The following is a 115,343-nucleotide window of genomic DNA, read 5'->3' as shown; positions in this document are numbered from 1 at the left end:
AAGCTGCTCGAGCGCGGGCTGGAGGCGGAGGGCCGCTTTGCCAGCCCGGCCGAGATGGAGCAGCTCACGGTCGATTTCATCGATTTCTACGCCGAGAACATCGCGGTCGAATCGCGCCCCTTCGAGGGGCTGGAGGCGGCGCTCGACGAGCTTGCCGAGCGCGGCTGCCAGTTCGCGGTGTGCACCAACAAGCTGGAATGGCTGTCGAAGCGGCTGCTCGACCAGCTCGGCCTGTCCTCGCGCTTTGCCGCGATCTGTGGCGCCGACACCTTCGGCGTCGCCAAGCCGGACCCGGCGATCCTGCGCCAGACCATCGCGCAGGCCGGCGGCGAGATCGGAGCCGCGATCATGGTCGGCGATGCCGGCACCGATGTCGGCGCCGCCCGCCGCGCCGGCGTTCCCGTCATCGGCTGCACCTTCGGCTATACCGACGTGCCGATCGCGGAGCTCAATCCGGACCACCTGATCGATCACATGCGCGAGCTGCCGGCCGCGGTGCAGGCGCTTGGCCCCGCCCTCAAGAATGCCTGACAGCGCTGTGATCCACTCGCGGGATTGCGGCCTAACCCCCTGCCCGATCGCCTGAATCCTCAACGAACGAAACCCGAAGGTTCTGTTGAGAATGGGGTTGACCGCAGTTGCGCCGCTGTCCTGACACTCCTATGGTCGCGCTGGGATTGCGGCCGATGGCCGCAGGGGTTGTGGGGCGGACATCATGATTCGGCGGGTCATCGCGATTGCGCTTACGGGAGCCGGTCTGGCCGGCTGCTCGTCCTTCTCCATGGACAGCTTCAAGATGTCGGCGCCGGAGGTGCCCGTGCAGCTCGAATCGGTGCCGCCGGGCGCCGACGCCAAGACCTCGCTCGGACCGGGCTGCCGGACGCCCTGCACCGTGTCGGTGCCCGCGCCGGACGCCGGCTTCAGCGTCACCTTCACGATGGACAAGTATCAGCCGGCGACCGTTCCGGTGCAGGTCATCCGCAACTCCGGCGATTTCAACAGCTCGCCCCCGGTCGTGATGGACCCGAGCCCTGTGGTCGCCGAGCTGCAGCCGATGCCGGGCGCGCCGCCGAAGGCGGTGAAGCACATGCGCCCGAAAAAGCCGAAGCCGCAGAAATCGGCCGCTTCTGCCGCCGCGCCGGCGCCCGCGACCACCGGTTCCGCCTTCCCGGCCCCACCGCCGCGGCAATAATCGGATCTCAACGGCCATCGCCTCTCGCAGCAGCGAAGCTGCGATGCAGCATCGGCGCCTCGTCAGGTCACCATTCCTCGGTATGAGTGCTCGGCGATTGTGAGCCGCGCCGATCGTGATTAGATTGCTTTGAACCGGCAGCCGGCCGCGTCTAGCGCGGCCACTGTCTGGCGCAGCCGCTCATGGCACCGCCGCCATGACCGCCGTGACATGACCGTCGTGACAAGGCCTTCCATGACCGCTGAGACGTTGAGTGAAACCGCCCTGACGCGCCCGATGACCGACCCGTTCGGCCGTCGCATCAGCTATCTGCGCGTCTCGGTGACCGACCGCTGCGACCTCCGCTGCTTCTATTGCATGGCGGAGGACATGACGTTCCTGCCCAAGGCCGACCTGCTGACCCTGGAGGAGCTCGATCGGCTGTGCTCGGCCTTCATCCACAAGGGCGTGAAGAAGCTCCGGCTCACCGGCGGCGAGCCGCTGGTCCGGCGCAACGTCATGGGCCTGGTGCGCTCGCTGTCGCGGCACCTGAAGAGCGGCGCGCTCAATGAGCTGACGATGACGACCAATGCGACGCAACTCGCCAAATACGCCTCCGAGCTCGCCGATTGCGGCGTCCGCCGCATCAACGTCTCGCTCGACACGCTCGACGCCGACAAGTTCCGCACCATCACCCGCTGGGGCGATCTCGACCGCGTGCTCGCCGGCATCGAGGCGGCGCAGGCCGCAGGGATCGCGGTGAAGATCAACGCGGTCGCGCTCAAGAACATGAACGAGGACGAAATCCCCTCGCTGATCGACTGGGCGCATGGCAAGGGCATGGCGCTGACGCTCATCGAGGTGATGCCGATGGGCGAGATCGGCGAAGGCCGCATCGACCAGTATCTGCCGTTGTCGCTGCTGCGCAGCCGCTTGGCGCAGAAGTACACGATGACCGATCTCGACGAGACCACCGGCGGCCCCGCTCGCTACGTCCGCGTCGCCGAGACCGGCGGCACGATCGGCTTCATCACTCCGATGACGCATAATTTCTGCGAGAGCTGCAACCGCGTCCGCGTCACCTGCACCGGCACCTTGCACACCTGCCTCGGCCACGAGGATGCTTCCGATCTGCGCAAGCCGTTGCGAGCCTCGGCCAGCGACGAGCAGCTCAGCGACGCGATCGACCGCGCCATCGGCCTGAAGCCGAAGGGCCACGACTTCATCATCGACCGTCGCCACAACCGCCCGAGCGTCAGCCGGCACATGAGTGTCACCGGCGGCTGATCCTCTGCCGACGCACTGGACGTTACGCTCAGTGTGCAGCGGATGGCCTTGCTGATCGATCAGAGGCTAGGGCGCAAGACGTCCAGCCCTCAGCGGCCGCGAAAATAAAGCTGCACTTCGGCGAGGGCCTGTTCCGGGGTCTCGAAGGAAAAGCCGGCAAAACTCTTCATCGGGCTCCAATGCGGCCCCTCCGGAGCGATCTCGCAGCGGCCGCTGAAATCACGAATGATCCGGCCGATGACCTGATCCTGCTCGACCCATTTCAGCCACCGGATGTGACCGTGAACGTTGTCCGGATCGAGTCGAATGGTCGCCATGCCCTGCCCCGATCAGTTCGCGAACTCATCGACAATGACCTGACGAGGGCAACGTTCCTACGGCGCCGGGAACCATTGGCTGTTCGCTGACTTCACCCCATTGCTGTCAGCCCCATGCACCGGAGAACGAGCCATTCTAGCCCGTAGCGAGCCAGCGCGTCACGACAACCGAACTCTGCTCGATCGCGCGCAGCGGTTCGCTGGCCTGATGTTCGATGCCGCCGCCGAGACGGACGAGCACGCCTTCATCGGTGATCACCTGTGGACGGCGTTTCGCCAGTCCGGCCTCGCGATGTCGCCATTCCCCCGGGATCTCGGCGGCGACGACCTCTGCGGGCCCGAGTGCAGCGGCGAGCTGTGCACGGTGCTGCGCCTGCTGGGATCTGCGGATCTGTCGATCGCCCGGCTGTTCGAAGGTCACGTCAATGCAGTGTCCCTGGTCACTCGCTACGGCGAGCGGGATCAGCTGCGCGCGCTGGCCGCGCGCATCGCCGCCGGTGGCCTCTCGGCCGTGTGGGGCGCCAATGATGCCAGGGGTCTGCACGTCGCCGGCCAAGATGGCGGCACCTTGCGGGGCCGGAAAATCCTGTCGTCCGGCGCGGGCTTCGTCACCGATCCCCTCGTGACCGCGACGGCGCCGGAGGGTCAGGTTCTCTGCCTGCTGCGCCTGACCATGGACGAGCCGATCGATCTGTCGGGCTGGCAGGCGCAGGGCATGCGGTCGACAGCCACCGGTGCGATCGATTTCTCCGGGACCGTCGTGACATCGGAGAACATGATCGGCGAGCCCGGCGACTTCATGCGCCAGCCGTTCTTCTCGGGCGGCGCATGGCGGTTCTGCGCAGCCCATTGCGGCGCGACCGAACGTCTCGTCGATCTGTTCAAGACCCATCTCCTGACGACGAAACGCGGCGAAGATCCGTATCAGCTGCAGCGCCTCGCGCAGGCGATGGCAGCCGCCAAGACCGCGCGCTATTTCGTCGAGGACGCCGCGCGGCGGCTTGCCTCGGACGAGATGCCTGGCGAACAGGTCGTGGGCTTCGCCAATTTGACGCGCATGGTCACCGAGCGCTGCGCGCTCGACGTCATGGAGACCGTGCAGCGGGGCGTCGGCTTGGCGTCGTTCGTTCGCCCGCATCCGATCGAGCGCGTGTCGCGCGACCTCGCGACATATCTGCGCCAACCCGTGCCCGACCTCGCGATGAGCGACGCTGCGAGAGCATTCCTCGGCTCGTCCCATTCCGTCGGAGATTTCTGACGTGCGCGCCGATCGTTTTCTCGACGCGCTCAGCACCAGTCCGGTGGTCACGGTGGATGAGCTCGTCCAAGGACGCCCGTTGGTGGTGCTCTCGCCCCATCCGGACGACGAGTCGCTTGGCGCGGGAGGCCTGATTGCGGACGCCCGTGCCGCAGGACATGAGGTCAATGTCATCGTCGTGACCGACGGCTCGGGCTCGCATCCCCGTTCCAGGCAGTATCCGCGACAGAAACTGGTCGCGCTGAGATACGCCGAGGTGCATGCGGCCGGCGGGGTTCTCGGGGTGCAGCCGGACCATGTCACGTTCCTCGGACTGCCGGATACGAGGGCGCCGATGTCGGGCCCGGACTTCGATGCGGCCGTGGAAACGACGCTGAGGGTGGTCCGACGGTCCGGAGCCGGCGCCCTGTTCGTCACATGGGAGGGCGATCCGCATTGCGATCACCAGGCGTCCGCGGCGCTGGCGAAGGCCGTTCGCCGAGCGAGCCCCGGCCTTAAGCTCTGGGCGTATCCGGTGTGGGGATGGCACCTCGCGGCTGATGTCGAGACGCAGCAGCCGCCGCCGAGCGCGGTCCGGATCGACATCTCATCGCAGCGTGGTCGCAAGCGGGCGGCGATCGATGCCCACGCGTCGCAGATGACAGACCTCATCAGCGACGATCCGGATGGCTTCCGTTTCGACGACGCGTCCCTGGCGCCGTTCCTCGGACCCTATGAGTATTTCATCGAGGTGCCGTCGTGACCCGAAAAGCTGCTACCCTTCCCCCGGACTATTTCGAAGCCAAATACAAGGCTGACATCGACCCCTGGCGGTTTCGAAGCAGCCGCTACGAGCAGGACAAGTATCAGGCCACGATCGCCTCTCTCACCCGGGCGCCCTACGCGCAGGCGCTCGAAGTCGGCTGCTCGATCGGCGTATTGACCCAGCTTCTCAGCGCGCATTGTGCTCAGCTGCTCGCCATCGACGCATCCGCCACAGCGCTCGAGGTCGCAAGGTCGGTCAGCGGGTCGAACGTCAGCTTTCGCGTCGCGACCATTCCGGCCGACTTTCCCAAGGGGCCATTCGACCTGATCGTGCTGTCGGAGGTTCTGTACTATTTCGCCAAGCCCGACCTGCAGCGCGTCACGCAGGAATGCATCGCGGAGATCGCGCCTGGCGGCGAGATCGTGCTGTGCCACTGGCTCGGCGAGACGAACTATCCGCTCACCGGCATCGAGGCCAGCGAGCTGTTTGCCGATGGCATCAAGCCGGCACTGCCGGTTCGCACGATCCTTCACGATGAGACATATCGCCTGGAGCGCTTCTCGCCGGCCTGACCGACGGTCTCAGATGCCGCACGATCATCCTGGCGATGGCGATCTGGCGCGGCAGGTCAGACGGGCGCAGCGGTGCGCCGCGCTTTAATGCCTGGCTCATGCCGCACACCGCATCCCAGGCGTCTTCGAACGAGCAAGTGGCCAACCCGTCGAAGGCGCGGATGATCTCACCCGACGGTCCCAGAGCGGCAGGCCAGCGGCGCGCGGCCGGCCCTCGGCTCCAGCGATCGCGCAACATCCCTTTGCAGAGCGCGCGTCGCGTGGCCTGCAGCGCGGGCTCGAGATCATTGTCGCAGGGCGCGTCGGGATGTCCGTGGCGATGGCGCATCGTGTCGGCAGCGCCGCCGCTCGCCCGCCCTTCGAACCGGCAGGAGGTGGCCACGCACACGTCCACGGCGTGGCGCACCTTCAGCCCGGCACGGTCGAGCGCCGCCGTCAGCGCGACGTCCTCCCCGACCGGGCGCGGCGGCAGGCCGCCGATCGCGGCATAGGCGGCGGCTGTCACCGCCAGGCTGGCCCCGGACGAGACCCGATGGGTCGGCCAGGGATCGTGCGGCCGCGGGTCGCAGCGCGCGTTGATTTCGGCGATGTAGCGCAGATAAGTATCTTCGAGCCGGCCGCGCGCCACGAACTGATCGCCGAGGGCGATATACTCGCTTGGGATCGCATCGATGTAGCCGGCGACGCAGTCGACACCCTCGTCGAAGGCGCGAAGCGTGGCGGCAAACCATGTCGGCGACACCCGGCTGTCGGCATCGGTGGTCATGATGAGGCCGTGCAGCGGAGCCGCCTCGGCAAGCCGGATTGCAGCCAGGTCCATCGCGCGCTTGCGCGCCCACCCGGCATTTCGCTGCCCCTCGGGCAGATCCTCTTCGACCACCACGACCGGGTGCGGGATCGAACGCGCCGCCTGCCGGGCGATTGCGGCGGTGTCGTCGGTGCAGCTGTTGGCGAAGACGAGGATCTCCAGGCTGCCCCGTGCGATCGGGGCTCCCTCTTCGTCCCGCTGCATGGCCAGGGCCGCAAGACAGCCGGCGATTTCGGATGCTTCGTTCTGGGCAGGGATGGCGACGACCGAGAGCCGCGTTTGCGAAAGAAGAGATAGTTTCATCGGTAATCCGCAATCGCCTTTGATGCCGCGCCCCCTCCTCAATCATCAGGGGACTGCTGGGTTCCGCGAGCGTCGCGCTGCCATCGGCCGCACCGTCGGGCAGAACGTCCTCCGTCATTGTGGTAAGCAGGCGAATCCGTTGTCGGCAGGACAGCGGCGATCATGACCTCCGTCGGTCCGCCGAACGCCTGCCGGACCCCGCTTTCAAGACGAGATGAGACCCGCGTGATTCCCTGGAAGCTGATCGACACCGCAGACGTGCCCGGCGGCGGCGAGCCGCTGCGGTTGATGCAGCGTGGCAAGGAGTTCAGCATCAAGCTCGGCCAGAACGAGCTGATGAGCAGTCGCCTCTACGGCTCGGAAGAAGCGCTGGCGACCCTGAGCTGCGCCCGCCTCAAGGACCGCCCCGCCCCGACTCTGCTGATCGGCGGCCTCGGCATGGGCTTTACCCTGCGCGCGGCCCTGAAGGTGCTGGGGCCGCAGGCGCGCGTCACCGTCGCCGAGCTGGTGCCGGCCGTGATCGCCTGGGCGCGCGGGCCGATGGCCGAACTCTCCGGCGACAGCCTGGCCGATCCGCGCGTCGAGATCCGCGAGGGCGACGTGGTGCGGCTGATCACGGCCGCGCGCGGCAGCTATGATGCGATCCTGCTCGACGTTGACAACGGCCCGCAGGGACTGACCCGGGAGTCCAACGACGCGCTCTACGATCCCTCCGGCCTGCGCGCCGCCTTCACCGCGCTGCGCCCCGGCGGCCTGCTGGCCGTGTGGTCCTCCCACCCCGACGACCGCTTCGCGCCGCGGCTGCGCAAGGCCGGCTTCACCGCCGAGGAGATCAAGATCCGCGCCACCGGCCGCGGCGGTGGCGGCGCGCGTCACGTGATCTGGATCGCGACGCGGCCGGCCTGACCGGCCGGCATCTCGGTCCGGCATGCAGGCTCTTCCCGGAGAACCCCGACCACTGAACCGTCCCGCAACATCTGCCGCTACTTCCGACTGATCGGCCGCTATCTCAGATTGCTTTCTCCATCCCACGCACTACCCTCTCCGCTTTCAATCATGAATTTCGAGCGGGGGCGTATTCATGGCGAGTCCGAAGATCATCATCCTGTCGGATGGCACCGGCAACGCCGCCTCGAGCGTGTGGCGCACCAATGTCTGGCGCATGTTTCAGGCGCTGGACCTGCAAGGCAACACCCAGGCCGCCAAATATGACGACGGCGTCGGCACCTCCTCCTTCGTCCCGCTGGCGATCCTCGGCGGCGTCTTCGGCTTCGGCCTCAAGCGCAATATCCTGGACACCTACAAGTTCATCTGCCGCAACTACGATCACGACAACGGCTCGAAGATCTATCTGTTCGGCTTCAGCCGCGGCGCCTTCACGGTCCGTGTTCTCGCGGCGTTGATTCTCGATCAGGGGCTGGTCGTGGCCGGCACCGAAGCGGAATTGCATGACGGCGCGGCCAAGACGTACCGGGCCTATCGGGCCAAGGGATATCATTCGGTGTGGCGGATCGAGGTGCCGTTCCGCGCCTTGCGCGACCATGTGCTCACGCCGCTGATGGACCGCATCCGCGGCAGGAAGCCGTACGCTCGCATCGCGCGAAAGGACATTCCGTCGATCGAATTCATTGGCGTCTGGGACACCGTCGCGGCCTATGGACTTCCCATCGACGAGATGACGCGGGGCATCTCCAGCTGGGTCTGGCCGCTCGAGCTTCCGAACCGCGTTCTCAACCCGCGCGTCAACTGCGCGCGCCACGCACTCGCGCTGGACGATGAGAGAACCACGTTCCATCCGGTGCTCTGGACCGAAGAGGGAGAGACCAAGCCGGACGATCCCAAGACGATCGACGACGAACGGCTGGTGCAGGTCTGGTTCGTCGGCATGCACGCCAATGTTGGCGGCGGCTATCCGGACGATTCGGTCTCCTATGTGCCGCTGACCTGGCTCGTGGACGAGGCGGGCAAGCGCGGCCTGATCTTCAAATCCGCGCCGGTGGCCGATCCGGATTCGATCAAGTCGATCGTCACCTCGCAGGACAAGGACGGGCGCCTCTACGATTCGCGCGCCGGGCTCGGCTCGTACTATCGCTATGGCCCGCGCAAGGTGTCGGATCTGTGCAACGATCCGGCGGTGGGCGTCCACGTCGGCGTGGCCAAGATTCACGAGAGCGTTTTCGACCGCATCGACAGCGGCTGCAATGCCTACGCTCCCATCGGGCTGCCCGCCAACTACCTCATCGTGCGGCGAAGCGGCGCGCTGACGCCGCTCGGTCCGACGAGCTTCGAGACTCCGGACGGAGCAGCCGCACGCTTCGCGGCCCAGGAGAAGCTGTGGAATTTCGTCTGGATGCGGCGGCTGCTCTACTTTGCGACCCTGGCCGCCTCCCTCCACCTCGCGGCGTTCTGGCTGTTTCACGACCTCAATCGCGCACACGAATACGAGTCCCCCATCCGGATGGTCTCCGAAGCGGTCCGCCTGGTCGAATCGTTCCTGCCGCAATCGCTGCATTGGTGGACGGACTGGTACGCGGCCAATCCCGAATGGTTCGCCGGCGGCATCATCGCCGTGGCGCTGCTGATGCTCCTCGGCTCGATGCTCAGCGCCCGCATCAGCGACGCCATGCGCGTGATCTGGCGCGAACGTGCCTCACCGCCGGTTCTGTCCGGTCCCCTGCACCGCGCCATCTATGCCTTTCGAAACCATCCCGCCTATCTGTTCGTCATCAAGACCGGCAAACGGCACGTCCTGCCCGTCTTCCTTGCGCTGTTGACCGTATGGTTCGCCGCCACGCTGACGAGCCACTTCCTGTTCAACGCCGCAGACTCCACGGGCGCCTTCTGCCATGGCACACCGCGGCAGGAGCTCGTTGCCGTCGACAAAGGCATTCCGCAGGACGCCAAGGAGTTCTCGACGAACGCCATCTGCGCTCCCACCGGATTGAGTGTCCGCTCCGGTTTCAGGTACGAGATCATCGTCACGATGAGCGAGCCATGGGACGATGCCGGGCATCCGGTCACGCCGGCCGGATATCGCACATCCACAGTTCAGGGTTCTGCACGCTTGAAGTTCTATGCCGCCATCCTGCTGCGCCGCGTTCTCTTCCGCCCCTGGTATCGCCTGATCGCCCGGATCGGAGAGACCGGCGTCGACGAGTATTTTCTCGATCCTATTCCGGTCCCCAGCACGACGCCGCAAGCCTACAAGGCGACGTTCAAGGCCAGTCGAGGCGGCGAACTGTTCCTCTATGTCAACGACGCGGTGATCGGCCTGCCCTGGGTGTACGACGCCTTCTATCCGAACAACGCCGGCAAGGCGAAGGTGACCGTGAAGCTGCTGTAGCGCTGCTGGGCCAGCCGAAACCGCTCTCTTCTCCTGCGCCATTGGACGAGACCTGCCGACATGACCGTCGATCTCTTGAAGGACACCAAGACCTATCCGCGGATGACGCGCTGGTTCAATCCGCTGCTGCTGATCAAGCTGCTCAACAACGTCGTCACGTCGGCGATGTTCGGGCAGTATGCCGACCGGCGGCTGATGGTCGCCGCGCTGGACACGGTGACGTCAGACGAGCACATGACGCGCGCGACGGCGTTCGCCCGGAGCCAAAGCCCTGCGACGAAGGGGCCGGTCTGGATCGACTTCGTCGCCGATCTCGGCGACGGTTTTGACAGCACCTATGCGGTCGCCTGCCTGCTCGCCCGCGAGACGCTGGAGCTTGACGGCCAAGCCCTGCCACGCGGCGAGATGCTGATCATGGGCGGCGACGAAGTCTACCCGCTCGCTAATGCGCAGACCTACAGGAATCAGTTGCGACGGCCGTATCAATGGGCCTCTCCCGATCACGACAAGACGGATGATGGCGGAGTGCCGCTGTTCGCGATTCCCGGCAACCATGACTGGTATGACGGGCTGGTGCAGTTCCTCGCCTATTTCACCCGGCCGGCGCCGACCCATTTCGGCTCGTGGCGGACGCAGCAGAAGCGCAGCTATTTCGCGATCCAGCTCACCGAAAGCTGGTGGCTGTGGGGAATGGATATCCAGCTCGCCGAGAACATGGACCAGCCGCAGGCGGACTACTTCAAGCTCGTCGCCCAGTCGGACCAGCTCAAGCCGGGGTCGAAGATCATCCTCTGCACCGCGGAGCCCGGCTGGCTCTATACCGACACCAACATGAGATCGTGGGAGATCGTCGACTACGTCCTCGGCATCGCGAAGAAGGCGGACAACGCCCTGACGATCCCCTTGCTGCTGTCCGGCGACACCCATCACTACAGCCGCTACCAGGCCGAGGACGGCACGCAGTTCGTGACCTCGGGCGGCGGTGGCGCCTTCCTGCACCCGACCCACCAATTGGAGAAGACCGTCAGCGTGCGCTGGACCGGCACGAAGCTGCCGCTGACGCTCGCCGACAAGGAGGGCGGCAGGGAGCCCGCGGCCTACCCTTCGATGCCAATCAGCCGCGAATTGCTCTGGCGCAATCTGTGGTTCGCGGTCACGAACTGGGATTTCTCGATCTTCATGGGGCTGGTGTATTTCGTCGTCGGCGTCCTGGTCGGCCTGCGCAACGAGCCCGACATTGCCATCCTCGTGGCGGTGGCGTTCGGCGCCGGCATCATCGGCTATACCACCCGGCAGGAGCACGTCTCGCTCACCGACATCTTCAACAAATGGCGACGCCGTCACATCAGGACGGAGTTCGACGACATCGATCGCGAAAACGTGCCGATCCAGTTCAAGAAGGCGCTGGTCGTCATCGGCACCAGCGTGATTCACACGGCCGCCCATGTCTGCACGGCGCTCGGCGCCGCCACCGTCTTCAGCCAGATGAACGGCGACCCCTTCCCCGCCGGCCATCCCTGGTACAGCGTCTGGACCTGGCTCGGCCGGCTCGCGTTGGAGATGGGCGCGGTCGGCTTCGTGCTCGGCAGCACCTATTTCGGCCTCAACATGCTGATCACCTGCCGCTGGCTGCGCATGAACCGCAACGACGCTTTCAGCGCGCTGCGCATTGGCCACTACAACAATTTCCTGCGGCTGCGCATCGAAGGCGACGATGTCCAGGTCCACGCCATCGGCCTCGACCGCGTGCCTGACCGCCACGAGTGGCGGGAGAACCTGCAATACCGGGAAGGCCAGCCGCAGCAGCCCCGCTTCGCCCCCGCGACACCGTTGGCGCCGCACCTCATCGAGACGTTCGTCGTCTCCGGCAAAGCGGGTCCAGCCGCACGTCCGACCTAACGATTGGCGTCCGATGACGATCGCGACGACCCCCGCCGCGCCGGCTTGCGATCCTCGGCGCAGCCGAAGCCGCACTCCTTGGTTCTGGAAAAGCCCGGTGCATCCTTGACGTCGGCGTAGAAGATCCAGCCCGTCATGCCGTTGGCGCATCTGAGCTGGAGCCACTCGTGGTCGTCGTCCTCCGGGCGGGCGGCCGGCTCGCCAGCGACCTCCGTCGACGCGTCGAAGATGTCCTGATAGCCCTGATAGACCTCGGTGCCGATGCGCATCAGGAAGAAGCCTTCCGCTCCCGGACCGACCGCAGACCACCGGTCGCCGGCCTTCAATGTAACCTTGACCTCCTCGCCCTTCGGCCATCTCGGCAGCTCGGACGAGTAATCGCGTGTGAGTTGATACGTCCTGATCCGGCTGAACGTCACGAAGCGCAAGCGGTCCGCTTTGACCCGTTTGGTATTCCAGGGATGATAGGTCGCGCCTCTCCTGAGCAGGCAGGAAACTGATTTCGGCGCGCCGATCTCGGGCTCCGTTCGGACGGCGAGCGTGATGTCCTTGTCCACGGTGAACCCGTCCGGCCATTCGCGGCCCCAAAAGTCGTTCTTGAACCACACAGCCGGATCGTAGGTAGCCGGACCAGCGCGACCGGTCTGCGCCAGATCCGGCGGCGTCGCCGGCGCGACGGCCGGCCGCTCGACACCTTGCGCGCTGGCGAGGCATCCGCCGAGGGCGGCGGCCAGACCGAATGTCGGCACGGATGCCAGCAGCCTGGCGACCTTGTTCATCATGCCTCCTCACCTCCGCGCCCTCATCGCTCAACACCTACGATGCGTCCTCCGACTGGTCGAGGCCGCCGGCGTTGCCCTAACAATGGCGCGCCGCCTCCCGCGAAGGCCGTCCCAGGTTTCATCGTCATCGACGGCGCACATCGTCCTCATCACCTGACGCGCGCTGGCGTCCATCGCGGCGGACAGTGCATCGCATCAACACGCAGCTTCTCCGGCTAGCCGGAACTGCCGCCGCGCGAGCGAGTTGCTCAGCCGCTGAGAGGACACCGTGATGGCATTGGCATCGCGTCGTCCTGACTTCGAGCATGCATCTATCAGATAGACGGAGGCGACAATGAAAGCATCCCTTCTTCTTGCTGGCGCTGTGATCGTCGGATCCATCGCTCCGGCGCTTGCTGACGAGTACTACGTGGTGCAGGGACCGAGCCATCGCTGCACCATCACCACCACCCGCCCCGCGGATCGCGAGGTGGTCACGCAGATCGGCCCGATGGCGTTTACGAGCCGCGTAGAGGCCGAGGATCGCATCAGGCAGACCAAGGTCTGCGAGGATGCAGGGACGGTCGGAAGCACCGGCACCAGCACCACCACGATCATCCGCGAGAAGTAGCCGGCGCCAGACGTTCAGGCGGGACGCCGCCAAGGCCCGGGGGCCGTGCTCATCGCAATGGGCGCGGCCCTTCGCTCGACCGCTCCAGTGAGGTCGCGATCCCCGCGCGACGGCGCGGCCGCGATGGTTCCTCCTGCCATCCGCTCGCAGCAACGGGCGTTGCGTTCCACCCCTGTCTTGAGTACCCCATCGTTTCGCCGGGATCAGGACAACATGCCCTCACAATCCATCACGCTCGCCATCGGCAGCCTCGTTGTCGGGACGATCGTCCTGGGCCTCAAATATCTGGCCTACTGGATCACCGGCTCGGTCGCGCTCTATTCCGATGCGGTGGAGAGCATCGTGAACGTCGTGACGGCGGCGGTCGCGCTGCTGGCGGTGCGGATCTCCGCCAAGCCCGCCGACGCCAACCATCCGTTCGGTCACCACAAGGTCGAATATTTCAGCGCGGTCATCGAAGGCGTCATGATCGTCGTCGCGGCGCTGCTCATCATCCACGAGGCCTACGGCAATTTCCTCAACCCGCGGCCGTTCTCGGCGCCGCTCGAAGGCCTCGTCGTGAACGGAGGGGCGAGCGCGCTCAATGCCGTCTGGTGCTGGATGCTGATCAGCCGCGGCAAGCGGCTGCGGTCGCCGGCGCTGGTCGCGGACGGACGGCATCTGCTGACGGATGTCATTTCCTCCGGCGGCGTCGTGATCGGCCTGGGCCTCGCGGTGATACTGCAGCTGCCCGTGCTCGATCCGGCGCTGGCGCTGCTGGTCGCCGTCAACATCCTGTGGTCGGGCTGGCAGGTGCTGAAGGAATCGACCAGCGGGCTGATGGACGAGGCCGTGCCGGAGGCGACGCTGGCGCGCATCCGCCAGATCATCGGCCTGCATGCCGGCGGCGCGCTCGAGGCTCATGACGTGCGGACACGCCATGCCGGCAAGCTGACCTTCATCGAGTTTCATCTCGTCGTGCCCGGCGAGATGTCCGTCCGTCAGGCACACGACATCTGCGACCGGATCGAAGCCGCGCTACGCGAGGACGACGAGCATAGCTGGATCACCATCCACGTCGAGCCGGAGGACAAGGCCAAGCATTCAGGTGTCGTGGTGCTGTGACGCCGCTCCCTCATGTGCCGTTGGCTATCGGGGCCCGGCGATCGTTTTCGTCCTGGGAAGGAACGAAGCCCTGCCACCCGCCCGCGTCGGTGCCGCAGTCCCGAGCCGCACCGGCTGCCAACCTTGCGACAGCTGTGGCGCGGCGTCGCCACTCGTGCAACTTGTTGCGGCAGCGCCCCTTTTTGCCCATTTTCCGATTGACGGCAACACGAGGCGCTGAAATGGTGCGCCGGTTTTTGAGAGCCTGCCGGGCCGGATAGGCCGCTGTGCCGCATGCCGCGCAGCCAAGAGCGGGCCATGCGGGACGTCGCAAGACATTGGGGGAGGATTGCGTTGCAAGCGTTGCTGAAATTGAGCCGCGGGATCGATGCGTTCACGAGCTGGACCGGCAAGCGGCTCGCGTGGCTGATCCTGCTGGCGGTGATCATCTCGACCGTCAACGCCATTGTCCGCAAGACACTCGATACCTCGTCCAACTCATGGCTCGAGCTGCAATGGGTGCTGTTCGCGGCGGTTTTCCTGCTGTGCTCGCCCTGGACCCTGCTCGACAACGAGCACATCCGCATCGACATCGTGAACGCCATGCTGCCGAAATGGCTGCGTGACACCATCGACGTCGTCGGTCACGTGCTGTTCCTGATCCCGCTCTGCATCGTGATGATCATCACCAGCGTGCCGTTCTTCCTGCGCTCGGTCGAGATCAACGAGCAGTCCAGCAATGCCGGCGGCCTGCCGCAATGGCCGGCGAAATCGCTGATCATGATCGGGTTCGTCTTCCTGCTCGTGCAGGCCATCTCCGAGCTGATCAAGCGCATCGCGGTGATGCGCGGACTCATCCCAGATCCCCACGCTTCGAAGTCCCACGGGATCGAGGCCGAGGTCGAGCACCTCGTCGAAGCGATCGAAAAGAAATAAACGGCGGGCTGGGGGGATACTTCAATGACTGCGTTTCTGATCGCCAATATGGCGCCGATCATGTTCGGCTCGCTGGTCGTCATGCTGCTGCTCGGCTATCCGGCGGCATTCTCGCTCGGCGCCGTCGGGCTGTTCTATGCCCTCGTCGGCATCGAGCTCGGTGAATTCCGACCGGACTTCCTGCAGGCGCTCCCCGAACGCGTCTACGGCGTGATGAACAACGACACGCTGCTGGCGATTCCGTTCTTCACCTTCATGGGCCTGATCCTGGAACGATCCGGCATGGCCGAGGACCTGCTCGACACCATCGGGCAGCTGTTCGGCACCATCCGGGGCGGCCTCGCTTATGCGGTCATCTTCGTCGGCGCGCTGCTCGCCGCCACCACCGGTGTCGTCGCGGCCTCCGTGATCTCGATGGGCCTGATCTCGCTGCCGATCATGCTGCGCTACGGCTATGACCGCCGCCTCGCCTCGGGCGTCATCGCCGCCTCCGGCACGCTGGCGCAGATCATTCCGCCGTCGCTGGTGCTGATCGTGATGGCCGACCAGCTCGGCAAGTCGGTCGGCGACATGTATGAGGGCGCCTTCATTCCCGGCCTCGTGCTGTCAGCGCTGTACGCCGGCTACGCCTTCCTGGTCAGCATGATCTTCCCGAAGGCCGCGCCGGGCCTGCCGCCCGAGGCGATCGGCTTCCGCGAGGATTCCGGCAGCCGCGGCCTCGGCTCGCTCGGCGTACTGTTCCTGGCGTCCTGCGTGTTCGGCTGGTACGTGATGCGCGGCTCCACGTATCACGGCGCGGATTTCGTCGTGCTCTGCATGTTCTCCGGCATCGTGTTCGCCTTCGCGGTCGCGGTGGTGAATTGGGTGCTCGAGCGCACCACAGGATACCGCTTCCTGTCGCGCATGGCGCAGCAGACCACCTTCGTGATGGTGCCGCCGCTGTTCCTGATCTTCCTAGTGCTCGGCACGATCTTCATCGGCCTGGCAACGCCGACCGAAGGCGGTGCCATGGGCGCGGCCGGCGCGATCATCCTCGGCGCGATCAAGCGGCGGCTGAGCTTCGACCTGGTCCGCCAGGCGGTCGAGTCCACCGCCAAGCTGTCGGCCTTCGTGGTCTTCATTCTGGTCGGCGCGCGCGTGTTCTCGCTGACTTTCTACGGCGTCAACGGCCACGTCTGGGTCGAGCACCTCCTGACCTCCCTGCCCGGCGGCCAGATCGGCTTCCTGATCTTCGTCAACGCCTTCGTGTTCGTGCTGGCCTTCTTCCTCGACTTCTTCGAGCTGGCCTTCATCATCATCCCGCTGCTCGGACCCGCGGCCGAGAAGCTCGGCATCGACCTGATCTGGTTCGGCGTCATCCTCGGCGTCAACATGCAGACCTCGTTCATGCATCCGCCGTTCGGCTTCGCGCTGTTCTACCTGCGCTCGGTGGCGCCGAAGGACTCCTATCTCGACCGCGTCACCGGCAAGCGGATGGAGCCGGTCACGACGGGCCAGATCTACTGGGGCGCGGTGCCGTTCGTGGTGATCCAGCTGATCATGGTGATGCTGGTGATCATCTTCCCGTCGATGGTCATGCACTACAAGGGCACGGCTTCGACCGTCGATCCGAACTCGATCAAGATCGACATCCCGCAGATCGACGCGCCGCCGCTCGACTTCGGCCCGCCGAAATTCGACTCCGATCCGCCGAAGCAGTGATGCGGCGCTCGCGCGAGACAACGAAAAACCCCGGCGCAACGCGCCGGGGTTTTTGTTTTGCGTCAAGGCCCCGAAGGCCAATGCGTCAGGCCAGCGGATTGCGCGCCATGAAGGCGTCGTAGCCGATCTCGGCGACCTGGAACCAGGAGTAGCCATTGCCCGCGAACGCCGACAGCGATTCGTAGGTCTTCTTGAAATCGGGGTTGCTGGCCGCGACCTCGCCGTGCAGTTCGCGCGCCGCCTTGATGCAAGCCTGCATGATCTCCGGCGAGAAGGCATGCAGCTTGGCGCCGGCCGCGAGCAGCCGGCGCAGCGCCGGGGGATTGCCCTGGTCGTACTTCGCCATCATCCAGTTGTTGGCGTAGTGGCCGGCGTGCTCGAGGATCTTCTGATAGTGCTTGGGCAGCGCATTCCAGCGGTCCTGATTGACGAAGGAGAGCAGCATCGGCCCGCCTTCCCACCAGCCCGGATAGTAGTAGTGCGGCGCGACCTTGACGAAGCCGAGCTTCTCGTCGTCGTACGGCCCGACCCACTCAGCGGCATCGATGGTGCCCTTCTCCAGCGCCGGGTAGATGTCGCCGCCAGCGATCTGCTGCGGCACCGCGCCGAGCTTCTGCAGCACGCGTCCGGCGAAGCCGCCGACGCGGAATTTCAGGCCCTTCAGATCATTGACGCCGGTGAGCTCCTTGCGGAACCAGCCGCCCATCTGACAGCCGGTGTTGCCGGCGAGCAGCGAGACCACATTGTACTTCGCATAGAACTCGTTGAGGATTTCGCGGCCTCCGCCCATCATGTACCAGGCTTGGTTGATGCGCATGTTCGGTCCGAACGGCACCGACGAGCCGAAGGTGAAGGTCGGATCCTTGCCGAAATAATAGTAGGACGCGGTGTGGCCGATCTCGACGGTGCCGTTCTGCACGGCGTCGAGAACCTGGAGGCCGGGCACGATTTCGCCGGCGGCGAAGGGCTGGATCTGGAATTTGTTGTCGGTGGCCTCACCGACCACCTTGGCCATGATCTCGGCGCCGCCATACAGGGTGTCGAGCGATTTCGGCCAGCTCGTCGGCATGCGCCATTTCAGCTCCGGCATGGACTGCGCAATGGCCGGCGCCGCGATCGCCGCCGCACCGGCCGCGCCGAGCCCGGTGACCTTGATGAAGTCTCTCCGCTTCATGATTTTCCCTCCCTAGGGTGATGTTTGTTCGTTCTCCGAGCCGCCTTCTTTGTGAGGCTTCAGTTCCAGTGTGGATCAAAGTGCGTCAGAGTGCCATTGCGAAACGTTGTCGCAACGCAATGCAAAAAGCCCGGCCTCTTGCGAGGCCGGGCTTGATGTCGATCCGCCGATCTGACGTTTGCGATCAGCCGCGGGTGCGCGAGCGGATCATGAAGCTGTCGTAGGTGTACTCGGCCACCTGCCACCACAGATATTCATCCGAGCGGTAGGCCTGCATCGCGTCGATCACCTTCTTGAAGTCGGCGTTCTTGGCCGAGATCTCGCCCCACAGCTCATTGGTCGCCTTGAGGCAGGCCTCGAGCACTTCGTTGGTGAACGGACGAAGCTGGGTGCCGCCAGCAACGAGGCGCTTCAGTGCCGCCGGGTTCACCTGATCGTAGCGCGCGGCCATCCAGGTGTTGGCGTTGACCGTCGCGTTGGTGAGGATCGACTGGTAGTGCTTCGGCAACTCGTTCCACTTGTCGAGATTGGCGAAGGCGTGAACGGTCGGACCGCCTTCCCAGAAGCCCGGGTAGTAGTAGTACTTCGCCACCTTCTGGAAGCCGAGCTTCTCGTCGTCATACGGGCCGACCCACTCGGCGGCGTCGATGGTGCCCTTTTCCAGCGACGGATAGATGTCGCCGCCCGCGAGCTGCTGCGGCACGACGCCGAGCTTCTGCAGGACCTGGCCGGCGATGCCGCCGATACGGAATTTCAAGCCCGACAGATCGGCGACGGTCTTGATCTCCTTGCGGAACCAGCCGCCCATCTGGGTGCCGGTGTTGCCGCAGGGGAAGCCGATGACGTTGGACTTCTTGTAGAACTCGTTGGCGAGCTCGTTGCCGCCGCCCTGGTAGAGCCAGGAGTTCTGCTGCCGGGCGTTGAGGCCGAACGGCACCGAGGCGAAGATCGCGAAGGTCGGGTCCTTGCCGACGTAGTAGTAAGACACCGTGTGGCACATCTCGACGGTGTTCTTGGAGGTCGCGTCGAGCGCCTGCAGGCCGGGCACCAGCTCACCGGCCTGGAAGACCTGGATCTGGAACTTGTTGTCGGTCATCTCGGCGACCTGCTTCGCCATGTACTCGGCGCCGCCATAGATCGTGTCGAGCGACTTCGGGAAGCTCGAGGTCAACCGCCACTTGATCTCAGGCATCGACTGCGCAATCGCAGGCGAGGCCACCGCGGCCGACGCCGCGGCACCCGCAGCCGAAACCTTCAGAAAATCACGACGCTTCATATTAAGGCATCTCCTTGTTGGGGGCGTTTCCCGTTGAAAACTTTATCCGCCGACGCGATTGGCCGCGTCAGGTCGAAGGCGATCCGCGGCGGGCTTAGCACGGAACCGGTTAAGCGAAAACGCGACGTTGGGATGACGAACAGCCGAATGGTCGCACGCAAATTGCTGCAGCGCATCAAGCCGCAGCGATGGCGCCCTTGAGCTGATCGCGGACGGCGGACGCGATGGTCCGGTAGATCGCGGCGTGAGGTCCGTTCGGCTCGCTCTCGACGACCGGATTGCCGGCATCCGAGGTCGAGCGGATGTCCATGTGCAGCGGGATCTCGCCGAGGAACGGCACGCCGAGACGCTCGGCCTCGTGGCGCGCGCCGCCATGGCCGAAGATATCGGAACGCGTGCCGCATTGCGGGCACTGGAAGTAGCTCATGTTCTCGATGATGCCGAGCACGGGGACATTCACCTTGCGGAACATCGCAAGCCCGCGGCGCGCGTCGATCAGCGACAGGTCCTGGGGCGTCGAGACGATCACGGCGCCCTTCAACGGCACGTTCTGCGCCAGCGTGAGCTGGGCATCGCCGGTGCCGGGCGGCATGTCGACGACGAGGACGTCGAGCGTGCCCCAGGCGACGTCGCGCAGCATCTGGTTGATCGCCGACATCACCATCGGCCCGCGCCAGACCAGCGCCGAGTCCTCCTCGACCAGGAAGCCGATCGACATGATCGACAGGCCGAAGCGCGTCAGCGGGATCATCTTCTTCTCGGGCGTGAGCTGCGGCTTCTCCTGCAGGCCCGTCAGGCGCGGCACCGAGGGCCCGTAGATGTCGGCATCGAGCAGCCCGACCTTGAGGCCGAGATCGCGCAAGCCCAGCGCCAGATTGATCGCGGTGGTCGACTTGCCGACGCCGCCCTTGCCCGAGGCCACGGCGATGACGGCGGCGATGCCGGGAATCGGCGCCTGCCGGGACATCGGCGAATCGGAAGGATGCTGGTGCTGATGCGGGCGATGCGCCGAGACCGGCTGCACGCCGCCCTGCCGCGGCGCGGGGGCCGGCGCAGCGCCGGCCTTGCGCTCGGCCGTCAGCGCGATCATCGCCATGGTCACGCCGGGAATGGCGCGCACGGCGGCCTCGGCCTGCGCACGGGTGGTCTCCCAGGCGCGGGCTTCGCTGGCCTCGACATTGATTGAGAAGAACACCTTGCCGTCATTGGCGGTGATCGGCGACAGCACGCCGGAATCGGGCAGCGCTACGCCGCGCGGCGAGCGGACCCGCTTGAGTGCCTCGACAACCTGCTCTTGCGTCACGCTCACGGCGCGTCTCCTGAATAAGTTCAGAACGCGCCACATCATCGCGTCCTATCGTCTTGGCCGGACGCGATCTTCCGCACGAGCGAAAGGGATCGCTCCAGCCTTCTGTTGCGCTGCTTCATAAGCCCGGCCGGCTCAAAACGCCACCATGGTTCCGATATCCGCAGCGGTCTCGTCAGGCGCATCTTCGGCCTGCTCTTTCGCTGCCTCGTAATTGAGCTCGATCATCACGCCGTTGGGGTCGCGGACGAAGATCTGCCACAGCTCGCCGCCCGGCACCTGCCGCGCCTCGAACGGCATGGCCTTGGCCGCAAGCCGGGCCTTCATCCCCGCAAAGCCGCGGCTGACGAAGGCGACGTGATGGACGACGCCGGAGTCCGGCTTCTGGGCCTCCGATGTCGGCGAGATATCGACGAGATGCACCACGGGGCGGCCCTCGCTGTACATCCAGGCGCCGGGAAAGGCGAAGTTCGGCCGGGCGCCGTTCTCCAGCCCGAGCACGTCTTCATAGAAGCGCACCGTCTCCTGGAGGTTGCGGGTCCGGATGTTGAAATGATCGAGCACGCCGACGCTGACGCCCATGCGAGACACTCCCTGGCTGGTTGATATCTTCGGATTTCGTTGCCCGATGACGGCTTTGCAAGCCGTCATGATGATGCCTCTTTAGCACGGCCGCGCGCTTTCGCATCCGTCACGAAGCCGTTGCCCCTGCCCGACAAGCCGTTATGGTGCGGCGTCCAGCAGGCCGCCGCGATCCGCGCCGGATGCTGATGTGTTCCTTCCAAGAACAGCCCGGCCCGTTCAAGGCCGTCGGCAGAACCCCAAGGTCAAGGTAGCTCACATGGCTAAAGTCGCTTTCATCGGTCTCGGCGTCATGGGTTTCCCCATGGCGGGACATCTCGTGAAGAAGGGTGGTCACGAGGTCACGGTCTACAACCGCACCGCGGCCAAGGCGAAGGAATGGGCCGACAAGTTCGGCGGCAAGACCGCCGCGACGCCGAAGCAGGCCGCCGAGGGCCAGGATTTCGTGATGTGCTGCGTCGGCAACGACAACGACCTGCGCTCGGTCACCATCGGCCCGGATGGCGCCTTCGCTGGCATGACCAAGGGCGCGACCTTCGTCGACCACACCACCGCGTCGGCTGAAGTGGCACGTGAACTCGACGCCGCAGCCACCAAGGCCGGCTTCAAATTCATCGACGCACCAGTCTCCGGCGGTCAGGCGGGCGCTGAGAACGGTGTGCTGACCGTGATGTGCGGCGGCACGGCCGACGCCTATGCCGGCGCCGAGCCGGTCATCGCCGCCTATGCCCGCATGTGCAAGCTGCTGGGACCGGCCGGCTCCGGCCAGCTGACCAAGATGGTCAACCAGATCTGCATCGCCGGCCTCGTGCAGGGCCTGTCCGAAGGCATCCATTTCGCCAAGAAGTCGGGCCTCGATGTTCCCGCCGTGATCGAGACCATCTCCAAGGGCGCCGCCCAGTCCTGGCAGATGGAGAACCGCTACAAGACCATGAACGACGGCAAATATGACTTTGGTTTTGCGGTGGAATGGATGCGCAAGGACCTGTCGATCTGCCTGTCCGAAGCCCGCCGCAACGGCGCCCATCTGCCGGTGACCGCGCTGGTCGATCAGTTCTACTCCGAGGTCGAGAAGCTCGGCGGCAAGCGCTGGGACACGTCGAGCCTGCTGGCCCGGCTGGAGAAGTAAACCGTCGTCGCGACGGCCCTCCCTGTCGCCGCCGCTTCGGGCGGCGGCAGGATCATCGCTGCCCGCCACGATCTCCGGCATCGCCGATCCCGCGCGCGACCTGTCCGCGCGCTTCCCGCCAGTGTCGCGTGATTGCACGCCCCACAACGCGCTGATACCTGTTCCAATCGCTAGCCGTTCGCATGTGTTGCCAGATCGAGACACGCCGCAGCAGAATGCCAAATATGTAATGTTATAACATTACATATTGGCGGAGTTGGGCTAACGCTTGGACTGTCATCGTGAACGCAAGGGGACGCGGCGTCCGGGACGATCGGGAGCCGCGATGGGAATCGACATGAGCGTGCGGAGTTTGTGGGGATCAGTATCGTTGGCGGCACTGGTGGCGGCGGGCTGCTCCGCGACCACTAGCGCCGGCGCGCAGCAGGCGTTCGAGCCGGGTCGCAGGGCAGCGGCCGACACGGTGCTGCCGGACGTCACCGTTGACGCTCCCCGACAGCGGCCGACCGCCGGCCGGACCCCGTCGCCGGCGAGGAACACCGCTCCAGCGGCACGCCGGGCGGCATCCCGGCGCGTCACGGCGCCGTCGCAGGCTACCCAACCGACCGTCCCCTCCTCCGCCACGGCGGTGGCGACGCCGCTCAACGGCAATGCACCGGCCGCCGCCGGCAGCCGCCTCGGTCTCACCGCGCGCGAGGTGCCGGCGACCGTCGAAGTGGTTGGCGCCGAGACGCTGCGCGAGCAGGGCTACCACACGACGGTGGACGCGGTGAGAGGCGCCACCGGCGTCAGCGCGGGCGATGCGCCGAATGATGTCGGCTTCGCGATGCGCGGCTTCCAGGGCAACCAGATCAGCGTCCTCTACAACGGCATCAATATCGGACCGACCGGCTTCACCGCGCTGACGATGGAGACGTACAATCTCGACCGCGTCGAGTTCCTCAAGGGCCCCTCCTCGCTGATCTCGGGCCAGGGCGCGGTCGGCGGCACCATCAACTTCGTGACCAAGGCGCCGCACACCGGCCCGGTGCAGAACGAGGCGTTCGTCGGCTTCGACCAGCGCGGCACGTTCCGCAGCGGCTTCGGCTCCGGCGGCAGCACGACCGTCCCGGGGCTCGATTATCGTTTCGACATCAGCCGGACCAGGGAAGTCGGCTTCATCGACGACACCGAGTTCAAGAACGTCCACGTTTCCGGCCAGCTGAACTATCGCCTGTCGGACAGCTTCAGGACGTTCGTCGCGGCCGAGTTCAAGGACTACAAGGCCAAGCCCTATGAGGGCACGCCGCTGGTACCGGCGGCCGACAGCGGCACCAATGCGATCGCCGGCATCGTCTCGGGCAGCAAGATATCCGCCTACAACAGCAGCAATCTCGACTCCGTGACGATCGACCGCCGCACGCTGTCGACCAATTACAATGTGGTCGACGGCCACAAGACGATCAAGGAGTCGTGGGTCCGCAGCGGCTTCGAATGGGACCTGAACAATGCCGTCATCTTGAGGAGCCAGATCTACAACTACAATGCCAGCCGCGACTGGTACAATAACGAGATCTCGGCCTACAACTCGCTCACCAAACAAGTCGATCGCGAGCGCTTCTTCGTCCACCACAATCACAACATCGTCGGCAACATCACTGACGTCACCTGGAACGGCAGCATCTTCGGTCTTGACAACCGCCTGGTCGGCTCGGTCGAGAGCTCCCATACCGACTTCACGCGCCCCGGCGCGGCAAACTTTCCCGGCGAGCCCGTTCCGCTGGTCGGCTTCGACCGCGGCACCTATGGCGACTTGAGAACGCAGTTGCAGACGGCGACGATCGACAGCGTCGCGCTCAATCTAGAGGACCGGCTCAAGCTGACGAACACCTTCGCCCTGGTCGGCGGCCTGCGCTACAACCCGCTCACGCTCGATCGCAACTGGATCAGGAACGGCGCCGAGCGGCCCGGCTTCCCCTATTCGAAGAGCTGGCAGCCGGTCACAGGCCGCATCGGCTATACCTGGGAGGCGCTGCCTGGCACCATCTTCTACAGCCAATACGCGACGGCGAGCGATATTTCGGCCGACAGCATCTTTCTCTTGAGCCCGACGCAGAACCTGACCATGTCGGACTCGCGCAGCTACGAGACCGGCGTCAAGCAGCTCGCCTGGAGCGGCCGGGCCGAATGGACCTTCTCGGCGTTCGACATCGAGCGCAACAATGTCTACAGCGCGCAGGCCGGCCAGCAGCTCAACTTGGCCGGCAAGGTCAAATCGCAGGGCGTCGAGTTCTCAGCCGCGGTGCGGCCGACGCCGGAGAGCAGATTGTGGGGCAATGTCGCCTACGTCCGCGCCCGCTATGCCGACTATGACCTGGCTGACGGCAGCGCTTCGTTCTCCGGCAACACACCGCCCAACATTCCGGCCGTGATCGTCAATGGCGGCGGCTCCTACCGCTTCCTCAATCCCGGCTGGTGGCCGGTCGAGCTCGGCTTCTCCGTGCGCCATGTCGGCGATCGCTGGAGCACCGATGCCAACACGGTGAAGCTGCTGGCCTACACCACGGCCGACCTGTTCGCCTTCGTCGACCTGCCGAAGGTGCCGCTGTTCGCCACCGCGACCAGCACCCGCCTCGCCTTCCGCGTCCGCAACGTCACCGACAAGCGCTACGCCGCCTGGAGCGATCCCTTCTATCCCGACCAGATCTTCCTGGGCGCCCCCCGCACCTACGAGGTCGAAGCCTCGTTCAAGTTCTAGCGCATGATCCGGGCGCTGATCCTCACGCATCGCTGGCTCAGCATTCCGCTCGGTCCGCTGTTCGTGTTGTGGTTCGCGACCGGCATCGTGATGCATTTCGTGCCGTTTCCGGCGCAAACGGAGAGCGAGCGGTTCGCCGGGCTGGCGCCGCTCGATCTCGCGGCACCGCTGCGCAGCCCGGCAGAGGCGCTCGCCGCAAGCGGGATCCGCCAGCCCAGCCGCATCCGGCTGGCGCAGCGGCCGGATGGACCTGTCTATGTGATCTCCGCCGCCGGCCGCAGCATGGCCGTTCATGCCGACACGCTTGCGGCGGCCGATGTCACTGCGCCCGATCTCGCGCTCTCCATCGCCCGCGCGGCCGCGCAACGCCGTGGCCTCGACACCACGTGGGCCGCCGTCGTCGCACGCGATGGCTACGATCAATGGACGGTGCCGAACCGGTTCGATCCGCACCGCCCGCTCTACCGGGTCGCGCTCAACGATGCCGAGGGCACCGAGCTCTACGTCTCCTCCCGGACCGGCGAGGTGATGCTCGACACGACGCGCTACGAACGCGGCTGGAACTACGTCGGCAGCGTCGTGCACTGGATCTATCCGACCGTGCTGCGCAAGGACTGGGCGGCGTGGAACGTCACCGTCTGGTGGCTCTCGCTGGCGGGCGTGATGGCCGCCCTGACCGGCGCCCTGCTCGGCCCGATCAGGCTGAAGCTGCGCAAGGCGCGGCTGTCGTCGCGTTACCGTGGCTGGCACCAGTGGCATCACTGGACCGGCCTCGTCTGCATGCAGTTCGTCTTGACCTGGATCGTCAGCGGCTGGCTGTCGATGGACCACGGCCGGCTGTTCACGACCGGTCGTCTGACCGACTCGGAACAGGCCGTCCTGGTCGGCACGCCGGACTGGCAGAGCCTCACGCCGGACACGCTGTCGGCGGTGCACGGTGATGTCCGCGAGGTCGATTGGTTCGCCTTCGGCGGCCGCCTGCATCAGCGCATCCGGCGCGCTGCCACGCAGCAGCAGATCGCGGTGATTGAGGGCCACTCGCCGCAGATCGTCGGCCGATTTCTACAGCCGGCCGAGGTGAATGAAGCGACGGCACGACTGGGCGCCGGTTGCGCGCGGTCCGCCGAGATCGAGGCCGGCGACGACTATCCGTTCACATCGAATGTGCCGGGGGCGCCGGTCTATCGCGCGGTGTGCGGCGACACCTGGTATCACATCGATGCCGCGTCCGGCGCCGTGCTCGAGAAGCTCGATCCCTCCCGACGCACCTACCGCTGGCTCTACCAGGCGCTGCATACGTTGAACTTTCCGACGTTGCTCGCGCACGGGACGCTGCGCACCGTGCTCATCGTCGGTCTGTGCGCGGCAGGCTTGGCCTTCAGCATCACCGGCATCGTGATCGGCTGGCGACGGCTGCGTGTGCGTGGCGCCGTTGCTCGCCGCAATGGTTAATTTTAACGCCGGGTTAACGCAAATTTTTCGTTGTCTATAATCCGTCTTAAGGATTTCGAGCCAGTTATAGAGGATGCAGAAAGCAGCCCGTGCGGCCCCGGGCAGGATTTGTGTTGTTGATGAGTACACCCGCTGAAAAGCCCGAAGTCGTCGAGCTTCCGGCCGATCCGCCGGCGCTTGCACCGGCGGCCCAGCGCCGGGCCGCGCAGCAGCGGGTGCGCGAGGCGCGCGACCGGCTGACGTCGACCTCGGGCACGCGGCCCGCCTTCGATCGCGAGCTGCTGCGGCAATACGCGCAGACCCGCATCTCCGCGTCCTACATCGTCATTCTGCTGGTGGTCGCCACCGGCCTGATGCTGAGCGTCTGGCTGCATACGATCGCTGCCGGCGCCTGGACGCTCGGCGTGCTCTGCATCCACGCCGCCATCGTCCGCAACTGCAACAACTTCCTCGCCGACCAGCCGTCGCTGGCGGCGACGCGGCGCTGGCGCACGCGCTTCGTGCTGCTCGACCTGCTCTATGGCGTGTGCTGGATGGCGATCCTCATCCACCCCGCGCTTGCCGAGGTGTCGGGCACGCTGATGATGTTCCTGATGCTGCTGGTGATCGCCGTCTCCAGCATGCTCGCAGCGAACCTCCCGATCGCAGCCGTTGCGGTCACCGCGCCGGTGACGGTCGCGATCACGCTCAGCCTCGCGCTGTCAGGCACATTCGACAACTATCTCCTGGCCGGATTTGCTGTCGCGGCCGAAGGCTATTTCGTGCTGCTGGCGCACCAGCTGCACGCGACGACGCTCGCGACGCTCGAGGCGCGCGCCGAGAAGGACGCGCTGATCGGCGAGCTCGAACAGGCCAAGGCGATCTCCGACGAGGCGCGCTACCGCGCCGAGGCCGCCAACGTCGCCAAGTCGCGCTTCCTCGCGCAGATGAGCCACGAGCTGCGCACGCCGCTGAACGCCATCCTCGGCTTCTCCGAGGTGATGAAAAGCGAGATCTTCGGCGCGCATGCGGTGCCGGTCTACAAGGAATATTCCGCCGACATTCACAACTCCGGCGTCCACCTGCTCAACCTGATCAACGAGATCCTCGATCTCTCGCGCATCGAGGCCGGCCGCTACGAGCTGAACGAGGAAGCCGTCGCGCTGGTGCACGTCATCGCCGACTGCCATCACCTGCTCAAGCTGCGCGCCTCCAGCCGTGGCCTCACCATCCACGAGGTGTTCGAGCAGAAGATGCCGCGGCTGTGGGCGGACGAGCGCGCCATCCGCCAGGTCGTTCTCAATCTGCTGTCCAACGCCATCAAGTTCACCCCGCAGGGCGGCGAGATCTGGCTGAAGGCCGGCTGGACGGCGTCGGGCGGGCAATATCTCAGCGTCAGGGACACCGGCTCAGGCATCCCCGAGAACGAAATTCCGATCGTGCTTGCCTCGTTCGGCCAGGGCTCGAACTCGATCAAATCGGCCGAACAGGGCGCGGGCCTGGGCCTGCCGATCGCCAAGAACCTGATCGAGATGCATGGCGGCACGTTCACGCTGAAATCCAAGGTCCGCATCGGCACCGAGGTGATCGTCACCTTCCCGCCGGAGCGGGTGATGTCCGCGCTGGCGCCGCTGTCCGACGAGGCGCCGCCGCTGCAACCTGACCCTGCCACCGCGCCCGCCCAGGAGAAGCGGCGACTGTTGCGCAAACCGATCATGAATGCCGGAACGGGACTGTGAGATGATGGCACTTGCAAAGCCGGACCAAACCCTCTTTGACTGGCGGAATGAGCCAGGACACGCCCTGCATCGCCGTCTGCATGATCGACCCGAAGACCAAGCTGTGCTTCGGCTGCGGCCGCACGCTGCCGGAGATCGCGCGATGGGGCAGCATGTCTCGCGACGAAAGGCTGGCGGTGATGGACGGGCTTGCCTCGCGCATGCACGACGCCGGCCTGCCTGCGATGGTGCGCAAGCGCGGCTGAGCGCCTCGGCCTCCGTCGGAGGCCGGGCATGAACAAGGTCGCATTGGTCCTCGTCACCATGGTGGTCACCGCGAGCGCCGTGATCGTCTACAAGGATCCCGAGCAGGCCGCGCTGGCCAGCGACACCGTCTCGGAGATGCTGCGAAGCCGGGCCTTGAGGGCCAAGGCGAGCCCTCCGACCAACGCCGTCGAGATCGAGCGGACCAGGGGCGGCGAGTTCGCGCTGCGCGCCAAGATCAATGGCGTCACCGCGCCGATGGTGGTCGACACCGGCGCGACCTCGGTGGTGCTGACCTGGGAGACCGCCAAGGCCGCCGGACTGCCGCTCGAGCTGCTGAACTACGACGTCGACGTCGAGACCGCGGGCGGCCACACCAAGGCGGCCCGGCTGACGCTCGATCGGCTCGCGATCGGCAAGCTCGTGGAGCGCTCCGTTCCCGCGCTGGTCGTGCCGCACGGCCAGATGAAGACCAACCTGCTCGGCATGAGCTTTCTCGACCGGCTCGAGCGCTTCGAGGTCCGCTCCGACCGGCTGATGCTGCACGGCTATCCCGATCGCAGCTGAGAGTGCGTCCGCAACGGCCACCGGCTTGCGGCGAGAGCGACTGTCGGCCTAGGGTCGCGTCCCATGGCCGACACCCTGCCCCGACACCCGATCCAGCTTGCGCTGAACGAAAACCCGTTCGGCCCCGCGCCCGCGGCTGTCGACGCCATCCGGGCCGATCTCGCCGGCCTGGCGCGCTACACCGGCCGGGAGGTCGACGATCTCACGGCCGCGATCGCCGGGCGCGACAACATCCCGGCGGATCAGATCGTGCTCGGCGAGAACCTCAACGTGCTCGGCCTGTATCTGTCCGCACAGGGCGGTCCCGGCGGCAGCTTCGTCTATTCCGAGCCCGGCTACACCGCGCTGATCGACGCGGTGGCGCCGGCGGGCGGACGCGTGGTCGGCGTGCCGCTGAACACGCGGCTCGAGAACGACCTGCCGGCCATCGCGGCCGCCGTCGACAGCACCACGCGCGCGGTCTATCTCGTCAACCCGCACAATCCGTCAGGCACCGTCAGCGACGCCGCAGACTTCATCGCCGCCGTTCGCACCTTGTCGACGCGCACGCTCGTGATCGTCGACGAGGCCTATCTCGAATTCCTGCCGGACTTCGCCGCGCGCACCGTCGCGCCGCTGCTGCGCGAGGGCGCCAATGTCGCGGTGTTCAGGACATTCTCGAAGATCTACGGACTGGCGAGCCTCGCCATCGGCGCCACGCTGGCGCCGAAGCCGCTGGCTGCAGGCCTGAAGCAGATGGGCATCGGCGCCTTCTTCGGCCTGAGCCGGTTGAGCCTCGTCGCCGCCATGGCCAGCCTGGATGATCGCAACTACGTCGACGATGTCCGGGCCAAGGTCGCCACGGAGCGCGAGGCGTGGCACGCGCTGCTGCGCGAACGCGGTCGCCGCTTCAGCGCCTCGCAGGCCAACTTCGTGTTCTTCGATTGCGGCCGTCCACATGCCGAAGCTGCCGCGGCTCTCGCCGCTCGCGGTATCATCATCGGCCGCGCCCAGCCGCATTTCGACACCTGGCTGCGTATCTCGATCGGCCTGCCTGAGGAGAATGCGGTGGCGCGGCAGGCCGTGGCGGAGCTGCTGTCCGCCGACCTTTGACTCAAGCGAGCGCGGCGGCCGGCGTGCGCTCCTCGACCATCGCCACCGCCTCGCGCAGCACCTCGATGCCGGCCTCGGGCTTGACGCCGCGCTCGGCGAGATGACGGCGGAAGCCGCGCGCACCCGGCACTGCATGATAGGCACCGACGAGATGCCGCGTGATCGCGTGCAGCCGCGTGCCCTGCCCGAGCTGGCGCGCGATATAGGGTTGGAGCGCGGTGAGCGCCTCCTTCATCGACGCATGCGGCGCGGCCTCGCCAAACAGCACGGGATCGACATCGAGCAGCCGCCACGGCTCCTGATAGGCCGCGCGCCCGAGCATCACGCCGTCGACATGCGCAAGATGCCGTTGCGCGGCCTCGATGCTGGTGATGCCTCCATTGATGATCACCGGCACCTGCGGCAGCCGCGCCTTCAACCGGTACACCCGGTCGTAGTCGAGCGGCGGGATGTCGCGGTTCTCCTTCGGCGACAGGCCGTTCAGCCAGGCCTTGCGCGCATGCACGACCAGGGCGTCGGCGCCGGCGTCCACCACGGCATCGGCGAGCGCATCGAGCGCGATCTCCGGATCCTGATCGTCGATGCCGATCCGGCACTTCACGGTGACGGGGATCGTCACCGCGCGCTTCATCGCCGCAACGCAGGCCGCGACCAGCGCAGGCTCGGCCATCAAGCACGCGCCGAAGCGACCGTCCTTCACCCGGTCCGACGGACAGCCGACATTGAGGTTGATTTCGTCATAGCCGAAGTCCTCGCCGATCCTCGCCGAGGTGGCGAGATCCGCCGGATCGGAGCCGCCAAGCTGCAGCGCCACCGGATGCTCGCTGGCGTCGAAGCCGAGCAGCCGCTTGCGGTCGCCGTGAATGACGGCGCCCGTCGTGACCATCTCGGTATAGAGCAGCGCCCGGCGCGTCAGCAGCCGATGGAACACCCGGCAATGCCGATCCGTCCAATCCATCATCGGCGCCACTGAAAATCTATGTGATTGATATCGCTTCATTTTTTAGCATGTTCAGTTCATTGGGCCGCCTTGTGTGCACCCTATTCTACGCCACGGCGCGATGCTTTTTTCCGGCTTTTCGCCGCCTCAGCGCACACACGTGCAACTTTCACCGGACTGAAATCCGGCTCGTGGAGAGCCCAAGTCCGACGAAAGGGAAAATATGTCAACGGGACGTTTCTCCGCCGAGCGGGCGCCGACGAACGGGTCATCGATATCGCGCGGCGGATGACCGCCAAGACCGACCTCGCCGAGGAACCACCGATGACCGGCGGCATGATGAACCTGCGCACGCTGGTGGAGAAGACCCCGGACGCCGATCTGCCGCGCCAGATGATCGGTTTTGCGGCCCAGCGCCAGCTACTCCCAACGCCACTCAGCAGCTCATTGTTTCGCGATGGACTTCGTCACACCAACATCTTCCCGAACTGAGATAGAGAAATTCCCGATTCGAATAGCGTGTCCTGTCCTGACATGTAGTCGCGACTTCAGGCTTCACGCGCGAGTCCTGGCAGACGATCCTTCCTTCAATCATCATCTTTCCAAAACCCACCCCGGTCTCCGGCTCCCCAAGTGGCCGGGGCCTTTTCTGATTTCGGACCGCGCCAATCGGCTTCGGCGAGAATCGCCGGCGCGGTCATTCTCACCTGGAGCTCACACCCGCCCCTGGTGAGATTTATCCCGATCAACAGGCGATGCATTTCCCGACGGTGCCACGTCGTTTTCCCAGGCCATCTTCGACGATCCCGTATCACGCCAAGTCTTCAGGCTTTCTAATTTTTATTATTCGCGTGAAGCTTCCCACCAAACTTTACGATCAGTCTTGCTTCGTGCCCGGCTACAAATAGCTGCGCGAACAGGACATTCTCGAACGTCCGTCTGTTTCTTTGCCACGTCATTCATCATCAGAGACATCTCATCGACGGATCGGCAACGCGCCTCGAACGCCATACATCGCAATCATCTCTCGAATTTTTGCCACATAGGTCGATGAACTAACTGATCGACGAGACGTCGCAACAATGCGCCGTCATCAGACCGACTGGCGCTCTGACGAGCGCTGCGACGTATTTCGGCCGAGAGCCGGAATACGTGAAGCCGCGAATGCTGCAGTCACGCACGTTCGACAACGGAACCAAAGGAGGCAGCGCATTTGGGACATGCACACCCACGACGAGCTGCGGGGCGCGCGCACTCTCTCCAAGCGTACGATCGGCTATCAGGCTACGGCGCAGAACCACCGCTGCGATTGGACGGTAAGACGACGGTGACCACGACCGGTGGGTAACGACCCCACCGACCGAGCGCTTTTCGCAACGGCCGGATCATGTCGGCCCGACATGACGCCTTTGAACGGGAAAGATCTGATGACAACGACCGACGCAGCCTCTCGGAATGCTCCGCGCATCGATCTCGCAGTCGACAGCGAGCTTTCGGCAACCGGCACCGTTCCGCTCTCTCCGTCGTCTCCCTCCGGCGAGACTGCCCCGGTCTACGCAACGCTGCCAGCGCCGGTCATCTCGAAACAGCCGCCCTCCGACGGCTCGAGCGCGGTCACGACGGCGGTCTCGACCGCCACGTCATCCACAGAGCCGCCTCCCACCGATGACCTGTTCGACGATCAATGGCATTTCGGCCTTCTCGGCGACATTCAGAAGATCTGGGAAGAATTCACGGGCAGCGGTGTCCACGTCGGCATCTACGACGACGGTATCGAGACGCAACATCCGGACCTTCAATCGAACTACGACGCCAGCCTGGAAGTCGTCGTCGGCGGCGAGCATCTCGACGCCAGCCTCCCTGTCACGCTGGGATACGGCGGTGCGCATGGCACGGCGGTCGCAGGATTGATCGCCGCTGCACGCGACGGCTTCGGCGCGGTCGGCGTGGCCTATGGCAGCAGCATCACCGGTGTCCCGATCTTCGGCGGAGCCGCCGACATCAACAGCAATTTCACGGGGTTCATCGAGGCACTTGGCCATGCCGGGCAGTTCGACATCATCTCCAACAGCTGGGGCGCGCAGCCGATCTTCTACCAGGCGGCCAGCGCCTCGAACGCGCAGATCGTTGCGGGCTGGATGGCGGCGGTCGAGTCCGGCCGCGGCGGACTAGGAACGATCATTACCAAGGCGGCCGGCAACGACGATCTCAACGCCAACGGTGACGCTGCGGACACATCACGCGCGACGATCGTGGTTGGCGCCTATGATGCGACTGGCGACGCCGCCTGGTACTCGAATTTCGGCGCCAATCTGCTCGTCTCCGCGCCGTCGAGCGGGGATCGCCGCGGCTTCCTCGATCCACCCGGCGTACACATCGATCCCGGCCTCGTCACGACCGACCTGCAAGGCGAGCTCGGATACAACATGAGCGGCGATGTCATCGTGCCGTCCGACTACACGAACCAGTTCGGCGGCACCTCCGGAGCAACGCCCATCGTCTCCGGCGTTGTCGCCCTGATGCTGGATGCCAACGCCGATCTCGGCTGGCGCGACGTGCAGACCATCCTCGCCTACTCGGCGCGGGAGATCGGAAGCGGTATCGGCGGCAATCGCACGGCATCCGAGGATAACAGCTGGTTCTACAACAATGCCGGCAATTGGAACGGCGGCGGCCTGCACTTCTCGGCCGACTACGGCTTTGGCGCCATCGACGCCTACAACGCCGTGCGCATGGCCGAGGTGTGGGGCTTGTTTGCGGCTCCCCAGGTCAGCGCCAACGAAACGTCGTTCTCGTCGACGTTCTCCACGGGCGCGGTGATCAACGACCTGACCAACACCGACATCACATTCGACTTCTCGGGCAATGAATTCGACGTCGAGTTCGTCAACATCGACCTCGACATTGCCCACAGTTCGGCGACGGCTTCGGTCGTGATCGACATCTTCGGCGGTGTCGAGGGTATCGGAACGAAGTATCTCGCAGACCTCAGCATCTCGCTGATATCTCCCGACGGGACGGTCGTCGAGCTCGCCGACTTCAACCGGGACTTCCTGTTCGATAACGCGACCGGTGGGGTGCATCTCGCACTCGGCGCAAACGCCTTCCGGGGAGAGGATGCCAACGGCGTCTGGACCTTGCGCATCACGGACGCCTGGTTCGGCAACGATCCGGGCCTTCTCAGCGCGGCCACGGTCACACTGCACGGCCGCGATGGCGCTTCCGGCGGCAACGATCTCGACAGCGACGTCTATCACTATACCAACGAGATCCTGACCACATTGGCCAAGGACGGCTCCCGCCAGACGTTGAGCGACGATGGGGGCAGCGCAGACTGGCTCGACATGGCCGCGATGTCCGGCAATCTCGTCATCTCGCTTGCGGAAGGCGCCACCTCGACCGTGAACGGAGCCGCATTCCTGACGCTGGCGGGTGGCACCGAGATCGAGAACGCCGTCACCGGAGATGGCAACGACGATATCGCGGGCAACGCTCTCGACAACCGGCTGTACGGCATGCGCGGCGGCGATACGCTGAGCGGCGGCGAAGGCAGCGACACCCTCTCGGGCGGTGCCGGCAATGATATTCTCGAGGGTGACGAGGGCGCCGACCACTTCCTGTTCGACCGCGCCCTCAACGCTGCGATCAATCTCGACATCATTCTCGATTTCGCCCATCACGTCGATACGATCTGGCTGGACTCGTCGATCTTCGCAGGGCTCAATCTCGGAACGCTCGATGCCGATGTCTTCTATGTCATCGGCCAGGGCGCGGAGACGGCTGCCGACCGCATCATCTACGACGCGGCAACCGGCGCCCTGTTCTTCGATGCCGACGGCAGTGGCAGCAGCGCTGCCGTGCAGTTCGCGCTGCTCGCCCAGACACCGGCGGACCTGTCGTTCGACGACATCGTCGTCGTCTCGTCCACTCCGCAACCCATCGTCAGCGCCGGCGATCGAACCGCCGATACAACAGCAACGGTCACCACCTCCGAGGCTGACCGCCAGGGCGCCGGGACCATCACCGGCACTGCCGCGAGCGAGACGCTCAGGGGCGATTTTGGAGACAATGAGATCTACGGTCTGGGCGGGGAAGACATCATCTTCACCGGCAGCGGCAACAATTTCGTCGACGGCGGCGCAGGTCTCGATACCATCATCGCCGGCGACGGCAACGATACGCTGATCGGCGGCGGCGCCTATCCGCTGCTGGGAGACTCCATCTTCGGCGGCGGCGGCAACGACCTGATCATCGGCAGCGACGATCAGACCAACGACGAAACCTGGAAATATCTCGGCGCCCACGGCGACACCCTGAATGGCGGATCCGGCAACGACAAGCTCTATGGCTTGAGCGGCGATGACCTCCTGGTCGGCGGTGACGGGAACGACCTCATCGTCGGCGGCTCCGGCAGCGATCAGCTCATCGGCGGCGACGGCAACGACCGGCTGCTGCCGGGCACCGGCGACGTCGACTACGTCTCTGGCGGAGAGGGCATCGATACGCTGGTGCTCGCCGGCGCGCGATCCGAATACCGCCTCTATATGCTCGACGCGGTCAACCCTGGGTTCAACAATCAGACGGTCTATTTCGAGAGAGTCGTCGATGGCGTCGTCGAGCGCACCGGCATCAAGTTCGACGATGTCGAGAAGATCGAGTTTGCGGACCGGACGACGGAACTTCCGAACCCGCTCGTCGACGTCATCCAGAACGCGTTCTTCCAGCCAAGCTACGATCCGATCGTGCGGCAATATGACGGCTACGAGATCGGCGCCGTCATCGATTGGGCGCAGGACGTCACCATTGCCGACCTCGGAACCGAGCACGGCGGGCGTGACATGCTGCAGACCGTCGGCATCGAGCACACCTATGGTTCAGTCGACATCGAGAGCGATGCGCTGACGCTGCTGAAGCTGACCTGGCTCGGATCCTACGCGCAGATTGACAACTATCTCAGCCAGGAGATGACGGAAACCGTGACGGTCCACGCTGCGGAGGGCGCGCGCGATCTCACATTGATGTCGTTCGGCCTGAACATGGGCGCCGACGCCAAGATCATCGACGACACGGCAACGAGCATCTATCTGATATCGGACTCGGTCGGCTCCGGCCTGCTGGCGGACAAATGGAACGGCGCCGCCGTCAACGACTTCAACCTGTCATTTGCGTCCGCGACATCGTTCACCTTTCAGAATGTCGCCGGAGGCGCCATCAAATGGTACATTCCGAACGTCACGACGATTGCCGCTCCGTTCGCAGGCTTCAGTCCGGTCGAGCACTTCTCCTATTACGGCCAGTCCGGAATTCTCACCATCGAGACGCCGCTGGACGACGCCATACTCGCCACCGCAGGGGGCAATGCCAACTACTCGTTCTCGGGCGGTTTCGGGAGCGAGTTGATCCGCTTCGGGAATCTCGGCGACGTCAACCTGTCGAATGACGGCACGCAAGGTGACGAGGCCGCCATGAATGCCGGCCGCGGGCTGCGCGGCAGCATCGATCTCGGCGCGGGCGACGATGAAGCCCGTATTCTGGGAAGTGGCGCGTTCCAGAATGGCGGCACGCTCGATGGCGGCGTCTCCACATTCACGCAGCCGGACTCCACGACGGTCGAGACCGAAGTGGCAGGTGACACGCTGCGCATGACCTTTGCAGTGGCCGCGGCCATTGGCGACATCAGTGACCGCATCCAGAATTTCGAGATCCTCCAGCTCGATGCGACGTCGCTGACCAACCAGGTCGTCGACGTTGCCGACTTCGACAGTCTCGCCAAGCTGCGATTCATCGGCGGTGCGTACGCCGATGTCGACAACTCGGTCGTCGGCCTCGTCAACAACGCGGACGTGACCATTCGCTCCGTCTCCGATCCGGCGCAAAACGTCGACGGCCTCGGAGGCTATGTCTTCACGAGCTATGGGAATGCGTTCGGGACGTTCAACCTCGATCTCGCTGGCGACGCAGGGAACGATTCGATCACGCTCCGCTTCATCGGACTGGCGACGGATGGGGTGGACTATGGCACGATCCATGTGGCCGATGCCGAAACCGTCGCCATCACGACGGATTCGCGCGACGCTTCCTATCACGACGCGCCGTTCGATCCGAACATCGACCAGCCACCTCTGTCCCAGCAGCCGACGGATGCGTTCGCGCAGGTGCTCGATCTGGACGCCACGACGACGCTGACGATCGCGGGAAACACCGGCTGGGATCTGACGGTCGACGGCACGGATATTGGCAAGTTGCGGACGCTCGACGCCTCGGGCGTCACCGGTGAAGGTGCCATCGGCGCCGTGAAGGCCATGGCACAGACCAGCGAGGCCGTCACTTTCACCGGCGGCATGGGCAATGACGCGCTCACAGGCAATGCCGGCGACGATACGCTCGCGGGTGGCGCCGGTGGGAACGACGTTCTCGATGGCGGCGCGGGGACGGACACGGCAGTGTTCGCCGGCAAGATCTCCGACTATACCATCAGCGTCGACGGCAACGTCGTGAGCGTCGCAAACCGCCAAGACGGCAGCATCGACACCGTCACCGACGTCGAGCGGTTCCAGTTCGACGACGGAACGCTGACCGGCGAGGACATCGGGCTCCCCGCCGCCAACCAGGCGCCCAGCGGCATCTCCCTCGCAAACCTATTGACGTCGATCGCCGAAGACATGGCAACCGACGTACGGATCAAGGTCGCCGACATCGCGGTCACCGATGACGGCAAGGGCACGAACGCGATCGGCCTTGCCGGCGACGACAGCGGCTCGTTCGAGATCGACGGCAACGCGCTGTATCTCAAGGCCGGGGCGGTGCTCGACTTCGAAGGCGGAAAGACGCAGTTCGACGTCGTCATCACCGTTGACGACGCCGCGGTCGGAGCCACGCCGGACGCCAGCGTCGCCTTGACCATCGCGGTCACCAACGTGAACGAGGCGCCGACCGGGGTCGCGCTCGCGAGCAACCCGGTCGCGGAGAACGCGGCGGCAGGCACGGTGGTCGGCGCCCTGTCAGCAACCGATCCCGACAGCGGCGACGTCATCAGCTACGCGCTGACCGATGACGCCGGAGGGCGCTTCGCGATCGTCGACGGCAAGCTCGTGCTGGCCCGGGGTGACGCGCTTGATTTCGAGACGGACGCATCGCCCGAGATCACGGTGAAGGTGACCGATGCGGGCGGACTCAGCATCGACAGGACGATTGCGATCGACGTCGCCGACGTCAACGAGAAGGCCTCGATATCGCTGACGCCGGTGCTCGCGTCGATTGCGGAAAACACGGCCGTCACCACCCCGCTCAAGGTGGCCGACATCGTCCTGAACGATCCCGACACGGCGAGCACCTTCCGGCAGAACACGCTGTCCCTGTCCGGCAGCCAAGCCGCCATGTTCGAGATCCTCACCATTGCAGGCGTCGCCGGGCTCTATCTGAAGGCCGGCGTTCAGCTCGATTACGAGCAGATGAAGAGCGTCGATGTGACGGTCGTCGTCGACGACGCGTCGCTGCCCGGCGGGCATGAGGATTCGGCGTCCTACACGCTCGCCATCGCCGATGTGAACGAGACGCCCGTCATCCACGGCACCTCCTGCAATGACAGGCTCCTTGGCACCGACGGCAACGATCTGTTCGACGGCGGTGGCGGGCGCGACACCTTCATCGGCCGTGGCGGGGACGACACCTATCTTGTCGACAGCTGGAACGACAAGGTCATTGAACGCTGCCACGACGGCACCGACACGGTGAAAAGCGCGGCAACCAGCTATACGCTTGCGCACAATGTCGAGAACCTCGTGCTGCTCGACGGCGCCAAAACCGGCACCGGCAACTCCGAGGCCAACGAGATCACCGGCAATGCCGGCGACAACTATCTCTCCGGCCGCGCGGGCAATGACGTCATCGAGGGCGGTGCCGGCGATGACCATATGGACGGCGGCTCCGGCCTCGATACCGTCTCCTACGAGCATGCGACGTCGGCCGTCACGGTCAGCCTTGCGCTGACAGACGCGCAGGATACCGGCGAAGCTACCGGCGTCGATACGCTTCGAGGCTTCGAGAACCTGAAGGGGTCGGCCTTCGACGATCATCTCGAGGGCGATCGCAAGGCAAACGTCATCGATGGTGGCGCTGGCAATGATTTCATCGACGGCGGGGCAGGCAATGACGTCCTCACGGGAGGCGATGGCGCCGATGCCTTCGTGTTCAGCTCGAAGCTGTCATCGGGCTGTCAGTGGAACGCCTGGAGTCACGATGGCGGCTGGAGCCATCGCGGAGCGGAGAACCGCGACACGATCACGGATTTCTCCGTTGCCGAGGACACGATCTGGCTCGACCGCAACATCTTCACGGCGCTTCACGGCAAGGAGGGCGAGACCCTATCGGCCTGCGAATTCCGCATCGGGTCGAAGGCGCTCGATGCCGACGACCACATCATCTACAACGCGGAGACCGGCGTGCTGATCTATGACGCGAACGGCAGCAAGGCCGGTGGCGCGGTCGAGATCGCAATCCTCTCCAAGGGGCTCGCCATGACCAACGAGGATTTCCTCCTTGTGTAGCTGACGGGCGCGGAAGCACATCCGATCAAGGACTCCGCCGATCGCCCTCCTGCGCGACGAGGGACGTGGCAAAACTCATGGAAGAGGAGAGATCGCAATGTTGTTCGGCAAAAGGAGCAGCGGCGACGACGCGGCCGCCCGTCCCACCAGCGCGGAGCGGATCAATGGAGCCTCCGTGACCGAGCCTGCATCCGCGGCCGCGCACGAAGGCAAGCCACCGCCCGTCCATGCGGCGTTGCCCCCCGAGGAGATCAGGAAGCGGATGATCGCGTCCAAACAGATGGCTGCGGCCTTCGGCGAGATCGTCACGCTTCTCATGCGCTCTCCGCGAGACAAGCATCAATCGCTGGCTGACCTCGAATGGCTGGTGGTGCCGGCGATCGTGCGCGGGCAGTATGCGCTCGCCGATGCCCAGTCGAAGGATACGGGGGCCACCGCTCCCGTCGCAGCCGTCCTCTGGGCGCTCGTCTCCGAGGAGGTCGATCAGCGCCTGTCAGATCTTTCGACACCGCTGCGCCTGAAACCGGACGAATGGCGATCGGGGAACGTTCCCTGGATCATCCACGCAGCCGGAGACGCGAAGGTGCTCGCAGGCCTGATCCAGAGGCTACCCAAAGCCGCGTTCGAGGGCCGCCAGCCCAAGATGCGGATGCGCGGAACTGACGGCAAGCTGTCCGTTGGCCATCTCGAGGTGAAGCAGACGGCGGCAGGCGCATCGCAGCCGCCCCCGGCGCGGAAAATGGTCGATGCATGACCGTCGTGCGGCAGGCATGTTCGGCGGGCCGCTGCAACAGGCGCTTGCCCGCTGCAGCCCGATCTTTGCCGGCGTTGCGCTGTTCTCGGGCGCGATCAATCTGCTCGCACTGACCGGCTCGCTCTACATGCTCCAGGTCTATGACCGCGTTCTGCCGTCGCGGAGCGTGCCGACCCTCGTGGGCCTGTCGCTGCTGATGGCCGGGCTCTATCTGGGCAACGGCTACCTCGACTTCATCCGCGGACGCGTGATGAGCAGGGTCGGCGTCAGGATTGACGACGCGCTGAGAGAGCGGGTGTTTGCCCTCGTCCAGCTGCTGCCGCTGAGATCACGGCCGTCCGGCGACGGACTGCAGCCGGTGCGCGACCTCGATCAGATCCGTTCGTATCTCTCCGGTCTCGGGCCGACCGCGCTGTTCGATCTTCCCTGGATCCCGATATATCTCGCCGTGATCTTCCTGCTTCATCCCCTCCTCGGCCTGTTCAGTGTCGCGGGCGGGCTCGTCTTGGTGGCGCTGGCCTTCGTCACGGAGATGAGGAGCAAGGGACCGTTGAAGGCCGCCGCACATTCGGCCTCGCGCCGACTCGCCTTCGGCGAGGCCGCGCGGCGCAACTCGGAGGTCGTGCGGGCGATGGGCCTCGGGCAGCGTCTTTCGCACCGCTGGAACGAGTTGAATGCCGTCCATATCGCCGATCAGCTGCAAGCGTCCGACGCAATCGGCGGCATCTCGTCCGTCTCGAAAGTGTTCAGGCTGCTCCTGCAATCCGGGATGCTGGGCCTCGGAGCCTATCTGGTCATCATCGGCGGCCTCTCCGCCGGCTCGATCATCGCGGCCTCCATCATCATGTCTCGATCGCTGGCCCCGATCGAGACATCGATCGCGCATTGGCGCGGGTTCGTGTCCGCGCGCCAGAGCTACCGGCGGCTATCGGAGCTCTTCATGGCGCTGCCATCCGAGCCGATCGCGAGCCTCCAATTGACGGCGCCCAGATCCTCGCTGACCGTCGAAAATCTCTCGGTCGCACCGCCCGGCGCGGCCAGGCCCGTTCTCCTCAACGTGGGCTTTGCGCTCAGCGCCGGCGAGGCGCTTGGGATCATCGGACCGAGCGCCTCGGGGAAGTCGAGCCTCGCGCGGGCCTTGGTCGGAGTCTGGCAGCCGCTGAGATCGAGCGGCAGCGGTGTCGGCGGCTGCGTGCGCCTCGACGGGGCGGCGCTCGACCAGTGGGCGCCTGCGCAGCTCGGACGGCACATCGGATATCTGCCTCAGTCGATCGAGCTCTTCGAAGGGACCGTGGCGGAGAACATCTGTCGTTTCGATGAGGCCGCAACGAGCGAACGGATCATTGCAGCCGCACGCGCCGCCGGCGTCCATAAACTCATCGTGCATCTTCCGGCGGGCTACGAGACCGAGGTCGGCGAAGGCGGCTGTGCACTATCGGCCGGCCAGCGTCAGAGAGTCGCCCTGGCGCGGGCGCTCTACGGCGACCCATTCCTCATCGTTCTCGACGAGCCCAACGCCAATCTCGACCACGCAGGGGATGTCGCGCTCACGCATGCCATACGCTCGGTGCGTGAGCGCGGCGGCATCGTCGTCGTGATCGCCCACCGGCCCTCGGCTCTCGCGGGGATCGACAAGGTGCTGGCCCTGATCGACGGGCGTGTCCAGGCCTTCGGTGCCAAGGAGGAGATCCTGCGGCGGATGCTGCAGCCTGCGTTGCCTGCTGCTCAACGCACGGCGGCCGCCGGAGCCGCCAATCTCAAGGTCGTCAACGACGTCACAGCGGAGGCCGCTTCATGAAGCCGCGCGAACGGCTCACGATCAGCGCCAACGGCCGGGTGCAAGGCTACATGCTGTCGGGCCTTGCCGCCCTGTTCCTGCTCTTCGGCGGGATCGGCGTGTGGGCGGCGAGCACCGACATCGCCGGCGCAGTGATCGCCTCGGGCCTCGTCGTGGTCGATAGCAGCGTGAAGAAGGTTCAGCATCCGACCGGCGGCGTCGTCGGCGACATCAAGGTGCGGGACGGCGCGAAGGTGAAGGAGGGAGAGCTCCTTCTTCGCCTCGATGAGACGGTGACGCGTGCAAACCTCGAGACGGTCACCAAGCAGCTCGACGAACTCATGGTGCGCGAAGCACGATTGAAGGCGGAGCGGGATGGCCTCGCCGAGGTCAGGCTGGCTGCGGCATTGGAGGCGCGCAAAGGTGAGCCTGCCATTGCCGAGCTGAGCAGTGCGGAACGAAGCCTGTTCGCGAGTCGTCGCGACTCGCGCGAAGGCCAGAAATCCCAGCTCAGGGAACGCGTGATCCAGCTCAATGAGGAGTTTCGGGGAGTCACGGGCCAGATCACCGCGAAGGCCAAGGAAATCGCGCTGATCGGCAAGGAGCTCGAAAGCCTGGCCGGCCTCGAAGTGCAGAAGCTCGTGACCAGCGCAAAGATGCTCGCGCTTCGGCGCGACGCCGCGCGTCTCGAGGGGGAATACGCGCAGTTGAAGGCCTCGGCCGCGCAGACAAAGGGCAAGGTGGCCGAGATCGAGCTGCAAATTCTGCGGATCGACCAGGATTTCAAGTCACAGGTGCTCCAGGAGCTGACGGAGAATCAGTCCAGGCAGGCCGGCCTCGTCGAGCGCCGCATCGCCGCCGAGGATCAGTTGAAGCGGATCGACATCCGCGCGCCTCAATCCGGCATCGTCCATCAGCTCAGTGTGCACACGGTCGGAGGGGTCATCAATGCCGGCGAGCCGGTGATGCTGATCGTGCCGGAAGGCGACAAGCTCGTCATCGAGGCCAAGGTCGCGCCGCACGACATCGATCAGGTTCTGCAAAGCCAGCAGGCCTTGGTCCGCTTCGCCGCCTTCAACCAGCGCCGAACGCCGGAGCTCGAAGGCCTCGTGCATTCGGTGGCGGCCGACCTCAGCAAGGACGAGCGGTCGGGCGAGCCGTACTTCACGGTGCGCGTCGAGATTCCCGAGTTCGAACTCGCCCGCCTCGACGGCAAGAAACTCGTCCCGGGCATGCCCGCGGAGATTCACATCCGCACTGGTGACCGCACGGCGCTGTCCTACCTCATCAAGCCGCTCGAGGACCAGCTTTCCAAGGCATTCCGAGAGAGATGATCCAGGCTGCCGCTGCGTGTCGCGCGCCGTCTGGGAGTTTCTGGTGCGGCAACGGCTGCATCACCATCTCCTCGCCTGTGTTGGTGCTGAACCAGACCGACCGCCACGTTCACGTGGTGTTTGCGCTCCGAGTTGCCTTGTGGCCCATGCCGGCACTGCCGAAAGTCCCGATCGAGGATTGCTTGCGCATCGACCTCACGTCTCCTCTCTTCTGATCCGGCTTGCCGCGGCATGGCATCGGCCTCGTCCGCCCCTGGGAAAGCCGACACGTTCCCGCTCAACGCCGAGCCGCTTGGAAACACGACGTTGGCGATCGCTGCGTCACGGCGATTTTCAGCAATATTCGAGCGGCTTCAAGTCATCCGGTGGCGCCATGTGCACACCCTCTCCGTCGTGGCCCAACGCATTTCTCCGGCGTCCCGGCCCCATCGCGCACCCGCGTGGCAAACGCCGCCCGAATGGACGTCAGCTTTTGGAAGCTCAGGTCCCGAAAGGGGAAAGATGTCAACGGGCCATTTCTTCGCCTGATGACGCAACGGAATGGACGGTCAATGTAGCGCGGCGGGCCGGCCTATTCGGCCACATTCACCGCTTCGACCGGCTGCGAGGCGTAGTAGGCCGCGGCCTCGTCGATCTCCTCGGAGGTCATCGCCCGCGCGATGTTGCGCATCTGGGAGCTGATGTCGTTGCGGCGCTGACCGGACGCGAAGGCCTCGAGCTGGGCTTTCAGATAGACCGCCGACTGCCCTTCGAGCCACGGGCTGCCGGTCTTGTTGTCGAGGCTCCCGTGGCATGCACCGCAGGGTGCGATGCCGCGGGTCGGCGCGCCATAGACCACGATGCGCGTCGGCTGGCGCTGCGGCTCCGGGTGATAGGCCGGCAATCGCGGCAGATAGGCATAGTAGGCTGCGAGATCGACGATGTCCTGGTCGGACAGATGGGCCGCGAATGGCGACATCACCGCATTCACCCGCGCGCCGGAGCGGAAGTCCTCGAGCTGCTTGTAGATCACCGCGCCATATTGGCCCGCCAGATTGGGGAAATCAGCGCGGCTGATCCCGGTCGGGCCGTGGCACATGGCGCAACGCTGCGCCAGGGTTGCGCCGCGGCCGATCGATTGCGGGCTTGGCTTGGCCAGCGTCGCCGCGGTCAGCACCACCTTGGAGGTCGGCGCGGCCGGCTTGGCCGAGCCGGCCACTGTGTCCCGCGGCAGTCCGGCGGCGCGGCAGATCACGTCCCACAGGCCGGCGAATTCGAACTCGCGCTGCGCATAAGGCAGCACGATGAAGCCGACCAGCACCGTCAGCACCAGCAGCCCCAGCGTCAGCCCGACGCTGATCCTGACATGGCGATCGCGCAGCGACAGCACCTCACGCTCCGTCATCGCTGCGCTCCCACATAGACCGCAGGCACGGCCGTATCCGACCGGACCGCAAGGTTGAGGATCGGAACGCCATAATTGGTGATGGTCAGCACGATCATCAGCGCGATCCACAGCCCGTGGCTGTTGAGCACCACCGGAAGCCGCGTCGGCGGATGCAGCGCCCGGCTGAAGCGATAGGCGCCGGCATCCTGTTTCGGCGTCATCTGGCCCCGCGCGAGGATCACCAGGAACAATGCGCCGGAGACCAGGATGATGAGGGCCCCAATCACCGAGATGATCACCGACAGCGCTTCCGGCGCCAGGGCGGGATGGCTGAACTCGAAATAGGCCATGCGGCGGGGCATGCCGAGGATCCCGACATAGTGCCAGGGGAACGTCGTCACCACCATGCCGGCGGTCCAAAGCCAGAGCTGAAGCCGCATCAGCCCGACATCGGCCAGCGCGCGCCCCGTCAGATGCGGCCAGAGATCATAGGCGATCGCGAAATACATGATGACGATGGCGCCGCCGAAGATGAGATGGAAGTGGCCGGTGATCCACTGCGTGTTGTGGATGGAGGCATCGAGCTGGTAGCTCATATTGATGATGCCGCCGGCGCCGCCGAAACCGAGCATGACGAAGGAAAAGGCGACCGCCAGCATCACCGGATTGTCCCAGGGCAGCGCCCTCACCCAGCCGAACAGGCCGCGGCCGCCGCGCAGCCGCGCCGCGATCTCGACCGAGGCGCAGATCGTAAACACCGTGAGAAGAGTCGGCAGCGCCACCAGCGCAGTGAAGGCAGAATGGATGAACTTGAAGCCGGCGCCCACCATCGGATCCGCGAACACATGATGGACGCCGATCGGCATCGCGACCACCAGGAACAGGATGAAGGATATCCGTGCCATGGTGTCGCTGTAGAGCAGTCCGCCGATGGCGCGCGGCACGATGGTGTAATAGGCGATGTAGCTCGGGATCAGCCAGAAATAGACGATCGCATGCAGGGTCCAGGAGAAGAAGACGCGCGAGAGCCCGGCGTCGATCGTCGACTTGAATCCGAGCGCCACCGGAATGATCTGCAACAGCAGTTCGAGCGCGGCCCCCACCGCCGTCCAGGCCCAGAGCGAGGCGCCGGCAACATTGGCGAACATCGCCAGCGGCACCGGCGCGCCCGGATTGGCCTTCTTCCAGACCCGCAGGTTGATCGCCATCAGCGCGACCCAGATCCAGGAACCGACCACGATCAGCACGAGGCCGATGTAGTAAAGCGGACTGCCGATCAGCGGCGGATAGAAGGTGTAGAGCACCGAGGCGCGGCCGAGCGAAACCGGAACCATCGCTATGACCGATCCCGCGGCCACCAGGCCGAATCCCGCCCACGCCCAGCGCGCGCCGACCAGGCGCTGCGACAGCGCTGATTCACTGATCGCATAGCCGAAGCCCATCGCCACCAGCGTCGGAAACACATAGGCCATGACGGTGCCATGCGCGGTCAGCGAGCGGTAGTACCATTCGGGGTTGGACAGCCAGGTGTGCAGCGGACTGCGGATGAACATCTGCCAGGCGCCGAGCAGCAGCGCCAGCGAGAACACCCCGAATGCCAGCCAGAAATGAGCGAGGATGAGCTTCCTATTCGCCAACACAGCTGAGCCTCCCCCCGCCCTTTGCACGCTCGGCAAACGCGGCCTTGTCGATCACCCTCACTTTGCCCCACATGCCCTCATGGCCGAAGCTGCAGAATTCCTGGCACGGCATCAGGTAATCGCCGGTCCTGGTGAAGCGCATGGGCTGCTCCGAGATGTAGCCGGGCACGAGCATGGTGTTGACGTTGGTGCCCTGGACCAGGATGCCGTGCACGACGTCGGCGCTGGTGGCGCGCAACGTGACCGGCGTGTCCGTCGGCACCAGGATGCAGGCCGGCGTGAAGGAATATTGCTGGCCGATCGCGCGCACGGTCACCACGCCATCGGCGCCGAGCTCTGTGCCGAGATTGGACTCGACGAACTCGCCGGCGAGATGCAGCCGCGCCGGATCGATGGTCTGGAGCTGGGCCTGCGGCATGGTCGCCCGATGCAGGCCGGCGCCGGCGGCGAGCCCCGTCATCACGACGATGATGACGACCGAGATCATCGCCCAATTGCGCTCGGTGCGCGCAGCGATCGCAGCCACGTCGCCCCTTTCCTCGACGCTCATTGCAGGGCTCCCCGGGGTAGAAAGACGAACAGATAAAACGCAAGCCAGAGCGCGACGACGATTGCGGTCGCGATGCCGGCGATGGTCAGCGCGCCATGCGGCCCCCTGGCAACGACGAGCGCGACCGCCTTCTCATCTGGGCCGTCTCGCTCGGAAGAGTCGGTGTTCAGCATGGTGCCTCTCAGTCGAGCGGTGCGGAGCGCAGCTCGTTGGCTTCGCGAGCGCTCACGGGCGTGCCGCGATTGCCCCAGGAGGTGCGGATATAGCTCACGACCGCCGCGATCTCGTTGTCGGACAAAAGGCCTGCGAAGGGCGGCATGCCGTACGGCCTGGGATTGCCCTTTGTCCCCGGCGGATAGCCGCCATTGAGCACCATACGGATCGGATTGACCGCGGATGCCATGTTGATCGACTGGTTGTTGGCCAGCGGCGGCCAGTGCGGCGGCCTGCCCTCGCCGTTCGTGCCGTGGCAGCTGGCGCAGCGCGCGTCGTAAACGGTCTTGCCGAGGCTGATCAGCAGGCTGCTCTCGGTTCCCGGCAGGCTCGACACCGGCGGCGCCTTCGGCGACGGCTCGGCGATGCCCTTCAGATAGACCGCCATCGCGCGTGCATCGTCGTCGCTGAGATATTGCAGGCTGTTGTGCACGACCTCGGCCATGGGGCCGAACACGACGCCGCGGTTGGAGACGCCGGTCTGGAGCAGATCAGTGATATCCTTGATGCTCCAATCCCCGAGCCCCGCCTCGCGGTTGGACGTCAGCGACGGCGCGTACCAGTTCTGCATCGGGATCAGGCCGCCCTTGAACGCGTCCGATTGCGAGCTACCGCCGAGCGCATTGATCGGCGAATGGCACATGCCGCAATGGCCGAGTCCCTCGACGAGATAGGCGCCGCGATTCCACTCGGCCGATTTGGACGGATCGTTCTTGAACTCGCCCTCGCGGAAGAACAGCGTGCGCCAGCCCAGGATCAGTTCGCGATTGTCGTAGGGAAAGCGCAGTTCGTGGTTGCGGTTCTTCTGGTTCACGGCCGGGATCGACCTGAGATAGGCGAAGATCGCATCACTGTCGCCGCGGGTCACCTTGGTGTAGGAGGCGAACGGCATCGCCGGATACAGCAGGCCGCCATCGGGAAAGCGCCCGGTATGCATGGTCTTGTAGAAGTCGTCGGCGCTCCACCGGCCGATGCCCGTCGCCGGATCCGGCGTGATGTTGGAGGTGTAGAGCGCGCCGAACGGGGTTTTCATGGCACGGCCGCCAGCGAAGGGCCGTCCCTCCGGGGCGGTGTGGCAGGCGATGCAGTCCCCGGCCCGCGCCAGATATTCGCCGCGCGCGATGATGTCGCTGCCGGCCGCATCGCTGCCGGGTTGCGCATGCAGGATCGGCGTCGCAACCAGAAGACCCGCGACGATGGAGAACAGACGGAGCGTCCCTTGCATGACCCTGCCCCTCAATTCGGCGCGCTGCCGCAGGCGAACGGCAAGGCGTAGCTGCCCTTCGGCGCGGGCGCTGCGTTCTCCGATGCCGGCAGGGTCGCGAGATAGGCCGCGACCGCCGTCACGTCGGTCTCGGTCAGCTTTGCCGCCACCCGCTGCATGCAGTCCGGCGACTTCGCCGTCCGCGTGCCGTAGCGCCAGGCGCCGAGCTGGGCGCTGACATAGTTGGGCCGCAAGCCGAGCAGCCCCGGAATGCCCGGCTCCATGCCGGTCAGATCCGGACCGTGACAGCTCGCACAGGCCGGGACTTGCGCGGCCGCATCGCCGCCGGTCACCAGCGCCTCGCCGCGGCTGAGGATCTCCGCGCTCACAGCGGTCGGGGCGGGTTGCGGCAGCGGCGGACGCTGGCTGGCAAAATAATCCGCCATGTCCTGCAGATAATCGTTCGGCAGAAACTCCAGCAAATAGTTCATCGGCGGATACTTCCGGCGGCCACTGCGGAAGGCGAGCAACTGGTTGTGGAGATAGCCCGCCGGCTTGCCGGCGAGGCGCGGGAAATAGACGTCGTTGGTGCCCTCGCCCCGGTTGCCATGACAGGGCGTGCAGGCCTCGACGCGCGCCGCCATCGTGTCGGGCGGTTGAGCCGCCGTCTGCGCGGTGGCGGACGGCAAAAGCCCCCCCAGCAACACAGCCATGGCGGCCGTCAGCCAGCTCAGCGCAAGGAACGCCGTCGACGATTGCCTTCTGCGGGGCGCCGCCGGGCAAGCCGATATGCGATGCTTCTCGTCAGACATCTGATCAACGCTCTCTGTGCCAGTTCTGTCGGGAGAGACACCCGTCCGCGGCGCGGTGGCGAAGTGCGAACTACACGTGCTATGCTCGCCGCGTCTTGCACGCCCTCGCCGCGATTTGACTGATCTTGCTCAGCGGCCTCCCCGGACGGCGGGGCTCGCACCAAGTTCGTCCGGTTGCGTCGCCGGAAACACTACCTTGCGGCACGCAACGCTCAGCTCCGGCTTCTTCCTCCTGAGGCAGGCCTCGATGGCGGTCGGGTCGGGGATAAAATAACTGCACAGCCGGAAGACATCGGGGGTGCAAGCCTCCCGTTCCTCCGCCGTTCCCTGCGCACTCAGCGGCGTTGCCCATCCGATCAGCACGCCGCAGATCGCCACGAAGGCGGCCGCACAGGTCCATCTCGCGCGCCGGCCCGCGCCGACCGCCACACCTTTGCGCGGGGCAATACGCCGTTCGATTGTCAGTGCATCCGTCATGTCTCGATCACCTTCCGGGCCGATCATCGTTTCACACCGGCCGCCACCGGCGGCTCGAGCAGAACCTGCTTCAGATCACTGCCGGCAACACACACGATCACGAATTGCAGGCGGCCCTGCTCCACCATCAGGCTGGCGCTGATCGCTCGTCCATTCGTGCTTCGTTCAGCCACCACGATCGCGTCCGGCAGGTCCTGCCGCACCGCACGCAGCCGGACGAGCAGCTCGCGATCGTGCGGCTCCAGATCGGGGATCGCGGACAGCACCTCGGTCTTGATCGTGGCGCCGGTCCGGGCATCGATGGTGGTCTCCCACAGGCGGTTTCCCCTCACCATCCGCACCTGATAGATCGGCACGCCGGTCTCGCCGTCGAAACTCGCGTCGACCGCGCGGGAGCCACTATGACGCTCGCGCGCGATCCCGAGCGCATCGCGCAGCGAGATCGATGCCGTTTTGAACCGGCGGATTTCGGCTTCGGTCGCCTCCTGCTCGGAGGGCTCCGCGCGCGGCGCAGGCTCGCCGGCCGCGGCTGTGGGATGGTCACGCCCGACATCGGCCCTCGCCGCAGGCGGCAACAACAGGCTTATCGCCGCAAGGCTTGAGATCAGCAGTCTGCTCAAGCCGGCGGGGGCTCGGCTTCTGACGCTCTGGTGGGTGGGTGCAATGTGTCTTTGAGGTCCGGGTGGCATTTGAACGGCTCGTCTTCAATCTTCGTCGTGTTGGCAATCTGGGTGATGAGGATTGGTCGTGACTGGGCCATGCGCGACGAGAGGCGACCTCCGAAAGGCTCGGCCGTTCGAAGGTGCCCTGTTGCGCAGTGGTTACGCGACGAATGGAGGCGTGATGACTAGGATGGCAGTCGCTTGCGTGCGTGCTCTCGCGAATACGCACCCGGCGTATGTCCGGTGTAGTGCTTGAAGCGGCGCGTGAAATGGCTCTGATCGGCAAAACCGACCGTCTGCGCCACCTCGGCGAGCGACATCTCGGCGCGCCGGATCAGGTCCTTGGCCCGCTCGATCCGCGTCCGTTCGAGGTAAGCGATGGGCGACAGGCCGAAATGCTTCTTGAAGATGCGGCTGAGATGGAAGCGGCTGATGCCCGAGGCATCGGCGAGCTCAGCCAGGGTGATCTTGATATCGAGCGGCTGCCGCATGAACTCCAGAGCGCGGCGGATCGCCGCCACGTTGCTCGCCGCGGAGCGCCCCTCCCGTTCCATCGAAGTGCCGAAGCTTCGGAGAAGATGCGTCGACAGCACTGTCGCGACCGACTCCATCAGAAGATCCTGCGCCGGATGCGCCGGTCGCAGAAGCTCGGCAGACATGATCGCCCCGAGGCGATCTACGACACAGTCCTGCGCGCGGAAGACATTGGCCAGTTCGGGCCGCGCATAGACGCCGCTCCTGCCCAATTCTTCGGCAACCTCCCTCAGGCGTTCGAGCGACAGACCGATGCGCAAATGAGCCGGTAAGCGGCCGCGAAACGTCGTTTCATGACCCGCGGGCACAATCGACAGGTCTCCAGGCCTGCACGCGCTTTCGAAGCGTTGGCCGAGACGCTGTTGAAGGACGTAGGACGAATGCTCCCGCGCGATCAGGACGACATGATGATCACGCGGCGGCATCGGCTCAGTACCGCCGGCGTGAAACGCACCGTATTCGTCCAGCCAGATTCCGTCCCAGCACCGCCCTTCGCTCGTCGCCACGCGGGGGCGGTCACCAAGCTCGCGCCGCACCAGATTGATGCCGCTGCCCCCATCATCCTCGCGTCGATAATCCATGAGCATTTTCGCGGACTTCCAAGGTTCGTCGAATTCGTTGATCTCCGCGCGATTATCTCTGGCTGACTTTTGTTGTGAAGGCTCGTAGCGGACAGTTGGCATACCCGACCGGTCAGATCCGCCTCGACCAGAGATGAGTTTTCTCCTGACACGGCCAACTCAGTCTGCCCCGCTCGACGATCCCCACGCAAACGGCGGGCCAAGCGTTAGGATAGGACTTTTCCCATCAGGGGACCCGCGATCGTACAGCTCTCGTCAACTAATTTCCGACGATGCAACTAACGAGTCGTCCCAACATGATCGGCCGGCGCTCCCAGCATGGCTGATGGCGATCTCGGTCGTCAGCCACTGTCGTAATTGGTGGCGAGCCGTCCTGCATCTGCCCAAAACAACAGCTTCCGTCGATCCCGATTGTCACATGTTACCATCTTGATTGTCGCCCGGCACGCCACTAAGAACAATTCGGGCCGCGGGGGCTTTGCCGGCTCCTTGGCAAATTCTGCCTCGGGGACAGCGCGTCGTCGCGCGGGCAATCGATTCAGTTGGAGAGGCCAATATCATTGCAGCAGCCGGGCACGTCTTCGCGTCGAAACGGATCAATAGGACCGGGCGCGATGGAAGCGCCGGCCGTCGGGCTCCATGAGCGGCTATACACTCCTACCAAGCTGGCCTCCGTCTACGACGCGTTGGTGAAAGAAGGTCACTCACCGTCGGACGCCTTGAAGGGCATCGGCCTCAGACCAGAAGACGTTCATTCGCCGGACACGCGGATCTCGCTGAGTCAGCTGATGACCGCCTACCGGAACGCCATCAGGTTGTCGGCCGACCCGCATATTGCCTATCGTATCGGCGAGACCATCCACATATCGGCCTATGGTATGTATGGCTATGCCATCCTCTGCAGCCCGGACTTCCGGACGGCCGTGGATGTGACGATCCGCTACCACGTGCTCGCGACGCCGCTCGCCTCGGTCGGGCTGACGGAGAAGGATGGCCTGGCCACCTGGATCTTCGAACCCAACGCCCATACGGTCGATGACTCCCCGCTTTATCGCTTCGTGATGGAGAAGCAGATGGGAGTCCACATCTCGGTGATGCGGGACATCATGGGCCCGGCTTTTGTTCCGGAAGCGATCCATCTGACATACGCCAAGGCGACTGATTTCGGGATCAACCCGGGTGACGTCGGCTGCGAGGTGCGCTTTTCGCAGACCGCCAACCGGATGATCTTCAAGAGCGAATGGCTGGACTCCAAGGCGGTCCTGGGCAACCGGACGACGTTCTCGCACATGGTCGACATGTGCAACAATTTGCTCGCCGATCTCACGGTACGCGCAGGCGTGGCCGGCCAGATCCGCGAGATCCTGCTGCGCGACATCGCCAATCCTCCCTCGTTCGAGGCCGTTGCGCGTCGGCTCGGAACGAATGAGCGGTCGCTGCGCCGCGCGCTCGAGAAACAAGGACTGTCGTTCCGGGCTCTCCGGGACGAACTGAGAGGCCGCTTGGCGCTCGAATATCTGCGCGGCACCGCCCTCACCAACGACGACATCGCGGTTGCCTTGGGGTTCAGCGATGCCGCGGCATTCCGGCGCGCCTTCCAGCGCTGGACCAACAAGACGCCGAGCGAGATCAGGAACGAGCAGCCAAGGGCGAAGTGATCGGCGCACGCCGGCCGTGACACCATCGGACGCGATCGGCTACCACAGCGGTTGCCCGCAGGCCAATTCGGCCTGAAACCTTGCTGCAACCGTGGATCGATGCGCAAGGACGATTCGCGCGAATGTCGGGAGGTCGGCGTCATCGTTCGATCCACACCGTCATTCCGGGCTCCAGGTCGGCCCTGTCGCTTGAAGGATCGACGCGCAGCCTGAGAGTGTTTCGGTCATGATCGCCGACGACCCTGCGGGCCTGCCATGTCGCGAACGCGCCAAGCCGGCGGATTTCGGTGACGGATCCGGTGAAGATCTCCCGGCTTCCCGCACGGCCGACCCTGACACCGCGCCCGACCGCAAGGCCTTCGAGATGATCCTCGCGCACGTTGAAGGACAGCCATGTCCTGCCGCTGGCTTCGAGCGTCAGAACGGGTTGCCCCGCTCGCACGTTCTCGCCCACTTCCGCAACGACGACACTGACGATGCCGTCCGCCGGTGCGCGCAGCACGGTCTTGTCCAGCTTGCGCGCGAGCACCTCCACCGCCGCCGACGCGGCCTGGACCTGAGCCTCCGCAATCGCGCGCTCCTGGGGCGTCGGCCCTGCCACCGCCGCATCATACAGAGCCTGGGCTTGAGCGACATCCATTAGGGCGGTGTCGGCGTCGTGTTGCGCCTGGTCGAGCGCCTGCAGCGATTCGACGTTCTGGCGTGTCAGCGAGCTCGTTCGCGCCAATTGCAGCTGCATGAAGTCGAGGCGAGCACCGGCCTTGGATATTCCGCTTCGCAGCGAGTCGACCTGCTCGCGCCGCACGCCGGCGAGGACATGGTCCCGGTTCGCAATCGCCGCCGCCAGCGCGGCACGCGCCTGGTCGAGCTGGGCCGTGAGCTCCACCGCGGACAATGTGGCCAGCACATCGCCGGCATGAACGCGCATGCCTTGGCGGACCTCCATCGCGGCCAACTGGCCGCCGACTTCCGGGGCGAGTCCAATCTCGGTGGCGCGAACGACGCCCACGATGGCCGGCACCGGCTCGTCAGCCGCCGTCTCGTAGATCACGATGCCCGCGGCGATGACGACGACAAGAGACGCGGCGACGATGGACTTGACCTTCATGATGCCAGCCTCTTCCTGGTCAGGCCCGCGAGGCTCGCGGCAAGGCCGAAATACACGACCGCAAGGCACCACAAGCCGAGCCAACTGGATGCGACGTCCCACAGGCTCGCACCAAGCTGATTGATGCGGACCAGCCCGTCGATCGCGAAATCAGCCGGAAAGATCCGACCGAAGGCGAGTGCGATGTCGGGTATCGCCTCTCGCGGCCATGCGAAGCCGGTCATGAAGAATAGCGGCAAGCTCGTCGCCAACAGCAGCAGCGTGGCATTCTCCGGCCGCGTGAGCAGCGTGCCGATCGCCTGCCCCAGAAAGCTGGTCGCGAGCAGGAACAGCGACGCGAGGGCGAACAGCTGGGGGAGCTGCCCCAGGGTCGAGAAGCCATAGACGCGCGGGAGCACGATCAGATAGAGCGCGAGCGCGGGCAGGCAAAGGGTCAGGTGCGCACAGCCACGGCCCGCCACCCCGGCCAACACGTTGCCGCCACCGCGCAACGCCTCGCGCGTCAGCATCGCGGCACCGATCAGAAGGGTCTGCTGCAGAATAAGAATGAAGACGGCGGGAACGATATAGCTGGCATAGCCGCCAACCGGATTGAAGATCGGCTGCAACAGGACGTCCGCGGGGCTGGTCGCGGCGAGCTTCGCCTTGACGAGACTGCCTTCGGACCGGCCGCCTCTGGACACGAGCTCGGAGGTCAAGCTGCCGATGGCCGTCGCCACACCGCTTGCGGTCGCCCGGAAGATGAAGAGATAGGTGGCATCCGCATAGACAGGAATATGGACGTTGAGCCCTTTGAGGAGATCGCGCTCCGTCCCCGACGGCATCTCGACGGCCGCAAAGGCCAGTCCGCGGTCGATGAATTCGCGAGCCTCGGCCAGGGTTCGGGGTCGTGCGACCACCCGCAATGCGCCGCTCGCGTCCAGCATCTCGGCCAGCCGGCGGCTGATGTCGCTCATGTCGTTGTCGACGACGGCGATCGGCAGCTTGCGCAGGATCTGGTTGAGATAGGGCTGCGGGTAATAGAGGCCATAGATGATCGGCGCGAGGATGATGATGGTGAAGGCGCTGCGGTTGCCGAGTACGCGGCGCCACTCCGCCAGAAAGGCACCGCCGACGCCGGCCGTGCGCATCTCGTCCATGGTTGGCTCGCCGGGAACGTCCCGATCGCCCGGAAGGCTCCGGCTCACGCGCCGCATGAGCAGAACAGCGAGCGTGGCGTAGAGCGCTGTCAGGCCAGCGAGCATGGCAAACGAGGCCGCGGACTCCGCCACCGGGAGACCGCGCGCCGCCTGCCCCAGCAGCACCGACATGTACCAGCGCAGTGGCAGAACCACGCTCAGGCCCTGCGCAAATATGTTCATGCCGCTGATCGGGAAACCGACGCCGGCGTAGCCGAAGGCAGGCGAGACCAGCAGTCCCGTCAGGCCCAGGCCTGTCGCCAGGTCACGCGCCAGCAATTGCAGAAGCGCACCGAGCGAGAGATAGGAGACGATCAGAAGGATGCCCGAGGCCACCATCATCGGTAGATCGCCCTTGAAGGGAATCTCCAGCACGCCTTCCAGCAAGAGCGGCACCGCGAACATCATCAGCGCGAACAGGCCGAGCAGCGGCGCCAGCTTTCCTGCCAGGGCCACGAGCGGATTTCCCCCGGCGCATGCGATCCATTCCCGCGCATTTCGCCGGCGGAATTCGGAGCCGACCGAATAGCCGGCGGCCACGGCGACGATGACGTGGACGACCATCGGCAGCAATGTCCGCAGCAGGAACTGGGCGTAGTTCTTCTGCGGATTGACCAGCGTGATGGTCTCGCTGACCATCGTCCCCATGGAGGCCGGCGATGGCGCGGCGCGGCCCGCGGGCGCGGCCGCGACGGCAGCCGCCGACAAGCTGTCGCTGATTCCTGCGGAAGCGATGCCCGCCGCCGTCAGGAATTGCTGGTCGTAGAAGCCGACCACCTGCGGCCGCCGCTGAGCCTTCAGGTCGCGTTCGAAATTGGGAGGGATATACACGGCGGAGATCGACTTGCCGGATCTGAGATCCTCCACCGCGTCCGACAGGGACGCAGAGCGGCCGACGATGCGCAGACTTGGCGATGCCGCAATGTATTCCGTGAGTGCATCCGAGGCATCCGACCTGTCTTCATCGACGACGGTGACGCCGAGCCCGCGGATGACGGACTGGCTGAACACGGTCGTGAGAACCAGGAACGCAAACAGCGGGACGCCGAAGATCAGGATCAGGGCGACGCGATCATGAACGAGCCATCGGCACTCGCGCCGGGCGACGCACAGGAAGCCGGAAGCGGATGACGTGCCCATCAGCGCGACCGCCAATCCAGGTAGGCGCTCATGCCCGGCCGCAGCTCGGGCACCGGCTGCACCGGATAGGCGCGGACCGAGAACGTGCGCAGATCGAAGTCACCCGTGGCCCGCGTCGCGCGCCAGCTCACATACTCTCCCTTCGACGCGATCAGCTTGACGGCCACCGTCACCTTGCGGTCACCGAGCGCGGGAATCCGAACGTCGAACCGGTCGCCGACCTTCACCTCCTTCATGAGGTCTTCGCGCAGATCGAAGTGAATCCAGAGATCGTCGAGATTGATCAGCGATATCAGCGGCACGCCGGGGGCAACATATTCGCCGGGCTCGACGTTGCGCTGATAGACCTGCGAGGCGATCGGCGCCTGGACAATGAGCTGATCGATGATCGACTGAACCGTCTTGATATCCGCCTCGGCCTTCTCCACGTTCGCCTTGGCGATGTCGCGCTCTTCCTTGGTATAGCCATTGACGGCCTGGTCGTAGGCGGACTGGGCCTGGTCCACGGCCCGCTCGCTCTCATGAAGAGAATCGGTTGCCTGATCAAGGCGGGCCTGTGGCGCATTGCCCTGCTCGGTCAGCGTACGGACGCGATCGAACGTCTTCTGCGCGAGAACCCGGTTGGCCTGCGCCCGCGACAGCTCGGCTTTCCGCGCCGCCACGGTTTCCGGCCGCGTCCCCGCCATGACGTTGGCGAGCTGGGCTTCCGCGACGGCCTTGCCGGCCTTCATCTGCTCGCGCTTGGCGACCGTCTCCGGATTGTCGATGCTCACCAGAACGGCTCCGGCGGCGACGTTCTCGCCGCGCGCGACCGGCACGTCCTTCACCCGGCCATCGACGCGCGCCGCGATATCGAGCCGCGTGGCGTCGACCTCGCCCTGCACGAGCAATGGCTGCGGCCTCAGAAGGTAGAACACGGAAAGGCCGGCCACGGCCGCTGCGATCAGCACCACGATGGCAAATGGGACAGCCGTCGGGCCCGCGCGAAGCGCGCGGTCACCGGGAGCGGAGGGCTGCCGCGCTTCCACGCTGGCCGAATTTTCCATGTAAGACTCTGTCATCGGGACGATCGCTCGGTCCGCGCCTTCGCAACTGAAAGGGTCAGCGCTCCGGCGAGCCGATGTGGCGCACGGAGCGATCGGGTCGGTGAGATGTTTTCGACAAGCGCAGGATAGGCCGCCTCGCTGCTTGCGATATTGCGCGTGATTGCGCTGAGTTGAACGAAATTGCTCGGCGACATTCTCGAACAGGAAACCATCGGGATCTGGCCGGCGATCCAGCGCTTCTCCGCGGCCTTGCTCGCGGGCTCCCGCGGCGATTCCGTCGGCCGCGTCGCGCGACGGCTAAACGATGATGCGATCGAAGTCGCTGGCGATACGGCTGGCAGGAAAGATCGCCTTGGCCTCGGCAAGGATCTCTTCGTCGCCATAGCGGCCGGAAATGTGGTTCAGCACGAGCTGACCGACATTGGCAGTAGCAGCCAGCGTGGCGGCTTCCGCCGCCGTGAGATGGCCATAGTCGCGTGCCGTGGCGGTGTCGCGCGCGAGGAAGGTGGCCTCGATCACCAGCATATCCGCATCGCGGACATGCTGCTCCAGGCCGTCGGTCGTTTCGGTATCGCCGACGATCACGAGCCTCTTGCCGCCGCCCGGCGGCCCTAGGACATCCTCGGGCTGGATCGTGCGGCCGTCATCCAGCGTGACCACCTGTCCCTCCGCCAACGCCTTTCGGATCGGTCCGTCGGGAACGGCAAGAGCGGCCAGACGGTCGGGTAGCAAATGCCGGCGCGGCGGTCTCGTGAATGCGAAGCCAAGACTGTCGGTGTCGCGATGCCGGACCGGGAAGCAGTCGATCGTGAACTCGCCGGCATCGAAGACCTGCCCGGGCGAGAGCGGAACGAGTTGCAGCGGGATCGGCGCACGGCCCTCGCCCCACAATCCCGCGAGCATCCGGATCACGACGTCGAGCGTACCCGGGCTTGCATGAACATGCATGACGTCGTCGCTCCGGCGCAGCCGCAGGGTGGAGAACAGCCCGGGAAGGCCGAGGACGTGGTCGAAATGACCGTGGGTGAGCAGGATGCGGTCCAACCGCCGGAAACCTGCGCCGCTGCGCAGCAGCTGGCGTTGAGTCCCCTCGCCGCAATCGACGAGAAGGCGCTGCCCGCCGGCCTGGATCAGGAGTGCCGGATGGTTGCGGTCCTCCGACGGGACGCTGGCCGAGGTTCCGAGGAATGTCAGCTCGAACATGCGGTGTCAGGCCTGATCAGGATGCAGCATGTCAGCCGGCGTCCTCGTGTCAGTCACCCGGTCCTCCTCGGTCTCGCGCGCGTTGTCGCTGCTGAAACGCGCCCGTGTCAAACAGGCGTTGGTCACGATGTCCCCTGATCGGCAGACTTCGTCGCCAAGCTCTGATAAATGACGATCATGCCAAGCTCCGGTCCGGACCCGGATGCCGCGCCGACGGTCATCCGCAAAATCATCCACATCGACATGGATGCATTCTACGCGTCGGTCGAGCAGCGCGACAATCCTGAACTCCGCGGCAAGCCCGTGGCGGTCGGCGGCTCGCGCGAGCGTGGCGTGGTGGCGGCCGCGAGCTATGAGGCGCGCAAGTTCGGCGTGCGCTCGGCAATGCCCGCCGTGACCGCCAAGCGCCTGTGCCCGGACCTGATCTTCGTCAAGCCGCGCTTCGAGATCTACAAGGCGATCAGCCAGCAGATCCGCGCGATCTTTGCCGAGCATACGCCGATCATCGAGCCGCTGTCACTCGACGAGGCCTATCTCGACGTCACCGACAATCTGCAGGGCATTCCGCTGGCGCGCGACATCGCGTTGCAGATCCGCGCCCGGATCAAGGCGGAGACCGACCTCAATGCCTCCGCCGGCATCTCCTACAACAAGTTCCTGGCGAAGCTCGCCTCCGACCATCGCAAGCCCAACGGGCAGTACGTGATCTCGCCGGAGATGGGCGCGGCTTTCGTGGAGGCGCTGCCCGTCGGCAAGTTTCACGGCATCGGTCCGGCGACCGCCGCCAGGTTCAATGCGCTCGGCATCCACACCGGCCTCGACATCCGCAATCAGACACTGCCATTCCTGCAACAGCAGTTCGGCAAGGCGGGCAACTATTACTACTGGATCTCACGCGGGATCGATCATCGCCCGGTCCGAGCCAACCGCATCCGCAAATCGGTTGGCGCCGAAAACACCTTTGCCGCCGACCTGACCGCGTTCGAGGCGATGGCCGCCGAGTTGCAGCCGCTGATCGACAAGGTCTGGCGCCATTGCGAGGCGACCGGCAACCGGGGCCGCACGGTCACGCTGAAGGTCAAGTTCACGGATTTCGAGATCATCACGCGCAGCAGGTCCACCGCCATGGCGGTGTCGAGTCGCGCCGAGCTCGAACGTCTGTCGCTGGCGCTGCTGGAAGCCGAAATGCCGTTGCCCAAGCCGGTGCGGCTGCTCGGTGTCTCCTTGTCATCGCTGCAGGAGGCAAAGGCCGGCGTCGAGACGCAACTGGCGATGCCGATCTGAGCCGGGGTAGACGACACCGCCCCGTGTCGCCCTCGCCGTCCGGCTAACGCTTTCTGCCGCTCGGCCGAGACGTCGCCGCATCCGGCTCCGACCCGGTCTGCAAGGCGCGCGCGCCGTTCCACTTGCCCTTCGCGACGAGGTTGAGCAGCACCGTGCGGCAGAGCGCATGCACGCTGGAGACGGCGTGGCTGAGCGGCCGGTCGACGGGATGCGCCAGATGCACCGAGCGCTTGATCTCGGGCTGCGTGATCGGCCAGGCCAGCAGGCGTTCGCTCTGCACGTCGCGTGCAATCGAGTTGTAGGGCAGCACCGAATAGCCGATGCCCTCCTCCACGAGGCCCTTGATGTTCGCGTAGGAGTCGACCTCGATCACCGGATCGAGCGACAGGCCGCGCGCGGACGCCTCGCGCTCCAGCAGCATGCGCAGGCCGTGGTCCGCGCTCGGCAGGATCAGCGGCAGCTGCGTCACATCGGCATAGGCCACGGCGCCCGAGGCGGGCGGCTTGACGCCTGACGGCGGCCTCATCGGACCGAGCAGCCAGAGCTCCTCGGTGATCACCTCCGACGAGTTGAGCGCGCTGTCGCTGACCGGCTGATACAGCACGGCGAGATCGATGCGGCCCTCGCGGATCCACTCGGTGACGAAGCCGCTCATCGCCTCTGCGACGCACAGCTTGATCTTGGGAAAGCGCTTGCGCACCTCGATGATCAGCGGCACCGACAGGATCTGGCTGATCGTGCCGGGCAGCCCGAGCCGCACCTCGCCGGACGGCTCCGCCTCCTGGCCCTTGATCTCGTGCCGCGCGATCGAGAGCTGGTCGATGACGATACGCGCATGGCGGATCAGGATCTCGCCGGCTTCGGTCGCGACGACGCCCTGCGGACTGCGAAACAGCAGCGCCGAGCCGAGCTCGGCCTCCATGTTGCGGACATGCAGGCTGAGCGCCGGCTGCGCGACATTCAGCGTTTCGGCCGCCTTGGAAAAGGAGCCCTGCTCGACGATCGCAATGAAATAGCGAAGCTGCCGCAGGTCCATTTCCGTCCCAACATTCCTGTATGTCTGCCATAACTTTTTGCTATGTCCAGCATACACACGATCAAGGAACGCTATAGATCAGCGGCATCAGGAGGCTGTCAAGCGAGCCCGTCGCGCAGCCGGATTGCAAGCCACGCGTGGGCTCGCTCGCAGAGGCGGCGTTGCTCTAGTCCTGCGGCTTGGGCGCGAATTCGCGGCGCAAACGTTCGCCATGCGCATCGAGCGCCGGGATTGGTCCGAACGCGGGCACCTGCCCGTCCGCGACGGCGCCGGGAGCCATCAGCACCACGGGCCCTGTCGGCGTATCGATCTCGATATAGCGGTTCTGCGGATGCTCGGCGAAGTCGGCCAAAGTGGAAACTCGTCCGAACGCGAGCCGGGCATCGTTGAGTAATTTGATTGCGCGATCGAGATCCATGCTCAGCAGAATCGGCCCGATCTCGGCATCGAGCGCCGCGCGGTTCTTCACGCGCTCACCATTGTTCAGGAAGCGCGGATCGGTGGCGAGGCTTGGCCGCTTGAGCACGTCGCGGCACAGGATCACCCATTCCCGCTCGTTCTGGATCGCGATCAGGATCGAGCGGCCGCCGCCGCAGGCATAGCTGCCATAGGGCGCGATCGTCGGATGATGCAGCCCGACGCGGCCGATCGGCACGCCGCCATAGGCATATTGCAGATACGGCACGTTCATCCAGTCGGCCATCGCGTGAAACAGCGACACCGTGATGTGGCGGCCGCGGCCGGTGAGCTCACGCGCATACAGCGCCTGGAAGATCGCCTGCGTCGCGGTCATCCCGGCATTGATGTCGCAGACGGAGACGCCGACGCGCGCCGCGCCATATTCATTGCCGGTGATGTTGGCGAGCCCGCTCTCGCCCTGCACCAGCAGGTCATAGGCCTTGGCGTCGCGCAGCGGACCTTCGTCGCCATAGCCGGAAATCGCGCAGGTGATCAGCCGCTCATGCCTGGCCCGCAGGCCCTGCATCGAGAAGCCGAGCCGGTCGATCGCGCCGGGCGCCAGGTTCTGGATGAAGACGTCGGCCTGCGCCAGCATCGCTGCCAGCACCGCCTTGTCGCCGTCATCGGCGAGGTTCAGCGCAATCGATTCCTTGCCGCGATTGAGCCAGACGAAATAGGCGCTCTCGCCATGGACGAAATGATCGTACTCCCGGGAGAAATCGCCCTCGGGACGCTCGATCTTGATGACGCGGGCGCCGGCGTCGGCCAGCTTGCAGGAGGCGTAGGCTGCCGCCACCGCCTGCTCGATCGACACAACCAGCAGTCCCTCGAAGTCGGCAGCCATCGTCCCTCATCGCTTCCGGTTGCGGCGCGCTAACGCATCACGAACGGGTTCGGCACATCCTTGCCATAAGACATCCAGACACATTTCGTTTCCAGATATTCCATGATCGCCTCCTGTCCGCTCTCCCGGCCGATGCCAGAGGCCTTGAAGCCGCCGAACGGCGCCATGTAGCTGACGGCGCGATAGGTGTTGGTCCAGACCGTGCCGGCGCGCAGCCGCTTGGCCGCGGTGAAGGCTCGGCGCTGGTCGTTGGTCCAGACACCGGCGGCGAGGCCGTAAGCCGTGTCGTTGGCGATCGCAAAGGCCTCGTCATCCTCGCGGAACTTGATCACCGAGAGCACCGGGCCGAACACTTCCTCCTGCGCGATCCGCATCGCATTGTGGACGCCCGCGAACACCGTCGGCTCGACGAACCAGCCCTGGCCGCATTCCGGACGGCTGGCCGGCTTGCCGCCCATGACGCATTCGGCGCCCTCCTCGCGCGCCATCGCGATGCAGGACAACACGCGCTGATATTGCGGCTGCGTGGTCACTGGCCCCACCTGCGTATCCATGTTCATCGGATCGCCCATGCGCGCGGTCTGCGCCAGCGCGACGAACTTCTCCAGGAACGCGTCGTGGATGCTCTCATGCACCAGGAGGCGCGAGCCGGCGATGCAGGTCTGGCCCGTGGCGGCGAAGATGCCGGACACCACGCCCTTCACGGCATTGTCGAGATCGGCGTCAGGGAAGACGAGCTGCGCCGACTTGCCGCCGAGCTCCAGGGTGGTGCGCTTGAAGGTCTGCGCCGCGTTGCGCAGCACGTGGCGGCCGGAATTCTCGCCGCCGGTGAAGGCGATCTTGTCGATGCCCTTGTGGCTGGTCAGCGGCTCGCCGACATCGGCGCCGAAACCGGTGACGACGTTGAGTACGCCCGGCGGAAAGCCCGCCTCCTCGACCAGCCGCATCAGTTCCAGCGTCGAGGCCGAGGTGAACTCTGACGGCTTGATCACGATGGTGCAGCCGGCCGCGAGCGCCGGCGCGAGCTTCCAGGTCGCCAGCAGCAGCGGCGAATTCCACGGCGTGATCGCCGCGACCACGCCGACCGGCTCATGCCGCGTGTAGGTGAACATGTCGGGCTTGTCGATCGGGACGATCGCACCCTCGACCTTGTCGGCGAGCCCGCCGAAGTAATGAAACCATTGCGGGATATAGCCGACCTGGCCGCGCATCTCCGCATAGAGCTTGCCGTTGTCCTGCACTTCGACGGCGGCGAGCTGATCGGCGTCGCGCGCGATCAGCTCGCCGAACCGGCGCAGCAGCTGGCCGCGCTGCGACGGATGCATGGTGGCCCACTCGCCCTGCTCCAGCGCCCGGCGGGCCGCGGCGACAGCCAGATCGACATCATGCGCGTCGCATTTGGGGATCAGGGCCCAGGGCTGGGCCAGGTACGGATCGAAGCTCTCGAAATAATCGCCGGACGCCGGCTGATGCCATTGGCCGTCGATGAAACATTGATAGCGCCGCATGGGCTCAATCCTGCTCATGTGAAAATCTCTCAGTTGAATTCCACGACCTGGCGGATCGCGCTGCCGTCGGCGAGGCGATCGAAGCCGGCGTTGATGTCGTCGAGCTTGATGCGATGGGTCAGCAATTTATCGACCGGCAAACGGCCGCGATGATAGAGGCCGAGGAAGCGCGGGATGTCGCGCGACGGCACGCCGGAGCCGAGATAGCTGCCCTTGAGCGTGCGCTCCTCGGCGACCAAGGAGACGGCCGGCAGCGACAGCACCGCCTTGGGGTTCGGCAGGCCGGCGGTCACCGTGGTGCCGCCGCGACGGGTGATGGCGTAGCTCATCTCCAGCGCCTTCACGGAGCCGGCGAATTCCAGCGCCGCGTCGACGCCACCCTTGGTCGCCTCCTTCACTTTCGCGACCAGATCGGGATCGGCGCCATGAAAGGTGTGGGTCGCGCCGAGCTCGCGCGCCAGCGCGAGCTTCGGCTCGAACATGTCGATCGCAATCACGCTCTCAGCGCCGATCGCGACTGCACCCATCACTGCGGCGAGCCCGACGCCGCCGAGCCCGATGATCGCCGCCTTGCCGCCAGGGCCGACATCGCCGCCGTTGAAGACGGCGCCCGTGCCCGTCAGCACCGCACAGCCCATCAGCGCCGCGATGTGCAGCGGCACTTCCTTCTGCACCTTCACCAGCGAGCGGCGCGACATCGTGGCGTATTCGGCGAAGCACGACACGCCGCAATGATGATGCACCCTCTCCTCGGCGCGATGCAGCCGGAAGCCGCCGCTGAGCAGATCGCCCTTGCCGTTGTGCTCGGCGCCCGGCTCGCACAGCGCCGGCCGCCCTTGCGCACATGGCGCGCAATGGCCGCAGCTCGGCACGAACACGCAGACGACGTGATCGCCGCGCACGAGATCATCGACGCCGGCGCCGACCTCCTCGACCACGCCCGACGCCTCGTGGCCAAGCACCATCGGCAGCGGGCGCGGCCGGTCGCCATTGATCACCGAGAGATCGGAGTGGCACAGGCCGGCGGCGGCGATGCGCACCAGCACCTCCCCGGGACCTGGACCATCGAGCTCGACCTCCTGAATGCGGAGGGGACGCGAGGCGGCATAGGGTCCGGCGAGGCCCATGTCCTCGAGAACGGCGGCCCTGATCTTCATGATGTCATTCCCTTGAACTCTGCGGCCTGTCGCTCAGTGGACGGCCGCGTACATGATCTTCTCCTCGGTCGCCTCGTCGGCCGAGAACTCCTCGACGACGCGGCCCTGGCGCGACACCAGGATGCGGTCGGCGAGGTTGAGGATTTCCGGCAGGTAGGACGAGATCACGACCACCGCGAGCCCGGCATCCGCCAGCTCGTTGATGACGTGGTGCAACTCGGCGATCGCGCCGACGTCGACGCCGCGCGTCGGCTCGTCGAAAATGACGAGCTTCGGCTCCTGCACCAGCGAGCGCGCGATGACGACCTTCTGCTGATTGCCGCCGGACAGCTCGACCACGCGCGCCGCATTGCTGATCGCGCGCACATTGAGCCGCTTGGTCCAGGTCGCGGCCAGTTCCATCATCTCGGCGTAGGAGATGACGACGCTCTTGTTGAGATCGGCGGCCAGGAGATTGAGATAGATGTTCTCGGCGATCGACTTGGTCTCGAAGAATCCTTCGATCTTGCGGTCCTCGGTGACGTAGACGATGCCGTCGCGCACCGCCTGGCGCGGCACTCGGTAGCGGACCGAACGCCCGTCCAGCTTGACCTCGCCGCCATGGAAGAAGTCGCGCTTGACCACGCCGGAGATGATCTTGGCGGTCTCGGTGCGCCCCGAACCGATCAGGCCGAAGATCCCGGTGATCTGGCCGGCATAGACCGAGAACGAGTTGTTGCGGACCATGCGGCCCATCGACAGGTTCTGCACGCTCAGCATCTTGCGGCCGTAGGGCCGCGTCGCGTGACCCTCGCCGGCCTTGCCGTAGAGCTCGTCGGACAGCGTGCGCCCGACCATCGCGGTGATGATCTTGTCGCGATCGAAATTCTTCGCGTCGTCGGTCACGACATGCTGGCCGTCGCGCATGATGGTGATGCGGTCGGAGATCGACAGCGCCTCCTCCAGCGCGTGCGAGATGAAGATGATCGAGACGCCGTCGCGCTTCAGCCGCTTCACCAGCGCGAAGAAATGGTGCTTCTCCTCCGGCGTCAGCGTGGCCGTGGGCTCGTCGAAGATGATGACGCGTGCCTTGTGGTGCACGGCCCGCGCGATCTCGACCATCTGCTTCTGCGCCGCGCCGAGCTGCGACACATACATCGTCGGATCGACGCCGAAATTCAGCGATTGCAGGAACTGCTGGGCGGCGATGTAGATGCCGCGCAGCCGGTTGAGGAACTTCTCATTGCCGAGATAGATGTTCTGCGCCACCGTGAGCGACGGCACCAGGCTGGTCTCCTGGAACACCATCGCGATGCCGCTGCGCAGCGCCTCCGCCGGCGTCTTGAACGAGACCTTCGCACCGTTGACGATCAGCTCGCCGCTGGTGACCTCGTAGACGCCGGCCATGATCTTGGTCAGCGTCGACTTGCCGGCGCCGTTCTCGCCGAGCAGCGCATGGACCTCGCCCGGCCGCAGGTCGAACGAGATGCTGCGCAGCGCCGGAATGCCGTGGAATTCCTTGGTGACGTTCTTCAGTTCGACGACCGGCTGCATCACTTCCCCTCCCGGCCCACGCGATCGATCGCGATGATCTCGTCGCCGCCCTTCGCGGTCAGCCACAGCCGTCCATTCACCTCCACCGCCGACGTGATGCCGTGACGTTTGCCCCCGGCCCGGCTGTGCAGGCTCTGCAGCGGCACGAAATTGGCGTCGAGCTCGATGACGAGGCCATAGGACAATGTCGGCGCCCACGGCTTGAGGATGCCCATCTGCTTCAAGGCGCCGCCCTGCATCGGCTCGTGGAACGAGACGCCGCTGCGCAAGGCCGGTGCGATCCAATAGGCCGGCGGCACCTCGGCCAGCATCGCGCGGCGGTAGGCATCCTCGCGCAGCACGAATTCGATCAGCGGGCTGCGCGGCGCGAACACGGTCAGCCAATAGCCGCCACGCGCCGACGGCGCGATGCGGCCGGGATAGCCGGGCAGATCGTCGAGCACGACAGCGAGCTCGCGGCCATCGGCGGCGCGGCGCACCAGCCGGACGTCCCAGGCCTCGCTGACGATCAGCGACTGATCGGCCGCGACCACCACGCCATTGGGATAGCCGAGCCCGGCGGCCAGCCGCTTGGCCTCGCGCTTGACGAGATCGAGCTTCCACATTTCACCGGCGCGGCGATGCTCCATCAGGTCGCGCTGCCAAGCCTCCAGCCCGGTCTCGACCGAGCCGACGCAGACGACGAGGCTCGTCTCGTCGACGAAGGTCATCGCGGTGATGCAGGCCGTCGGCCAGCCGCTTCGCCGGCCAGCATTGGTGACGGTGCCGTCACGCGCCAGGATCGAGATGCCCTTGCCTTCGCAGGCCACCGCGATCTGTCCGCGCGGCGAGACGGCCAGCGCCGAGATCACGCCATCGAGCGTCGCCACCGCTTCGAGCTCGGCGCCATCGGCCATCCGAAACAGCCTGACACCGCTCGACCAGAACATCGCGCCATCGCACACGACCAGATTATCCGGCGCGGCGCTCGCGATGCCGCGCGGCGCATCTTCCAGACGATTGTTCGGCTTCAGCGCACCGTCCAGCGGCGGCACCGTGACCGCGGCGCGGCCGCGTCCGAGGAAGCGCTCCAGCCAGCTTCCGACCAAGGCGTTCATGCCCGCCCCCAATAGCTGCGCATGGCGCTCCAGTTCGGATCGGCATAATCGAGCTTGATGCGTCCGATCCGGTTGTTGGTGATGCCGCCGAGATAGAGATAGCCGCGGTGCTCGCGCATCGAGGTGATCATCGGATGGTTCTTGGCGCCCTGATCCCACAGCGACTCCAGCACCTCGCCCTTGTCGTTGAAGCGGATCACGCAGCCGATGTTGAGGTTGGGATACAGCCACTGGTCAGGCGCGATGCGGCGCGCCATCCGGCGGCGGAAGCCGGGCATGCGCAGCGCGAGGTCGAGCGCCGGCGAGCGCATCCCCATGATCGCGCACCAATAGGAGCCGTCCGAGGCGCGATTGATGTTGTCGGGATAGCCGGGCAGTGCGTCGAGCACGCGCTCGACCTGCCCCGCCTTCGGCCCGGAGATCCACAGGCGGCTGACGCGGCAGGCCCAGCTCTCGGCGAACAGCACCGACTGGCCGTCATGGGCGAGACAGACGCCGTTCGGGAAGATCAGGTTGCGCAGCGCCGTATGCGTCTTGCCGGTGTTCGGGTCGTAGCAGATGATCCGGCCATTGCCGCGGCTCTCCAGCGCATCGACCGGCCAGTCGTGCATCTCGTAGCGGATCGTGGCCTCGCTGAAATAGATCCGGCCATCCGGCGCGATGTCGAGATCGTCGGCGAGCCGCAGCCGGGAATCGTCGACGATGGAGAAGGTCGAGCGGTTGGTCTCGTCGGTGACCTTGCTGACGTTGCGCGCGCGGTCGATCTTATAGAGCCCCATGCCGCCGACACAGACATGCAGGTCGCCTGTGCGGTCGAACGCCATGCCGAGCGGCGAGCCGCCAATATGGGCGTAGACTTCCCAGGTCTTGTAGTCCGGCGGCGCGAAGCGGACGATGTCGCCGTGACGCGTGCCGCAATAGAGATTGTCCTCGTCATCGAGGATGACGTCCTCCGGAGACTCGACCTCGCCGAGGCCGATGATCTCCACCGCGCCGAGCCGGTCGTTGAGCGCGAACGCCCCGCCGGTCTCGGCGGACGTCGAGCGCGGCGCCGGCAGCTCGACATAGGTCGGCGACACGTAGACCTTGGACAGCAGCTTGTCGCGGTTCTTGAGCCAGCGCACGTCGATGAACACGGCAAGCAGCAAGGTAAGGCCGAGCACCATCGGCCCCGAACCGCTGTTCAGGCCGATGCGCAGCACGCCGTTGGTCATGACCAGCACGATGACCGCGCCGATCAGCGCCTTCGCCACCGAGCCGCGGCCGCCGCCCAGGCTGTTGCCGCCGAGCACGGCCGCCGTCAGCGCCGAGATTTCCAGGCCCATGCCGGTGTCGGTGCCCGCCCCGCTGAGCCGTGCCGCATAGAGCACGCCAGCGAGGCCGCAGAGCATGCCGGAGATCGTATAGGCGGCGCAGACCATGCCGCGCACGGAGAGACCGATGTTGTGCGCCGAGCGGCGCGAGCCGCCGATCGCCATCATGCGCCAGCCCGGCCGGCTGCGCGTCAGCAGCACATGGCCGATCAGCGCGACGACGACCAGGATGATGAAGCTCGACGGCACCTCGGCGAAGCCGCCGAGCCCGATCACGTCCCAGACGTCGGACTGATAGAAGCTCACCGACATCGCCTGCGCGTATTTCAACAGCAGCATGTCGACGATGGCGCGCACGATGATCAGGGTCACCAGCGTGGTGAGGAACGCGCGCAGCCGGAGGAAGCCGATGAGGTAGCCGTTGAGCAGCCCGACACCCCCGCAGATCAGCACGACCGCGGGGATCGCGAGCCCCACCGGCCAGCCGCCGAGGTTGAGCAGCGCGAGCGTCATGAAATTGCCGAGCGCGAAATTGGAGCCGACGCTGAGGTCGATGCCGCCGACGACGATGACGATCATCATCGCCATGCAGACCAGGCCGAACTCGCCGAGCTCGCGGGCGCTGATCGCGAGATTGGCGCCGGTGAAGAAGTTGGGGATCAGCGACCCGAAGACCGCGATCACGCACAGCAGCACCAGGAACGGGATCGCGTTGTCGATCCACTTCTTCGAGAGCAGCTCGCCGATGACGTGGTCCGGAATGAAGCGATATCTCAGCTTCGTCAAAGTACTGGTCGACGCCAAAGGAGCCTCTGCACGTAGTCGCTTAAGGTCAAATCAAAGAGGGTGCGTGGCCGCCGCACCCGGCGGCCACGCATGGCTAGTCCGGATCAGCGCAGCAGCTTGGCGTACTGCTCGGGATCCCAGCAGGTGCCGGCCTTGACGTCAGCCTTGGTCATGACGCGGGTCGGCGAATACAGCTGGAACTTCATCGTGCCGGCCTTCTGCTTGCCCTGCAGCACCGCGGAGATCGCGGTGAAGGCGTCGCGGCCCATGCCCGGCGCGTCATAGTTGATCGCGGCCGAGAAGGTGCCGTCGGCCAGACGATCGCACATGCTCTGCGCGCCGCCGCCGGAGGTCACGAAGTAGACCTGGTCCTGCTTGCCGGCCTGCTTGATCGCCGCACCGGTGCCGACGCCCTGGCCATCCCAGACGTCGATGACGCCGCAGAGATCGGGGTTCTGCTGCAGCACCGTCTCGGTGATCGCGCGCGCCTTGGAGGCGTCCCAGTCGGCCGCCTGGCTCGATACCACCTTGATCTCCGGATTGGCGTCGAACACCTTCTTGATGCCCTGCACCTGATAGTAGCTGACGCCGCCGGTCAGCACGCCCTGCACGATCGACACCTTGTGCGAGGTCTCGGTGCCCTTGCCGCATTTGGCAACCACCATCTTGGCGGCCTGCTCGCCCATCGAAATGAAGTCGGGACCGACGAAGGCGTCGGTCTGCACCGCGCCCTGCATATTCATCTGGATGACGACGATGCCGGCAGCATTCGCCTGCTTCAGCAGGCGCGCCAGCGACTGCAGGTCGGGGTTCTGCGTCACGATCACGTCGGGCTTCTCGGCGATCAGCGAGGTCAGGCCCTGTGCCATTGCGCCGGTGTTCCAGTTCGGATCCTGCGACTTGAACTTCATGCCGTAGCGCTCGGCTTCGGTCTTGACGACGCCGCCCCAGGCCTGGGCGAGGTCGAAGCCGATCGAGATCGGCAGATAGACGATCGACTTGCCCTTGAGCGCGTCGAGCGCCGGCTGGCGATAGGGATCGTTCATGTCGTCGGCGCGGGCGCCGAATGCGGCCGCGGCGATGCTCGCGAATGCGGTGGCCGCAAGGGCCAGGCGGTGCAGGTTCTTCAAGATGGTCTCCTCCGATTTTGTTGATTGAGGCGCGTTGGTTGGGGCTTCAGATGTCGCCCTGCTGTCCCGTCTGCTCGTCGCGGGGATTGACGATGCTGTCGACGACGATGGCGAGCAGCAGGATTAGGCTCTTGACGACGTTCTGGATCGTGTACTGCACGTCCATGATCGTCATGCCGTTCATCAGCACGCCGATCAGAAGTGCGCCGACGATCACGTTGCGGACATTGCCGCGGCCGCCGGACAGGCCGACGCCGCCGAGCACGACGACCAGGATGACGTCGTAGATCATGTTGGAGTTGACGACGCGGGTGTTCATCGCCTCCGCCGACGTGGCGGTCACGAGACCGGCAACGAAGGCGATGCCGCCGGCGATGACATATTGCGCGACGAGAATGGGACGCACCGGCACTCCGCCGATGCGCGCGCTCGCGAGATTGTCGCCGATCGCATAGATGAAACGCCCGGGCTTGGTGTAGCGCAGGAACAGATAGGCGATCAGCGCCACCACAGCGGCGACGACGATCGGCATGGGAATGCCGAACAGCGCGCCCTGCCCCAGGCTCGCGACCGCGCCGATGTTCGGCGGCAGATAGACGACGTCCGTGCCCGTGATGAGATGCGCGCGGCCGAAGCCGTAGACGAAGGTGGCCATCGCCAAGGTCGCGAACAGCGACGGGATCTCGGCATAGGCGATCAGGATGCCGGTGACGAGGCTCATGCCGAGCGCGAGCAACAGGCCGATGCCCATCGCGCCCGCCATCGACATTCCGCTCGCAGCAAGCTGCAGGCTCCACGCCACCGAGATCGCCATCGTCGCCACCAGCGACAGGTCGATGCCGCGACCGAGCACGACGATGAGCATGCCGAGCCCGAGAATGCCGAGCACGGCGACGCTACGGACGAGTGACAGCAGATTGCTCGGCGCCAGGAATTTCGGCAACGTCAGAGCGAAGACGATCAGCAGCAGCACCGTGAGCGCGAAGACGATGCGCTCCTGGTTGAAATAATGAGACCACGCGCGCATCCGCTGCCTTAAGCCCTTGTCGCTTCACCCCGGCCCGATCGCGGCGGCAGATTGGATCTGCGCGCCCTCTGTCCGGCACGTCGGAGCTGGAGGCCCGCATGCCGCGTTCGAGCGAATTTTGGAGCTTGAAGCTAGGTGAGGTCCTGCCGTGAGCGGAAATACGGATTTGAGCTAGCGGCTATATCATCCGGTTATCAGCAAGCTGCAACGCAATAGCGAGATGGCGCGAGCTCACGGCTCGACCGGTTCAAGCCTGCTGCGGAGGAGCGACAGCCGGTGCGAGAATGCGGCCTGACACGAGCAGCCAGATCGTGCGTAGCACCAGCGCCCCGATGACGAGGTTGACGACGACGAACACGATCGGCGCCATCGTCGCGGCAGGTCCGTGATCGCCGCGGATCACCATCTTCAATAACGAGCTGGCAAGCGCGGTCAGGCCGAACGTGAATCCCCAATAGGACGCCGAGAGCCGATGTTCGAGAATCCAAGGCAGCAGCCGGACGAGCAGCAGCAATTGCAGCATGCCATAACCGATCAGCGCGCTGACGACCATGTCAGGGGGTCCCTCTGTCACGCTGAGATAGGCAAGCGCGCCCGCCGTCGGCGGCGCCAGCTGAATGCCGAGGGTCGGACGGATCGTGGCCGGCAACGCGTCGGCCGTGTAGAGCCGGTGCAGCAGGACCGACTCCACCGCCAGCCAGGAAAACAGTCCGGCGCCGAAGGCGAGACGACCCCACTCAGGAAAGCCGAGCGCACCTGCCCCGATGGCGGTGACGAAGGATCCAGCCACCGTCGGCAGGTACAGCACCGGCGTCGAGGCCGCGGGATCGCGGCCGCCGCGCCACAATTGACCGGTGCGCCACAGCGCGAAGCCGAGCGAGAAGACGAGACCTATCGCGTAGATGACGAGCGCCGCGATCCGATGATAGGGCTGTGCTGCGATCGCGACCAGCATGGTCGAGACGCCGGCAAGTCCAATGAAGCAGCACTGGATCGGATGCAGCGCCTCGGACAGAGCCGCATCGGCGGAGAGGATCCACTTGGCCACATAGAACAAGACAATGACGGCCCAGACGACAACGCCCGCCGCCATCAGGACCTCGCCGATGTCGGCCGGCAATCCCCACAGCTGATGCGCCGCGCGCCAGCTGTTGCCGAGCCCGATGATGCCGAGCACGATGCCGAAGAAGGAGGCCGGAACCAGCGGAAGCTTGACCCTACGCGCGGTCATCGATCACTCCGGAGGTCGGCGCGAAAGGTCGTCGCGCTCCGATCCAGGCTCACTATCCGTCGCGTCCGAGACGAGCTTCGGCGGCTCGTCATAGCCGGCGCGGCTGCTGTAGAACACCAGCGCCATCAGCCCTACGCCGCAGATCATGGAGAACACCACGCCGATGGCCAAAGCGGCATAGCCCGACGACGGCACGTCGGTTCCTTCCGCCGACGACCATCCGAGAACGGCGACGACGATCACCGCCACCAGCATCAATACCAGTGCGGCCACGAGCACATAGGCGCCGGCGCCCATCGTGCGCGCATCCGACACCATCTCTTGCCACAACGACTTCCAGGGAATGACCGGCATGGCGCGGTTCTACTCTGCTGACGTCGCGGTGTCGGCGATCGCCTTGAGCGCGCCGGTCATGGCCTCCACCGCGCCCTCCGCACCCGCCGCCCCGCCATGGCGCTGCGCCAGCCAGGCCGGATCGTTGTAGGACAGCCAGGTCCGTCCCTCGGCATCCTGCCAGACCAGGACCTTCAACGGCAGATCGATGCCGATGCTCTGCGCCGCCTGCATCAGCGGCGTTCCCCCTTTGGGACTGCCGAAGATCAGCAGATCCGTCGGGCGCAGCGTCATCCCGACATCGGCGGCGCCGGCCGCATGATCGATGTGGGCGAAGATCGTCATGCCCTTTGCCCTGACGGCGTCCTGCAGCTTCCGCATCGTCGTGCCTGGATCGTTCTGGCTTGGCAGCGTGATCAGCCCCTGCGGGTCCATGGCGTTTGCTCCGATTGTTGTCGATAGTGTCAGGAAGACCAGCAGGGCGAACGTCTGCATGCGCCTGCGCGCGCGTCCGACGCCGGGCCGAGCGCCGTGCCCGATCATTTCGGTGCCCGGACGTTGCTGAACTCCGGCACGGGCAGAAACCCGTTGCGGTTCGGCATCTTCACCTTGGGCAGCGAGGTCTGATCGAGACGGCCGTCCGGCGGCACGATGCCATTCAAACTCAGGATGTAGGCCGACAGCGCGTAGTAGTCGTCGACGCTGAGCGAACCCGGCGCCTGATACGGCATGGCACGATGGATGTAGTCGAACAGGGTCGTCGCATACGGCCAGAAGCTGCCGACGGTCTTCACCGGAGCGTCGGTCGCGAGCGTGCCCTGGCCGCCGACCAGCCGATCCTTGATGCCGCCCTGGCCGCCTTCGCCATGGCAGGCGGCGCAGTTCTCCGCGAACAGCTCCTTGCCGCGCGCAGCGGTGCCGCTGCCTTGCGGCAGCCCCTTGCCGTCAGGACGCACATCGATGTCCCACAGCTTGATCTCCTGCGGCGTCGCCGGCCGCCCGAAATCCACGGCATGAGCGGGAGCGACCAGCAGCGCAGCGGCCAGCGCCGCCGTGAGCCAACGTTCAGGCGAGAACATTGCTGACCTTGCCATCGCTGTCGATGCTCCATGTCTGCTGCGCGTTGTAATGGAACAGCGCGTTGGTGCCGGTCTTCGCGATGAAGGACTTGCGATCGGGCTGTACGTTGCCCTTCTCGTCGGTCGCGCGGCTGACGATCTTGGTCGGCTTCCCGTTCCACTGCCAGTCGAGCTCGAAGCGCGCCTGCGCCTTCGGCAGCACGGGATGGTTCATGCGGGCCGGCTGCCAGCTCCGCCCCTCGTCGGTGCTGACCTCGACCTTCGCGATCCGGCCATGGCCGCTCCAGGCCAGCCCGGTGATGCGGTTGTAGCCGGGCCGGATGGTCATCGTGCCCGACGGCGAGGTGATGACCGAATTGGTCTCCATCCTCAGCTGGAACTGCGCGGCCTTGCCGTTGGCGAGCAACTGGGTGTAGCGCGCGGTTTCCCAGCGGGTCATCCAGGGCTCGTCGCCGAACTTCAGCCGGCGCAGCCATTTGATGTTCAGATTGCCTTCGAAGCCCGGCATGATCAGGCGCAACGGAAAGCCGTGCGCCGGCCGCAACGGCTCGCCGTTCTGGCCATAGGCCACGAACGCCTCGTCCATGATCTCCTCGGTGAGCGGAATGCTGCGGGCCGCCGCAGCCGCATCACCGCCCTCGGCCAGCATCCACGCCGAGCGCGCCTCCTTGCCGACAAGATCGATGAGGTAGCGGAGCGGAACGCCGGTCCATTCGTTGCTGCTGACGAGGCCATGGGTGTTCTGCACCGTCAGGGTCGGGTCGGCCTTCTTCCAGTTCTCCCAGCCATTGCCCGTGCACTCGATGAAGACGATTCGCGAGATCGACGGCATGCGCATGATGTCATCCGGCGTCAGCACGAGCTGCTTGCGGGTCATGCCGTGGATCAGCAGCCGATGCTTGGCGGGATCGATATTGGGAACGCCCGCATGGCTGCGCTCATAGTGCAGATCGGTCGGCGTGATGCTTCCGACCAGCCTGTCGAGCGGCGTCTTCGAGTTGATGGCATCGGCGGGATCGATGTTCCGTTTGCCCGGCGTCGCTTCCGGAATGCGTCCGATGTGGACATAGGGCGAGCGTGCGCTGAACGCGGACAGCACACCCCCCGGTTCGCGCGCCGGCACATCGGCCAGATCGTCGGCGAGCGCTTCGCCGCCGATGACAGCACCGGCGGCCGCTGCCGACGCCGTGACGAAGCGCCGACGCGACATACGCGCGTCACCGCCTGATCGATGCAAAATTGGATTTGGCTTGTCGGTGCTCATGCGCGCCCTCAGGACGATGAAGGTCGCAGAGAGCTATCCGTTATCCGCGCGCGGCTCCATCATACCGAGGAATGGGACGCGACGTGCCGTCGTATGGATTGATTGAAACTGCCGCCATGCCCGATCTATGCCGCGCGATCTGAACGCCCGGCATCAACGAGCATGCTATCCCTTCCCGCCATTCCGCCCACATTCGGGGATCATCATTCGACACCAGCGGACTGGCGGGCGCATGGAACGGCCGTGGCCACAAGCAAGGTCGGACTACACGATCTGCCTGATGCTCGGACTCGTGAGGGCGCGCGACACCACCTGGAGGGCTTGCCCAAGCTCGGCCCGGTTGCGGGCAGCGCCGAGCGAGATGCGCAATCCGCGCGGCGCCGACGCGCTTGCCGCGAACGCAGCCTCTCCGACCACTGCCAGGCCGTTGCGCATCAGATGCGACAGCAGCTCGGCGGCATCGAACCGGGCCGGTTGCGGCAGCCAGAGATGATGGCTCGTGGGCCGCGCGGCATAGGTCACGCCTTTCAAGGCGCGCGCGGCGAGTTGCTGGCGCGCGGCGGCCTCGTTACGGATGGCGCGGATGATGTCGTCGGCGATACCGGATCTCAACCAGTGCGTCGCCAGCGCGACCATCGGCCAGGCCGGCATCTGCATCGTCGCCTGCAGACACCCCCGCATCATCTGCTCGGCGGACTCGTCCGGCGCCAAAAGATAAGCGACACGCAAGGCCGGCGCGATGCATTTCGCGATGCTTGCCGCATAGTATGTCCGATCCGGGATCAGCGTGGCGATCGGCGACAGCCGCGGCTCCAGCGGGCCATACACGTCATCCTCGATCAGGACGGCGCCGCGCTTGCGGATGACGCCGGCGATTGCCGCCCTGCGCGCGGCGCTCATGGTCGCCGTGGTCGGGTTCTGCTGGCTCGGCACGAGATAGACGAGCTTCGACTTGTGCTTGCGCAAGGCATCGTCGAGCGCCTCGGGCCGCGCCCCCTCGGCATCCATGGCGACACCGGCGAGATGCACGCCGAGCCGCGCGGCAGCAGCCTTGAGCCCTGGAAAGGTCAGCGCCTCCGTGACCACGACATCTCCCGGCCTGGTCAGCGACACCAGGGCGTTGAAGATGACGGCCTGCGATCCCGGATAGATCACGATCCGCTCGGCCGTCGCGTGGGCGACGCGCGCACGCAGCCAGGCCGCAGCGGCCTCGCGCTGCTCCACGCTGCCACCAGGCGGCGCATAGCTCAGAAACGCGCTCAGGCCGGCATCGCTGCGAATGGCCGCCAGCCCCTGTTCGATCCGGCGATCGAGCTGCGCCTCGACAGGTTGCGGCGGCAAATTCATCGACAGATCGATGGTGGCCGCCGCCGGCCCATCATGCGCGGCGCGCGCCGTCGTCTCGGAGACGAACGTTCCCTGCCCCACTCGCGCTTCGATCAGCCCGCGCCGCCGCGCCTCGCTATAGGCGCGCGTGACGGTGGTGAGATCGATGCGAAGTCCCGACGCGAGGCTGCGATGCGTCGGCAACCGCTGGCCGCGGATCAACCGTCCGCTGGCGATGTCGGCTTCGAGGGCATCAACGATGCGCATGAACAGCGGACCCTGCCATTCGGAAAGTGTAGGGAGCCAATCCATGCAATTCTCCAGATTGTCTTTGATTGCATGCTTACATTGATGGATTGTATGGATCAATTCTCTCTGTCACCAACGGAGGCGCGCATGGGCAACCTTGTCAGCCAAACCAGGCCGGCGGACCTGACAAAGCGACCGTCGAGCGAGCTCGGGGAGTCGCCCGCGGATCGCCCGGCTCCCGCATTCGGCTTGGCCCGCATCCCCGCCGAACGCCGTTGGCGCGAGCCGCCGCCGTCACCATTGCTTGCGAGAGGCAGCCCGCCGCGCCTGTCGATCTCGATGTGGAGCGGATCCGTCAGCAATGGTGCGCTCGACGTACAGACGGACCTTGTCGATGCGCCTTACGCCGTCTCCTACGCGCTGCGGCCCACGACCATGTCGCTGTCCGTCGGTGGCCGGCTGCTGATCGATGGCGACATCGTCCCGGGCACCACGGTCCTGACGGGGCCCGCCCTGCCGAATGCGCGCGCAACCTATCGCGCCGATTACGCGATTGTCCGCGTGTTCGTGTCGCAACGCGCCGTGGCGGACTGCTTCGAGGAGATCAACGGCCGGCCTGCCGGCGACGCGCTCGAACCGTTCGACCCGCACCAGACCGATGACCGCGTGCTGCGCCATCTCGTGTCGTCGCTCATCCGCGCCTTCACCGAAGACGCCGCTCCGAGCCAGTTGTTTCTCGACAGCCTCAGCATTTCCTTCGCCGCCCACCTGATCGGACGCTACCACCTGAAACAGCCGATCGTTCCGAAGCGGAAGCTGTCGCCGTTGACGCCGTGGCGGCTGAACCGCGCGAAGACGTTCGTCGATGCTCATCTCGACCAGCCCATCGCGCTTGCGGATCTGAGTGCGGCCGCCGGCCTGAGCCGCATGCATTTCGCAGCCCAGTTCAAGGCCGCGACCGGCCTGTCGCCCCACATGTACCTGCTCCAGTGCCGCGTCCATGCCTCGAAACGGCTGCTGCTGGATCCGGCGCGCTCGATCCGCGACGTCGCGCTGGCCGTCGGCTTCAAGAGCGAGACCCATTTCATCAACGTGTTCCGGCGTCTGGTCGGCGAGGCGCCCGGACGCTGGCGCCGATCCATTCTGTGACACGGCTGACGGGGTGACGGCCCGCTCAAACGCCTTGATACACCAGCCGGGTGAAGAAGGCCGGCGTGATCAGGAATTGCCCGAAACGGCTGTCGAACGCGGCCGTCGGCTTGGCGGCAATGGCGTCATCCACCGAGCGCCCCTGCTGCTTGAGCTTCGCGACGTTGTCGCGAATCGTCACGAGCATCTCGCGATAGGCCGCGAGCTCCTTCTTGTTGCTCGCGGGCGCGCCATGTCCGGGAATGACGATGGTCTTGTCACCGGCCGCGGCGAGATTGGCATCGGCCGCCTTGATCATGCCGTCGATGCTGCCGCCGGTCGAATAGTCGATGAAGGGATAGATCCCGTTCCAATAGGTATCGCCGCAATGCAGGATGTCGGCTTCGGTGAAGATGATCGACAGATCGGAGTCGGTATGCGCAGACCCGTAGGGCCTGAGGACGATCGTCGCGCCACTGTGCTTCATCGTCGTCTCGGCGCTGACGATCTCGCTGGGAACCGCCGCGAGCGGCGAGGTCGGGAAATTGTAGTCCCAGTCCTCCACGCGCTGCGCCGATAGCAGATGCTTGCGTGTGTTCGCGTGGGCGATGATCGCCGCCCCCTCGCCGTTCAACCACGCATTCCCGTCGGTGTGATCGAAATGCCAGTGCGAGTTGATCAGGTGGGTGATGGGCGCGCGGCCGATGTCATTGAGGCTCTGCAGCAGCTTGCGCCGCGAGGCCGTGATGCCGGCGTCGACGAGCAGTTTTCCCTCCTTGCCGGCGAGCACGGCGATATTGCCACCGGAGCCCTCGAGCACGCTCACGCCGCCCCGCAGCCGATGCGTCTTGACCGGCTCATGAGCGGCGGAATCGCGGATCAGGTCGACGATGTTGCGGGCTTCGGCAAACGCTTGCGAGGGTGTCAGCCAGCCGCCGGCGGCCACCGTGCCGGCTGCAGCGAGACAGCAGATGCAGAATCCCCGTCGCGAAAGGTGCCGAGCCTCGATCATCCTGCGATCTCCCGTTGCCTGCTTCGACGGCAGCCACCGCCTTCGTGCCGCAACGTAACGCAGGAACTCATCGGTTCTTCCAGCAAGCGTTCCCCACCTTCCAATTTGCACGACAAACCACAGCGGCACCGCCTTTGCCTCTGTTGCGGATGCACGCGAGTGACTAATCAGATGCCGATCGTGAGGACTTGTCATGTTGGTCCATGATGAAACGCAATGGCGCGCAAGACCTGACCCTGTCACGCTCTCGAACGGCCGCGATCTCCAGGTCTCGCTGTCGCGCTGGCGCGGCGCGTGCGACGGACCGGTCGAAGTCCGCGCCGATGACGATGACGACTCCCATGTCCTGACGCTGGTGCAGCGGCGTGTGCGGCAGGAATTGCTGATCGGTGGCCGCCGCGTATGGACGGGCGGCGAAGACGCGGACGCGATGCTGATCACCGGTCCACGTCAGGGCGGCTGGCGCGGCATGATCGGCGGGCGGTTCGACAATCTGAGGATCTTTCTCTCACAGGAGTTGCTGCGCGATTGCATCGCCGGCTCGTGCAGGCGTGAGCAGCGCAGCAGCATCTGCCTGTTCGAAACCGCTGAGGTCGACGACGAAGGTCTCCGCCAACTGGCCCTCGCCTTCAAGGCTGCCGACATCTACGACGGCATCGCGGGCCCGTCCTTCGTGGAGGGGATCGCGCTGGCGTTCGGCTCGCGCCTGATCGCGCTTCACGAGGGCGGCATGGCCAAGGTTCACGACAAGACATCGACGGCCGACAACGCGGTTCATCGCGCCATCGACTACATCGAGGCGCATCTCGGAGAGGCGATCTACCTGTCACAGCTCAGCGACGTCACCGGCCTGCCACGCGTCCGTTTGGCGGCAAAGTTCAAGGCCGCGACGGGGCGACCGCCTTATGCCTACATCCTCGACCGACGCATTCGCCGTGCCCAGGACCTGCTTCGCCAGACCCGGCAACCGGTCGTCTCCGTCGCACTCGCGCTTGGCTTCAGCAGCCAGGCTCACTTCAGCGCGGCGTTTCACAAAATCACGGGAACCTCGCCTGCGCTGTGGCGGCGACAGGCGTCTTGACGTCGAACAGGAGGAATCGCGGTGCGAACGACGACCGTGCAAATGTTCAGGCGTCAGATCGATTCCGGAAGACGACATGCACCGGCCTCGCTTACGGACTCGACGATGGGCTTGGCCTCGCTTTCCCCGCCAGCTCACATCTTAGTTGGCGCCGCCGCCCAGGATTGCTTTCGAGACGTCACGACGTCGCATTCGGACGCGCCACGGACTCTGGATTGACCATGACGGTGCAGCTCCTACGACAACATGCAGCGGTGCAACCGGCTCCGCAGGCTCGCCCTCTTCAAGGCGGATGGCCCGCCCGTGGCTGCGGCAAGGGGCACGCGCCGAGACGCGACGAAGCGGAGATCACTCGCCCGAACGTCGTCGCCATCGCCGACGACGACACGGCGTCGAGGTGCCGGCTCGAAGCGGCACTGTTGTCCGTCGGTCTCGAGGCCCGGTGGTTCGCCTCTTCGGCGCGGCTGCTCGCGGCCGGCGTCGCGCGCGACGTCGGTTGCCTCGTCATCGATGCGGGGATGCGTGGTGACGATGGCCGGGAGCTTGTCTCGTCGCTGCGGGCACGCAATATCCGCGCGCCGATCATCGTGACGTCAACGGCCCCCGACGTCGCGACCGCCGTGCGCGCGATGCGCTCCGGCGCGCTCAATTTCGTCGTAAAGTCCTGTAGCCCGCTGGAGATGCTGGTCGCGATCCAGGAAGCAGTCGAGATCGAGACGGTGCGGCAGGCCGAGGAGCGCGCGACGGATGGCCTGCGCGAGCTGGCCAGCCGGCTGACGCCGCGCGAGACCGAGGTCCTGATGGCGCTCGATCGCGGACTGGTCAACAAGCAGATCGCCACCGAGCTCGGCATCTCCCTGATCACGGTCAAGATGCACCGGAGCAATGCCTTCAAGAAGCTCGGCGCGAGATCGGTGACCGACATGGTGCAGAAGGTGCGTGACCTCGAACTGGGACGGTCCTGAGCCATCGCGGCTCCTGGCGGCCACGCAACAGCGCGCGAGATCACTCACGCGGAGTCCGCGGGCCGGTGCTGCCCCGTGCGACGATCTCGAAGCCGAGATCGACCTGTCGCTTGCCCGAGCGTTTGCCGGTCGCGATCACCTGCAGCACCATTTCGGAGGCCACGCGCCCCATGTCGGCGCGGGGCGTCAGCACCGTGGACAGCGGCGGGTTGGACGCCGCTGCGAATTCGAGATCGTTGAATCCGATCAGCGAAATCCGCCCCGGCACATCCAGTCCTGCCTGCTGGCAGGCGAACAACGCGCCGAGCGCGATGTTGTCGTCGCAGCAGAAGATCGCGTCGGGCACCTCCGTGGCGAGCAGGTCCGAGGTCAGCTTGCGCCCGAGCGAAATCGTCGCCTGCGCCGGCCGCGAGGCGACCAGCGAGGCGCAGTCGAGCCCGGCTTCGTCGAGGGCCGCGCGATAGCCTTCGAGCCGCGCCATGGCGCGATCGTCGCGCTGGCCCGAGAGATAGGCGATGCGGCGGTGGCCGAGCTCGAGCAGAAAATGCGTGGCGGCATAGCCGCCCTTGCGCTGCGACAGGCCGACATTGAGATCGATCGGATCGTCGGTGAGCTCGAATGTCTGCACCACCGGAATGCGCGAGCGTTCGAGCACCCGCCGCGCCGCACGCGTCTGGTTGACCCCGACCAGGATCAGCGCCTCGATGTTCTGGCCGAGCAGCGCCTTGATCGCGCCCTCCTCCTCCTCGGCCGAGTAGCGGCTGCTCACGACCACCGGGCGAAAGCCGAGCGGCAGCAGGCTGTTATAGATCGCCTGCAGATAGTCCGCGAAGATGCCGTTGGAGAGCGAGGAGACCACCACGCCGACCGCATGCGTGCGCGCCGAGGCGAGCCGGCTGGCGGCGAAGTTCGGCACATAGGCCAGCCGCTCCACCGCCGCCTCGATGCGGCGCCGCAGCTCCACCGAGACCATGTCGGGCCGCCGCAGCGCCCGCGACACCGTGATAGCGCTGACATTGGCGATCCGCGCGACGTCCTCCAACGTTGTGCGACGCTTCTGAGACATGAGCTTTCATGCGCTGCTTGGCAAAGGCTTCGTCAGGACGCCATTATTTGCACGAGACCGTTCGCTTGGCAAAAGCCGAGCAGCGGTAATTGACAGCGCTGTCATTGCTCAGTAACCCTAGGCGCGTTGAGACGACGAACCTCCGGACACAAGTGAGGCGTCTCGCACATGCGTCAATGATTGACGTGACAACAACAGGGGAGGTCACGAATGTCGTCCAAGTCGATGAGGGCGCGATGCCTTGCCACCTGCGCATCGCTGGTGCTGCTCTCGGCATTTGCCAGCAAGGCGCTGGCGGAGCCCGAAATGGTGAAGGGTCCCGCGGCCGAGCCCGAATGCATGGTGCCGTGGACCGCGGACACCAAGTTTTTCAAGTTTCCCGCCAAGAAAGGCCCCTACCGTATCGCGCTTGCGAACGGCTACATCGCCAACACTTGGCGCATCCAGATGATCCAGACGGCCAAGGCCTATGCGGCGCAGCCGGAGGTCAAGGCCAAGCTGAAGGAGTTCAAGGTCGTCTCGACCGGCGAGGACGTGCCGGCGCAGATCTCGGCGATCAATAATTTCATCGATTCCGGGTATGACGCCATCGTCGTCAACGCGCAGAACCCGACCGCCTTCGGCCCGGTGATCAAGCGCGCCAAGCAGGCCGGCGTGATCCTGGTCGCCTTCGACAATATCCTCGCGACCGAGGACGCGATCAACGTCAATGTCGACCAGAAGGGCCTCGGCGAACTCTGGGCGCGATGGCTGGTGAAGAACGTGCCCGATGGCGGCAAGGTGCTCGAGGTGCGCGGCGTTGCCGGCACGTCCGTCGATACCGACCGGCACAACGGCTTCCACTCCGTCCTCAACGGCTCCGGCAAGAAGTGGCAGGTCACCGAGGTCGTCGGCAAGTGGGACGACGGCGTCGCTCAGAAAGCGACGGCGGATGCGATCGCGACCAACGGTCCGTTCGATGCGATCTCCGGCCAGGGCGGCGACACCGGCATCGTGCAGGCGATGCTCGACGCCAAGCACAAGATGGTGCCGTTCGGCGGCGAGACCGAGAACGGCTTCCGCAAATTCTGCGCCGCCAAGGCGTCGGAAGGCCTGAAGTGCTCCTCGGCCGGCACCGGCCCGGCGCAGGTCGCGGTCGCGATCAAGGTCGCGCTCGCAGCTCTCGAAGGCAAGGTCGTGCCGCAATCGGTCAAGCTGCCGCTCGCCGTCGTCGAGGATCCGAACTTCAAGAAGGACGTCGACTACTTCCCGTCGCAATCCGACAATTTCTTCGTCGGCAACTCCTTCCCGACCTGCGGCATCAACTTCACGGCGCAGGAGATCATGGGCCAGTCGAAGGAAAACCAGTAGGCGGCCCGCACGCCCCCGGTCTGCCGCGCGATCTCCGAGGGATGGCGCGGCAGATCCGATATGACTGTCGCGCAAGCGAGGAAGCAAGCATGATCGCGGCCGAGCCGCTGTTTCGCGCCGAAGGTTTGTCCAAGCGCTATGGCGGCGTGGTCGCACTGGACCGGGCGGATCTCGAGGTCCATCCCGGCCGCATCCACGCCATTCTCGGCGAGAACGGCGCCGGCAAATCGACGCTCATCAAGCTGATGGTCGGCGTGGTCGCGCCCGACGAAGGCCGCATGACGCTCGAAGGGCGCGAGGTCGCCTTCGCGCGTCCGGCCGCGGCCACCGATGCCGGAGTCGTCTGCATCTTCCAGGAGCTGTCGCTGATCCCCGATCTGTCGGTCGCCGACAACATCATGATCTCGCATCCGCCGACGCGGTTCGGCATGATCGACCGACGTGCGCAACGGCGGATCGCCGAGGAGGCGCTGCAGCGCGCCGGCGCTGGCGACATCCATCCGCGGGCGCTGGTGAAGGACCTTCCGCTGTCCCGCCGGCAGATGGTCGAGATCGCCAAGGCGCTGTCGCGCCGGCCGAAGATCCTGATCCTCGACGAGGCCACGTCGGCGCTGACGGCGTCCGACGTCACCAAGGTGTTCGAGGTGCTGAAGCGCCTGCGCAGCGAAGGTCTCGCTTTGCTCTACATCTCCCATCGCATGCACGAGATCGCCGAGCTCGCCGACGACTGCAGCGTGTTCCGCAACGGCCGTCGCATCTCGACCTTCGCCGCTGGCACCAAGACCGATGCCGAGGTGATCGAGCTGATGATCGGGCGCGAGTACAAGCATGCCTTCCCCGACAAGCCAGCACCCAAGGCGAACGATCGTCCCGCGGCCCTGCAGTGCCGGAACCTCGGCTGGGGGGATCGCCTCAAGAACATCTCCTTCTCACTGAGCGCTGGCGAGATCATCGGCCTCGGCGGGCTCGACGGCCAGGGCCAGCGCGAACTGCTGCTGGCGCTGTTCGGCGTGCTCAGCGACACCAGCGGCGATATCCTGATCGACGGCGCCAAGGTGACGATCGACAGTCCCGTGACGGCGAAATCCGAGCGGATCGGACTTGCGCTGATTCCCGAGGACCGCAAGACCGAGGGGCTGATGCTGCCGATGTCGGTGCGCGACAACCTTTCGGCCGCCGCCTTCGACCGTTTCGCGCGGTTCGGCGTCATCGACCGCCAGCAGCAATCGGCGCTGATCGACGAGATGATCCGCCTGATCGAGATCAAGACCGCCTCCCCCGATCTCCCCGTCAGCGCGCTGTCCGGCGGCAATCAGCAGAAGGTCGTGATCGCGAAATGGCTGATGAACAAGCCGCGCATCATCCTGCTCAACGATCCCACGCGCGGCATCGACGTCGGCACCAAGCAGGAGATCTATCGTCTGCTGCGCCGGCTCGCCGACGACGGCGCAGCCATCCTGCTATACTCCACCGATTACGACGAGCTGATCGGCTGCTGCGACCGCGTGCTGGTGATGTATGATGGCGCCATCCGGCGCGAGCTCGCGGGCGCCGAGATCACCGAGCGCGCGCTGGTCAGCAGCGCCCTCAACATCGACGACAGCGAACGGGCGGAAGCGAGTCTGACATGACCGAGTGGCGATACTGGCTCGCCGAGCAGCGCGGCACCTTGCTCGCGATCGGCATCTTCATCGCAATGTTCCTGATCTATGCCACCAACCATCCGGCCGGCTTCAGCGCCAACATGGTGCAGACCGCGTCCAACAAGGCCACCCTGCTCGCCTTCGTCGCGATGGCGCAGGCCATCGTGGTGATCACCGCCGGCATCGATCTCTCCGTCGGCATGATCCTGACGCTCACCAATTGCCTGGCGTCCTGGATCGTCGTCGGCACCGCCACCGAGACCGCGCTCGGCGTCGCCGGCGTGCTCGGCACCGGGCTCCTGTGCGGCATGCTCAACGGCGCGATCGTGATCTTCGGCCGGCTGCAGCCGATCGTGACGACCATCGCCACCGGCGCCATGTATTATGGCCTTGCCCTGATGCTGCGGCCCAATCCTGGCGGCTCAGTCAACGAGACCTTGGCCGATGCGATGACGGGGCGGCTGTTCGGCGTGCTGCCGACCAGTCTCGTGGCGCTGGCCGTCACGGCGCTGGTGATCTGGGTGCCCTATAGCCGCTCGGTCGTCGGCCGCGCCGCATTCGCGACCGGCTCCTCGGAGGTCGCAGCCTACATGTCCGGCGCGCCGATCCGCGCCGCGAAGTTCACAGCCTACGCGCTGGCCGGATTGTTGTCGGCCGTCGGCGGCCTGTTTCTGACCTTCTTCTCCTACACCGGCGAGGCGGCCTATGCGAGCGGCAACGCCTATACGCTGTTCTCGATCGCGGCCGTGGTGCTCGGCGGCGTCTCGCTGATGGGCGGACGCGGCAGCGCGATCGGCGCGATCTTCGGCGCACTGGCGTTCCGCACCATTGGCGATCTCCTGTTCGTGTTCGATTTCGATCCGCTGTGGCAGCCGCTGTTCCAGGGCGTCGTGCTGATGCTCGCGGTCTCGATCGGCGCGTTCGGCCTGGTACGCGTGCGCAATCGCCTGGAGTGGTTCGCATGAGTGACGCCGCGGCATCTCCATCGGCTCATCGCGGGGCTGCCCTGCTGCGCCGGATCGATCCAGCGGTGGCGGCCTCGTTCGGCTGCATCCTGCTGTTGCTCCTGGTCGGAAGTCTCTACTCGCGCAGCTTCCTGTCGCCGGACTATCTGCTGCAGCAGTTGAAGGTCGCGAGCTTCCTCGGCGTCATCGCGACCGGCATGATGCTGGTGATCTTGCTCGGCCAGATCGACCTCTCCGTGCCCTGGGTGGTGACATCGGGCGCGATGATGGCCTGCGCGGCCGCCGCGCATGGCACTACCGGCGGCGTGCTGGCGATCCCGTTCGGCATCCTCTGCGGCGCCGCCATCGGCCTGCTGAACGGCATCGGCGTCGCCTATCTACGCATCCCGTCGATGATCATCACGCTTGCCACCAACGCGGTCGCGCAGGGCCTGATGGTCGCCTATACCGGCGGCTTCGCGCCGCAGGATTCCGCTTCCAAGGCGATGCGCTATCTCGCAACCGGCACCATCGTGCCGGGGCTTCCCAATGCGGTGTTGGTCTGGATCGTGATCGGCGCCGCCGCGGTCTGGCTGCTGTCGCGCACGACCTTCGGCCGCGCCATCTACGCGATCGGCAATCGCGAGCGCGCCGCCTATCTCTCGGGGATCGACACCCGCCGCATCACGATGCTCGCCTTCGCGCTGTCAGGCGCGCTCTCGGCCTTCGGCGGCGTGCTGCTGGCGGGCTATGCCTCGAAGGCGGCGCAATCGATGGGCGATGCCTATCTGCTGCCGTCGATCGCCGCGGTCGTGCTCGGCGGCACCCACATTCTCGGCGGCCGCGGCAGCTATCTCGGGACCGTCGCCGGCGTGGTGCTGATCACCCTGCTCCAGTCCATTCTCTCGGTGATGCAGATCAGCGAAGCCGGACGGCAGTTGATCTATGGCGCGGTGATCATCCTGATGCTGCTGATCTACGGCCGCCAGAAGGCGTGACCACTTGGCGACATCCGGGCTGCGGTTTCACAGCGAAGCCGTGATGCCGCCGTCGACATAGAGCACGTGGCCGTTGACGAAGGACGACGCGGCCGAGGCGAGAAAGATGCACGCCCCGACCAGCTCCTCGACCCTGCCCCAGCGCCCCGCCGGCGTGCGCTTCTCCAGCCACGCCGAAAACGAAGGGTCGGCCACCAGCGCAGCGTTCAGCGGCGTGTCGAAATAGCCCGGCGCGATGGCATTGACCTGCAGGCCGTGCTTCGCCCAGTCCGTGGCCATGCCCTTGGTGAGATTTCCAACCGCGCCCTTGGTCGCCGTGTACGGCGCGATCGAGGGGCGCGCAAGCGAGGTCTGCACCGAGGCGATGTTGATGATCTTGCCGGCGCGGCGTCCGATCATGTGACGCCCGCAGGCCTGACCGACATTGAACACGGAGGCGATGTTGGTCTGCAGCAGCCGTTGAAACGCGTCGTCCGGAAAATCCTCCAGCGGCGCGCGGTGCTGCATGCCGGCATTGTTGACGAGGATGTCGATGGGCCCGATGTCGGCCTCGAACCGGTCGACCGCGGCGCGGACCGCTGCGTGGTCCGTGACGTCGAAGGCCAGCACGCGCGCGCCCTTGATTTCGCTTGCCGCGGTGGCGAGCTTCGCCTCATCGCGGCCGTTGAGCACGATTTCGGCGCCAGCCTCGGCCAGCCCACGCGCCAGAGCCAGACCGATGCCTTGCGACGACCCGGTCACCAGGGCGCGGCGTCCCGTCAGATCGAACAAGCCGACCGCCACTGTTCCTCTCCCTCAATTCACGTCATTTGCGACCGGTTATGTGGTCGAGGGCGACCCGTGTCAACGCCATGGCGCCCTGATACTTGCACGAAACTTGCATCGAGGCCCGCAGTACGGATCACGAATGAACCTCATCAGCCTCGACATCCGCATGCTCCGGTCGTTGATCTCGGTGGTCGAGACCGGCAGCATCACCGAAACCGCCCGGCGGCTGGGACGCACCCAGCCGGCGATCACCCTGCAGCTGCAGCGGCTGGAGGAGCTCACCGGCAAGCAGCTGTTCCTGCATGGCGGCCGACGGCTGGCGCTCACCGAGGACGGCGGGATCGTGCTGACCTATGCGCGCTCGATCCTGCGGCTGCATGACGAGCTGATCTCGCAGCTCGCGTCGCAGGAGATCGAGGGCCAGGTCGTGCTCGGCACGCCCGATCTCTATGCGGCGTTCATGCTGCCCTCGATCCTCAGCGTGTTCCGAAAATCGTTCCCGCGTATCCAAGTCGAGCTCAACTGCGCGCTGTCGACGCCGCTAGTCGGGCTGGTCAAGCGTAGCGAGGTCGACATCGCGCTGGTCACCCGCATGAACGATTTCACCGGCGGCCAGGTCGTGCGCCGCGAGCAGCTGGTGTGGATGACCGGCGAGCAGTCGGCGGCGCATCAGGAGCATCCCATTCCGCTGGCGCTCTTGCCCCAGGGCAACATCTATCGCGACCATGCGATCGCGGCGCTGGAGGCCGCGAACCTGCGCTGGCGCATCGCCTGCCAAAGCGAAAGCGTCGGCGGCCTGCAGGCGGCGGCCTTCGCAGGCATGGCGGTCACCGTGCTCGGCCGCAGCGCGCTGGTGGCGGGCATGCGCGAGCTTGGCTCCGCCGACGGCCTGCCGCCGCTGCCCCAGGTCGAGCTGCTGCTGTACAAATCCAGCGGCGCGACGTCAAAGGCGGCGACCGCGCTGCACGACTATCTCGCGCACTATTTGCGGCTTGGCGACCAGCACGGCGAGACCGGCGTGTCGATCGAGATGGCGTGAACCTACGCAACCCGCACTGCTGGTTGGATCCCCTCCTCTCGCCACACGTCATTGCGAGCGCAGCGAAGCAATCCAGAGTCCCGCCCACCATCCTGGATTGCTTCGCTGCGCTCGCAATGACGGAGCAAGCCGAAACAGCCGGGATTTCACCCAGGACTGAACGCTCCCTTGCCACGGCGCGCTGCCGTAGCGAGGGTGGGCAAAGCAGCCGCCGGAGGCGACAGCGTGCCCACCATCGCGCGGCGAACTCATCAGCAAGATGGTGGGCACGGCGCCACCGCGATCTCACTTGTGGAGATCGCACGGCCGCGCCTTTGCCCATCCTACGGCTACTTCGCTTCCGGCCAAATCCCCGCCCAGGGCTGCGCCTCCTCGAACGCGGCGGCGATCTTGAAGATGGTGGGCTCGTCGAGCCAGGGCGCGACGATCTGCAGGCCGATCGGCAGCCCCTGGCTGTCGAAGCCGCAGGGCACGGTCGCCGCCGGCAGGCCGGCGAGATTCATCGGCCAGGAGAACGGCGACCAGCCGAGATGCGGATCGACCGGGCGGCCGTCGACCATGGCGACGCCGAGCTGGCCGGCGCCGAAGGCGGTGACCGCGACCGTCGGCGTCACCAGCGCGTCGAAGCGCTCGAACAAATTGGCGAAGGCGGCGCGGGCCTGGGTCCGGCGGTAGCTCGCCTCGATGTAGTCGACGCCGCTGTAGCGCCGGCCGGCCGCGATCACGTCGCGGTAGTCGGTCTCGGAGCTCGACAGCTCATCGCCGGTCTTGTGCGCGACGGCGGCGGCCTGCTCGACAAAGGCGATCGGCTTCAACGTGCGTTCCAGGATCTCGCGATCAAGCGCGATCTGATCGGCGGCGATCCGCGCCCCGCAGCTTTCCAGCACCGCGAGCGCCTTCGAGAAGGAGGCACGGACATCGGGGCTGACCGCGGCATAGCCGAAATCGGCACTGGCGGCGATGCGCAGGCCCGTCAGCGGCCGCGGGGTCGCATCGAAACGCCGCTGCGCCACCGCGAGGCTCGCCACATCGCGCAGGTCGTGCATCGCGATCGTCTCCAGCGCCAGCGCGGCATCCGCCACGGTGCGCGTGATCGGGCCGGTATGCGCCAGCGAGGCCCAGGACGGCGGCGCGAAGCCCGGCGAACGCGGCACCAGGCCGAAGGTCGGCTTCAGCCCGAACACGCCGCAGAACGACGACGGCACCCGGATCGAGCCGACGCCGTCGGTGCCGATCGCGATCGGGCCGCAGCCGGCTGCGACCGCGGCCGACGCGCCGCCGCTCGACCCACCACTGGTATGCGCCGGATTCCACGGATTGCGCGTCAATCCCGTGACCGGGCTGTCCGCGGTTAGCTTGTAGCCGGACTCGCAGGTGGTGGTCTTGCAGGTGATGATCGCGCCGGCGCTCTTCAGCGCCGCGACCACCGCCCCGTCCGCCTCCGGCACGAAGCCCTTGTTCATCGGCGAGCCGGCATAGGCCGGCACGCCGGCAACGAACACCAGGTCCTTGATGGTCACGGGCACGCCGGCCAGCGGACCGCAGGGCTCGCCAGCTTGCATCGCGGCGGTGATGCGCTTGGCGTCCGCCCTTGCCTGCTCGTACATCGCGGTCACCACGACGTTGCAGCGGGCGTTCGTGGCGTCCAGCGCCACGATGACGTCCTCGACCACATCGACCGGCGTGAAGCGCTTGCGCCGGTATCCCGCCAGCAGTTCGACGGCGGACAGGCGAGCGAGATCGGACGGCGCACCGGCGGCGGCCGCATGGGCAGACAAGGCTGTCATGATTAAGTCCTGAAGGCTGGATCCGATGCGATGGCACGCCATCGCATCGGTTCGAAAAACCGCTGGTCTCCTCGCCGCTCGCGCTAGCCCGAGGCGGCCGCGACGGCGCGCTTGGCCATCACCGTGACGAGATGCGCCCTGTAGTCGGCCTCGGCATGGATATCGGAGGCCAAGCCGGCGGCGTCGATCTTGATCGAGGCGATGCTGGTCGGCTCGAAGCTCTCGCTCAGCGCCTGCTCCATCGCCGCGACGCGGAACACGCCGGGCCCCGCGCCGGTCACCGCGACGCGCACGCCGCTGGCGAATTTCGCGACGAACACGCCGACCAGCGCATAGCGCGACGCCGGCGCCTTGAACTTGGCGTAGCCCGCCGCTTGCGGCACCGGAAAGCGGATGGCGGTGATGATCTCGCCCGGCTGCAAGGCTGTCTCGAACAGGCCGAGGAAGAACTGATCCGCCGCGATCTCGCGCGCGCTGGTGATGATGGTGGCACCTAAGCCGAGTACGGCGGCCGGATAGTCCGCCGAAGGATCGTTGTTGGCGACCGAGCCGCCGAGCGTACCGCGGTTGCGGACGGCGGGATCGCCGATCTCGGAGGCGAGATGCGCCAGCGCGGGGATGCGCACCTGCACGATCGGCGAGGACGCGACGACCGCATGCGGCGTCATCGCCCCGATCGTCACGGTCTGGCCGTCGTCGCTGATGCCCTTCAGCGCGGGCATCTTGGCGAGATCGACCACCGCCGCGGGCGCCGCGAGGCGCTGCTTGATGGTCGGGATCAGGGTCATGCCGCCGCCGAGCACCTTGCTGTCCTCGACCGAGGTCAGGAGCTTCACGGCGTCCGAGATCTCGCTCGGCTGATGATAGGCAAATGCTCTCATGTGTCCCTCCTACTCCGCCGCCACCGGCAGCGAGGCGTTCTGCAGCAGCCGCCAGATCCGGTTCGGCGTCGCCGGCATGTCGACATGGGTGACGCCGAGATGCGACAGCGCATCGACCACCGCGTTGATCACCGCCGCGGGCGAGCCGATGGTGCCGACCTCGCCGCAGCCCTTCACGCCCATCGGCGTATGCGTGCACAGGGTGGAATGCGTCGCGACCTTCATCATCGGCAGATGGTCGGCGCGCGGCACGCAATAGTCCATCAGCGAGCCCGAGACGAGCTGTCCGGAGCTCTCATCATAGACCGCGTTCTCGTACAGCGCCTGGCCGATGCCCTGCACGATGCCGCCATGCAGCTGGCCCTCGACGATCATCGGATTGATGACCGTGCCGACATCGTCCACGCCGGTGTAGTTGACCAAAGTGACGATTCCGGTTTCCGGATCGATCTCGACCTCGGCGATGTGGCAGCCGCCGGGATAGGTGAAGTTGACCGGATCGTAATAGGCCTGCTCTTCGAGACCCGGCTCGAGGATCTCCAGCGGATAATTGTGCGGCACATAGGCCGCGCCAGCGATCTCCTCGATCGTCTTGACGCGATCGGTGCCCGCGACCGAGAACTTGCCGGCCTCGTAATGGATGTCCTGCTCGCTCGCTTCGAGCAGATGCGCGGCGATCTTCTTGCCCTTGACGATCACCTTGTCGGCCGCCTTCGACAACGCGGCGCCGCCGACCACCAGGGAGCGCGAGCCATAGGTGCCCATGCCGAACTGGACGCGGTCGGTGTCGCCGAACACGATGTCGACATTCTCGAAGGGCACGCCGAGCTTGTCGGACACAATCTGCGCAAAGGTCGTCTCGTGGCCCTGGCCGTGGTTATGCGTGCCGATCAGCACGGTCACCTGCCCCGCGGGATGCACGCGCACCGTGGCGCTCTCATAGAGACCGCCGCGCGCGCCGAGCCGGCCGGCGAAGCGTGATGGCGCGAGGCCGCAGGCCTCGACATAGGTGGAGAAGCCGAGCCCGCGGAACTTGCCGTTGCGCGCCGACTCCGCCTTGCGCACGCCGAAATTCTTGACGTCGGCAGCGACCAGCGCGCCGTCGAGACAGCCCATCGGATCGCCCGAATCGTACTGCACCAGCACCGGCGTCTGATACGGATAGGCCTCCTTCGGGATCATGTTGCGCCGGCGCAGCTCGACGCGGTCGATGCCCATCTCGGCCGCGGCGACATCGACGATGCGCTCGACGACGAAGGTCGCCTCCGGACGGCCGGCGCCGCGATAGGCGTCGACGGGGACCGTGTTGGTGAACACGACCTTGACGTTGCAGTAGATCGCGGGCGTCGTGTAGACGCCGCCGAGCAGCGGCCCGTAGAGGTTGGTCGGGATGTTCGGACCGAAGGTCGAGAGATAGCCGCCCATGTTGGCGAGCGTCTTGACTCGCAGCGCCAGGAATTTGCCGTTCTCGTCGAGCGCGAGCTCCGCCTCAGTGACGTGGTCGCGGCCGTGCCGGTCGGACAGATAGCCCTCGGAGCGGTCGGCCACCCATTTCACCGGGCGCAGCGCGCGCTTGGCCGCCCAGGTGATGACGGCCTCCTCGCCATAGTGGAACTGCTTGACGCCGAAGCCGCCGCCGACGTCCGGCGCGACCACGCGCACCTTGTGTTCCGGCAGCTTCAGCACCAGCGCGCTCATCAGGAAGCGCACGACATGGGGAAACTGACTGGTGGTCCACAGCGTGTGATGGCCCTTGCCGGGATCATATTCGGCGATCGCGGCGCGCGGCTCCATCGGATTGCCGATCAGCCGGTTGTTGACCAGGCTCAGCTTGGCGACATGCGCCGCCTTGCGGAACGCCTGCTCCACCGCCGCCTTGTCGCCGAGCTCCCAGTCGCAACAGACATTGTTGGGCACGTCGTCGAACAGTTGCGGCGCATCCGGCCTGACGGCATCGAGCACGCCGACCACCGAGGGCAACACCTCGTAGTCGACGCTGAGCAGCTCCGCCGCCGACTTCGCCTGCTCCAGCGTCTCGGCGATGACGAACGCCACCATGTCGCCGACGAAGCGCACCTTGCCCTGCGCGAGCATGGGGAATGGCGGCTCCTTCATTGGCACGCCCTTGGCGTCCGAGATGCCCCAGCCGCAGGGCAGCGAGCCGAGCCCGTCCGCGGCAACATCCTCGCCGGTCAGCACCGCGACCACGCCGGGCGCGGCCAGCGCCGCCGCCTTGTCGATGCCGCGCAGCACGGCATGCGCATGCGGCGAGCGCACGAACACGCCAAACGTCATGCCCGGCCGCTTGATGTCGGACACGTAGTTGCCGCGTCCGGTGAGGAAGCGCTGGTCTTCCTTGCGCTTCGGCGCCGCGCCGATTCCGATCACCTGCCCCATGGTCACTCTCCCGCTGACGTGGCGTGCATGGCGGCTGCACCAGCCATGACCGCGATGACGATGTTCTGATAGCCGGTGCACCGGCAGATGTTGCCTTCAAGCCCGTGGCGCACCTCGGCCTCGGTGGGCGTCGGATTGGCGGCGGCAAGCGCGGTCGCGGTCATCACCATGCCCGGCGTACAGAAGCCGCATTGCAGGCCATGATGCTCGCGGAACGCCTCCTGCATCGGATGCAGCCCGTTCGAGCCCGCGGTAGCGCCGAGCCCCTCGATGGTCAGCAAGGTCGCGCCGCCAAGCGCCGGCGCGAGCAAGGTGCAGCTCTTCACCGGAACGCCGTCGAGATGCACGACGCAGGCGCCGCATTGGCTGGTGTCGCAGCCGACATGTGTGCCGGTCAGGTTCAGCTGCTCGCGCAAGAGATCGCTGACCAGCGTTGCCGGGTCCACGTCGACCGTGGTCGCACGGCCATTGAGGGTGAAGGAGATCTGCACGGTCTACTCTCCGTTGTCGAAATGAAATCAGGCGAGCGGGCGGGCGCGGTCGGCCACCCAGGTGGCCAGGACGACGTCGCCGACATTGAAGGGATCTGCGAAGTAGGTCTTCTCGGGCACATAGGCGACGAACTCGTCGTCGGGCACGGTGTCGAGCATAACCTTGACGAAATAGCCCTGGTACTCGATCGCCGTGACGCGGCTCGGCAGCGCTGTGCCGCAGCCCGGCGGCAGCGTCGCACCGGGGCGGACCAGCGCCACGTCGTCGCGCCGTACGGCGATGTCGATGGTGTCGCCGACGCCGATGCTCGTGCGCTGCGGCGGCAGCGGCAGCTCAATGGCCTGCTGCGTGTTCTGCTTCAGCACCAGGCTCTCGCCGTTGACCTTCTCGACCCGGCCGGACAGCACGTTCTGGCCGCCCATGAACTCGGCCACATAGCGGTCGCGCGGATTGGCGTAGACCTCGCGCGCCGGCCCGGCCTGCTTGATCTTGCCCTGCTCCATCACCACCACGAGATCGGCGAGCGCGATCGCCTCGAGCTGGGTGTGGGTGACGTGGATGAAGGTGATGCCGAGCTCGCGCTGCATCCGCCGCAACTCCTGGCGCATCTGCACGCGCAACTGCTCGTCCAGCGCCGACAGGGGCTCGTCGAGCAGCAGCACCCGCGGCTCGGTGATCGCGGCGCGCGCCAGCGCCACGCGCTGCTGCTGTCCGCCGGAGAGTTGCGCCGGCAGCCGGTCGGCGAACTGCGTCAGCCGCACCTTCTCGATCATCGCATCCGCCGCGCGCAGCCGCTCGGCCTTGGACTGGCCGCGCACCTGCAGCGCAAAGGCAATGTTCTCGCGCACGGTCAGATGCGGAAACAGCGCGTAGGACTGGAACATCATCGCCGTGCGCCGCTGCACCGGCGGCAGGCCGACCACATTGTGGCCGCCGATCACGATCTCGCCCGCGGTCGGGTCCTCATGGCCTGCGATCATGCGCAGGATGGTCGTCTTGCCGCAGCCGGACGGGCCGATGAAGCAGCAATAGGCGCCGTCGGCAATCCGCAGATTGACGCCGTCGACGGCATTGACGACGCCGTCATAGCTCTTGCAGACACCCGCAAGCTCGATATCGCCTCGTTCGATCCGCATCGCTGAGCCTTATCCCTTGATCTTCTGCGCGCCGCGCCGCTTCTGGATCAGCACGATGCTGCCCAGGCTGACGCCGATCACGATGAAAGAGACGATCGTGGTCACCGTGCCGAGCGCATAGAGCGAGGGCGAAGTGACGTTCAGTGTCATGCTCCAGATCTCCAGCGGCAGCGTGTTGAGCGAGCCCGCCGTCTGAAGGGTGCGGGCGAATTCGTCATAGGACAGCGTGAAGCCGAACAGCGCGACAGCCACGAGACCGGGCGCCAGCACCGGGATCATCACCAGCCGGATCGCCTGCCAGCGGCTGGCGCCGAGATCGCGCGCCGCCTCGTCCCAGGCATTGTTGAAGCGCGACATCACCGCGAACATCACCAGCACGCCGAACGGCAGGGTCCAGGACAGCTGCGCCCCGAGCGCGGAGGAGTACCAGGCTGGGCTCAGTCCCAGCGCCTGGAACAAGAGACCCGTGCCCAGCCCGAGCACGAGGCCGGGCGCCACGAGGCTGCCGATCATCATGTAGAACACGATGCTGTCGCCCTTGAAGCGGCGGCGGAAGCCGAGGCCGGCCAGGAACGAGATCACCACCGTGATGATCGTGACCATGATCGCGAGCTTGATCGAGCGGTCGAAGGAGCCCTTGACGTCGCCGGTGCGCACCTGGGTGAACAGGTCGACGAACCAGTGCAGCGAGCGTCCCTTCATCGGAAACACCAGGCCGCCGCGAATGTCCTGGAACGACAGGACATAGATGCAGAACATCGGGCCATACAGCGCGATCACATAGGCGGTGAACAGCGAGGCCAGGACATAGAACGTCCAGGGCCGCCGGCCGCGGCTCGGCGCGATCGCCTTGCGCGATACCGTGTCCTTCTCAGGTGCGTCGACCACCATGGCGCTCATCGGGCGATCTCCCGGCGGATGTCCACGGTGCGCAGGATCAAGGTGACCATGGCGAGCAGAACCAGTGTCAGCAGCACGGCGCTGGCCGCCGCCGTCGGATATTGCAGCACGCCGACATCCTCATAGAAGGCGCTGACGACCGAAGCTGAGCCGCCGCCGGACATCACCTTCACGACGAAGAAGTCGCCCATGACGATCGAGACCACGAAAATCGAACCGAGCGCGATGCCGCTCTTGGCCATCGGCACGACGATGAGCCTGAGGATATCGAAGCGGCTGGCGCCGGCGTCCACCGCCGCCTCGATCAGCCGCTTGTCGATGCGCGCCATCGCGTTGAAGATCGGCACGATCATGAAGATCGTCAGTTGGTGCACATAGGCGATGACGACGGCGAGATCGGAGAACAGCAGCACCTCGAGCGGCTGGCGGATCACGCCGGTCGACAGCAGCGCCGCGTTGATCAGCCCTTCCTTGCCGAGCAGCGGGATCCACGAGATCATGCGGATGATGTTGGAGGTCCAGAACGGCACGGTGCACAGCAGGAACAGCCCGATCGCCAGCAGCTGGTTGCGCACATGGAAAACCAGGAAATAGGCGACGAAGAAGCCGATCAGCAGCGTGAAGATCCAGGTCAGCACCGTGAACTTGATCGTCGCGAGATAGAGCTTCAGGGTCAGCGCCGAGTGCAGCACCTCGACATAGTTCGCGAGCGTGAAGTCGGGCGTGAGCCCGCCGAAGCCGTCCGAGCCGAAGAAGCTCGCCGCCAGCACGACCAGGATCGGCGCCAGGAAGAACGGCACGAGCACGGCGACCAGCGGCGAGACGTAGAGCCAGCCGGCCAAGCTTGCACGTGAGGTTCTTGCACGTGAGGTTGAAGAAGGACTCGGCATCATCTTGTGAGCTACTTCGCTGTCGCCTGCGCCGGCACGAACATCGTGCCGGCGTCCGTTGAGAGAGGCAGGATTCAGGCCACCTTGAAGTCGTTCCAGCGCTTGTTCATGTAGGCGGCCTCGTCCATCAGCGTATTCCAGCAGGAGATGTTGGTGACGCGGTCGAGGAAGGAGCCGCCGTCGCGCTTGGTGCCGGCCTTCTCCATCGGCACGCCGTAGGGGTCGTTGACGACCTCCGGCGCGGGCTTGCCCTCGTACCAGAAGTCCCATTCCGCGGGAGTGAGGAATTTCTTCGCCGTCGACGGCACCGGGCTGTAATAGCCGTAGCGCGCGACGAAGCCGCCCTGCCAGCCGGACAGGTACCAGTTCAGATACTCATAGGCGGCGTCGAGCTTCTTGCCGGTGAGGTGCTTCATGAGGCCCATGCCGTTGCACCAGCCGCGATAGCCTTCCTTGCCGTTCTTGATATTGACCGGCGCGTAGACGCACGGGATCTCCTTCACGCGCACCGCGGCCACGGCCGGCGACCACATCGACTGGATCACCACCTCGCCCGCGGCCATCAGCTGCACCGACTGATCGAAGGTGGTCCAGGTGGCGCGGAACTGCCCCTGCTTCTTCAGCTCGATCAGCTTGTTGCAGGTGAAGTCGATCTCCTCCTTGGTCATGTTGCCCTTGTTGCCGTACTTGATCAGCCCGGCGCTCTCGAAGCACAGCGCGGCATCCATGATGCCGATCGCGGGCACGTCGAGGATGGCGGCCTTGCCCTTGAACTTCGGGTCGATCAGGTCCTTCCACTCGGTGACTTCGTGGCCGACGAGGTCGGGGCGATAGCCGATCGAGTCGGCGTTGTAGACCTGCGGCAGGAAGGTCGCCCATTCGGTGACGCCGTCATGCAGATCGGTGGAGTCGGGCTTGGAAATGTACATCGCCTCATACGGCGAGATGCCCTGGCGCGGAATCTTGTGGCCGTTGATCTCGCCCTTGGTGAAGATCGGCAGGATGTTGTCGAATTCCTTGATCTTCTTGACCTCGATGCCCTGGATGACGCCGCGCTTGGCGGCGAGCTTGGCCTGCCAGCCCTCGAGATCGGCGATGTCGACGCTGTTCGGCTGGCTGATGAAGCGGTTGATCGCGGCCGACGTATCGAGGTTCTGCATCGTGACCTTGAAGCCGAGATCCTTCGCAGCCTGGTCACCTATCGCCTTCACCACCGAGTAGGACACGCCGACATGGCGCAGCTCGATGTCCTTGATCTCCTGCGCCCAGATCGTCGGCGCGCCCACGATCTCCGAGCCGACCGCGGCACCCGCGAGCGCGGCCGCGCCTTTGAGCAGGGAGCGCCGGCTCAGTTTTTGATCTTTCGGCGCCTTCTGCTTCACCATCTCACCCTTGGACGTACGTTTCTCATTGTCGCGCATAGCAACCCCCGCTGGTTACAAGGCGGCGCGACATCCCTCGTTGGCTGCCGGCCCGCTTGCGTTTCGATCTTGACGCGAGGCTATCGACGGGATTCCGCGAAGTAAAATTGGAAGCAAAAATTGCGGATATAAGCGCCGCTAATGTCGGGACACTGCTGCTTTAACGCGCAGCAATCGCCCAGAACGGCGTCACCTGTCTGAGAAGCGATTGAGCAACGTTGCGCGCGCGCCTGCGTGGGTGCTTCAATTCGCCGTATTGTCAGGCGAGGAGAAGCGGGATCCGATCAGAGCCGCACCGTCATGATCCGCTGTCATCGCGACCAACTAACAAGTTGGCTGACGGCCTGTCGATGCATCCTGTCAGAATTGGACCGCCAGCTCGATCAGTCGCCTGTGCGCCCGCTCCCGCGCCGCGCCGGTGTGATCGGCGGGACCGCTGGTCGGTCCGATCGCGACGAAGCGCACGTCGTTGATGCCCATGAAGCGCAGCGCCTCGCGCAAATTGGGCGTGGCGTGGTCGGTACGGCCGCGGCTCATACCGGTGGTGAAGTCACCGCCGCTCGCCAGGATCACGACGGTCGGCCGGTCCTTCAACAGCGGCAGATAGCCCCTGGCGGGATCGAAGCGGAAGGTGAGCCCGGGCTGGTTGATGATGTCGAGCCAGTGCTTGAGCTTGTAGGGGATGCCGAAATTCCACATCGGCGTCGAGATCACCACGCGCTCGGCGAGATCGAGCCGCACCGCCATGCGCTCGGCCACCGCGAACGCCGCGCGCTGGCCCTCGGTGAAGTCGCGCCCGCCCATGCGCGCGTATTTCGCCTGCAGGATCTCGCCGTCGAACTCGGGCAGATTCTCGCGCCACAGGTTCATCTCGTCGATGTCGAACCCGGGCCGCGCCTGCATGAAACGATCGAGGAAAACGCGCGCGCCGGCGCTGGACTCCGAGTCCGCCCGCGGCGAGGCAACGAGATGAAACAGCTTGGGCATCCCCTACCCCAGCGCCTTGATGACCGCATCGGCGTTGGTGACGACGGAGACGTTCTGCAGGGCGAAGTTGATTGCGGCATTGTGCCAGTCGGCATTCATCGTCGAGCAACAGTCCTCGGGCACGACCATGAAGTAGCCCTTGTCGGCGCCGGTGCGCGCGGTGTGCTCGACCGACATGTTGGTCCACGCCCCCGTATTGATGATGACGTCGCGCCCCGTCGCCTTCAGGATGGTCTCGAGCTTCGTGCCCTCCCACGCGCTCATCCGCATCTTCTCGACGACGAAGTCGCCGCCGCGCGGCTCCAGCCCCGCAACAGGCGCCGCGCCCCAACTGCCGCGCACCATCGCCCGGCTGTCGACCAGCCCTTCGAACAGCGGCGCGTTCAAGGTCACCCCGGGCGCGCCCGGCTCGACCACGAACCAGACGAAGATGATGACGACGCCGCGGGCGCGCGCGACCTCGGCCAGTCGCCGCACATTATCAACGACGCGCTGCTGCTTGGCATGCCCGGGCGCACCGGAGTCGGCAAAGGCGCCGCCATCCATGATGACGTCGTTCTGCAGATCCTGGATGATCATGGCGCAGCGCCGAGGATCGAGCTGCATATCGCCGGAGGCGAGTTGCGGCGCTGCCGGTGCCGTCGACGACGACGCAGCCGATGTGGGTCCGGCCGTCCGCCGCGCGCTCATATAAGGCTCGTGGCGCGGGCCGACCTTGGTCGCGATGGCGTAGACCGAATGCGTGGCGGTGAGATACAGCGTGCGGAAGTCCGCCCCGCCCCAGGCGAGATTGGCGACCAGTTCCGGCACGCGCACCTTGCCGAGCAGTTCGCCCGTGGGCGCATAGACCCAGACGCCGCCGGGCGCGGTGACCCAGACATTGCCACGCTGATCGCACTTCATGCCGTCGGGCACGCCGGGCTCGAGCTCGGAGCGGATGCCGCTGGCGAAGACACGGCCGTTCGACAGGCTGCCGTCACTGCCGACGTCGAACACGCGGATCAGCGCCTGCACCGTGTCGTTGACATACAGCAGCGTCTCATCCGGCGAGAAGCACAGCCCGTTCGGCTGATCAAACATGTAACGGTCGACCAGCAGAAGCGGCGCGCCGCCGCCCGGCGGCACCCGGTAGACCCCCTGGAAGCCGAGCTGCCGCGGGCGCTCGACGCCGAAGACCGGCATGCGGCCGTACCAGGGATCGGAGAAATAGATCGCGCCGCTGGAGTGGACGCAGACGTCGTTCGGACTGTTCAGCTCCTGGTTCTGAAAATGCGACGCCAGGATCTCCCGCCGCCCGTCCGGCCGCTCGCGCACCAGCGACGACGTCGCATGCTCGCAGACGATCAGGTTGAGCTCGGCATCATAGGTCATGCCGTTGCACTTATTGGACGGCCGCCGCATCTCGACCACGCCGCGCTTCGCATCCCAGCGGCGGCGGACATCCGCCGGCATGTCGGAGAACAGCAGGAATTGCTCAACCGGATGCCAGATCGGCCCCTCCGTGAAGTCGAAGCCGGTTGCGACCTGCGCCACCGGCGCATAGGGGTCGATCAGGCTCTCGAACTCAGGGCGCAAGGTGACGTGGGTCATGACGCGTCCTCACACCGGAAACCAGTGTCGCTGCGGCAGCGACTGCACCAGCGGGCCCGGCACCTGGTCGTGGAGCCGCCCGGTGACCATGCCTCCCTCGATCTTGGCGGGACGATCGTGGATGGGCAGCAGGTAGCGCGAGCTCGACAGCAGCTTCTTGATGGCCGCCTTCTCCGCCCGCTTGCTGGTGCCGTGATTGCCGGTGGTGCGCGGCTCGCCATCCTGGATTTCATTGAACGGCGTCACGATCTGGTCGTTGAAATCGTAGATCACGTCGCCGCAGATCGTGGCGATGCCGTCAGCCGTATGAACATGGATGTTCATCGAGCCCTCGGTATGGGCGTTGGCGGCCTCGCAATACACGCCGGGCATCAGCTCGACCGCGCCGGTGAGCTCCAGATCGAGGAAGCGCAACGCGCTCTTGGTGTGCAGCCGGTCGATCAGGTGCTTGATGTCAGGCGCGGGATATTGCGGATGCATCAGGCCGGACACGGAGTATTCCAGCTCCCGGCGGTTCAGCACCACCGTCGTGTTCATCGGAAACAGGTCGTCCTTGCCGGCATGATCGATGTGCAGATGGGTGTGGCAGACATAGCGCACGTCCCCCATCCGCACGCCGTGACGCGCCAGTTGGTTCTCGATCATGTTCTCATGATACTGCAGCCCGCGCATGCCCAAGGTCTCCATGATCTGGTTGGAGCGGTAGCCGGTGTCGACCACGACCGGATACGGGCCGCCGAGGATCAGGAAGCCGAGCGTCAGCACCCGGCGGGTGCGGCCGCAGTCGCGGCCGAGCACGAGGAAGCTCGATTCCAGCTCGATATCACCATAGTCGAGAACCTTGATTTCCAGCGCCATGAGCGTTCCCTGTTGCTTTTGTTGTCGTTGCGCGCAGCATCATCCCAGCCGGTACACAAGCCGCGCGGTCTCTCCCATCACCTGTTCTCGCGCTCGCTCGTCCAAGTCTTTGATGGCAGCCTCGTAGCCAGCGACCAGCGCGCGATAGTTCGTCCAGAGTTTTTCAATCGGGAAGTTCGATCCGAACAAGCAGCGGTCGGCGCCGAACAGCTCGATCGTCTCGCGCACGACATCGGCGACATGCGCCGGATCGTTGCGGCGGATAAAGGTGCCGAGGCCCGAGAGCTTGCTGACGACGTTGCGGCAGGCGGCGAGCCGCTGCATGCCCGTGCGCCATTGCTCCCGTCCCGCCGCAGAGAGATCCTCCAGCATGCCGGCGTGCTGCAGGATGAAGGTGACGGACGGACAGCTCTCGGCCAGCGCCGCAGCACTCGCCATCTGGCCGGCGAAGAGCTGCAGGTCGAACGACCAGCCATAGTCGGCGAGCCGCGCGATGTTGGCACGGATGTTCGGATCGTTGCAGAGATCGGGAGAGGCGGCGAAGCGATACAAGGGATTGTCATGCCAGTGCAGTTGCATCCGAACGCCGCGCAGCAGCGGATAACGCGCGAGCCGGTCGAATTGCGGCCGCGCGTCATCGACGGCGAGGTCAGCGTAGGCGACGATGGCGTGGGGAAAGCCGTGCTGGTCGGCGGTTCGCTGCACACATGCGGCCTCGTTCTCGAAACCGTCCTTGGCCCAATTGGTCTGGACATAGACCGACTGGGTCATGCCGCTCCCTGCGAGGTCTTGCAGATACTCTTCGATGGGGTAGTCGCGGCGGATCGGCTCATACGGGCCGAAGATGCGCGGCTGCATCGGCCCGACCAGCCAGGGCAGATCGGCCTGGCGCCAGATGTGATGATGCGCGTCGACATAGCCGCTCATGCCGCCCTCCTCTGCGCCAGCGACAGCACGTGCGCGACGATGGCCTCGTCGGAACCGCCGGGAACGATGTCGTCGACGAACGGCGCGATCGCCTGCAGCGCTTCGGTCTGCGGCTTGAAGCCGGCACTTGTGGCGAGCGGCGTTAGCCAGCTCAGCCGCCATGCGCGCAGCGACAGCTTCCAGACGGCATCGCGGAGCGCCGTATGATCACCGCGCTCCAGCCCGTCGGAGATCACCAGCACCGACGCGCCACGCGCATAGGTCGAGAAGCGCGGCACCGCGAGGAAGGCCTGCAACGCCTCACCGATGCGCGTGCCGCCGTCCCAGTCGCTGACGAGATGCGAGGCGGCCAGTAGCGCCTGCTCGCGCCGCTTCAGCCGCAGTGGCCGCGTGACCCGCGTCAGCCGCGTGCCCAGGGTGAACACCTCGGCCTGCGGCACCGCCTGCACCAGCACATGCGCCAGCCGCATATTGTCCTCGGTGCGCGCCTTCATCGAGCCGGAGACGTCAATGAGCAGCAGCAGACGGCGCAGCCGCGGCCGCCGCTTCAGCCGCCGCAACGACAGCACCTCGCCGTCGCGGCGCACGCTCTCCCGCAAGGTGCGGCGCAAATCGACGAAGCTGCCGCGCCGCGCACGCATCCGCCGATGGCCGCGCCGCTTTGGCAATCTTGCGCGCGCCTGCCGCGCGAGGCGCTGCAAGGCATTACCGCCGCTGGTCGCCGCGAGGCGGCGTGCGACCAATGCCTCGGCTTGCGTGGCCGCGAGACCGGACTCGTTCTGCTCCTGGGCGCTGTCGGGATCGACGCCGTCGTCGCCTTCCTCCTGAAGACGGACGACGTCGTCCTGCTGGTCGGTCTCGCTGAGGGCCGTCGCCTCGGTCACGCCGAAATGGATGTCGAACAGCAGATTGTAGGTCGAAAGCCGTTCCGGCGGCGGCGCCAAGGTCGCGGCTCCCGCACGCCTGATGTCGTCGAGACTGGTTGGCCCGAGCAGTTCGATCGCCGCAAGAAAGGTCGTGGTCTGCTCGGGCGCGATGGCAAAGCCGTTCCGCCGCAGCAGCGCGGCAAAGGTCACGAAAACCTCGGTGGCTCGTGGCAGGCGGAGATCGCTCATGTCGTCGCCTCCGCCAGCAGCGCGTCCAGCCGCGGGGCGATGAAAGACAGATCCTCCTCGTCCTTCAGCGCGACACCGATCGAGCGCTTGAACGCATCCGGCCAGCGCGCGCCGGTGCGGTTCAGCAAGGTCGCAGCCTCCGCCCAGTCGACGGCTTCGGCAATCCCCGGAGCCTTGCTCAGCGGCTCACGCCTGAGCTTTGCGACGGCTGCGACCACCGCGCGCGCAGTCGCCTCAGCGACGCTTGACGCGCGCATCATGACAATCCGCGCTTCGCGCTCCGCATCGGGGTAGTCGATCCAATGATATACGCACCGGCGGCGGAGCGCTTCATGCAGGTCACGGGTGCGGTTCGAGGTGAGCACGACGATCGGTCGCTCGGCCGCACGCACGGTGCCACGCTCGGGAATCGAGATCTGGAAGTCGGAGAGGAACTCGAGCAGGAACGCCTCGAATTCCTGATCGGCGCGATCGATCTCGTCGATCAGCAGCACCGTCGCGTCAGGCGCGCGCAGGCAGGCCAGCATCGGCCGTTCGATCAGAAAGCTTTCGCCATAGATGTCGATGCTCTCTTCGCCGGCCTGGCGGATCGCCAGCATCTGGCGCGGATAGTTCCACTCGTAGAGCGCAGCCGCCGCGTCGATGCCCTCATAGCATTGCAACCGGATCAGCTTACGGCCGAGCACGGCGGCGATCGCCTTCGCGGCCTCGGTCTTGCCGACACCCGGCGCGCCCTCCAGCAGCAGCGGCTTGCCGAGCGCGAGCGCGAGATAGGCCGCGGTGGAGAGCCCGTCATCGGCGAGGTAATAGGCCGCGCGCAGCGCCTTCTCCAGCGCCTGCGGCGAGTCGATGCCGACGATGTTGCTGCGGACCACCATGCGCCGTTACCGCCTGGTCTGCGGCCGCGCGCCGCCCTGGGCCTTGATCGCGCGCAGCACCTTCTCCGGCGTGATCGGCAGCTCGTCGATGCGCACGCCGACCGCATTGAAGATCGCGTTCGCAATCGCAGGCAGCACCGGATTGGCGCACATCTCGCCCGGCCCCTTGCCGCCGAACGGACCGTCGGGCGCGGGCCGCTCCAGCACCGCGATGTCGTGCGGACAAATGTCGCCGGGCCCCGGCATCAGATATTCGACGAAGTCGCGCGGACCTTGCTTCGAATCTGGATAATACGGCTCCGTCGTCTCATACAGCGCGTGGCTCATGCCCATCCAGGCGCCGCCGACCAGCTGCTGCTCGACGAGACGCGGATTGAGTGCGCGACCCAGCTCATAGGCCGAGTCCATCCTGACCACGCCGACCTCGCCGGTCTCGTCATCGACGTCGACCTCGGCCACCAGACAGGCATGCGCGTAGCAAGTCGCCGGCGACATCTCGCCGGTCTCCGGATCGACGTCCGACAACGGCACCAGGAAGATGCCGCGGCCGGAGATCGTCTTGCCCTGCCGGAACTGTGCGGCGATGGCGACGTCCTTGACCGAGATCGAACGATGCGGCGCGCCCTTGACGTGAATGTTGCCGCGGCCGTCGGTCTCAAGGTCGCTGGCGTTCACTTCGAGTTCCTCGGCCGCCGCCTCCATCATGACGCCGCGCGCCTCCTTCGCCGCCGCCATCACCGCATTGCCGACGCGATGGGTGCCGCGCGAAGCGAACGAGCCCATGCAATGCGGCCCGGTGTCGGAGTCCGCGGTGTCGACATAGACGTCCTCAACGGGCACACCGAGCGTCTCGGCGCAGATCTGCCGCGTCACCGACTTCATGCCCTGCCCCAGATCGATCGACGACAGCGCCACCGTGAACTTGCCGCTGGGATTGGAGTGCACCAGCGCCTGGCTCGGATCGCCGCCGAGATTCATGCCGATGGGATAGTTGATCGCCGCCATGCCGCGGCCGCGGTGCCTCGCCATCTCAGCGCCTCCTCGTGCCGAACACGGATGAGAACCGGGTAGCGCCATGTCCCGCCGGCGATGGCGCGGAAGGCGGCGGAGGTGGTGGCGGTTCGGGCGGCGGAGAAATCGGGAGCCCGCGGTCGTAGCTGGTTCGCTGCTGCGCCGGCGCAGACCGCGGCGGCACGGACTCGCGTGGCGTCGACGGCACCGCCGCCCGCGCCCCGCCTCCGTCCTTGCGCGACGACATCCGGCGGAATTCCTCGCGGATCGGCCATTTGGCCTTCTCAGCCGCAACCTGCACGCATTCGATCAGCGCGGTGTTCTTGGCCTCACGGCGATGCGCCTTCATGTCGCCGTCGCGATACGCATTCAGGATGCGGAACTCCATGGGGTCCATGCCGATGAGATGCGCAAGCTTGTCCATCTGGCATTCGAGCGCGAAATCCATGCCGGTGATGCCGAAGCCGCGCATCGCGGTCGCCGGGGTGCGGTTGGTGAAGACACAGTAGATGTCGCCGTGAACGTTGGGGATCGTATAAGGCCCAGGCAGATGCGCCGCGCATTTCACCACCGCATAGCTCGACAGCCGGGTGTAGGCGCCGGAGTCGAAATAGCCGCGGATCTGTCGCGCGACGATACGGCCGTCACGCATCACGCCGTCCTTGATGTAGATCCGCTCGGCGCCGCGCGGCGGCCCGAACTGCATCTCCTCTTCGCGCCCGAACACGTAGCGCACCGGCCGCCCGGTCAGCATCGCCGCGAGAATCGCGAGCGGCTCGGTCAAGGTGTCGACCTTACCGCCGAAGCCGCCCCCGACGGTGCCGCCGATGAAGTGGAAGGTGTTCGACGGAAGATCGAGGATCTTGGCGCAGGTGTCGAGCGAGAAGAACAGCGCCTGGGTCGAGGTGTAGACCACGTAGCGGCCGTTCGCATCAGGCGCCGCGATCGAGCCGTTGGTCTCGACCGGCGCATGCTCGATCGGCGACATCTGGTAGCGCTGCTCCAGCACATGGTCGGCGCCGGCAAAGCCCCGCTCGACGTCGCCGAAGCGCAGCTTCTGATGGTCGTAGCGTTCGTGATACGTAAAAGTATTCTTCGGATAGGTCTCATTGACCGTCGGCGCGCCCGGCTTCAGCGCCTCCTCGACATCGAACACGGCCGGCAAGGTCTCGTAGTCGACGCGCACCTTGGCGGCCGCCTCTGCGGCTGCGCGCGGCGTCTCGGCAACGACCGCGACGATCGGCTCGCCGCGATAGCGCACCTTGTCGACCGCGAGCGTCGGCTCGTCGTCCTTGCCGAAATTGATCAGGCTGAGCAGCGTATTGAGATTGCGCGGCACATCGGAGCCCTTGATGATCCGCCGGACGCCCTCGCTTCGCTCGGCCTCGCTGGTGTCGATGCGGCGCAGCCTTGCATGCGGCTGCGTGGACCTCACGACCCGCAAATGCAGCATGCCCTGCAGCTTGTGATCGTTGAAATAGGTCGAGGTGCCCGTGACGTGGCCCAGCATGTCCTGGCGCTGCGTGCCCTTGCCGACCTCGTTGAGATTGTCGTCGCGCTCGTCGGCGAAGATGTCCTTGCGCAATTCCAGCATGACGCTCTCCCCTCAAGCGCTCGCGCGCGCCGCCGCCGCCGCCAGCACGGCATTGATGATCGGCTCGTAGCCGGTGCAGCGGCAGATATTGCCCGAGATCGCCTCCACGACCTGCTCGCGGCTCGGCTGCGGATTGCGATCGAGCAGCGCCTTCGCGGCCATCAGCATGCCCGGGGTGCAATAGCCGCATTGCGCGGCGAAGCCCTCGGCGAAGGCGCGTTGCAGCGGATGCAGGTTCGGCCCGGTCTTGATGCCGTCGAGCGTCTCGACGGCGCGGCCCTCGACAGTGTCGGCGAGCGTGAGACAGGAGAGATGCGCCTCGCCGTCGATCAGCACGGTGCAGGCGCCACAACCTCCCTGCCCGCAGCCGAATTTCGGCGTGACGTCGCCGAGCATCTCGCGCAGCACGACGAGGAGATTGGTGCCGCCATCGACGAACAGCGCGACGTCGCGGCCGTTGTGGCGGAATTGCAAAGGAGTCTTGGCCACGCTCTAGCTCTCCTGTCCCGACAGCAACCGCCGCAAATGCACGCCGACGACCTCGCGGCGATACCATGCGCTCGCCAGCGAGTTATCGGTGGGCGCGGTGCCCTCGCCTGCGGCGGCCGCCGCCGCACTGATTGCACTGGAATCGAGTGGCCGGCCTTCCAGCGCGCGCTCGGCGCCCTTGGCGCGGATCGCGGTCGGCGCCATCGACCCCAGCGCGATGCGCGCGCCGCTGACGCGCCCGCCGCTCTGCGGGAGATGTGCCGCGAGCGTGATGACCGAGCCGCCCTTCGGCTTGATGCGGGCGATCTTGCGATAGCGGAACGCATCGGCAGATGCCGGCCTGATGCACGACACGGCGACGACCAGCGCTCCGGCCTGACGGTCGCGCGATTGCAGGAATTCCTCGAGCGGCATGTCGCGCAACCCGAAGCCGCCCTGCAGTGAGATCATGCCGTCGAGCGCCAGCAGCGCCACCGTGAAGTCACCGAACGGCGCCGGTGCAAACAGATTGCCGCCGACGGTGCCCATGTTGCGCACGGCCGGGCCGCCGATCGAGCGTGCTGCCGGATGCAGGAAGGCGAGCTCGCGCTCGGCCAGCACGCGCGCGAAGGTGACGCCGGCCCCGATGCGCACGCGCGCGCCGGCGGCCTCGATGCTCTGCAAGGCGCGGTCGGTGGCACGCACCACGGTCGCAATCGAGACGTCGCCCTCGTTGAGATCGCGCATCACCAGCGTGCCGCCGCCGAGATAGCGCGCGGCGCGGTCCGACGACAGCGCGGAGGCCGCCTCGCCCAGCGCCTGGAATGTCTTCACCGTCACCGGCATCGGTTCACCTCTCGCTCATGCCGCCTGCTTCAGATGCGAGCGGATCGCCTCGAAGCCTGCCTGGTAGATGTCTTCCGCCACCATGCGCGTCAGTTCCTCCGCCTGCTCCAGCCGCGTCGTGAACCGGCTCTCCCAGTGCCAGAACGTGCGATCGCCGTCGGTGACCGGTAGCAGCCGGACATGGGCGACGTAGTTGAACAAGGCGACCGGCGTATCGAGCAGGCAGTAGCTGAAGCTCTGTTCGAGGTCGGACAGCGCCAGCAATTGCTCGCGCAGCTCCGAGCCGTCCTGAAGCCGGAAGCGCCTGACGCAGCCGATCTTGTCGGAGGTTTGCGAGCGTTCGATCGCCGAGGTCGCCACCGCGGGATGCCAGCGGTCATGGCCGTTGAAATCACGCAGCAGCTCCCAGACCCGGTCGGTCGGCGCGTCGATGATGGTGCTCTTGACGATGTGCGGCACGGACTAGCCTCCGAACGCGCGCTTGAGCGCATCGAAGCCGCCCTGGAAGACGCCGCCGCCGATCGAGCCGACGAGATCGGCCTCGCGCTCCGGCGCGCAGTCGAACTCGGCGGTCCATTCCAGGAAGGTCTTGTCGCCGTCCGTCACCGGCGTCAGGCGGAGCGTGGCGACGTAGTTCGACACGCCCATCGGCGATTCCAGGATCGAATAGGTGCAGAACATGTCGTAGTCGGACAGGCCGAGCAGCTTCTCGCGGATGCGGTCGCCGTTGCGCAGGCGAAAATCCCTGACGCAGCCGATCTTGTCGGCGGGCTCGCCGCCTTCGATGCGGCTTTCGGCGATCGCCGGATGCCAGTTCGGCAGGCCGTTGAAGTCGCGGACGCGCGCCCACACCCGGTCGTTGCGGGCATTCACGACAGTGGAGACGTAGACCCTCGCCATCTCGCATCAACCCTTCTTGCGCGGGCCGCGATCGGCCGGCGGCTCGGATGGACCGACATCACCGCCTCCACCTCCACCAGTATCCTTGCGCGCGGCGGTGTCCTTGCGAATGCCCTGCATGTCCCTGGCTTCGCGGATCAGGCCCGGCATCTTGGCCAAGCTGCCGCCCTCGACGCCGATGTCGGAGAGGATGGAGTCGATCAGCGGCGCCTGCACGCGATAGCGCAGCGCGGAATCGATCACCTCGTCGGTCGCGCTGCGGCCGCCATTGCCGTTGCCGCCATTGCCGTTCAGGCCGTCGACCTGGAGAATGCGGATGCCCTCGATCTTTTCCATCGGCTTGACGCTTTCGCGCACGATACCCTCGATGCGGTCGAGCAGCTTGCGGCGGAACAGCGAGTAGCGCGCCTGGTCGGTCAGCACGTTCTCGGCCTCGTTGAGCAGCCGCTGCGCTTCGGCTTCCACCGCCGCGCGCACGCGCTCGGCCTCGGCGGCGATGCGGGTCTCCTCCGCCTGCTTCTCGGCGAGCAGCACCTCGACCGTCTTGCGGCGGCGGGCGATCTCGCTCTCGCGTGCGGTGATCACCTTCTCCGCGGCTTCGGTCGCGCGCGTGCGCGCCTCCTCGGCCGACACCTTGGCGGCGGATTCCTCCAGCGACTTCTGGTACAGCGCGATCGCCTTTTCCATCAGCGCCGTCTCGACGTCCTTCTCGCGGTTGACTTCCAGCTTGCGCAGCTCACGCTCGCGACCGATGCGCGCCTCGTCGAGGCCGCGGTCGGAGGCGATGCGCGCGCGCTCGACCTCCTCGCGGGCGGCGATCTCCGCTTCCTGCAGCGACTGCACGCGGGCGACTTCGAGCTGCTCGATGGCGCGCCGGCGCTCCAGCCGGACCGCCTCCAGCGCCTGCTCGCGCGACACGTCGGCGGTCTCGACCTGCTTGCGCGCGACGATCTCGGCTTCCTTGACCTGGCGGTCGGCATCGATCCGCTCGGCGCGCTTGGCCGCGAGCTCGATGACGCGGGTTTCGTCCGCCAGCTCGATCGCCTTCTTCTGGTCGATGTTGAGCACCTCGCGGGTCCGAGACGACGCAATGCGCTCGGCCTCCAGCGCCAGCTCGACCTCGATGCGGCGCCGCTCCACCGCCTCGCGCCGCTTGAGATCGGCCGCCTCGACGGCCTCGGTCCGCGAGATCTCCAGGCTGCGCGTTTCCTGCTCGGAGAGAATGCGCTTGGCAGCAACGGCCTGCTCCTGCGCGATCCGCGCCGCCTCGATCGCCTCGCGCGAGGCGATATCGGCCTCCTCGATGGTCCTGACGCGGGCGATCTCCAAGGCGCGCACCCGCTCCTCCTGCGCGATGCGGCTGGCCTCCGTGGCCTCACGCGCGGCAATGCCGGCGATCTCGATGCCCTGATTGCGCTCGATCTCCAGTTTGCGCGTGGCGTGCTCGGCCGCAATGCGTTCCGCCGACAGCGCCTGCTCGCGCGCGATCCGCGCGGCCTCGACCGCCTTCTGCGCCTCGATCTCCGCCTCCTGGATGGCGCGGACCTGCGCGATCTCGGTGGCGCGGGTGCGCTCGTCGGAGCTGATGCGCTCGAGGTTGACGATCATGGTCTGCGCGATCCGCGCCTTCTCCGTCGCCTCGCGCGCCGCGATCTCGGCCTGCTCGATGGCGCGGGTGCGCTCGATCTCGCGGCGCCGCGTCTCCTCGTCATTGGCGATCCGCGCATCGGAGACGACGCGGTCCTGCTGGATGCGCGCCTTCTCCACCGCTTCGCGCGCCGCGATCTCGGCCTCCTCGATCGTCCGGGTCCGCTCGATGTCGCGCTGGCGCACCTCGCGCTCGGATTCGATGCGGGCGGCATCGATCGCGCGCTGGTTGGCAATCCGGGCCTTCTCAATGTCCTCGCGCGCGAGCAGCTCGCGCTCCTCGACCGCGCGGGTCCGCTCGATCTCGCGCTGCCGCGTGTCGCGCTCGGCCGCGATCCGCGCCTCGGCGATGGTGAGCTCGTTGGCGATGCGTGCCTTCTCGATCGCCTCGCGCGCGGAAATCTGCGCCTGCTCGGCCTCGGTCTCGCGCAGCGCCCGCTCGCGTGCGACTTCCGTCCGCTGCAGGGCGCGGCGCATCTCGATGTCGCGCTCCTGTTCCAGCCGCGCCGTCTCGCTCTCGCGCTCGATCTCCAGCGCCTCGCGCTCGGCTTCGAGGTTGCGGGTACGGATCTTGATCATCGAGTCCTGCTCGATGTCGTTGCGCAGCTTGCGCTTGCTCTCGATGTCCTCCATCAACCGCGTCAGGCCTTCGGCATCGAACCGGTTCGACGGGTTGAAGAACTCCAGATCGGTCTGGTCGAGATCGGTGATCGCGACGGATTCGAGCTCGAGCCCGTTCTGTGCGAGTGCCTCGGAGGCGGCTGCCTTCACGCGGGAGACGTAGTCGCCGCGCTGCTCGTGCATCTGCTCCATCGTCATCTCCGCCGCGACCGAGCGCAGCGCGGAGATGAACTTGCCGGAGAGCAGCGCGTGCAGCTTTTCCGGTTCGAGGGTGCGCCGGCCGAGCGTCGCCGCCGCGATCGAGACCGCCTCGCGGGTCGGCTGCACCCGCACGTAGAAGTCGGCCTCGACGTCGACGCGCATGCGGTCGCGGGTGATCACCGCGTCCTGCTTTGCGCGCGTAATTCCCATCGGCAGCACGTTCATGTTGACCGGCGTATAGTCGTGGATGAACGGCATCACGAAGGCGCCGCCATTGATGACGACGCGCTCGCCCATGAAGCCGGTGCGGACGAAGGAGACCTCTTTCGAGGAGCGGTGGTAGAGCCAGTTGACGATATAGACGGCGACCACGATGACGATGATCGCAACGATCAGCCACAGGATCAGCTCACCGATCAAAGCCCCGGACATCGCATTCCTCCCTCATTCTTCTGTCCGACGGGCGCGGCGCCAGGCGCCATCGCTGCCGGATCTCGTGTTGTCACCTCAGACGCGGCGCGGCCGCGAGCTGATTGCCTTGAAATGCCGGACCTGCTCGGTCAGCGCCCGCTCCACCGGCAGCCGCTCCATCGAGGAGGCGCCGTAGAAGCCATGGCAGTTTTTCGTATGCTTCATGATGTAGTCGGCATCGGCGGGCTCGGCGATCGGACCGCCATGCGCCAGCACCAGGATTTCGGGATTCACGCTCAACGCAGCCGATGCCCAGCTGTCGATCAGGCCGGGACAGTCCTCCAGCTTCGGCGCGGTCTGCGCGCCGATCGAGCCGCCGGTGGTGAGGCCGAGATGGCAGACGATGATGTCGGCACCCGCAATCGCCATACCCGTCGCCTGCGCCTCGTTGAACACGTAAGGCGTTGTCAGCAAGTCCTTGTCGTGGGCGCGCCCGATCATGTCGATCTCCAGCGCATAGGAAATGCCGGTCTCCTCCAGATTGGCACGGAAGGTGCCGTCGATTAGGCCAACGGTCGGAAAGTTCTGCACGCCGGAGAAACCGAGCGCCTTCAGTTCGTCGAGAAAGACATCCATGTCGCGGAACGGGTCGGTGCCGTTGACGCCCGCAAGCACCGGCGTGCTCTTCACGACAGGCAGCACCTCGGCGGCCATCTCGACCACGATCGCGTTGGCGTCGCCATAGGCCATCAGCCCGGCCAGCGAACCACGGCCGGCCATGCGATAGCGGCCCGAATTATAGATCACGATCAGGTCGATGCCGCCGGCCTCCTCGCATTTCGCCGACAGGCCGGTGCCGGCGCCGCCGCCGATGATCGGGACGCCGCGACGGACCATGTCGCGAAACTTCTTCAGCAGCGGTGCACGCTCATATCTCGGCATGACCATCACCTCGCCTGTCTGCGCCGCGCCGGCAGCCGCCCGAGCATCGGCCTGATGGCGGCCACGATCGTGGCTACGAACTCGTTGTCGTTGATATGATGCGGCACGCGGATGATCCGCCGTGTCGAGGTTTGCCGCACGGTCTGTTCGAGGCTGCGGAACAGCGCCTCGTCCGCCTCGCGATCGAAGAACGGCTGGCCCTGCGCATCGAGCGCCGACACGCCCTTCTCGGGCAGAAAGAACCTGACCGGGCCATCCATGCGATTGAGGCGCTCGCCGATCCAGCGCCCCATCTCCGTGTTTTCGGCGGGTGTCGTGCGCATCAAGGTGACCTGCGGATTGTGGACATGAAACTTGCGGCCGCGATAGCGCTCCGGAATGGTCTCGGGCGCACCGAAATTGACCATGTCGAGCGCGCCGACCGAGCCGACAAAGGGCACGCGCGAGCGAATGATGGCGCCGAAGCGGTCCTCGGTCGCCGGGAACACGCCACCCATCAGCAGGTCGCAGACCTCGGTCGTGGTGAGATCGACCACGCCGGCGAGCATCCCGGAGTCGACCAGCTTCTCCATCGAGCGGCCGCCGACGCCGGTGGCATGGAAGACGAGGCACTCGTAATCGTCGCGCAGCTCGGCGGTGATCTTCTGCACCGCCGGCGTGGTCACGCCGAACATGGTGATGCCGAGCGCGGGACGCCGCGGCTTGGCGCCTCCAGCGATGGTTGGTTGCTGCTGCCGCGCAGTGACCATGCCGGCCAGCGCATGCGCGCCGTTGCTGAGCACCGCGCGGGATATCGAATTCAGGCCTTGGACGTCGGTGACCGAATACATCATCGCGATATCGGCGGGACCGACATAGGCGCCAACGTCTCCCGAGGCGACGGTCGAAACGATCAGCTTGGGTACGCCGACCGGCAGCTCGCGCATCCCCGGAGCGACCAGCGACGTGCCGCCCGAGCCGCCGGCCGAGATGATCCCGG

Annotated in this window: 97 protein-coding genes (2 of these 97 cut by a window edge); 35 read left to right on the top strand and 62 right to left on the bottom strand. The window is 65.9% G+C overall.

The annotated features are described in order from the left end of the window. The 3 genes from ACQR1Y_RS13375 to moaA all read left to right on the top strand — a co-directional run. Positions 1-531 carry the 3' portion of an HAD-IA family hydrolase gene (locus tag ACQR1Y_RS13375; RefSeq protein ID WP_434876772.1) on the top strand. It extends 156 nt beyond the left edge of the window, so only the last 531 of its 687 coding nucleotides appear in the window; its start codon lies beyond the left edge, outside the window; its stop codon occupies positions 529-531. A 265-nt stretch (positions 532-796) separates the two neighbouring features. Then, positions 797-1,192: a hypothetical protein gene (locus ACQR1Y_RS13370; RefSeq protein ID WP_434857809.1), complete on the top strand. Its 396-nt coding sequence runs from the start codon at positions 797-799 to the stop codon at positions 1,190-1,192. A gap of 234 nt (positions 1,193-1,426) precedes the next feature. Continuing rightward, positions 1,427-2,458 carry a GTP 3',8-cyclase MoaA gene (gene moaA, locus ACQR1Y_RS13365; RefSeq protein ID WP_434876771.1) on the top strand — a complete coding sequence of 344 codons (1,032 nt, stop codon included), beginning with the start codon at positions 1,427-1,429 and terminating at the stop codon, positions 2,456-2,458. Positions 2,459-2,547: 89 nt separating this feature from the next. On the opposite strand, the gene ACQR1Y_RS13360 is transcribed toward moaA, so the two are convergent. Further along, a complete protein-coding gene (locus tag ACQR1Y_RS13360; RefSeq protein ID WP_434876770.1) occupies positions 2,548-2,775 on the bottom strand; it encodes a hypothetical protein in 228 nt (75 codons plus the stop codon). Between the two features lie 133 nt (positions 2,776-2,908). Between ACQR1Y_RS13360 and ACQR1Y_RS13355 the strand changes: the two genes are divergently transcribed. Genes ACQR1Y_RS13355 through ACQR1Y_RS13345 form a run of 3 tightly spaced genes read left to right on the top strand, consistent with a single transcriptional unit; the run spans position 2,909 to position 5,350 of the window. After that, positions 2,909-4,033 (top strand): acyl-CoA dehydrogenase family protein, encoded by a 1,125-nt coding sequence (locus tag ACQR1Y_RS13355; RefSeq protein ID WP_434876905.1) that lies wholly within the window; start codon positions 2,909-2,911, stop codon positions 4,031-4,033. A gap of 1 nt (position 4,034) precedes the next feature. Then, positions 4,035-4,775 (top strand): PIG-L deacetylase family protein, encoded by a 741-nt coding sequence (locus ACQR1Y_RS13350; RefSeq protein ID WP_434876769.1) that lies wholly within the window; start codon positions 4,035-4,037, stop codon positions 4,773-4,775. Beyond that, positions 4,772-5,350 (top strand): class I SAM-dependent methyltransferase, encoded by a 579-nt coding sequence (locus ACQR1Y_RS13345; protein WP_434876768.1) that lies wholly within the window; start codon positions 4,772-4,774, stop codon positions 5,348-5,350. The genes ACQR1Y_RS13350 and ACQR1Y_RS13345 overlap by 4 nt, the downstream gene beginning before the upstream one ends. Here ACQR1Y_RS13345 and ACQR1Y_RS13340 read toward each other — a convergent pair. After that, on the bottom strand, positions 5,277-6,461 hold the full coding sequence (locus ACQR1Y_RS13340) for a glycosyltransferase (protein ID WP_434876767.1): 1,185 nt from the start codon (positions 6,459-6,461) through the stop codon (positions 5,277-5,279). The genes ACQR1Y_RS13345 and ACQR1Y_RS13340 overlap by 74 nt on opposite strands. A gap of 225 nt (positions 6,462-6,686) precedes the next feature. On the opposite strand from ACQR1Y_RS13340, the gene ACQR1Y_RS13335 reads away from it, so the two are divergent. The 3 genes from ACQR1Y_RS13335 to ACQR1Y_RS13325 all read left to right on the top strand — a co-directional run bounded on the left by ACQR1Y_RS13335 (position 6,687) and on the right by ACQR1Y_RS13325 (position 11,703). Further along, on the top strand, positions 6,687-7,367 hold the full coding sequence (locus tag ACQR1Y_RS13335; RefSeq protein WP_434876904.1) for a spermidine synthase: 681 nt from the start codon (positions 6,687-6,689) through the stop codon (positions 7,365-7,367). Between the two features lie 175 nt (positions 7,368-7,542). Continuing rightward, positions 7,543-9,804, top strand: coding sequence for a DUF2235 domain-containing protein (locus ACQR1Y_RS13330; RefSeq protein WP_434876766.1), 2,262 nt, complete (start codon positions 7,543-7,545; stop codon positions 9,802-9,804). 60 nt (positions 9,805-9,864) lie between these two features. Further along, positions 9,865-11,703, top strand: a complete 1,839-nt coding sequence (locus tag ACQR1Y_RS13325; protein ID WP_434876765.1) for a metallophosphoesterase — start codon at positions 9,865-9,867, stop codon at positions 11,701-11,703. Here ACQR1Y_RS13325 and ACQR1Y_RS13320 read toward each other — a convergent pair. Then, the gene (locus ACQR1Y_RS13320) at positions 11,700-12,482 is read right to left on the bottom strand and encodes a hypothetical protein (RefSeq protein WP_434894308.1); all 783 of its coding nucleotides are present in this window, start codon (positions 12,480-12,482) and stop codon (positions 11,700-11,702) included. The genes ACQR1Y_RS13325 and ACQR1Y_RS13320 overlap by 4 nt on opposite strands. Positions 12,483-12,819: 337 nt before the next feature. Between ACQR1Y_RS13320 and ACQR1Y_RS13315 the strand changes: the two genes are divergently transcribed. From ACQR1Y_RS13315 to ACQR1Y_RS13300, 4 genes are all read left to right on the top strand, one after another. Next, positions 12,820-13,095, top strand: coding sequence for a hypothetical protein (locus tag ACQR1Y_RS13315; RefSeq protein ID WP_434857662.1), 276 nt, complete (start codon positions 12,820-12,822; stop codon positions 13,093-13,095). A 213-nt stretch (positions 13,096-13,308) separates the two neighbouring features. Further along, positions 13,309-14,199, top strand: a complete 891-nt coding sequence (locus ACQR1Y_RS13310; RefSeq protein ID WP_434876763.1) for a cation diffusion facilitator family transporter — start codon at positions 13,309-13,311, stop codon at positions 14,197-14,199. 333 nt (positions 14,200-14,532) lie between these two features. Continuing rightward, positions 14,533-15,114 carry a TRAP transporter small permease subunit gene (locus ACQR1Y_RS13305; protein ID WP_434857667.1) on the top strand — a complete coding sequence of 194 codons (582 nt, stop codon included), beginning with the start codon at positions 14,533-14,535 and terminating at the stop codon, positions 15,112-15,114. A 24-nt stretch (positions 15,115-15,138) separates the two neighbouring features. Next, positions 15,139-16,815, top strand: coding sequence for a TRAP transporter large permease (locus ACQR1Y_RS13300; RefSeq protein ID WP_434876762.1), 1,677 nt, complete (start codon positions 15,139-15,141; stop codon positions 16,813-16,815). Positions 16,816-16,900: 85 nt separating this feature from the next. Here ACQR1Y_RS13300 and ACQR1Y_RS13295 read toward each other — a convergent pair whose 3' ends face one another. From ACQR1Y_RS13295 to ACQR1Y_RS13280, 4 genes are all read right to left on the bottom strand, one after another. Next, on the bottom strand, positions 16,901-17,989 hold the full coding sequence (locus ACQR1Y_RS13295; RefSeq protein WP_434876761.1) for a TRAP transporter substrate-binding protein: 1,089 nt from the start codon (positions 17,987-17,989) through the stop codon (positions 16,901-16,903). A 184-nt stretch (positions 17,990-18,173) separates the two neighbouring features. Then, positions 18,174-19,265: a TRAP transporter substrate-binding protein gene (locus tag ACQR1Y_RS13290; RefSeq protein WP_434857670.1), complete on the bottom strand. Its 1,092-nt coding sequence runs from the start codon at positions 19,263-19,265 to the stop codon at positions 18,174-18,176. Between the two features lie 175 nt (positions 19,266-19,440). Then, positions 19,441-20,574 carry an Mrp/NBP35 family ATP-binding protein gene (locus tag ACQR1Y_RS13285; RefSeq protein ID WP_434876760.1) on the bottom strand — a complete coding sequence of 378 codons (1,134 nt, stop codon included), beginning with the start codon at positions 20,572-20,574 and terminating at the stop codon, positions 19,441-19,443. A 132-nt stretch (positions 20,575-20,706) separates the two neighbouring features. After that, on the bottom strand, positions 20,707-21,153 hold the full coding sequence (locus ACQR1Y_RS13280; protein ID WP_434876759.1) for a VOC family protein: 447 nt from the start codon (positions 21,151-21,153) through the stop codon (positions 20,707-20,709). Positions 21,154-21,412: 259 nt separating this feature from the next. Between ACQR1Y_RS13280 and ACQR1Y_RS13275 the strand changes: the two genes are divergently transcribed. The 7 genes from ACQR1Y_RS13275 to ACQR1Y_RS13245 all read left to right on the top strand — a co-directional run bounded on the left by ACQR1Y_RS13275 (position 21,413) and on the right by ACQR1Y_RS13245 (position 30,091). After that, complete coding sequence (locus tag ACQR1Y_RS13275) at positions 21,413-22,282, top strand: NAD(P)-dependent oxidoreductase (protein ID WP_434857673.1); 870 nt, start codon at positions 21,413-21,415, stop codon at positions 22,280-22,282. Positions 22,283-22,619: 337 nt separating this feature from the next. Further along, complete coding sequence (locus tag ACQR1Y_RS13270; protein ID WP_434876758.1) at positions 22,620-25,019, top strand: TonB-dependent receptor domain-containing protein; 2,400 nt, start codon at positions 22,620-22,622, stop codon at positions 25,017-25,019. 3 nt (positions 25,020-25,022) lie between these two features. Continuing rightward, the gene (locus ACQR1Y_RS13265) at positions 25,023-26,471 is read left to right on the top strand and encodes a PepSY domain-containing protein (RefSeq protein ID WP_434876757.1); all 1,449 of its coding nucleotides are present in this window, start codon (positions 25,023-25,025) and stop codon (positions 26,469-26,471) included. A 119-nt stretch (positions 26,472-26,590) separates the two neighbouring features. Then, positions 26,591-28,189: a sensor histidine kinase gene (locus tag ACQR1Y_RS13260; protein WP_434857676.1), complete on the top strand. Its 1,599-nt coding sequence runs from the start codon at positions 26,591-26,593 to the stop codon at positions 28,187-28,189. A gap of 47 nt (positions 28,190-28,236) precedes the next feature. Continuing rightward, positions 28,237-28,434: a DUF1289 domain-containing protein gene (locus ACQR1Y_RS13255; protein WP_434876756.1), complete on the top strand. Its 198-nt coding sequence runs from the start codon at positions 28,237-28,239 to the stop codon at positions 28,432-28,434. Between the two features lie 28 nt (positions 28,435-28,462). After that, entirely contained in the window at positions 28,463-28,999 is a 537-nt protein-coding gene (locus ACQR1Y_RS13250) for a TIGR02281 family clan AA aspartic protease (protein WP_434857678.1), read from the top strand. 63 nt (positions 29,000-29,062) lie between these two features. Next, a complete protein-coding gene (locus ACQR1Y_RS13245) occupies positions 29,063-30,091 on the top strand; it encodes a pyridoxal phosphate-dependent aminotransferase (RefSeq protein WP_434876755.1) in 1,029 nt (342 codons plus the stop codon). 1 nt (position 30,092) lies between these two features. Here ACQR1Y_RS13245 and dusA read toward each other — a convergent pair whose 3' ends face one another. Beyond that, positions 30,093-31,091, bottom strand: coding sequence for a tRNA dihydrouridine(20/20a) synthase DusA (gene dusA / locus ACQR1Y_RS13240; protein ID WP_434876754.1), 999 nt, complete (start codon positions 31,089-31,091; stop codon positions 30,093-30,095). A gap of 228 nt (positions 31,092-31,319) precedes the next feature. Here dusA and ACQR1Y_RS13235 point away from each other — a divergent pair, with 228 nt between their 5' ends. From ACQR1Y_RS13235 to ACQR1Y_RS13215, 5 genes are all read left to right on the top strand, one after another. Beyond that, complete coding sequence (locus ACQR1Y_RS13235; protein WP_434876914.1) at positions 31,320-31,523, top strand: hypothetical protein; 204 nt, start codon at positions 31,320-31,322, stop codon at positions 31,521-31,523. A 935-nt stretch (positions 31,524-32,458) separates the two neighbouring features. Further along, on the top strand, positions 32,459-39,577 hold the full coding sequence (locus ACQR1Y_RS13230) for a S8 family serine peptidase (protein ID WP_434876753.1): 7,119 nt from the start codon (positions 32,459-32,461) through the stop codon (positions 39,575-39,577). Positions 39,578-39,674: 97 nt separating this feature from the next. Then, a complete protein-coding gene (locus ACQR1Y_RS13225; protein WP_434876752.1) occupies positions 39,675-40,331 on the top strand; it encodes a toxin-activating lysine-acyltransferase in 657 nt (218 codons plus the stop codon). Further along, entirely contained in the window at positions 40,324-42,129 is a 1,806-nt protein-coding gene (locus ACQR1Y_RS13220) for a type I secretion system permease/ATPase (protein WP_434876751.1), read from the top strand. Before ACQR1Y_RS13225 ends, ACQR1Y_RS13220 begins: the two co-directional genes overlap by 8 nt. Positions 42,130-42,179: 50 nt before the next feature. Beyond that, positions 42,180-43,442 (top strand): HlyD family type I secretion periplasmic adaptor subunit, encoded by a 1,263-nt coding sequence (locus ACQR1Y_RS13215; RefSeq protein ID WP_434876750.1) that lies wholly within the window; start codon positions 42,180-42,182, stop codon positions 43,440-43,442. Positions 43,443-44,013: 571 nt separating this feature from the next. Here ACQR1Y_RS13215 and ACQR1Y_RS13210 read toward each other — a convergent pair. From ACQR1Y_RS13210 to ACQR1Y_RS13170, 9 genes are all read right to left on the bottom strand, one after another. Further along, the gene (locus tag ACQR1Y_RS13210) at positions 44,014-44,826 is read right to left on the bottom strand and encodes a c-type cytochrome (RefSeq protein WP_434876749.1); all 813 of its coding nucleotides are present in this window, start codon (positions 44,824-44,826) and stop codon (positions 44,014-44,016) included. Further along, positions 44,823-46,448, bottom strand: a complete 1,626-nt coding sequence (locus tag ACQR1Y_RS13205; RefSeq protein ID WP_434876748.1) for a b(o/a)3-type cytochrome-c oxidase subunit 1 — start codon at positions 46,446-46,448, stop codon at positions 44,823-44,825. Before ACQR1Y_RS13205 ends, ACQR1Y_RS13210 begins: the two co-directional genes overlap by 4 nt. Then, positions 46,435-46,998 carry a cytochrome C oxidase subunit II gene (locus tag ACQR1Y_RS13200; protein ID WP_434876747.1) on the bottom strand — a complete coding sequence of 188 codons (564 nt, stop codon included), beginning with the start codon at positions 46,996-46,998 and terminating at the stop codon, positions 46,435-46,437. The genes ACQR1Y_RS13205 and ACQR1Y_RS13200 overlap by 14 nt, the downstream gene beginning before the upstream one ends. Continuing rightward, a complete protein-coding gene (locus ACQR1Y_RS13195) occupies positions 46,995-47,171 on the bottom strand; it encodes a hypothetical protein (protein WP_434857688.1) in 177 nt (58 codons plus the stop codon). Before ACQR1Y_RS13195 ends, ACQR1Y_RS13200 begins: the two co-directional genes overlap by 4 nt. A gap of 8 nt (positions 47,172-47,179) precedes the next feature. Beyond that, on the bottom strand, positions 47,180-48,436 hold the full coding sequence (locus ACQR1Y_RS13190) for a c-type cytochrome (RefSeq protein WP_434876746.1): 1,257 nt from the start codon (positions 48,434-48,436) through the stop codon (positions 47,180-47,182). An 11-nt stretch (positions 48,437-48,447) separates the two neighbouring features. After that, positions 48,448-49,128 carry a c-type cytochrome gene (locus ACQR1Y_RS13185; RefSeq protein WP_434857811.1) on the bottom strand — a complete coding sequence of 227 codons (681 nt, stop codon included), beginning with the start codon at positions 49,126-49,128 and terminating at the stop codon, positions 48,448-48,450. Between the two features lie 228 nt (positions 49,129-49,356). Beyond that, positions 49,357-49,704, bottom strand: coding sequence for a hypothetical protein (locus ACQR1Y_RS13180; protein WP_434876745.1), 348 nt, complete (start codon positions 49,702-49,704; stop codon positions 49,357-49,359). 23 nt (positions 49,705-49,727) lie between these two features. Further along, on the bottom strand, positions 49,728-50,324 hold the full coding sequence (locus ACQR1Y_RS13175; protein WP_434876744.1) for a PepSY domain-containing protein: 597 nt from the start codon (positions 50,322-50,324) through the stop codon (positions 49,728-49,730). A gap of 227 nt (positions 50,325-50,551) precedes the next feature. Continuing rightward, complete coding sequence (locus ACQR1Y_RS13170) at positions 50,552-51,481, bottom strand: helix-turn-helix transcriptional regulator (protein ID WP_434876743.1); 930 nt, start codon at positions 51,479-51,481, stop codon at positions 50,552-50,554. Positions 51,482-52,095: 614 nt separating this feature from the next. Between ACQR1Y_RS13170 and ACQR1Y_RS13165 the strand changes: the two genes are divergently transcribed. Beyond that, positions 52,096-53,139 (top strand): AraC family transcriptional regulator, encoded by a 1,044-nt coding sequence (locus ACQR1Y_RS13165; RefSeq protein WP_434876742.1) that lies wholly within the window; start codon positions 52,096-52,098, stop codon positions 53,137-53,139. A 139-nt stretch (positions 53,140-53,278) separates the two neighbouring features. Here the strand turns inward: ACQR1Y_RS13165 and ACQR1Y_RS13160 are convergent, their stop codons facing one another. The 4 genes from ACQR1Y_RS13160 to ACQR1Y_RS13145 all read right to left on the bottom strand — a co-directional run bounded on the left by ACQR1Y_RS13160 (position 53,279) and on the right by ACQR1Y_RS13145 (position 58,814). Further along, positions 53,279-54,247 carry an HlyD family secretion protein gene (locus ACQR1Y_RS13160; RefSeq protein ID WP_434876741.1) on the bottom strand — a complete coding sequence of 323 codons (969 nt, stop codon included), beginning with the start codon at positions 54,245-54,247 and terminating at the stop codon, positions 53,279-53,281. Continuing rightward, positions 54,244-56,565, bottom strand: a complete 2,322-nt coding sequence (locus ACQR1Y_RS13155) for an ABC transporter permease (protein WP_434876740.1) — start codon at positions 56,563-56,565, stop codon at positions 54,244-54,246. Before ACQR1Y_RS13155 ends, ACQR1Y_RS13160 begins: the two co-directional genes overlap by 4 nt. Beyond that, positions 56,565-57,611 carry an HlyD family secretion protein gene (locus ACQR1Y_RS13150; protein WP_434876739.1) on the bottom strand — a complete coding sequence of 349 codons (1,047 nt, stop codon included), beginning with the start codon at positions 57,609-57,611 and terminating at the stop codon, positions 56,565-56,567. The genes ACQR1Y_RS13155 and ACQR1Y_RS13150 overlap by 1 nt, the downstream gene beginning before the upstream one ends. 297 nt (positions 57,612-57,908) lie before the next feature. Beyond that, complete coding sequence (locus ACQR1Y_RS13145) at positions 57,909-58,814, bottom strand: ribonuclease Z (RefSeq protein ID WP_434876738.1); 906 nt, start codon at positions 58,812-58,814, stop codon at positions 57,909-57,911. 177 nt (positions 58,815-58,991) lie between these two features. On the opposite strand from ACQR1Y_RS13145, the gene dinB reads away from it, so the two are divergent. Beyond that, a complete protein-coding gene (dinB, locus tag ACQR1Y_RS13140) occupies positions 58,992-60,098 on the top strand; it encodes a DNA polymerase IV (RefSeq protein WP_434876903.1) in 1,107 nt (368 codons plus the stop codon). Between the two features lie 43 nt (positions 60,099-60,141). Here dinB and ACQR1Y_RS13135 read toward each other — a convergent pair whose 3' ends face one another. The 15 genes from ACQR1Y_RS13135 to ACQR1Y_RS13065 form a co-directional block, all read right to left on the bottom strand. Continuing rightward, on the bottom strand, positions 60,142-61,134 hold the full coding sequence (locus tag ACQR1Y_RS13135) for a LysR substrate-binding domain-containing protein (protein WP_434876737.1): 993 nt from the start codon (positions 61,132-61,134) through the stop codon (positions 60,142-60,144). Between the two features lie 166 nt (positions 61,135-61,300). Continuing rightward, positions 61,301-62,437 carry a CaiB/BaiF CoA transferase family protein gene (locus ACQR1Y_RS13130; protein WP_434876736.1) on the bottom strand — a complete coding sequence of 379 codons (1,137 nt, stop codon included), beginning with the start codon at positions 62,435-62,437 and terminating at the stop codon, positions 61,301-61,303. Positions 62,438-62,466: 29 nt separating this feature from the next. Continuing rightward, complete coding sequence (locus tag ACQR1Y_RS13125) at positions 62,467-63,945, bottom strand: aldehyde dehydrogenase (RefSeq protein ID WP_434876735.1); 1,479 nt, start codon at positions 63,943-63,945, stop codon at positions 62,467-62,469. Between the two features lie 29 nt (positions 63,946-63,974). Next, positions 63,975-65,102, bottom strand: a complete 1,128-nt coding sequence (locus ACQR1Y_RS13120; RefSeq protein WP_434876734.1) for a zinc-dependent alcohol dehydrogenase family protein — start codon at positions 65,100-65,102, stop codon at positions 63,975-63,977. Positions 65,103-65,135: 33 nt separating this feature from the next. Continuing rightward, positions 65,136-66,635: a sugar ABC transporter ATP-binding protein gene (locus ACQR1Y_RS13115; protein ID WP_434876733.1), complete on the bottom strand. Its 1,500-nt coding sequence runs from the start codon at positions 66,633-66,635 to the stop codon at positions 65,136-65,138. Next, a complete protein-coding gene (locus tag ACQR1Y_RS13110) occupies positions 66,635-67,732 on the bottom strand; it encodes a strictosidine synthase (RefSeq protein WP_434876732.1) in 1,098 nt (365 codons plus the stop codon). Before ACQR1Y_RS13110 ends, ACQR1Y_RS13115 begins: the two co-directional genes overlap by 1 nt. Further along, positions 67,729-69,849, bottom strand: coding sequence for an ABC transporter permease (locus ACQR1Y_RS13105; protein WP_434876731.1), 2,121 nt, complete (start codon positions 69,847-69,849; stop codon positions 67,729-67,731). Before ACQR1Y_RS13105 ends, ACQR1Y_RS13110 begins: the two co-directional genes overlap by 4 nt. 86 nt (positions 69,850-69,935) lie before the next feature. After that, positions 69,936-70,961, bottom strand: a complete 1,026-nt coding sequence (locus ACQR1Y_RS13100) for a sugar ABC transporter substrate-binding protein (protein ID WP_434857705.1) — start codon at positions 70,959-70,961, stop codon at positions 69,936-69,938. A 46-nt stretch (positions 70,962-71,007) separates the two neighbouring features. Further along, positions 71,008-71,988 (bottom strand): ABC transporter permease, encoded by a 981-nt coding sequence (locus tag ACQR1Y_RS13095; RefSeq protein ID WP_434876730.1) that lies wholly within the window; start codon positions 71,986-71,988, stop codon positions 71,008-71,010. Between the two features lie 247 nt (positions 71,989-72,235). After that, the gene (gene tehA, locus ACQR1Y_RS13090) at positions 72,236-73,219 is read right to left on the bottom strand and encodes a dicarboxylate transporter/tellurite-resistance protein TehA (protein ID WP_434876729.1); all 984 of its coding nucleotides are present in this window, start codon (positions 73,217-73,219) and stop codon (positions 72,236-72,238) included. Between the two features lie 3 nt (positions 73,220-73,222). Further along, the gene (locus ACQR1Y_RS13085) at positions 73,223-73,573 is read right to left on the bottom strand and encodes a hypothetical protein (protein WP_434876728.1); all 351 of its coding nucleotides are present in this window, start codon (positions 73,571-73,573) and stop codon (positions 73,223-73,225) included. A 9-nt stretch (positions 73,574-73,582) separates the two neighbouring features. Then, positions 73,583-73,987 (bottom strand): DUF302 domain-containing protein, encoded by a 405-nt coding sequence (locus tag ACQR1Y_RS13080; RefSeq protein ID WP_434876727.1) that lies wholly within the window; start codon positions 73,985-73,987, stop codon positions 73,583-73,585. A gap of 104 nt (positions 73,988-74,091) precedes the next feature. Further along, entirely contained in the window at positions 74,092-74,646 is a 555-nt protein-coding gene (locus ACQR1Y_RS13075; protein ID WP_434876726.1) for a c-type cytochrome, read from the bottom strand. Further along, positions 74,618-75,841 (bottom strand): sulfite dehydrogenase, encoded by a 1,224-nt coding sequence (gene soxC / locus ACQR1Y_RS13070; protein WP_434876725.1) that lies wholly within the window; start codon positions 75,839-75,841, stop codon positions 74,618-74,620. Before soxC ends, ACQR1Y_RS13075 begins: the two co-directional genes overlap by 29 nt. Before the next feature lie 318 nt (positions 75,842-76,159). After that, complete coding sequence (locus tag ACQR1Y_RS13065) at positions 76,160-77,488, bottom strand: PLP-dependent aminotransferase family protein (RefSeq protein WP_434876724.1); 1,329 nt, start codon at positions 77,486-77,488, stop codon at positions 76,160-76,162. Here ACQR1Y_RS13065 and ACQR1Y_RS13060 point away from each other — a divergent pair. Continuing rightward, positions 77,414-78,619: a helix-turn-helix domain-containing protein gene (locus ACQR1Y_RS13060; protein WP_434876723.1), complete on the top strand. Its 1,206-nt coding sequence runs from the start codon at positions 77,414-77,416 to the stop codon at positions 78,617-78,619. The genes ACQR1Y_RS13065 and ACQR1Y_RS13060 overlap by 75 nt on opposite strands. 25 nt (positions 78,620-78,644) lie before the next feature. Here the strand turns inward: ACQR1Y_RS13060 and ACQR1Y_RS13055 are convergent, their stop codons facing one another. Then, positions 78,645-79,610 carry an MBL fold metallo-hydrolase gene (locus ACQR1Y_RS13055; protein ID WP_434876722.1) on the bottom strand — a complete coding sequence of 322 codons (966 nt, stop codon included), beginning with the start codon at positions 79,608-79,610 and terminating at the stop codon, positions 78,645-78,647. Between the two features lie 379 nt (positions 79,611-79,989). Between ACQR1Y_RS13055 and ACQR1Y_RS13050 the strand changes: the two genes are divergently transcribed. Beyond that, on the top strand, positions 79,990-80,691 hold the full coding sequence (locus ACQR1Y_RS13050; RefSeq protein WP_434894307.1) for a helix-turn-helix domain-containing protein: 702 nt from the start codon (positions 79,990-79,992) through the stop codon (positions 80,689-80,691). Between the two features lie 221 nt (positions 80,692-80,912). Continuing rightward, entirely contained in the window at positions 80,913-81,656 is a 744-nt protein-coding gene (locus ACQR1Y_RS13045) for a response regulator transcription factor (protein ID WP_434876720.1), read from the top strand. Positions 81,657-81,696: 40 nt separating this feature from the next. Here ACQR1Y_RS13045 and ACQR1Y_RS13040 read toward each other — a convergent pair whose 3' ends face one another. After that, positions 81,697-82,722 carry a LacI family DNA-binding transcriptional regulator gene (locus ACQR1Y_RS13040; RefSeq protein ID WP_434857717.1) on the bottom strand — a complete coding sequence of 342 codons (1,026 nt, stop codon included), beginning with the start codon at positions 82,720-82,722 and terminating at the stop codon, positions 81,697-81,699. Between the two features lie 210 nt (positions 82,723-82,932). Here ACQR1Y_RS13040 and ACQR1Y_RS13035 point away from each other — a divergent pair, with 210 nt between their 5' ends. The 4 genes from ACQR1Y_RS13035 (at position 82,933) to ACQR1Y_RS13020 (ending at position 87,657) form a co-directional block, all read left to right on the top strand. Next, positions 82,933-84,072, top strand: coding sequence for a sugar ABC transporter substrate-binding protein (locus ACQR1Y_RS13035; RefSeq protein ID WP_434857718.1), 1,140 nt, complete (start codon positions 82,933-82,935; stop codon positions 84,070-84,072). 89 nt (positions 84,073-84,161) lie between these two features. After that, on the top strand, positions 84,162-85,703 hold the full coding sequence (locus ACQR1Y_RS13030) for a sugar ABC transporter ATP-binding protein (RefSeq protein WP_434876719.1): 1,542 nt from the start codon (positions 84,162-84,164) through the stop codon (positions 85,701-85,703). Beyond that, positions 85,700-86,680 carry an ABC transporter permease gene (locus ACQR1Y_RS13025; RefSeq protein ID WP_434876718.1) on the top strand — a complete coding sequence of 327 codons (981 nt, stop codon included), beginning with the start codon at positions 85,700-85,702 and terminating at the stop codon, positions 86,678-86,680. The genes ACQR1Y_RS13030 and ACQR1Y_RS13025 overlap by 4 nt, the downstream gene beginning before the upstream one ends. Continuing rightward, a complete protein-coding gene (locus ACQR1Y_RS13020) occupies positions 86,677-87,657 on the top strand; it encodes an ABC transporter permease (protein ID WP_434857721.1) in 981 nt (326 codons plus the stop codon). The genes ACQR1Y_RS13025 and ACQR1Y_RS13020 overlap by 4 nt, the downstream gene beginning before the upstream one ends. A gap of 27 nt (positions 87,658-87,684) precedes the next feature. Here ACQR1Y_RS13020 and ACQR1Y_RS13015 read toward each other — a convergent pair whose 3' ends face one another. Beyond that, the gene (locus ACQR1Y_RS13015; RefSeq protein WP_434876717.1) at positions 87,685-88,440 is read right to left on the bottom strand and encodes an SDR family oxidoreductase; all 756 of its coding nucleotides are present in this window, start codon (positions 88,438-88,440) and stop codon (positions 87,685-87,687) included. Between the two features lie 124 nt (positions 88,441-88,564). Here ACQR1Y_RS13015 and ACQR1Y_RS13010 point away from each other — a divergent pair, with 124 nt between their 5' ends. Continuing rightward, positions 88,565-89,464: a LysR substrate-binding domain-containing protein gene (locus ACQR1Y_RS13010; protein ID WP_434876716.1), complete on the top strand. Its 900-nt coding sequence runs from the start codon at positions 88,565-88,567 to the stop codon at positions 89,462-89,464. Positions 89,465-89,793: 329 nt separating this feature from the next. Here ACQR1Y_RS13010 and ACQR1Y_RS13005 read toward each other — a convergent pair whose 3' ends face one another. The 23 genes from ACQR1Y_RS13005 to ACQR1Y_RS12895 all read right to left on the bottom strand — a co-directional run. Next, positions 89,794-91,251, bottom strand: coding sequence for an amidase (locus tag ACQR1Y_RS13005; RefSeq protein ID WP_434876715.1), 1,458 nt, complete (start codon positions 91,249-91,251; stop codon positions 89,794-89,796). 83 nt (positions 91,252-91,334) lie between these two features. Further along, complete coding sequence (locus ACQR1Y_RS13000) at positions 91,335-92,132, bottom strand: FAD binding domain-containing protein (protein WP_434876714.1); 798 nt, start codon at positions 92,130-92,132, stop codon at positions 91,335-91,337. A 9-nt stretch (positions 92,133-92,141) separates the two neighbouring features. Further along, positions 92,142-94,529: a xanthine dehydrogenase family protein molybdopterin-binding subunit gene (locus tag ACQR1Y_RS12995; RefSeq protein ID WP_434876713.1), complete on the bottom strand. Its 2,388-nt coding sequence runs from the start codon at positions 94,527-94,529 to the stop codon at positions 92,142-92,144. 2 nt (positions 94,530-94,531) lie between these two features. Continuing rightward, positions 94,532-95,020, bottom strand: coding sequence for a (2Fe-2S)-binding protein (locus ACQR1Y_RS12990; protein ID WP_434876712.1), 489 nt, complete (start codon positions 95,018-95,020; stop codon positions 94,532-94,534). 27 nt (positions 95,021-95,047) lie between these two features. After that, complete coding sequence (locus ACQR1Y_RS12985) at positions 95,048-96,157, bottom strand: ABC transporter ATP-binding protein (protein ID WP_434876711.1); 1,110 nt, start codon at positions 96,155-96,157, stop codon at positions 95,048-95,050. A gap of 9 nt (positions 96,158-96,166) precedes the next feature. Continuing rightward, on the bottom strand, positions 96,167-97,057 hold the full coding sequence (locus ACQR1Y_RS12980) for an ABC transporter permease (protein WP_434876710.1): 891 nt from the start codon (positions 97,055-97,057) through the stop codon (positions 96,167-96,169). Continuing rightward, positions 97,054-97,950, bottom strand: coding sequence for an ABC transporter permease (locus tag ACQR1Y_RS12975; protein WP_434857730.1), 897 nt, complete (start codon positions 97,948-97,950; stop codon positions 97,054-97,056). Before ACQR1Y_RS12975 ends, ACQR1Y_RS12980 begins: the two co-directional genes overlap by 4 nt. Before the next feature lie 71 nt (positions 97,951-98,021). Beyond that, on the bottom strand, positions 98,022-99,368 hold the full coding sequence (locus ACQR1Y_RS12970) for an ABC transporter substrate-binding protein (protein WP_434876709.1): 1,347 nt from the start codon (positions 99,366-99,368) through the stop codon (positions 98,022-98,024). A 360-nt stretch (positions 99,369-99,728) separates the two neighbouring features. After that, a complete protein-coding gene (locus ACQR1Y_RS12965) occupies positions 99,729-100,355 on the bottom strand; it encodes an FMN-dependent NADH-azoreductase (protein WP_434876708.1) in 627 nt (208 codons plus the stop codon). Between the two features lie 3 nt (positions 100,356-100,358). Next, positions 100,359-101,945 carry an isochorismatase family protein gene (locus tag ACQR1Y_RS12960; RefSeq protein ID WP_434876707.1) on the bottom strand — a complete coding sequence of 529 codons (1,587 nt, stop codon included), beginning with the start codon at positions 101,943-101,945 and terminating at the stop codon, positions 100,359-100,361. A gap of 9 nt (positions 101,946-101,954) precedes the next feature. Further along, complete coding sequence (locus ACQR1Y_RS12955; RefSeq protein ID WP_434876706.1) at positions 101,955-102,803, bottom strand: MBL fold metallo-hydrolase; 849 nt, start codon at positions 102,801-102,803, stop codon at positions 101,955-101,957. A gap of 39 nt (positions 102,804-102,842) precedes the next feature. Then, entirely contained in the window at positions 102,843-103,730 is an 888-nt protein-coding gene (locus ACQR1Y_RS12950; RefSeq protein WP_434876705.1) for an amidohydrolase family protein, read from the bottom strand. Then, positions 103,727-104,845 (bottom strand): VWA domain-containing protein, encoded by a 1,119-nt coding sequence (locus tag ACQR1Y_RS12945; RefSeq protein WP_434876704.1) that lies wholly within the window; start codon positions 104,843-104,845, stop codon positions 103,727-103,729. The genes ACQR1Y_RS12950 and ACQR1Y_RS12945 overlap by 4 nt, the downstream gene beginning before the upstream one ends. Further along, complete coding sequence (locus ACQR1Y_RS12940) at positions 104,842-105,723, bottom strand: AAA family ATPase (protein WP_434876703.1); 882 nt, start codon at positions 105,721-105,723, stop codon at positions 104,842-104,844. The genes ACQR1Y_RS12945 and ACQR1Y_RS12940 overlap by 4 nt, the downstream gene beginning before the upstream one ends. Before the next feature lie 6 nt (positions 105,724-105,729). Next, on the bottom strand, positions 105,730-106,752 hold the full coding sequence (locus ACQR1Y_RS12935) for a xanthine dehydrogenase family protein molybdopterin-binding subunit (protein ID WP_434876702.1): 1,023 nt from the start codon (positions 106,750-106,752) through the stop codon (positions 105,730-105,732). Position 106,753: 1 nt separating this feature from the next. Next, positions 106,754-108,328: a xanthine dehydrogenase family protein molybdopterin-binding subunit gene (locus tag ACQR1Y_RS12930; protein WP_434876701.1), complete on the bottom strand. Its 1,575-nt coding sequence runs from the start codon at positions 108,326-108,328 to the stop codon at positions 106,754-106,756. A 12-nt stretch (positions 108,329-108,340) separates the two neighbouring features. After that, positions 108,341-108,817, bottom strand: a complete 477-nt coding sequence (locus tag ACQR1Y_RS12925) for a (2Fe-2S)-binding protein (protein WP_434876700.1) — start codon at positions 108,815-108,817, stop codon at positions 108,341-108,343. Positions 108,818-108,820: 3 nt separating this feature from the next. Then, complete coding sequence (locus ACQR1Y_RS12920) at positions 108,821-109,642, bottom strand: FAD binding domain-containing protein (RefSeq protein WP_434876699.1); 822 nt, start codon at positions 109,640-109,642, stop codon at positions 108,821-108,823. A gap of 15 nt (positions 109,643-109,657) precedes the next feature. Continuing rightward, positions 109,658-110,101, bottom strand: coding sequence for an SRPBCC family protein (locus ACQR1Y_RS12915; RefSeq protein WP_434876698.1), 444 nt, complete (start codon positions 110,099-110,101; stop codon positions 109,658-109,660). A gap of 3 nt (positions 110,102-110,104) precedes the next feature. Further along, positions 110,105-110,542, bottom strand: coding sequence for an SRPBCC family protein (locus ACQR1Y_RS12910; RefSeq protein WP_006609919.1), 438 nt, complete (start codon positions 110,540-110,542; stop codon positions 110,105-110,107). A 6-nt stretch (positions 110,543-110,548) separates the two neighbouring features. Next, positions 110,549-113,443, bottom strand: a complete 2,895-nt coding sequence (locus ACQR1Y_RS12905) for a flotillin domain-containing protein (RefSeq protein ID WP_434876697.1) — start codon at positions 113,441-113,443, stop codon at positions 110,549-110,551. Between the two features lie 75 nt (positions 113,444-113,518). After that, positions 113,519-114,364 carry a phosphoenolpyruvate hydrolase family protein gene (locus ACQR1Y_RS12900; RefSeq protein ID WP_434857744.1) on the bottom strand — a complete coding sequence of 282 codons (846 nt, stop codon included), beginning with the start codon at positions 114,362-114,364 and terminating at the stop codon, positions 113,519-113,521. 5 nt (positions 114,365-114,369) lie between these two features. Then, a protein-coding gene (locus tag ACQR1Y_RS12895) for an ABC transporter permease (RefSeq protein ID WP_434876696.1) crosses the window boundary here: on the bottom strand, positions 114,370-115,343 show its end. The gene runs 1,246 nt beyond the window's last position; the window shows 974 of its 2,220 coding nt (coding positions 1,247-2,220); its start codon lies off the right edge, out of view — the gene reads right to left on this strand; its stop codon occupies positions 114,370-114,372.

The organism is Bradyrhizobium sp. HKCCYLRH3099 (genome assembly GCF_051167855.1).
Taxonomy (GTDB): Bacteria; Pseudomonadota; Alphaproteobacteria; order Rhizobiales; family Xanthobacteraceae; genus Bradyrhizobium.
Note: the sequence above shows the minus strand (reverse complement) of the source record. Positions and strands in the feature narration are given on the sequence as shown.

Coding starts and splice junctions, on each gene's coding strand:
- ACQR1Y_RS13370 (WP_434857809.1), top strand. CDS start 797: ATGTCGGCGCCGGAGGTGCCCGTGCAGCTCGAATCGGTGCCGCCGGGC.
- moaA (WP_434876771.1), top strand. CDS start 1,427: ATGACCGCTGAGACGTTGAGTGAAACCGCCCTGACGCGCCCGATGACC.
- ACQR1Y_RS13360 (WP_434876770.1), bottom strand. CDS start 2,775: ATGGCGACCATTCGACTCGATCCGGACAACGTTCACGGTCACATCCGG.
- ACQR1Y_RS13340 (WP_434876767.1), bottom strand. CDS start 6,461: ATGAAACTATCTCTTCTTTCGCAAACGCGGCTCTCGGTCGTCGCCATC.
- ACQR1Y_RS13330 (WP_434876766.1), top strand. CDS start 7,543: ATGGCGAGTCCGAAGATCATCATCCTGTCGGATGGCACCGGCAACGCC.
- ACQR1Y_RS13325 (WP_434876765.1), top strand. CDS start 9,865: ATGACCGTCGATCTCTTGAAGGACACCAAGACCTATCCGCGGATGACG.
- ACQR1Y_RS13320 (WP_434894308.1), bottom strand. CDS start 12,482: ATGAACAAGGTCGCCAGGCTGCTGGCATCCGTGCCGACATTCGGTCTG.
- ACQR1Y_RS13315 (WP_434857662.1), top strand. CDS start 12,820: ATGAAAGCATCCCTTCTTCTTGCTGGCGCTGTGATCGTCGGATCCATC.
- ACQR1Y_RS13310 (WP_434876763.1), top strand. CDS start 13,309: ATGCCCTCACAATCCATCACGCTCGCCATCGGCAGCCTCGTTGTCGGG.
- ACQR1Y_RS13300 (WP_434876762.1), top strand. CDS start 15,139: ATGACTGCGTTTCTGATCGCCAATATGGCGCCGATCATGTTCGGCTCG.
- ACQR1Y_RS13295 (WP_434876761.1), bottom strand. CDS start 17,989: ATGAAGCGGAGAGACTTCATCAAGGTCACCGGGCTCGGCGCGGCCGGT.
- ACQR1Y_RS13290 (WP_434857670.1), bottom strand. CDS start 19,265: ATGAAGCGTCGTGATTTTCTGAAGGTTTCGGCTGCGGGTGCCGCGGCG.
- ACQR1Y_RS13280 (WP_434876759.1), bottom strand. CDS start 21,153: ATGGGCGTCAGCGTCGGCGTGCTCGATCATTTCAACATCCGGACCCGC.
- ACQR1Y_RS13275 (WP_434857673.1), top strand. CDS start 21,413: ATGGCTAAAGTCGCTTTCATCGGTCTCGGCGTCATGGGTTTCCCCATG.
- ACQR1Y_RS13270 (WP_434876758.1), top strand. CDS start 22,620: ATGAGCGTGCGGAGTTTGTGGGGATCAGTATCGTTGGCGGCACTGGTG.
- ACQR1Y_RS13265 (WP_434876757.1), top strand. CDS start 25,023: ATGATCCGGGCGCTGATCCTCACGCATCGCTGGCTCAGCATTCCGCTC.
- ACQR1Y_RS13260 (WP_434857676.1), top strand. CDS start 26,591: ATGAGTACACCCGCTGAAAAGCCCGAAGTCGTCGAGCTTCCGGCCGAT.
- ACQR1Y_RS13255 (WP_434876756.1), top strand. CDS start 28,237: ATGAGCCAGGACACGCCCTGCATCGCCGTCTGCATGATCGACCCGAAG.
- ACQR1Y_RS13250 (WP_434857678.1), top strand. CDS start 28,463: ATGAACAAGGTCGCATTGGTCCTCGTCACCATGGTGGTCACCGCGAGC.
- ACQR1Y_RS13245 (WP_434876755.1), top strand. CDS start 29,063: ATGGCCGACACCCTGCCCCGACACCCGATCCAGCTTGCGCTGAACGAA.
- dusA (WP_434876754.1), bottom strand. CDS start 31,091: ATGAAGCGATATCAATCACATAGATTTTCAGTGGCGCCGATGATGGAT.
- ACQR1Y_RS13235 (WP_434876914.1), top strand. CDS start 31,320: ATGACCGCCAAGACCGACCTCGCCGAGGAACCACCGATGACCGGCGGC.
- ACQR1Y_RS13230 (WP_434876753.1), top strand. CDS start 32,459: ATGACAACGACCGACGCAGCCTCTCGGAATGCTCCGCGCATCGATCTC.
- ACQR1Y_RS13225 (WP_434876752.1), top strand. CDS start 39,675: ATGTTGTTCGGCAAAAGGAGCAGCGGCGACGACGCGGCCGCCCGTCCC.
- ACQR1Y_RS13220 (WP_434876751.1), top strand. CDS start 40,324: ATGCATGACCGTCGTGCGGCAGGCATGTTCGGCGGGCCGCTGCAACAG.
- ACQR1Y_RS13215 (WP_434876750.1), top strand. CDS start 42,180: ATGCTGTCGGGCCTTGCCGCCCTGTTCCTGCTCTTCGGCGGGATCGGC.
- ACQR1Y_RS13210 (WP_434876749.1), bottom strand. CDS start 44,826: ATGACGGAGCGTGAGGTGCTGTCGCTGCGCGATCGCCATGTCAGGATC.
- ACQR1Y_RS13200 (WP_434876747.1), bottom strand. CDS start 46,998: ATGAGCGTCGAGGAAAGGGGCGACGTGGCTGCGATCGCTGCGCGCACC.
- ACQR1Y_RS13195 (WP_434857688.1), bottom strand. CDS start 47,171: ATGCTGAACACCGACTCTTCCGAGCGAGACGGCCCAGATGAGAAGGCG.
- ACQR1Y_RS13190 (WP_434876746.1), bottom strand. CDS start 48,436: ATGCAAGGGACGCTCCGTCTGTTCTCCATCGTCGCGGGTCTTCTGGTT.
- ACQR1Y_RS13185 (WP_434857811.1), bottom strand. CDS start 49,128: ATGGCTGTGTTGCTGGGGGGGCTTTTGCCGTCCGCCACCGCGCAGACG.
- ACQR1Y_RS13180 (WP_434876745.1), bottom strand. CDS start 49,704: ATGACGGATGCACTGACAATCGAACGGCGTATTGCCCCGCGCAAAGGT.
- ACQR1Y_RS13170 (WP_434876743.1), bottom strand. CDS start 51,481: ATGGATTATCGACGCGAGGATGATGGGGGCAGCGGCATCAATCTGGTG.
- ACQR1Y_RS13165 (WP_434876742.1), top strand. CDS start 52,096: ATGGAAGCGCCGGCCGTCGGGCTCCATGAGCGGCTATACACTCCTACC.
- ACQR1Y_RS13160 (WP_434876741.1), bottom strand. CDS start 54,247: ATGAAGGTCAAGTCCATCGTCGCCGCGTCTCTTGTCGTCGTCATCGCC.
- ACQR1Y_RS13155 (WP_434876740.1), bottom strand. CDS start 56,565: ATGGGCACGTCATCCGCTTCCGGCTTCCTGTGCGTCGCCCGGCGCGAG.
- ACQR1Y_RS13150 (WP_434876739.1), bottom strand. CDS start 57,611: ATGGAAAATTCGGCCAGCGTGGAAGCGCGGCAGCCCTCCGCTCCCGGT.
- ACQR1Y_RS13145 (WP_434876738.1), bottom strand. CDS start 58,814: ATGTTCGAGCTGACATTCCTCGGAACCTCGGCCAGCGTCCCGTCGGAG.
- dinB (WP_434876903.1), top strand. CDS start 58,992: ATGCCAAGCTCCGGTCCGGACCCGGATGCCGCGCCGACGGTCATCCGC.
- ACQR1Y_RS13135 (WP_434876737.1), bottom strand. CDS start 61,134: ATGGACCTGCGGCAGCTTCGCTATTTCATTGCGATCGTCGAGCAGGGC.
- ACQR1Y_RS13130 (WP_434876736.1), bottom strand. CDS start 62,437: ATGGCTGCCGACTTCGAGGGACTGCTGGTTGTGTCGATCGAGCAGGCG.
- ACQR1Y_RS13125 (WP_434876735.1), bottom strand. CDS start 63,945: ATGCGGCGCTATCAATGTTTCATCGACGGCCAATGGCATCAGCCGGCG.
- ACQR1Y_RS13120 (WP_434876734.1), bottom strand. CDS start 65,102: ATGAAGATCAGGGCCGCCGTTCTCGAGGACATGGGCCTCGCCGGACCC.
- ACQR1Y_RS13115 (WP_434876733.1), bottom strand. CDS start 66,635: ATGCAGCCGGTCGTCGAACTGAAGAACGTCACCAAGGAATTCCACGGC.
- ACQR1Y_RS13110 (WP_434876732.1), bottom strand. CDS start 67,732: ATGAACGCCTTGGTCGGAAGCTGGCTGGAGCGCTTCCTCGGACGCGGC.
- ACQR1Y_RS13095 (WP_434876730.1), bottom strand. CDS start 71,988: ATGCGCGCGTGGTCTCATTATTTCAACCAGGAGCGCATCGTCTTCGCG.
- tehA (WP_434876729.1), bottom strand. CDS start 73,219: ATGACCGCGCGTAGGGTCAAGCTTCCGCTGGTTCCGGCCTCCTTCTTC.
- ACQR1Y_RS13085 (WP_434876728.1), bottom strand. CDS start 73,573: ATGCCGGTCATTCCCTGGAAGTCGTTGTGGCAAGAGATGGTGTCGGAT.
- ACQR1Y_RS13080 (WP_434876727.1), bottom strand. CDS start 73,987: ATGGACCCGCAGGGGCTGATCACGCTGCCAAGCCAGAACGATCCAGGC.
- ACQR1Y_RS13075 (WP_434876726.1), bottom strand. CDS start 74,646: ATGGCAAGGTCAGCAATGTTCTCGCCTGAACGTTGGCTCACGGCGGCG.
- soxC (WP_434876725.1), bottom strand. CDS start 75,841: ATGTCGCGTCGGCGCTTCGTCACGGCGTCGGCAGCGGCCGCCGGTGCT.
- ACQR1Y_RS13060 (WP_434876723.1), top strand. CDS start 77,414: ATGCGTCGGCAACCGCTGGCCGCGGATCAACCGTCCGCTGGCGATGTC.
- ACQR1Y_RS13065 (WP_434876724.1), bottom strand. CDS start 77,488: ATGCGCATCGTTGATGCCCTCGAAGCCGACATCGCCAGCGGACGGTTG.
- ACQR1Y_RS13055 (WP_434876722.1), bottom strand. CDS start 79,610: ATGATCGAGGCTCGGCACCTTTCGCGACGGGGATTCTGCATCTGCTGT.
- ACQR1Y_RS13045 (WP_434876720.1), top strand. CDS start 80,913: ATGACGGTGCAGCTCCTACGACAACATGCAGCGGTGCAACCGGCTCCG.
- ACQR1Y_RS13040 (WP_434857717.1), bottom strand. CDS start 82,722: ATGTCTCAGAAGCGTCGCACAACGTTGGAGGACGTCGCGCGGATCGCC.
- ACQR1Y_RS13035 (WP_434857718.1), top strand. CDS start 82,933: ATGTCGTCCAAGTCGATGAGGGCGCGATGCCTTGCCACCTGCGCATCG.
- ACQR1Y_RS13030 (WP_434876719.1), top strand. CDS start 84,162: ATGATCGCGGCCGAGCCGCTGTTTCGCGCCGAAGGTTTGTCCAAGCGC.
- ACQR1Y_RS13025 (WP_434876718.1), top strand. CDS start 85,700: ATGACCGAGTGGCGATACTGGCTCGCCGAGCAGCGCGGCACCTTGCTC.
- ACQR1Y_RS13020 (WP_434857721.1), top strand. CDS start 86,677: ATGAGTGACGCCGCGGCATCTCCATCGGCTCATCGCGGGGCTGCCCTG.
- ACQR1Y_RS13010 (WP_434876716.1), top strand. CDS start 88,565: ATGAACCTCATCAGCCTCGACATCCGCATGCTCCGGTCGTTGATCTCG.
- ACQR1Y_RS13005 (WP_434876715.1), bottom strand. CDS start 91,251: ATGACAGCCTTGTCTGCCCATGCGGCCGCCGCCGGTGCGCCGTCCGAT.
- ACQR1Y_RS13000 (WP_434876714.1), bottom strand. CDS start 92,132: ATGAGAGCATTTGCCTATCATCAGCCGAGCGAGATCTCGGACGCCGTG.
- ACQR1Y_RS12995 (WP_434876713.1), bottom strand. CDS start 94,529: ATGGGGCAGGTGATCGGAATCGGCGCGGCGCCGAAGCGCAAGGAAGAC.
- ACQR1Y_RS12985 (WP_434876711.1), bottom strand. CDS start 96,157: ATGCGGATCGAACGAGGCGATATCGAGCTTGCGGGTGTCTGCAAGAGC.
- ACQR1Y_RS12980 (WP_434876710.1), bottom strand. CDS start 97,057: ATGAGCGCCATGGTGGTCGACGCACCTGAGAAGGACACGGTATCGCGC.
- ACQR1Y_RS12975 (WP_434857730.1), bottom strand. CDS start 97,950: ATGATGCCGAGTCCTTCTTCAACCTCACGTGCAAGAACCTCACGTGCA.
- ACQR1Y_RS12970 (WP_434876709.1), bottom strand. CDS start 99,368: ATGCGCGACAATGAGAAACGTACGTCCAAGGGTGAGATGGTGAAGCAG.
- ACQR1Y_RS12965 (WP_434876708.1), bottom strand. CDS start 100,355: ATGCCCAAGCTGTTTCATCTCGTTGCCTCGCCGCGGGCGGACTCGGAG.
- ACQR1Y_RS12960 (WP_434876707.1), bottom strand. CDS start 101,945: ATGACCCACGTCACCTTGCGCCCTGAGTTCGAGAGCCTGATCGACCCC.
- ACQR1Y_RS12955 (WP_434876706.1), bottom strand. CDS start 102,803: ATGGCGCTGGAAATCAAGGTTCTCGACTATGGTGATATCGAGCTGGAA.
- ACQR1Y_RS12950 (WP_434876705.1), bottom strand. CDS start 103,730: ATGAGCGGCTATGTCGACGCGCATCATCACATCTGGCGCCAGGCCGAT.
- ACQR1Y_RS12945 (WP_434876704.1), bottom strand. CDS start 104,845: ATGAGCGATCTCCGCCTGCCACGAGCCACCGAGGTTTTCGTGACCTTT.
- ACQR1Y_RS12940 (WP_434876703.1), bottom strand. CDS start 105,723: ATGGTGGTCCGCAGCAACATCGTCGGCATCGACTCGCCGCAGGCGCTG.
- ACQR1Y_RS12935 (WP_434876702.1), bottom strand. CDS start 106,752: ATGGCGAGGCACCGCGGCCGCGGCATGGCGGCGATCAACTATCCCATC.
- ACQR1Y_RS12930 (WP_434876701.1), bottom strand. CDS start 108,328: ATGCTGGAATTGCGCAAGGACATCTTCGCCGACGAGCGCGACGACAAT.
- ACQR1Y_RS12920 (WP_434876699.1), bottom strand. CDS start 109,642: ATGCCGGTGACGGTGAAGACATTCCAGGCGCTGGGCGAGGCGGCCTCC.
- ACQR1Y_RS12910 (WP_006609919.1), bottom strand. CDS start 110,542: ATGGCGAGGGTCTACGTCTCCACTGTCGTGAATGCCCGCAACGACCGG.
- ACQR1Y_RS12905 (WP_434876697.1), bottom strand. CDS start 113,443: ATGTCCGGGGCTTTGATCGGTGAGCTGATCCTGTGGCTGATCGTTGCG.
- ACQR1Y_RS12900 (WP_434857744.1), bottom strand. CDS start 114,364: ATGCCGAGATATGAGCGTGCACCGCTGCTGAAGAAGTTTCGCGACATG.